The organism is Rhizobium sp. BK538 (assembly GCF_014197575.1).
Classification (GTDB): domain Bacteria; phylum Pseudomonadota; class Alphaproteobacteria; order Rhizobiales; family Rhizobiaceae; genus Rhizobium.
Genome location: NZ_JACIFT010000007.1, coordinates 1 through 114,049 on the forward strand (window position 1 = coordinate 1; position 114,049 = coordinate 114,049).

Genomic DNA, 114,049 nt, shown 5'->3' on the forward strand with positions numbered 1-114,049 from the left:
ATCGCGCCGTACTTGTCGGCGAGATCGCAAATCTCCTTGATCGGCGCGATATCGCCGTCCATCGAATAGACGGATTCGAACGCGATCAGCTTCGGTGCCTTCGGATCGGCGGCCGCCAGCTTGGCTTCGAGATCGTGGATGTCGTTGTGCTTCCAGATCACCTTCTCGCACTTGGCATAGCGGATGCCTTCGATCATCGAGGCGTGGTTCAGCGCATCGGAAAAGATGATGAGGCCGGGGATCTTGGCGCCGAGGGTGCCGAGCGCGGCCCAGTTGGACACATAGCCCGAGGTGAAGATCAGCGCCGCTTGCTTGCCGTGCAGGTCGGCCAGCTCGCGCTCGAGCAGAACGTGGTAGTGGGTAGTGCCAGAGATATTCCGGGTGCCTCCCGCACCCGCGCCACAGTGATCGATGGCGTTCTTCATCGCCTCGATCACCTTCGGGTTCTGACCCATGCCGAGATAGTCGTTGGAGCACCAGACCGTGACTTCTTTCGGGCCGTCCGCCGTGTGCCGCGTGGCGCGCGGAAAGCTGCCGCGGTGACGCTCGAGATCGGCAAAAACGCGATAACGGCCTTCGCTGTGAAGCCCGTCCAACTCGTTTTTAAAGAACGCTTCGAAATCCATCATCTGCTCCAGTATCGTGCGAGCGTTCTTGCCAACGGACGCGCGCACGTCAACCCCTTCCCCTCCGCTTTACCATCAACTGCGGCAAAAGGCCCATAGTCTTGAATTATCTTAATTCGAAAAAGCTGGTTTTGGCCAGACGCAGCGAAGGATCGCGAGGCACCAATGCCACCTCGCGATCAGACTGGTTTCGTCAGCCTGCCTCGGCGACAGCGCGTTTGGCCATCACTTTGATCAGGTTGGCGCGGTATTCCGCGCTGGCATGCAGGTCCGACATCAGCCCGGCAGGATTGACATCGACGCCTGCCACAGAGCCCGGAGACCAGTTGGCGTTGAGTGCGGCTTCCATGGCCGTCTCGCGGAAGACGCCGTTCGATCCGGCCCCCGTGACGGCAACCCGCGCGCCGCCGGCCCCTTTGGCAACGAAGACCCCCGTTATCGCATAGCGCGATGCCGGATTTGGAAACTTCGCGTAGCCGGCCTTGTCAGGCGCCTCGAAGCTTATCGCCGTCACCAGTTCGCCATCCTCCAATGCCGTCTCGAACAGACCGGTGAAGAAGTCATCGGCGGGCATCTCACGCTTGTTGGTGATGATGTGGGCATTCAACGCCAACATGGCGGAGGGGTAGTCGGCCGCAGGGTCGTTGTTGGCGATCGAACCGCCGATCGTACCCATGTGGCGGACATGCGGATCGCCGATCGTACCGGCGAGGTCGCAGATCGCGGGACAGATCGCACGCAGAGCCGCCGACGCGGCGACTTCGGCATGCGTCGCCGCCGCCCCGATGGTCACCTTGCGACCATCGACTTTGATGCCCTGCATCGCCGGAATATGCCTGAGATCGACGAGGTCGCTTGGCGCGGCGAGGCGTTGCTTCATCGTCGGGATCAGTGTCATGCCGCCGGAAACATATTTGCCTTCCGACGTTCCCGAAATCATCCTGACGGCTTCATCGACCGAGGACGCGCGGTGATAGTTGGTCTGATACATCGTCGTTCCTCCTCAATGAACCGCGCGTGCCGCCATCCACACCTTCTGCGGCGTGGCCGGCATCGTCAGCATGTTGTTGCCGATGGCATCGGTGATGGCATTGATGAGTGCTGGGGGGGACCCGATCGCGCCGGCCTCGCCGCACCCCTTGATGCCGAGCGGGTTGCTCGGGGACGGCGTCACCTGATGCGAGACCTTGAACGACGGCAGGTCGTCAGCGCGCGGCATGGCGTAATCCATGAAACTTGCCGTCAACAGCTGGCCGTTTTCGTCATAATGCACGGCCTCGAGCAGGGCCTGACCGATACCCTGTGCGATACCGCCATGAACCTGCCCCTCGACAATCATCGGGTTGATGATGTTGCCGAAATCGTCCGCTGCGACGAACTGGATGATCTCCGTCTTGCCCGTTTCCGGATCGACTTCGACTTCACAGATGTAGCAGCCGGCCGGGAAGGTGAAATTGGACGGGTCGTAGAAGGCGGTCTCCTTCAGCCCCGGCTCCATGCCGCCCGGCAGATTGTGCGCGGTATAGGCAGCAAGCGCCACCTGGAACCACGGGAGGCTCTTGTCGGTACCGGCAACTTTGACCTCGCCGTTCTCGATGACGATATCGCCCTCGTCGGCCTCCATCAGATGGGCGGCAATCTTCTTGGCCTTGGCTTCGACCTTGTCGAGCGCCTTGACCACGGCAGACATACCGACGGCGCCTGAACGTGAGCCGTAGGTGCCCATGCCCATCTGCACCTTGTCGGTGTCGCCATGCACGATCGACACGCTCTCCAGCGGAACGCCGAGACGATCCGACACGAGCTGCGCGAAGGTCGTCTCATGCCCCTGGCCGTGGCTGTGGGACCCGGTGAGCACTTCGATCGTGCCGACCGCATTGACCCGCACCTCGGCCGATTCCCACAGGCCGACACCGGCACCAAGTGAGCCGACCGCCTGCGAGGGGGCAATTCCGCACGCCTCGATGTAGCAGCTCATGCCGAGACCGCGTTTCATCCCACGGCTCGCCGCTTCGGTCTTGCGCGCCTGGAAGCCGTTCCAGTCGGCGGCCTGCATCGCAGCATTGAGGGATGCTTCGTAATCACCGGCGTCATAATTCATGATGACAGGCGTCTGATGCGGGAAGGAACGGATGAAGTTCTTCCGCCGCAGCTCGGCCGGTGAGATGCCGAGCTCGCGTGCGGCCGTTTCCATCGTCCGCTCGAGCAGGAAGGTCGCCTCCGGCCGGCCGGCACCGCGATAGGCATCAACCGGTGCGGTGTTGGTATAGACCGTACGCACATTGGCATGGATCGCCGGAATATCGTACTGGCCGGACAGCAGGGTCGCGTAGAGATAGGTCGGAACCGCCGACGAAAAGAGCGACATATAGGCGCCGAGATTGCAGATGGTGTCGACCTTCAGCCCGATGATGCGGTTGTCGCTGTCAAAGGCCATTTTCACCTTCGACACATGATCGCGGCCATGTGCGTCCGTCAGGAAGGCCTCCGTGCGATCGGAATTCCACTTCACCGGCACGCCCGTTTTCTTGGAAGCCCACAGACAGACGATCTCTTCTGGATAGATGTAGATCTTCGATCCAAATCCGCCGCCGACATCGGGGGCGATCACCCGCAGCTTGTTCTCGGGCGCGACATTGTAGAACGCGCTCATCACGAGGCGCGCGACATGCGGGTTCTGGCTGGTGGTGTAGCAGGTATAGTGATCTTCGGCGGCGTCGTAGATACCGAGCGCAGCGCGGGGCTCCATCGCATTGGGCGACAGGCGGTTGTTGTGAATCTCGATCTCGGTGACGTGTGCCGCTTCGGATATAGCCTTGTCGGTTGCGGTGCCATCGCCAAGTTCCCAATCGAAGATCAGATTGTTCTGAGCTTCCGGGTGAAGCTGCGGCGCCCCCAATTTCAGCGCCTCGACCGCCTCGACGACAACGGGCAATTCCTCATAGTCGACGACGACGGCTTCTGCGGCATCCCGTGCCTCCGCAAGGGAATCGGCGACAACCACGGCGACGGCATCGCCGACATAGCGGACGGTCTCCACTGCCAGCGGGCGCCAGGCCCCCATCTTCATCGGCGAACCATCCTTCGAATGGATCATCCAGCCGCAAATGAGGTTGCCAATCCCGTCGGCGAGCAACTGCTTGCCATCGAGCACGTCGATGACACCGGGCATGGCTTTGGCGGAGGCTGCATCGATCCCGTTGATTTTGGCGTGTGCATGCGGACTGCGGATGAAATAGGCGAATTTCATGCCCGGCACGACCATGTCGTCCGTATAACGGCCCTTGCCGGTCAGGAACCGCTTGTCTTCCTTTCGTGCGACGCGTGCACCAATTCCTTCAACACCCATGATGTCCTCCCAATGGGGTTTCGGGCCTGGCATTCCGCCAAAGAGAATCGTGTTCGGCAGTCAGCCAGACAATTCCTGAGAGCTATTCGGCCGCCTGCTTGGCAACGCCATGCATCTGCTCGTTGGCAGACAGGACGGCTTTGACGATGTTGTGGTAGCCGGTGCATCGACAGATATTGCCGTCGAGCTCGTGGCGAACCGTCTCCTCGTCCAGGTGACCGCCGTGACGCGAGATCATGTCGACGGCCGTCATCACCATACCAGGCGTGCAAAAGCCGCATTGCAGGCCGTGATGCTCCTTGAAGGCGGCCTGGACAGGATGCAATTCGCCGTTGCTGGCAAGCCCCTCGATGGTGGTGATCGTCGACCCCGACGCCTGGACGGCAAGGATCGAGCAACTCTTCACCGACTTGCCATCCATGTGAACGACACAAGCACCGCATTGGTTGGTATCGCAGCCGACGTGCGTTCCCGTCAGACCGAGTTTTTCGCGAATAAAATGGACAAGAAGCGTGCGCTCTTCACAGTCGCCACTCACTGCCCGGCCGTTCACCGTCAGTTTCACTTTCGCCATGATTTCCTCCTCGCGCCTCCTCCAGGCACGGACGGTATCATTTGACTTTTTCGCTTTGGGATCAACCACTACTTTAGGGAGGCTAATTAAATTCGGCGCGTTCGGTTGCGCCGAATTTAGGCGAAAGTTGCAACGCCAATTGTGCGAAAAACCAAACGCCGAAAGGGTTGCTCTTTTTGCGCCACAGTTTGACGATTAGCATGACAAAAACAAGAATCAGGGACGGCCACCGCTCTTTGAGGGCGACCAACCTAGGAGAAGAATTTGATTAAGAAGATTGCTGTATTCGCTTTGATTGGACTTTCGATCGCAAGCTGCACGCCGACACAGCAGGGCGCCGGCATCGGTGCAGCATCCGGCGCGATCATCGGGGGTGCGGTGACGGGAAATGTTCGCGGAGCCGCCGTCGGTGCGGCTATTGGCGGCGTTTCGGGCGCCCTTATCGGTCGTGTCGCTGAGCAGCCGGGACAGTGCTACTATCGCGACGAGTATGGTCGCCGCTATATCGACGATTGCCGCGGCGGTTATTGAGCCGACGCAAAATCATCCCGAAATCCCGGGTTCGCAGCCCGGGATTTCTGATTTTTTCCACCATTTCAGCGCTTAAGCGATTTAAAACGGTACACGCCGAGGAAATTTGCCGCTAAGGTTGCCGCCGGCCGGGGGGCGCGAAGCTTAATTCCAGTGTAACCAAAAGCGGCGGATGCAAACTAGAGGGACGGTACCGAAACCGGGTATAGCGTATCGGCGCGCAGGCACCATGTTGGTCGTCGCGGCTGCGTTCACGTTTTCGCCGGCGCTCATCTCGGAGGCTTTCGCCTTCAAGCTTTTCGGCATCACTTTGTGGGGCAAGGACGACGAATCGGCCAGCGACCAGATACCGGATCCGGTTCGTTACGACGTGACGCTGACGACCGACAGCAACGATGCCGATCTCAAGGAGGCACTGGAAAACAGTTCCCGTCTCGTCGGCGACAAGGACCGGCCTGTCTCCGGCGACCTGGGCGTCGTTGTCAAGGCCAGGGACGACCGCGAACGGCTGATCGCCGCTCTCTTCGAGAAGGCCCGCTACGGCGGCGTGGTGACGATCAGCGTCGATGGCCGCGATATCGACGCCCTCCCGCCCAATCCGACCTTCAATCGCTCACGCCCCGTCCCTGTGACGATCAATGTCGCCGCAGGCCCTGTCTTCAAGGTCCATGAAGTGCAATTCGGCGGGGACGCCGCACGCCGCGATCCGGCGGATTACGATCTTGCTCCAGGTGAAACGGCCGGTTCGCTGACCATCATCAAGGCTGGCGACAAGATCGTCGAGCAGCTGAAAAGCGAAGGCCGTCCGCTGGCCAAGTTGACGACCCGCAAAGTCATAGCCGACCACAGAACGAACACAGTCAACATTGTGCTCGCCGCCGAAGGCGGTCCGGTCGCGCCGATCGGCGACGTCGGCGTCAGCGGCGAAAAAACCGTTCGACCGGGCTTCATCCAGCGCTATTCAAGGCTGAACAGGGGTGAACAGTATTCGCCGGAGACCTTGAAGAAGGCGGGAGACCGGCTACGCGCATTGGGCGTCTTCTCCAGCGTCACCATCCACGAGGCAGACGCACTGGCGCCGGACGGAACATTGCCGATGACGATCGAAGTGTCGGAAGGCAAGCAGCGCTACCTCGGCGTCGGCGCCCAGTATTCGACAACGGACGGCTTCGGCGTCAACGGTTACTGGGGTCATCGCAATCTCTTCGGAGAAGCCGAAGCGCTGCGCATCGAAGGGTCAGTGGGCCGATTGGGCGAAACGACCAATATCGGCGATCTCGACTATTCCGCCGGTGTCGCCTTCACCAAACCTGGCGCTTTCTCTCCGGCCGCGACCTTGCGGGCGAGCATCCTGGCCAAGACTGAGAACCCCGACGCCTACGCCGCAAAGCTCGTCACTGCCTCTCTCGGGCTCTCTTACGAGCTATCCGATCTGGATACGATCACGGGCTCCGGTGAGGTAAGCTGGGAACGCGATGACGATGCCTTCGGCAAGAACAGCTACCTGACCTTCTCTTTGCCGTTTCAGTATGACCGCGATGCGCGAGACAACAAGTTCGATCCGACCGAAGGCTATCGGGCGATGCTGAAAGCGACGCCGAGCTACGAGGCCTACAATGGAACCTTCTTCTCCGGTTTCGAGGGCTCGATTACCGGATATCAGGGCCTGGGAGCGGAAGACCGCATCGTTCTCGCCGGAAAGCTTTCCGCGGGCTTTCTTCTGGGGGCAGACGATCTCCAGAATATTCCTGCCACACGTCGATTCTTTGCCGGCGGCGGTGGTTCGGTTCGCGGCTATGGCTACCAGGAAATCTCGCCGCGTAACGCCGACAATGAGGAGACTGGTGGCGCCTCTTATGTCACTGCCTCGTTCGAGACCCGAGTGAAGATCACGGATACGATCGGCATCGTGCCATTCATCGACGTCGGGACGGTTTCAGCCGACATAGCGCCCGATTTTTCCGACATTCGGGCCGGTGCGGGCATCGGCATCCGCTATGCAACGCCGTTTGGTCCGCTGCGGCTTGATTTTGCGGTACCGCTCAACAAGTACGAGGATGGCACGGATTATGGCATCTATGCCGGCATCGGTCAGTCATTCTAACACACTCGCGGCTCACTGCGCTCGTGCGCCTTGAGCCGCCATAGAAACGGAGTAATGTCCGCGACCATGCAGACACTGGCGAAAATCTTGAATTGGATCGTGCGGCTGCTCGGCTATTCCGCTGGGGCCGCCCTGGTCCTGCTTGCCATCGCCATCGGTATCTTCGGCTTCACATCCTTCGGTGCACGCATCGTCGCCGACAGGGTCGCCTCGAGCCTCTCCAACCGGGACATGACCATCAAGGTTCAGGACCCAGAGGGGCTGCTGACCGGCGGGCTGCGTGCCAGCCAGATCGTACTTTCCGACACAAAGGGCGTCTTCGCTCAGATCGACGGCCTTGCCATAAACTGGAATCCCCTGACTCTCCTCACCGGCAGGTTCCACGCCAGAAGCGTCGAAGCCGCGGCAATCCACGTGCTGCGACAGCCCGTCCGCACGCTCCCCTCACGTCCGGCTGCGGCAGGCGAAGCCGACAGTGGCTTTTCGCTGCCGATCAAGATCGACATCGACAAGATCGCCTTGCCGGAGATCAACCTCGCCCAGCCGCTGATCGGGCGGGCCTTCTCGCTTGCAGGGGACGGCAGCGTGCGCGCCGACAACGAAGGCGGGAGTGCGTCGATCAACGTCCACCGTCACGATGCTCCGGATGCAAAGCTGATCGCCGATGTTGCTTTCATGCCGGATCGCAATCAGTTGCGGCTGAAGGCGAAGCTGACGGAACCGAAGGGTGGGCTGCTCGCGGGACTGCTGGCACTGCCCGGCAACCCGGCCGTCGAAATCGACCTGACGGGAGACGGACCGATTTCGGATTGGCGCGGCCAACTCCAGGCCGCTCTCGACGGACAGCAACGCGCCTCGATCGAAGCACGCCACACGCTAACGCCGGAGAGCCTCCATCACCTTGACCTCAAGGGCGGCGGCGACCTCAGCTCCCTGCTGCCGGCTGCCTTCCGCCCCCTCTTTGCGGGCCAGACGAACATCGACCTCGCCGCGAACTTCGATAACAGAGGCAAGATCGATATCCAGACCGGCAATTTGGCAACCGGCGCCGTAGTGATCGCTGCATCGGGCACTCTGGATCCGAAGGGCAAGAACAGCCTGAACGCCAATCTGTTGGGAACGTCAGGCCCGGTCGATTTCCGCTGGCCGTTAGCCGAAGGCGAAGCCCGCTTCCTGATCTCCGGCGTCAATCTTTCGTTGACGGGCGATGCCAAGGCCTCCCGCCTCAACGCGAGCGCTTCGCTCGATTCCGCCGTGCTGCCACAGGGGACGATGGGCAACGTGAAGCTGACGGCAAAGAGCGACAACTTCAATCTCGCCGGCCGCTCGGGAAGCGTTCAGATTACACTCGCTGCAGGTGACACGTCGTTCGTCAATCCCGACATCAACCGGGCAATTCAAGGCCCCGTCACGGTAACGCTACCGCTGCAAATCTCGGCCGATGCGCTTGGCTTCAACGGCGCGACGATCGAAAGCGCAGCTACGAACGCAAGCCTCAACGGTTCCTACAAACTGAGCGCCAGCTCGCTGACCGGCAACGTCAAGCTGACTGTCCAACCTGCGGCGCTGCCGCCTGCGGTCGCAACGCGTTTCAGTTCACCGATTGTGATCGAGGGCCAGGTTGCAGGAACGGTTCCCTCGAAGTTCAACATCTCGAACCTCTCCATCAAGTCGAGCGCTCTCGAGGCTACAGGCGGCGTGGTGCTCGACGAGGACACGCTCGATGCCAATCTCTCCGGTCGCGTTCCAAATGTTCAGGCGCTACTTGAAAGCGCGACAGGCGAGCTGACCTACCAGCTGAGCGCAAAAGGCAATGTCTCCGCTCTCGCCGTGGCAGCTGATATCAAGGGCCCGTCACTCGTGATGGCGGGCCGGCAGGTCAAACAGCTCGACATTAACGTTTCGGGAACGGCGGACCCGAAGGCGCCACAGGCGGAGATTACCGCCAAGGGCACGATCGACGAGCAGCTAATCAATGCCGGCACCGCCGTTCAAGTGGTGGACGGGAAAGTGCAGCTTCCTTCGATCGTCGCCGACGTCGGCAATAACCGCCTGACAGGCCACGTCGAACTATCTTCTGCTTTCCAGCCGACCGGACAGGCGACGTTCGACTTTCCGGACCTCGGCCTTCTCGCTGCGCTTGCCGGTCAGAAAGCGGAAGGTGACCTGAAGGGCTCCATCGATATTGCCAACGACAACGGCAAGATTGCACTCAAGATTGTCGCTTCCGGCAACGGCTTGAAGCGCGACACATTTGCCGTCGTCAAACCCGACATCAACGTTTCTGTCAGTGACCTGAAGGCCTTTGCCGCGAACGGCACGATCAAGGCAGAAGAGCTTGCCTCCGGTGCTAACAAAGCCGAAGGACTGGCGCTGAATTTCGCCCAGCAACAGAACCGGACAAACTTCGATCTCGGCGCCACCTATGATGCCAGTCCCTTGGTCGCATCTGGCAATGTCGAGCTGAACGCCGGCACAACGCTGCTTCGCCTCGACCGTTTCTCTGCGAAGCCGCGCAACATTCCAGTGGAGCTCGCATCACCGTCGGCGGTGTCAATCAGTGGCGGTACCGTAACGCTGAGCGCGATGGAGTTGACGACCGGCGACGGCTCGGTTCACGTGACCGGCACAGTCGGCGAAACTCTCGATATCAAGGCTGACATACGGGATCTGCCCGCAAGCCTTGCCAATAGTTTTGTCCCGAAGCTCGATGCCGCAGGCACGATCTCGGGCAAGGTTGCCGTGACTGGCACGCCGGCAGCGCCGATAGCCAACTTTGACCTGGATTGGAAAGATGCCGCCACCAGCCAGACAAAGGGCGCCGGCCTGTCGCCGCTGGCGATCGGTGCAAACGGGACCTTTGCCAACAGCACGCTCGATTTTCAAACGCGCCTCAGTGGCAAGGGCGGCGTATCGCTGAAGGCCGGCGGTAGTGTCGTGACCGGCGGCCCGAATGCGCAGTCGCTGAAAGTCGATGCCGATATCGTCAACATCCCGGCCGGATTGGCGAATGCATTTGTTCCTGATCTTGCCGCCGAAGGCTCGATCTCCGGCAACGTAACGGCAGCCGGAAAGCTGCCTGCCCCTGCGTTCGACTTCAAACTGAATTGGAAGAACGCCGCAACGAGCCAGACCAGAAGTGCCAAGCTCTCGTCGCTTGGGCTGACGGCGAGCGGCAACCTCAAGGACAATATTCTCAACTTCGACGCTGACGCACGCGGTAGCGGCGGTATGTCGCTAGAGGCGACGGGCAATTTCGTCGTTGCTGGCGCCGACGCTCAGACGCTGAAACTCGACGGCCAGCTTGCCAATATTCCGGCGGCACTCGCCAACAGCTTTGTCCCGAATCTTGCTGCGGAAGGCATGATATCGGGAACCGTATCGGCCTCGGGCAAGTTGCCGACGCCGACAGCAACCTTCGATCTGGCTTGGAAGGATGCAGCAACCAGCCATACCAAGGCAGCCCGCCTAGCCGGCATCAGGTTGACGGCAAAGGGAAACTTCGCAGATGAAAAGTTGACCGTCCAGAGCGACCTTAGCGCGAACGGCGGTGTGGCGTTGAAGGCGTCCGGCAACGTCTCGCTGGCAGGAACGAAAATCTTGAACCTCACTGCCGATGCGACGATACTGAACGTTCCCGCGAGCCTGGCAAACGCCTTCGTTCCCAACCTTGGCGCCAGTGGCACGATCTCTGGCATGGCATCCGCTTCCGGAACGCTTCAGCAGCCGACGGCAAGCTTCGACCTCACCTGGAAGGACCTCGCAACCACCCAGACGAAGGCGGCACGCCTCTCTGCCCTCGCACTCGGCGCCAAGGGCACATTCGCGAAAAACACACTCGATTTCGAGACGAATCTCGACGGCGATGGCGGCTCTGCCCTGAAGGTGAAGGGCAAGCTTACGGTTGAGGGAACGGTCGTGAAGGGTCTGCAGGCAGATGCGACGCTCAGCAACCTTCCCGCCGCGCTGGTCAACAATTTCATGCCTGATCTCGGTGCCGAAGGGACGATCTCGGGCACGGCGACAGCCTCTGGCTCGCTCCCGATTCCTGCCGTCGATTTCAAGCTCGACTGGAACAATGCTGGAACCCGTCAGACGAAGGCTGCCGGCCTTTCCGGTCTTCGGTTGAACGCTGCCGGCAACCTTGCCGACAACAAGATTTCCTTTGACGCGACGCTGAACAGCAGTCGCAGTACCTTGCTGAAAGCGAAAGGTACGGCGAACCTGCAAGGCGCCAGCGTCCAGGGCCTCTCGGTCGACGCCGACATCGTGGATCTACCTGCAAGCCTCGCCAATGGCTTCGTCCCGAACCTCGGCGCGCAAGGAACGATATCAGGCACCGCGAAGACCTCAGGGACGCCGAACAGCCCGATCATCGATTTCAAGCTGGACTGGAAAGACGCCGCAACGACGCAGACGAGGGCATCCGGTATCCGGCCGCTTTCGGCGAACGCGAACGGAAAGCTAGTGGATGGCAGGCTCGATTTCACGACGAATTTGAGCGGCAACGGCGTGTCGATGAAGGCCGGAGGCAACTTCGTCATCGCTGGGCAGAATGCCCAATCGCTGGCCGTAGATGCCGATATCTCCAACCTGCCTGCTGGCCTTGCTAACGCATTCGTGCCCGGGCTGGCCGCCGAGGGCAACATTTCGGGCTCGGTCAAGGTATCGGGCAAGCTGCCTTTGCCGGCTGTAGACTTCAACCTCGACTGGAGGGGTGCTGCCACCAGCCAAACCAGAAGCGCCGGACTTTCGCCGTTGAGCATCACTGCAAACGGAAGGCTGAAAGACGACCGGCTGACGATCGATACCAATCTGGCCGGCGACAGCGGACTCTCCCTGCGGGGCGGCGGCAGCGTTACGATTACGGGCAATCGCGCGCTCGATATGCGCTTTTCCGGTAATCTGCCATTCGCCGTGCTCGGTACGCAGCTTGCCGCCCGGGGCTTCGTTGCCGAGGGCACCGCCAGTCTCAATCTGCAGATCAGTGGAACCGCCACCGCGCCGTCCATCAACGGCACGGTAACGACCAGTGGCGCAAGGATCGTCGATGTCCGCCGCAACTTGGCGATCAACAGTCTGACCGCGGATATCCGCTTTAACGGCAACGAGGCGGTGATTTCGCGGCTCACCGGTCAACTCGCCAGCGGCGGCAGCGTCTCGGTGTCCGGCAGCATTGGGATACAGCCGGCCTCCAACTTCCCCGCCAGCATCGACGTTAAACTCGACAGGGCGGTCTATGTCGATGGAACGCTGGTGGTGGCGACTGTTGACGGCACGCTCGGTTTGCGCGGTCCGCTGCTTGCCAACCCCACTTTGAACGGCAGGCTGCGGCTGGAGAGAGCTTCGATCACCGTCCCCGAGAGGCTTCCGACCTCGCTGCGCGAGATCGACATCAGACACGTAAACGCCCCCAAGGCGGTTCTGGCGCAGTTGCGCGACGAGACACAACAGGGCGCTCGTGCAAAATCCAACACCATCAATCTCGATCTTCAGCTGGACGCTCCCTCACAGATCTTCGTGCGTGGCCGCGGCATCGACGCCGAACTCGGCGGCAGCGTCACGATCAGGGGAACGGCGGCAGAACCGATCGTTTCGGGCGGCTTCACCATGCGGCGCGGCCGCCTGACAATTTTGAACCGACGGCTCGATTTCACCAACAAAAGCCGTATAACATTTGCCGGCGATCTGACGCCTGCGCTTGAGATGGAAGCCAGTTCGACCTCCGGCTCCACGACGCTGACAGTCGATGTAACCGGGCTGGCAACCGACCCCTCGATCACCTTCTCTTCGTCTCCAGCCCTGCCGCAGGACGAGGTTTTGGCGCAGCTGATCTTCGGGCAATCGATGTCGCGACTGTCGCCGGTTCAGATCGCCCAGCTCGCCGATGCCGTGGCCCAGTTGGCCGGCGGTCGTTCCGGATCGCTGTTCCAGGGCCTCCGCAACCAGCTTGGCGTCGACGATTTCGACATCAGTACCGATGCCAAGGGCCGCACCAACGTCAGCGTCGGCCGCTATCTCAACGACCGGACCTATTTCGAACTGCAGCAGACCACCGGCAAGGGCGGCGCGAAGGCGATTATCAATCTCGATGTCGGCCGCGGTGTGAAGCTGCGCGCCGGCGCGGGTGGCGACGGTGCCGGTGAAGCCGGTATCGTCTACGAGCACGAATACTAGAAGCTGGCCTTCCTGGTCTTCAGCAGGATGTTGGTTTCTGTCGTATTGATGCCATTGATCAGCCGGATGCGGCGCAGCGTTTCGTCGAAGGAGACGAGATCGCGGTCCTCAAGTTCGGCAATGAAATCCCATTTCCCGTTGGTGCTGTGCAACGCACGCACCTGCGGCAGACCGCGAAGCTGATCGGCGACCTTGTCCGCAAGCTTGCCCAGCACCTCGATCATGACGATCGCGCGCACGCCGGCCGCGCGGGTTTCATGGCCGGTGCGGACGGTGAATGCAGCAATGGTGCCGTTGGCAACCAGCCGGTCGATGCGCGCGGCGACCGTCGCACGGGATGCACCGGTCATTGCTGCTAGCGAAGAAACCGAAGCGCGCGCATTGTGTCGCAAAGCGCTGAGAAGTTCCTGATCAAGATCGTCCATGGCTTTCACTTTGTCGAAATGCACTTATCAAACTGATCAATGATAGCGCATAATTGGCACTTTTTCATCTATTTGTCGCCGTGCCGATATTTCAATATGCTTCCGAAAACGCGAGCTGGAGAAAAAGCATGCAGCCACAGGCAAGATCGGTCACGCTCATCGGAGCACCGCTGGAAGAGGGTTCGGGACGCAGAGGTGCCGCCATGGGTCCGGCCGCGCTTCGCATTGCAGGCGTCGATCAGACGCTGGTCGATCTTGGCTATGATGTGGTCGATGCCGGCGACGTGCATGTCGTTCCGGCGCGCGATCTCCCGAACCATCCGAAGGCACACAATCTGCGCGTCGTCGGCGCATTTACCCGCGCGCTCGAAGCCGGTGTCTATGAGGCCGCGGCCGCCGGTCGATTTCCGCTGATCCTTGGCGGCGATCATAGCCTGTCGATGGGCACCGTATCCGGAATGGCGCGCTACGCGGCCCAACAGGGTCGGCCACTCTTCGTCCTCTGGCTCGACGCTCATTCCGATTTCAACACGCCCGCCACCTCGCCCTCCGGCAACATCCATGGCATGCCGGTCGCCTATTTCTGCGGCAAAGCCGAACTTGCCGAGATTCTGCCGAAGGAACGTTCGTTCGTTGATCCGCGCAACGTCTTCCAGGTCGGGATCCGGTCGGTCGACGCGCCGGAGCGGGAGCTCATCAAGGAGCATGGCGTCAATGTCTTCGACATGCGCTGGCTCGATGAACAGGGTGTGGCGGCGACGATGCGTCAGATCCTTGGTATGGTCTCCAATGCAAACGGCCTGCTGCACGTAAGCCTTGATGTCGATTTCCTCGATCCGGAGATCGCGCCTGGCGTCGGCACGACGGTGCCCGGCGGCGCGACCTTCCGTGAGGCGCATCTCATCATGGAGATGCTCTGCGACAGCGGCCTCGTCTCCTCGCTCGACCTCGTGGAGCTGAACCCCTTCCTCGACGACCGCGGCAAGAGCGCCCGGATCCTGGTGGAGCTGACGGCAAGCCTCTTTGGCCGCCGCATCTTCGACCGTCCGACCCGGGCCGCCTGAGGAGAACCGACATGAGCAATTCCAAGAACCTGATCGACACCGAACAGCGCCTCGGCGCCCACAATTACAAACCGCTCGATGTCATCCTCACCCGCGGTGAAGGCGTCTACGTCTGGGATACGGATGGCAAACGGTATCTCGACTGCCTGTCGGCCTATTCGGCGGTGAACCAAGGACACTGCCATCCGAAGATCCTGGCAGCGATGGTCGAGCAGGCCGGCAAGCTGACGCTGACCTCCCGCGCCTTCCGCAACGACCAGCTCGCACATCTTTATGAAGAACTCGCGGCGCTGACCGGCTCGCACAAGATCCTGCCGATGAACTCGGGCGCCGAAGCGGTCGAAACCGCCATCAAGGCCGTGCGCAAGTGGGGCTACGAGGTGAAGGGCGTGCCTGAGGGCAAAGCCGAAATCATCGTCTGCGCCGACAATTTTCACGGCCGCACGCTCAGCATCATCAGCTTCTCGACGGACCCCGACGCGCGCACCGGCTTTGGCCCCTACACGCCCGGCTTCCGGACGATTCCCTTCGGCGATGCCGACGCGTTCGCCGCCGCGATCAACGAGAACACGGTCGCAGCGCTGATCGAGCCGATCCAGGGCGAGGCGGGCGTCATCATCCCGCCGAGCGGCTACTTCAAGCGCGTGCGCGAACTCTGCACCGAAAACAAAGTGACGCTTATCCTCGACGAGATCCAGACAGGTCTTGGACGCACCGGCAAACTGCTGGCCGAAGAGCACGAGGGGATCGAAGCCGACGTGACGCTGATCGGCAAGGCACTCTCCGGTGGTTTTTATCCGGTCTCGGCAGTGCTCTCCAATTCCGAGGTGCTCGGCGTCTTGAAGCCAGGGCAGCACGGCTCGACCTTCGGCGGCAATCCGCTTGCCTGCGCCGTCGCGCGCGCGGCATTGAGGGTGCTGACGGAAGAAGGCATGATCGAGAACGCCGAAAAGATGGGCGACTATTTCCTGGAAGGACTGCGCTCCATCCGCTCCAACATCGTCAGGGACGTGCGCGGCCGCGGGCTGATGATGGCGGTCGAGCTCGTGCCGGAGGCGGGCGGCGCTCGCCAATATTGCTACACGCTCAAGGATCGCGGCCTGCTTGCCAAAGACACGCACGAGAACACGATCCGCCTCGCCCCGCCGCTCGTAATCACCAAGAGCCAGGTCGACTGGGCCGTGGAGCAGATCGAAAAGACCCTTGCCTAGCGCTAGATTGCCGCAAGAGACAACTGGTGCGCCGGCTATTTGAAACCTAGGGTGAGCCCGATCGAATGAGTCGAGCTCGCTTGTAAGGGAACATATGGCCATCGACCTATGGAAACGCGCGCCGGACCGTTGCCCGCTTGCGGTAGCGCATCGCGGGGGCGCAGCGCTGGCTGCAGAAAACAGCATCTCTGCCTTCAAGGCTGCTGCGGCTGCCGGCGCCGACGCTATAGAGACCGATGTCCGGTTGACGTGGGATAGCGTCCCCGTTTGCGTTCACGATTCGGATCTCTATCGACTTTGCAATGACCCACGGGCCGTGTCAGATCTGGACCTTGCGACACTGCGCAGCCTGCTGCCAAGCGTAATGACCCTTGGGGAAGCCCTGGCAGCCTCTGACCCTTTGGGCATCCTGTTGGACATCAAACTGAGCCACGAGGAACCGATTGCGCAAATCATACCCGAGGTTGCGCAGCTCGGTGCCATGCGACGCGCGCTCATTGGACTGCGTAGTATTGCGCTGATCGGCGCCGCCCGTCGTTTGTCGAACGACATCGCGATCCTCGCCTTTCTCGAGGATCCCGTCTGCGCTGGTGCGACACACGCAGCCGGAGCGGACTGGTTCAGATTGTGGCAGGGGTCGGCGACAGCAGCATTGTCTGACGCCGTTCGTGAGGCGGGAATGCGTGTTGCTGTCATGGTTGGGCAACCTCGTTCGATCGCACTCCCGGAATATCCGCCCTTTCCGGTGGGCCACGTCGATCAGCACGGCCTGGAGCGCATCCTCGCCATCGCACCGGACGCAATTCTCCTTGACGATCCACGAATGATGACGCGACGCACCACTTCCGACTAGCCAAAAATCAGCTGCCTCAGTTTAGATTTAGGCAACACTCTTCCATTAAGGTCCGGAGTAACCGTATCGATACTCCTCCTCAGGAAGAGCACGCGCGGTTTGAAGGCAAAGTCCATCTGCGCCAATGGTGGTGCGGTTGCTTCTGCCCTGGCTTTTGACGGTTGGGACAATACTTATGGCTACGATCAATTCCACGAACTTCAGCGGCGATACGCTGGAGATCATTGCCTTCAGACTGCACGATCAGGAATTCTGCGTTAAGACGACGACGATCCGCGAAATCCGCGGCTGGGCACCATCGACGCCGATCCCGCACGCGCCGGCCGACGTCATCGGCGTCATGAACCTCCGCGGCTCGGTAATCCCGATCATTGATCTCGCCTTCAAGCTCGGCATGAAGAGCACGGTCGCCAACGAGCGCAGCGCCATTGTCGTGGCCGAAGTCCACAATATGGTCATCGGCATGCTGGTCGATCGCGTCTCGGACATCCTGACGATCTCCTCCAGCCAGGTTCAGCCGGTCCCTGAAGTCACGGCCTCCTTCGATCGGGCTTTCTGCGAGGGCATCATCGCCTCGGAGAACGGCATGATCTGCTTCCTAAACCTCGCCAAGATGTTTAAGGAAAGCGAGACAGACGATCTCGCCGCCTGATATCAGCCCCTTGCCGATATAAAAAGCCGCCCTCAAGGCGGCTTTTTGTTGACGGATACAATCGCAGGAGGGCCGTAGCGCAGACTGGCCCGACCGATGCAGGCGGCAACGCGTCGCTGTCGGCTTCCAGCGCCCGCCTTCGCCACCGAGGTCCTAGTTGGGTGCGCCCGCTACCGGTTCTGGCCGTTTGATCAACGGTGCGGCCTGGATAACGAGTGGGCTGAGGCCATGGGTGTCACCCTCCAGGATTTCGAAGAGTTGACGCCGCATGCGCGGCTCCCAGAATTTGTTGATATGCGTTGCCACGCCCTGCGCAGCTTCACTCTGCGGCTGGCTCTTGAAGAAGATCGCGATCTGATTGGCCATATAGACAAGTTTGGACTGGGTATCATGCGACATCGGAAATGCTTCCTGGCTGGATGCGGTGCGGATGCGTGAAAATCTCGAAGTCCTCGCCACGCACCAAGGCGACGAGGGTCATGCCGGCTTCATCGGCCGTGCGAATGGCAAGGGCCGTCGGCGCCGAGATGGCGACAAGAACGGAACTGCCGAGGATGGCCGCCTTCTGCACCATCTCGACGGAAAGGCGACTGGTCACGGCAACGATGCCGTCGGCTCCGGATTGCTGTCGAGCGATCACCGCGCCGCAAAGCTTGTCGAGTGCATTGTGACGGCCGACATCCTCGCGCACCGCAAGCAGCCCCTTGCCCGGCAGGTAGAAGCCCGCGCCATGCACCGCCCGAGTCTCGCGATGCAGCGGCTGTGCGCCATTCAGCAACGAAACCGCTTCGACGATGTCTCGATAGGTCACTTTGAGTGCCACCGCGGCCACATCCGGAACCTTGCGGACGGCTTGTTCGATCGACTCGATGCCGCAGAGCCCGCAGCCGACTGGCCCGGCCATGCTGCGGCGGCGAACTGTCAGCGCCGCAGCAATCTCGTCGACCAGAGCGATCTGGACGTCGATGCCCTTCTCACTCTCGACGATCTCGATCCCCGCGATCTGCCCGCTATCGGAAATGATCCCTTCCGTGAGGCTGAAGCCGATGGCGAAATCCTCGAGATCGCCGGGCGTTCCCATCATCACGGCATGCGTGCTGCCGCCGTAGGAGAACGCGATCGGCACCTCCTCGGGAACGATCCGCTCGCCCGGCATGACGACACCGCCGCTGCGGGCGGTGCGCTTGACGGCGACGCGGGTCGGGCGGTCAATCATCACTGCGCGGGCTCCAGCTTGCTCACAATCCGGCGGCTCTGGCGTGCCTGCTCGTCGTAGTCGCGCTGCCAGTCGGTCGGGCCGTTGGAGGGCGAGACCTGGACCGCCGTCACCTTGTATTCCGGGCAGTTCGTCGCCCAGTCGGAGAAGTCTGTGGTGATGACGTTCGCCTGCGTATCCGGATGGTGGAAGGTCGTGTAGACGACGCCGGGCGCGACGCGGTCGGTGATCAGGGCACGCAGCGTCGTGTCGCCCGAGCGGCTCGTCAGCTTCACCCAATCGCCATCGCGAATACCGCGCTGTTCGGCGTCGTGCGCATGGATCTCCAGGCGGTCCTCGGGATGCCAGACGACGTTATCCGTGCGGCGCGTCTGTGCGCCGACATTGTACTGGCTAAGGATGCGCCCGGTGGTCAGCAGCAGCGGGAAGCGCGGCCCGGTCCTCTCGTCGGTCGCAACATATTCGGTGCGGATGAACTTGCCCTTGCCGCGGACAAACCCGTCGACATGCATGATCGGCGAGCCTTCTGGATGCGCCTCATTGCAGGGCCACTGCACGGAGCCCATCTTGTCGAGATAGTCATAGGAGACAAGCGCGAAGCTCGGCGTCGTCGCGGCAATCTCGTCCATGATCTCGGAGGGATGCGCGTAGTTCCAGGCAAGGCCCATGGCCTGCGCCATCTTCTGCGTCACCTCCCAATCGGCATAGCCGTTGCGGGGGCTCATGACCTTGCGAACGCGATTGATGCGGCGCTCGGCATTGGTGAAGGTGCCGTCCTTCTCGAGGAAGCTGGAACCGGGCAGGAAGACATGCGCGTAGTTCGCCGTCTCGTTCAGGAAGAGGTCATGAACGACGACGCATTCCATGGCAGCGAGGCCCGCGGCGACGTGCTTTGTGTCGGGGTCGGACTGCAGGATATCCTCACCCTGCACGTAGAGCCCCTTGAAGGTGCCATCGACCGCAGCATCAAGCATGTTCGGGATGCGCAGACCCGGCTCATTGCTGATCTTGACACCCCAGAGCTTCTCAAAGATATCGCGTGTCGCGTCGTCGGAGATGTGGCGATAGCCAGGCAGTTCATGCGGGAACGAGCCCATGTCGCACGAACCCTGCACATTGTTCTGGCCGCGCAGCGGGTTCACGCCGACACCGGGACGGCCGATATTGCCGGTGACCATGGCGAGGTTGGCGATCGCCATGACCGTCGTCGAGCCTTGGCTATGTTCGGTGACGCCGAGACCGTAATAGATCGCGCCATTGCCGCCGGTGGCATAGAGACGCGCCGCACCGCGCACCAGATCGGCTGGAACGCCGGTGAACTTCTGCGATGCTTCCGGGCTATGATGCGGCTCGGCGACGAAGCTTGCCCAGTCCTCGAATTCGGACCAGTCACAACGCTCGCGGATAAAGGCTTCGTTGAACAGCCCCTCGGTCACGATCACATGCGCAAGCGACGTCAGGATCGCGACGTTCGTGCCGGGCTTCAGCGGCAGGTGATAGGATGCCTCGACATGCGGCGAGCGCACGATATCGGTGCGGCGCGGATCGATGACGATGAGCTTGGCGCCTTGCCGCAACCGCTTCTTCAAGCGCGAGGCGAATACCGGATGCCCGTCGGTCGGATTGGCGCCGATAATGACGACGACATCGCTCTTGTCGACGCTGTCAAAATTCTGCGTGCCCGCCGACGTGCCGAACGCCTGGCCGAGGCCATAGCCGGTCGGCGAATGGCAGACACGGGCGCAGGTATCGACATTGTTGTTGCGGAAACCGGCGCGCACCAGCTTCTGCACCAAATAGGTTTCTTCGTTCGTGCAGCGAGACGATGTGATGCCTCCGACAGAGTCGCGGCCATACTGATACTGGATGCGGCGGAACTCCGACGCGACATGCGCGAAGGCCTCGTCCCAAGTCACTTCGCGCCAGGGATCGGTAATCTTCTCGCGGATCATCGGATTGAGAATGCGGTCCTTGTGGCTGGAATAGCCGTAGGCGAAGCGGCCCTTGACGCAGGAATGGCCGCGGTTGGCCTGCCCATCCTTCCAGGGCACCATCCGCACCAGCTCTTCGCCGCGCATCTCCGCCTTGAAGGAACAGCCGACGCCGCAATAGGCGCAGGTCGTGACGACGGAGTGTTCCGGCTGGCCGATCTCGATCACCGACTTCTCGATCAGCGTCGCCGTCGGGCAGGCCTGGACGCAGGCGCCGCACGAAACACACTCGGAGGATACAAAGTCCTCGTGCATGCCGGCCGAAACACGCGAATCGAAGCCGCGGCCTTCGATGGTCAGCGCAAAGGTGCCCTGCACTTCCTCGCAGGCGCGAACGCAGCGCGAGCAGACGATGCACTTTGCCGGATCGAAAGTGAAATAGGGGTTGGACTCGTCCTTCGGTGCCCATTTGAGGTTGAGATCGCCATTGTTGCGCACCTTGACGTGATTGTCGCCATCATAGCCATAGCGCACGTCCCGCAGACCGACCGCACCCGCCATGTCCTGCAACTCGCAATCGCCATTGGCCGCACAGGTCAGACAGTCGAGCGGATGATCGGAGATGTAAAGCTCCATCACCCCGCGGCGGACATCCTTCAGTCGGCTGGTTTGCGTCGAGACCACCATATCAGGCGCAACCGGCGTCGTGCAGGAGGCCGGCATGCCGGCGCGCCCCTGCACTTCCACCAGACAAAGCCGGCAGGAGCCGAAGGCTTCCATCATATCGGTGGCACAGAGCTTCGGAATCTCGATGCCGGCATCCATCGAGGCGCGCATGATGGACGTCCCCTCGGGCACCGTCACTTGGTTGCCGTCGATGGTGAGCGTCACCATGGTTTCGGAGGTCGAGGCCGGCGTGCCGTAGTCGGTTTCGTGGACGAGAGGCATAGTCTTACTCCGCCGCTTCGATGAGAGGTGTGGGAACGAAGTCTTCCGGGAAATGTGTCATGGCGCTCATGACGGGATAGGGCGTAAAGCCCCCGAGCGCGCAGAGCGACCCGAACTTCATGGTGTTACAGAGATCGGCGAGCAGTTCCCGGTTCTTTTCCGGCTCGATGCCACGCGCGATCTTGTCCGCCGTCTCGACGCCACGCGTCGAGCCGATCCGGCAGGGCGTGCACTTGCCGCAGCTTTCGACGGCGCAGAACTCCATCGCGAACCGCGCCTGTTTCAGCATGTCGGCCGTATCGTCGAAGACGACGATACCGGCATGGCCGATCAATCCATCCTTGGCCGCGAAAGCTTCATAGTCGAATGGCGTGTCGAACAACGAGCGTGGGAAATATGCGCCGAGCGGACCGCCGACCTGGACCGCCTTCACCGGCCGTCCGGATGCGGTTCCGCCTGCGATGGCATCGACCAACTCGCCAAGCGAGATGCCGAAGGCCGTCTCGAAGAGACCGCCATGCTTCACATTGCCGGCGATCTGGATTGGGATGGTCCCGCGCGACCGCCCCATGCCGAAATCGCGATAATAGGCCGATCCCTTGTCCATGATCACGGGCACGGATGCGAGCGAAATGACGTTGTTGATGACGGTCGGGCAGTCGAAAAGACCCTTGTGGGCCGGCAGCGGAGGCTTGGCCCGCACGATGCCGCGCTTGCCTTCGAGGCTGTTCAGAAGCGCTGTTTCCTCGCCGCAGACATAGGCGCCGGCGCCGGTGCGGACTTCCATATCGAAGGCCTTGCCGGAGCCGAGCACGGAGGTGCCGAGAATTCCGGCGCTGCGGGCAATGTCGATTGCCCGGCTCATCGCCGCAATCGCATGCGGATATTCCGAGCGGGTGTAGACGAAGCCCTTGGTCGCGCCGGTCGCAAGGCCTGCGATTGCCATGCCTTCGATCAGCACGAAGGGGTCGCCTTCCATGATCATCCGGTCGGCGAAAGTGCCGCTGTCGCCTTCGTCGGCGTTGCAGACGATATATTTTCGCTCGCCCGGAGCATCGAGAACCGTCCTCCACTTGATGCCTGTCGGAAAACCCGCACCGCCGCGCCCGCGCAAGCCGGAATCGGTGACCTGCTTGACGATGTCGGCGGGCAACATCGAAATCGCCCGGCGCAGGCCGGCAAGGCCGCCATGGGCTTCATAGTCATCCAGAGAGAGGGGGTCGGTGATGCCGCAGCGTGCGAAGGTAAGGCGCGTCTGACGCTTGAGGAACGGCAACTCCTCCACCTCGCCAAGACAGAGGGGGTGGTCGCCGCCGGCGATCAATCCGGCATCGAAGAGCGAAGCGACGTCCTTCGCCTTGATCGGCCCGTAGCCAATCCGTTTGCCGGCGACTTCGACTTCAATCAGCGGCTCCAGCCAGTGCATGCCGCGTGAGCCGTTGCGGACGATCTTCGCGTCGAGACCGCGAGCGGCAATCTCCTCGGAGATTGCCCTGGCAACGCGCTCGGCACCCAGTGCCAGCGCGGCAGCATCACGGGGAACATAGATTCGGACGGTCATCGACGCGCCTCCGAAATCAGCGCCTCGAGATCGGCGACATCCACCCGACCATGTACTTCACCGTCCATCATGGCGGACGGCGAGCACGAACAGAGCCCGAGACAGAAGACAGGTTCGAGGGTGATCGCTCCGTCCGGCGTCGTGGCGTGCCAGTCGATGCCAAGCAGCGCCTTGACGCGGTCGGCCAGTGCATCGCCGCCCATCGATTGGCAGGCCTCGGCGCGACAGAGTTTCAGCACATGCCGGCCAGCGGGATGATCGCGATAGTCGTGATAGAAGGTGACGACGCCGTGCACCTCCGCGCGCGAAAGATTGAGCTCCTTCGCAATGACAGGCAGCGCCTCTTGCGGCACATAGCCGAATTCATCCTGGATCTCATGGAGGATCGGCAGCAGTGGGCCTTCGAGATGCTTAAGCTGATCGATGATCGCGGTGGCACGTGTTGCGATATCGCCCTTGGCGACATGAATATTCATCAGCAGCTCTCCCACGGCCTGCAAGTTACACGTCGCGGCCTAGGCAGGCGGATTTTCTTCAGAACCCTGTGGCCGACAGAACCGCTCGCGTTCGTTCATTATAGAACTTTCTCAGGGATGGACGAAGCGATCAATAACGCTGTTCCGTCAAACGATAGAAAATTTCTATCAAGATTCCGGCTCTTCAGCGAGAATCCGAGCCTCGTGCAGCAAGGCGGACACCAAGGGCGTGAACGGCTCGCGATGCGTCGCAACCAGACCAACAAGATGGTGCGCAAGCGGCTCGACAATCGGAATCATGCGTATTTCGGCAGGAAAGCCAAAGGATTTCGCGACATTGCGGGGCATGATGCTGGCCCAGCGTCCGGTTCGGACATGCGAGAACAACACGATCATCGAATTGGATTCGAGCGTCGGATGCGCCGTCATGCCGGCCTCGGCCAGGTGATGATTGATGATACGGCGGTTCTGCATGTCCGCCGTCAATAGACAAAGCCGAAGGTTACCCACTTCCTTCCAGGTGACGCTATCACGATCGGACAGAGGACTGCCAGCGGCCGTAATCAAATTGTAGTGCTCGGCATAGAGCGGCACGCTGGTCACGCGTCCAAGCGGCTCGTTTTCCAGGTAGGTGATGCCGGCGTCGATCTCGAGATTCTCCAGCATGCTGAGCACCTGCAGCGAGTTGCGCGAGACGATGGAAAAGGTCACATCAGGATGCCGCTCCTGAAATGGCGTCGTGATGCGCGGCAGCATGGCGAGCGCTGTCGGGATCACAGCGATCCTGATATGCCCCGACAGGCCCTTGCGGGCCGCCCGCATCTCTTCGCGCATCGTGCGGGCGTCGCCGACAATGCGGCGCGCCCATTCGAGCACGCGCTGACCCTCCGGCGTCAGCCCCTGGAAACGCGAGCCGCGCTGCACGAGCATGACGCCAAGCTGGTCTTCGAGCTGGCGGATGGCAGCCGACAGCGTTGGCTGCGAGATACCGCATTCCTCCGCGGCACGGCCGAAGTGCTTCTCATTGGCGAGCGCAATAAAGAATTCCAGCTTATCGATCATTCGGTCTCTCTGACGAGCTGCGGCACGCCGCCACCTTCAAATCAGAGAGAGCAGTCGGCAAGGCCGATTGTCAATTGTCCTGTGTTCCTGGAAACATCGCGAACAGAAAATGCAGCAGCGTGGTCGTGTCCGGATGAGCAACGCTGTAATAGATCATACGACCGTCACGACGGCTGAAAACGAGCCCGTCCAGTCTGAGGCGCGCCAACTGCTGCGAAACCATCGCCTGTTGAATGCCGAGGCTTTCCTCGAGCTGGCCCACCGTCTTTTCTCCCTCCGTCAGGAGGCAGAGAATAATCAGTCGCGTGTGATGGGAGAGCGCCTTGAGGAAGTCGCTCGCTTCCCGCGCCTTCGCAGAAAGCTTCTGCAGATCCCGATCGGCCATGCCTGCTTTCGATGTATGCAAGCGCATTCTTTATCTCTGGTTGCACAAACAATATGTATGAAACGGAATCATAACATATTCGCAGCAGCCAGCGGTTTGGATCTGTCAAAATGCCAAAAAAAGTCCCGGCAACTCAGCAGATGAGTTGGCCACCATTGATCTCAAGCACTTGGCCCGTGATGTAACCGGAAAGCAAAGGCGCCGAAAGGAAGAGGTATGCGGGCGCACAATCCTCGGAGGTGCCCAGTCGCTGCAGGGGAATGGTCTTGCGGGTCTGCTCTAGCTTATCTGGCGACGAGTACCGCTGGTGGAAGTCGGTTTCGATCGTTCCAGGCGACACGCAGTTCACGCGAATGCCGTCCGGCGCGAGCTCTCTTGCGAGCGCTTTGGAGTAGGTTGCGACAAATGCCTTTGACGCCGAATAGATAGCCGAGCCGGGGCTGCCGCCCGTCGACGCGGAAATGGAGACCGTGTTGACGATTGCCGCATCCTGCGATGCTCTCAGTGCCGGAATGAGGGCGCGCGTTACCTCGACGACAGATGTCTGATTCAGCCGCACAATCGTCTGGTACTGCTCGTCGGTCAGATCGCCTGCCGGAAAGCGGCCGACCATGGTTCCGGCATTGTTGATAAGCACATGGACACGGTCAAAGGTTGCAAGGACCTTCTCGGCAAATCCGCTGGTGCCGCCCGGCGTTGAAAAATCGGCGGTCACGAGAAAGGCCCGGCGGTCTTCTTCCGCCGTCAGCAGGAAATCAGGCAAATCGCGCTCGGTGCTGCGACCGAGGTGCACCAATACCCTCGCCCCGCAGTCGAGAAACTGCCGCGCCACTTCCAGACCGATACCCCTCCCCCCACCGGTGACAACCACGTTGCGGTTTTCGAACAGCTTGGGGTGAAACATCCAGTCCTCCACGGCGTGACCGAGCCGTATGCGGCTCTCGCATTGTTCTGATGCAGCGGGAAACGTTGCCTAGTCGCAGGTTTCCAGCAGACGCGGACCCGGCCCATCTTTTGCCAGCCGATCATCAGGATTGCGCAGCGGGCAGCTTTCAACCGAGAGGCAACCACAGCCGATGCAATCCGTCAACCGGTCGCGCAGGGCAATGAGGCGACTGATGCGCGTATCAAGATCCTCCTTCCAGACGGCCGACAGGCGCTGCCAGTCCGTAGCGGTCGGCGTGCGGCCCTGCGGCAGCGTATCGAAAGCAGCCTGGATCTCGGCCAAGGGAATGCCGACGCGCTGCGCGACCTTGATGATGCCAAGACGGCGGAGCACATCGCGGCCGAAGCGGCGTTGATTGCCGCGTGAACGGATGCTGGAAATGAGGCCTTTCGCTTCGTAGAAATGCAGCGCAGAAACGGCAAGCCCACTGCGGTCGGCGACTTCACCGACTGTCAGTAATTTCCTGAAGGGATTGGTGAAGCCTTCTTCCATGGCGCGGACCTCAAGTTTTCTTGAGGTAGTCTAGTCACGCACTTTACAGGCGTCCACTTGCCATTCTTTTCGCAACCACGGGAACAAACAAAAAAGCGGCCCGAAAGGCCGCTTCCAATTACCGGAATGTGGAGCCGATCAATCCTGGGTGATCACACCCCGCAGGTGCGTCAGTTCCATGATGTAGTGTTCCAGACGCGATTTGTGCTCGTGATGCACGGCGTCTGCGATCTCTCTCTGTGCCGCTTCGATGCGAAGCGTCAGTTCGTCCTTCGAGAGATCCTGAACGATGACGGCGGACTCCGCCAACAGCGTGCAGCCGGTCGGCAGAATGTCGGCGAAGCCGCCAAAAACCACGTAGTCCTGCTTCGAGCCATTGGCCGAACGAACGCTGACGATACCCGGCTTGATGGTCGTCATCGCCGGGGCGTGGTTGGCCATAACGGTCATCTCGCCGTCGGTTGCCGGAATGACAACTTCGGTCACCATCTCCGAAAGGAGCAGGCGCTCGGGAGACACGAGTTCAAAATTGAAATTGTCAGCCATCAGTGACTTACCTTCTCGGCGGCTTCTGTATCTTGCAAATTGGTCCCGCAGAACGGGCAGTGCACTATCGCCTGATCAAGATATCCAAGACCTTCCTCGGTCTGGATCAATCCCACCACCATCATCAGCTTGCCATCGTCCGATCTATAGATCGTCGGCGCTGCCGGAGCGGGAAGCTCTGCTGCGACTTCCCGAAGGGCGTCGCAGCAGAAGATCTCGTTGTGAGCCTCGCTCATCAGGCAGCTGCGGACAGCTTCTTGGCCTTCTCGATGGCTTCGTCGATCGAGCCGACCATGTAGAAGGCAGCTTCCGGCAGGTGGTCGTATTCGCCGTTGACCAGGCCCTTGAAGCCCTTGATCGTGTCTTCGAGCGCGACGAGCTTGCCTGGCGAACCGGTGAAGACTTCAGCAACGAAGAACGGCTGCGACAGGAAGCGCTCGATCTTACGGGCACGGGCAACGGCCAGCTTGTCCTCTTCGGACAGTTCGTCCATGCCAAGGATGGCGATGATGTCCTGCAGAGCCTTGTACCGCTGCAGCGTCGACTGAACCTTACGAGCCACTTCGTAGTGCTCTTCGCCGACAACGATCGGGTCGAGCATACGCGAGGTGGAGTCGAGCGGATCGACGGCCGGGTAGATACCCTTTTCAGCGATCGAGCGCGACAGAACGGTCGTTGCGTCCAGGTGGGCGAACGAGGTTGCCGGAGCCGGGTCGGTCAAGTCGTCGGCAGGAACGTAAATGGCCTGAACCGAGGTGATCGAGCCGGTCGTCGTGGTCGTGATGCGCTCCTGCATCTGGCCCATATCCGTGGCGAGCGTCGGCTGATAGCCCACGGCCGACGGAATACGGCCAAGTAGAGCCGACACTTCGGAACCTGCCTGCGTGAAGCGGAAGATGTTGTCGACGAAGAAAAGAACGTCCTGGCCCTGGTCGCGGAAGTTTTCAGCAACCGTCAGACCGGTCAGAGCCACACGAGCGCGGGCGCCAGGCGGTTCGTTCATCTGGCCGTAAACGAGGGCAGCCTTGGAGCCTTCGCCGCCGCCATGCTTGTTGACGCCGGATTCGATCATTTCGTGGTAAAGATCGTTGCCTTCGCGGGTGCGCTCACCCACGCCAGCAAAGACCGAGTAACCACCGTGCGCCTTAGCGACGTTGTTGATCAGTTCCATAATGAGAACGGTCTTGCCGACGCCGGCGCCGCCGAAGAGGCCGATCTTGCCGCCCTTTGCGTAAGGGGCGAGAAGGTCGACGACCTTGATGCCGGTGACGAGGATCTGCGCTTCCGTCGACTGATCGACGTAAGCCGGAGCGTCCTGGTGGATGGCGCGCTTGGAGGCGGTGACCAGCGGACCAGCTTCGTCAACCGGCTCACCGATGACGTTCATGATACGGCCAAGCGTTTCCGGGCCAACCGGAACGGCGATCGGTGCACCGGTGTCCGAAACGGACTGACCGCGAACCAGACCTTCGGTCGAGTCCATGGCGATGGTGCGAACTACGTTCTCGCCGAGGTGCTGCGCAACTTCGAGAACCAGGCGGTTGCCGCCGTTGCTCGTTTCAAGCGCGTTCAAAATCGCCGGCAGTTCGCCTTCGAAAGCAACGTCCACGACGGCGCCGATAACCTGCGTGACCTTGCCGGCAGAGCCTGCCGCAGTCTTCTTGGGGGTAGCTGCCTTAGCCATCTTCTTACCCTCTTTCCCTAACCTCAGAGCGCTTCCGCGCCCGAAATGATTTCAATGAGTTCCTTGGTGATCTGAGCCTGACGCTGACGGTTGTAGTTGAGCGTCAGCTTATTGATCATTTCACCAGCGTTGCGCGTCGCATTGTCCATCGCGCTCATCTTGGCGCCCATTTCGCCGGCGACGTTCTCAAGGAGCGCGCGGAAGATCTGGACGGAGATGTTGCGCGGGATCAGATCCTCGAGGATCGATGCCGGATCCGGCTCGTATTCGTAGACCGCGCCAGCGTGCGCCGCATCTTCGACAACGGCCGTAGGAGCCGATGCCGGGATGAGCTGCTGTGCCGTCGGAACCTGCGAAATCACCGACTTGAATTCGGAGTAGAACAACGTGCAGACGTCGAACTCGTCGGCTTCGAACATCTCGATGATGCGCTTGCCGATCTGATCGGCATTCTCGAAACCGACCTTCTTCACCTCACGCAATTCCTTTCGCTCGACGATGAGCGAAGCGAATTCACGGCGTAGAACGTCGTAACCCTTCTTGCCGACGGTAAAGATCTTGACGGTCTTGCCTTCGGCGAGAAGCTTGCGAGCGTGATCGCGCGCAAAACGCGAGATCTGCGAGTTGAAGCCGCCGCACAGGCCACGTTCGGCGGTGCAGACGACCAGCAGGTGAACCTGGTCCTTGCCGTTGCCCGTCATCAGAGCCGGCGCACCGTCGGCCTCCGTCATCGCACCAGCGATGTTTGCCAGAACGGCACCCATGCGCTGCGAGTACGGGCGGGCGGCCTCGGCCGCCTCCTGGGCACGCCGAAGCTTCGCCGCGGCGACCATTTTCATCGCCTTGGTGATCTTCTGGGTCGCCTTGACGGAGGCGATCCGGTTTTTCAGATCCTTAAGTGAAGGCATCCGTTATCCGTCCTTTGGGTCCGATTAGGCGAAGGACTTCGCGAAGCTATCGATGGCAGCCGTGAGCTTGCCCTTCGTATCGTCGCTGATTGCCTTGTCCGTGCGGATCGTGTCGAGGATAGCCGAGCCTTCCGAGCGAAGGTACGACAGCAGGCCCTGCTCGAACTTGCCGACCTGTGCGACTGGGATCTTGTCGAGGTAGCCGTTAACGCCGGCGAAGATCACCGCAACCTGCTCTTCCGTCTTCAGCGGCGAGAACTGCGGCTGCTTCAGGAGTTCGGTGAGGCGTGCACCGCGGTTCAGCAGGCGCTGCGTCGAGGCATCGAGGTCGGAGCCGAACTGAGCGAAGGCGGCCATTTCGCGATACTGGGCGAGTTCGCCCTTGATCGAGCCGGCGACCTGCTTCATCGCCTTGACCTGAGCGGCGGAGCCGACGCGGGAAACCGACAGACCGACGTTAACGGCCGGACGGATACCCTGATAGAACAGGTCGGTTTCGAGGAAGATCTGGCCGTCGGTGATCGAGATCACGTTGGTCGGAATGAAGGCCGAAACGTCGTTGCCCTGGGTTTCGATGACGGGCAGAGCCGTCAGAGAGCCAGCGCCCTTTTCGTCGGAGAGCTTTGCAGCGCGCTCGAGGAGACGCGAGTGCAGGTAGAAAACGTCGCCCGGATAAGCTTCGCGACCCGGCGGACGGCGCAGCAGCAGCGACATCTGGCGGTAAGCAACAGCCTGCTTGGACAGGTCGTCATAACCGATCAGCGCGTGCTGACCGTTGTCACGGAAGTATTCGCCCATCGTGCAGCCGGCGAACGGTGCCAGATACTGCATCGGAGCAGGATCGGAAGCCGTTGCGGCAACGACGATCGAGTACTTCATTGCGCCGCGTTCTTCGAGAACCTTGACGAACTGGGCAACAGTCGAACGCTTCTGGCCGATAGCGACGTAGACGCAGAACAGCTTCTCGCTGTCCGGGCCGTTGTCGTGGATAGCCTTCTGGTTCAGGATCGTGTCGAGAATGATCGCGGTCTTGCCGGTCTGGCGGTCACCAATGACGAGCTCGCGCTGGCCACGGCCGACCGGGATGAGCGCGTCGATAGCCTTGAGGCCAGTCGACATCGGCTCATGAACCGACTTGCGCGGAATGATGCCCGGAGCCTTGACGTCAACGCGCGCGCGGCGCGTCGAATTGATCGGGCCCTTGCCGTCGATCGGGTTGCCGAGAGCATCGACAACGCGGCCGAGCAGCTCCGGACCAACCGGAACGTCAACGATGGCGCCGGTCCGCTTGACGGTGTCGCCTTCCTTGATGTCGCGGTCCGAACCGAAAATAACAACACCAACGTTGTCCGATTCCAGGTTCAGCGCCATGCCACGGATGCCACCGGGGAACTCGACCATTTCGCCTGCCTGAACATTGTCCAGACCGTAAACGCGAGCGATACCGTCACCGACGGAGAGAACCTGACCGACTTCCGAGACTTCTGCCTCTTTGCCGAAGTTTTTGATCTGGTCCTTGAGAATTGCGGAAATTTCCGCAGCGCGGATATCCATCAGCCGACCTCTTTCAATGCAAGCTTAAGGGTAGAGAGTTTCGTACGAAGAGACGTATCAATCTGACGGGACCCGACCTTCACGATCAGACCACCAAGAATTGACGGATCAACCGTGACGGCAATCGCCACGTCCTTGCCGGTGACGCCCTTGAGCGCCGCCTTCAATTCGGTTTCCTGCGCTGCATCAAGCGCATGGGCCGAGGTTACCTCGGCAGTGATTTCGCCACGCTGGCTTGCGGCGATGATGCGAAAGGCCTTGATCATGCCCGGGAGGGCAAAGAGGCGGCGGTTACGCGCCACGACCTTCAGGAAATTTGCGAAGAAGCCGCTAATTCCAGCCTTCTCACTGATGGTAACGATCGCCTTGAGCTGGTCGTCGGCCGAGAAAACAGGGCTCGAAACGAAACGCTTCAGGTCGTCGCTCTCGTCGAGCATCGCCTGGAACCGGTCGAGATCCTTGGTGACGCTTTCGACGGCGCCCTGCTCGAGCGCCAGATCGAACAGCGACGAGGCATAGCGCTCTGCAACACCAGAAGTAAGCTGGGATGTGTCTGCCACTGGCCCAAATTTCCCTGATTTCAACTCAAGAATCCGGTCGCCGGCGGGCGCCTGACCTAGGATCTTGAATTCGTTATGATTTCCCCCAGAAATCGCAAGAGAAGCCTCTTGCTTCTTCCGAAATTCGGGGTCCGTCTAACATAGGATGTTCGGACTCGCAACACGCGTAACGCCCGAATACGGCTTTCCCATCGATTTCTAACGCAAAAATGCTCAAAGCCCAGCAACAAAGAGCTCGGCACGAGAGATATCCGCTCAACTCAAGCGGAAAAGAAACCGAAAACATAGGCGAGTGGCAGTGCTGCCAAAACGATTTGCACAACCAGAAGTAAATAGTTGAGAATTGCGCTCCCCTTATCTGAAAGGAGCGAGATGATCCGCGCAAACGCCGCCATGGCGAAGGACGCGCCAAGCGCCATGTAGATCCAGTTCTGCGCCAGCATAATGGCCGAAAGACCGAAGCCGAGATAGAAGCCGCCGACGGATCGTTGTTCGGCATATCCGTCACGCCGGCCCTCGCGCGGCATGAGGCCGAACAGCCGCATCGCATAGCCTGGTGCAAACATGATGACAAAGCCCGCCAGCGCCGTGAATGTGGCTGCTGCGAAAGCGAGCTGTTCGCCCAACTCCGTTGGAAAATAAAAATCCATTCGACCGACCCCGAATCCCCTGCTTCGCCGTCCTTATGGCATGATTGCGGTACCCGGCAAAAGCCCGTCGGAACACCATCTACAGGAAGCTTTGCGGGTCCACATCGAGCTGCACATGCACCGACCCGCGCTCCTTCGGCGCTTGCGCAAGCATGGCCCTGAGAAACGCTTGCATGTCTGAATTCCGCCGCCCATGCACGAGAAGCCGGAAACGATAGCGGCCTCGAACCAGCGCAAGCGGCGCTTCCGCAGGCCCGAGCACGGAAATGCCGGAAACATTGGGGGCGGCGTTTCGAATGCCGCGGGCGTGGTTTTCCGCATCGTGGCGGGTTTCCGCCGAGACGATGATCGACGCCAGCCGCCCGAACGGCGGCAGGATGGCGCGCTCGCGCTCGGCTATCTCGCGCTCGTAAAAGGCGCTGGCGTCGCCCGACACGATCGCCTGCATGACGGGATGTTGCGGCTGGTAGGTTTGTAACAGGCCGTGGCTCTTCAGGCCGGTACGGCCGGCGCGGCCCGTGACCTGCGACAAGAGCTGAAAGGTGCGCTCGGCAGCGCGCGGATCGCCATTGGCAAGCCCGAGATCGGCATCGACGATGCCGACTAGCGTCATCAGCGGGAAGTTATGACCCTTGGCGACAAGCTGCGTGCCGATGACGATATCAGCTTCTCCCTTCGCGATGGCCTCGAGCTCGAGCCGCAGCCGCTTGACGCCGCCCATCATGTCGGACGAGAGCACGATCGTTCGCGCTTCAGGAAAATGGCGCTCCACCTCTTCGGCGATGCGCTCGACACCCGGCCCGCATGCAACGAGGTGATCGAACGTGCCGCATTCCGGGCAGGCTTCGGGCGTCCGCTCGGCATGACCGCACTGATGGCATTGCAATTGTCTCTTAAACCGGTGCTCGACGAGCCAACTGGAACACTGCGGGCACTGGAAGCGGTGGCCGCAGACGCGGCAGAGCGTTAGTGGGGCATAGCCCCGCCGGTTGAGAAAGAGAAGCGCCTGCTGCTGCTTTTCGATCGTCTTGCCGATCGCCCGGATCAGGACAGGCGACAGGAAGCCGCCGCGCTCGGGCGCATGGCGACGCATGTCGATAAGGTGCAGATCCGGCAACGCTGCATCGCCGAAACGGGTGGGCATGTGAATGGTGCTGTAACGCCCGCTCTGCCCATTGACCTGGCTCTCGACCGAGGGCGTGGCGGACACGAGAACCACGGGGAAATCGCCAATGCGAGCGCGTACGACCGCCATGTCGCGCGCATTGTAATAGACACGGTCCTCCTGCTTGTACGCCGGGTCGTGCTCTTCATCGACGATGATGAGGCCAAGATCCTCGAACGGCAGAAACAGCGCCGAACGCGCGCCGGCAACGACGCGAACCTCGCCCGTGACTGCCTGACGCCAGACCTTTTCGCGGGTGCGTGGTGCCAGGTCGGAATGCCATTCGGCGGGCTTTGCGCCGAAGCGATCCTGAAATCGCTCCAAAAAGCTCGCCGTCAGCGCGATCTCCGGCAAGAGGATCAGCACCTGCTTGCCGCGCTTCAGTGTTTCCGCGATCGCCTCGAAATAGACTTCCGTTTTTCCCGAACCGGTGACGCCGTCGATCAGCGAGACCGCGAACTCGCCCTTTCGAACTTCGGCGAGAATCTCGTCTGCGGCGTCCTTCTGCGGGCCTTCAAGCCGTGCTGACACGAAATCTGGATCCGGTTTGGCGACCACCGGCGGCGGCGGCAGGAACACCGTCTCGAAAACACCCTGGCTGACTAGGCCGTCGACCACGCTTGTCGAGACGCCGGCGGCATGCGCAAGCCCGCTTCGCGTCCATGACAGACCATCACCGGCGATATCAAGCACACGGGCGCGTGCCGACGTCATCCGCTCCGGCTCGCCGCCGACGAAGCGCAGTCCTTCCACCATCGGCTCCGGCTCGAAGGCGTTGGGTGCGCGCAGCGCCATACGCGCCACGAGACCAGGGGGCGAAAGTGTGTAACTCGCCACCCAGTCGATGAAATCGCGCATCTCCTTGGTCAGCGGCGGGCAATCGAAGACATGGCTGATCGGCCTGAGCTTCTTCGGATCGACACCGTCTTGGCCGCCATCCCAGACGACGCCGATCACCTGCCTCGGACCGAGCGGCACCTGTACGACCGAGCCCGGTTCGACCGCCATGCCCTCCGGCACGGCATAGGAATAGGGCTTCGGCGCAGGCATGGGAACGAGCACCGGAACCGTGCGGTTGGCCGGCGGCGTCTCAAACAGCGCTCCAAAGAGATCGGACGAATCTGTGCTCATCGGGCGAGACCATGCCCGGATCGGCTTAAAAAGAAAACCTGGAACATGATCCGCGCTGTCTCACTCGTTCTCGTCGATGACGCCGGTGAGCCGCATTCCTTCAATCCAGGTGGCACCGTCCTGCCGCACGACATGGCGGGCGCGTGCACCGCATCGCTCGCACACGGCAGCCGCCAGCGGCTCGGAGTGGGTGACGATCCAGATCTGGCTGCTTCGCGCCGCGTCCGCGATCATGTCGGCCAGCGGCAGCAGCATGTCCGGATGCAGGCTTGCCTCCGGTTCGTTCAGTGCAATCAGCGGCGGCAGACGATATGACATCAGCGCGGCCGCAAGCCCCAGAAAGCGGATCTGCCCGTCCGACAGCTCGCGCGGCTGAAACACACGGTTCGCAAATTCCGGGAAGGAAAGGCCGAACTCCGCCGTCTCCTCGGGCAGCGGCACGACAAGCCGCGCACCGCCGAGGGCGGCGACGACGGCCCGATCGAGATCGACGGTATCTTCACGCGTATGTACAAGCGTCGCGAAGACTGCGGCAATGTTGGCGCCATCCTCGTCCAAAAGCGGCGCTGTGACGGCAAGACAGGGGGCGCGCAGCGGCGAAGAGCGGTCCGTGCGGAAGCCGTGAAAGAAGCGCCAGCCGTCGATCGCACGCCGAAATGTTCCGATCTCGGGATAGTGGCCGGCATCGCCGAGCAGCGCGATTGCCGTTTCCGAGGTCAGCGCCTGCTCAGGATAGTCCTGCATCCGCCCATTCTGGTCGCGAACCGAGATGGCGGGGCCAGCGCGCTTCATTATCGTGACCGGTCGCGTCCCCGTCTCGATCGAAAGCTCTTCGGCCTTGATCTGCGGCTCGAAGGGAAACCCTGCCGCAGCGCTCGGCGGCCGCAAGCCGGCTTCGACACGATAGCGGAAGGTGATCGCCCTTTCCTCGTCGAGAAGTTCGGTTTCCAGACGGATACGGAACGGCCCGTCGGCGTCCCGTCGCGGCCCGGACCAGAGCGCCGAGAACATGCCACCTTCTGCAGCGATCTCATGCGCCAGGCGCCCGCGCGTTGCCGCCTGGATAAGCTGCAGCGCGCGGTAGAGGTTGGACTTCCCGACCCCATTCTCACCGATGAATAGATTGATGCCCGAAAGATCCATGCGGATCGATCGCAAGGACCGGTAGTTCTGGGCAAACATCGAGCGGAGCAGCATGCCTCGCTTTAACCTATCCGGTCAGGGAATTGAATGGGCGCCGGCCAGCACCGGCTCGGCCGGTCGGACCAGAGGCACGAACTGCGCGTCGTCATCCATATCGAGGGCGCGCGCCGTATGGTCTTCCAATGCCTTGGTCACCTCGTTGATGTCGCCGTCGAGATGCTCCACCGGGATCAGGTTGCCGACCACGAAGTCGAACCGGTCGCCGCGCTTGTTCAGAAGCTCGTGAAAGACGGTCATATCCCTGAGCTCCGTTGACCACTTTGCGAGCCAGTAGAAGAGGCCCGAATTCCGTGCCGTCATATGCACCGGCAGGATCGGCAGGTTGTACTTGCGGGCAAGCCCGACAGCCGAGGTTTTCCACGGACGCTCGTTCAGCCGTCCGTTCGCCCAATAGGCAATCCGCCCGGACGGAAAGAGAACCGTTGCCTTGCCTTCCCTGACCGCACGGTTGGTGATCAGCAGCGTCTCACGGGTCTTGAGCTTGCTCTTATACTCTTCCCGCCATTCGACCGGAATAATGACCTCGGCAAAACGCGGATTGACACGTATGGCATCGCGGTTGGCGAACACCATCATGTCGGGCCGCTTGTTCTTCAAGAGATCGAAGACGGCCACCCCATCGGCAATGCCGGTCGGATGGTTGCTGACGAGGATGAAGCCGCCGGTATCAGGAATGCGTTCACCATGCCTGACATTGATCTCGAGCTTCAACAGGTTGCTCATGTACTCGAAGCACTGGAAGCCTGGCATGTTCGCGACGTCGTTGGCGAAGCTGATGGCCCTGTTGTAGCGCAGGAGCGTATGGAGAAAGGGCCGCATGATCGGCCAGAACGGGTGCTTGACGATTCTCTGTCCGCGCTCGGCGATCAACGTGTCAACGATATGTCCCGGCTTGCCATGGGAAACGAGGGCAATCGCTTCCGCGAATTGTCCGAAAGCGGTCGTGGGGTGGCGCCGTGGCATGCAAGATCCTGCGTCGTTGGGAAACCAGTTACGTCGATTAATATGATGGAACCATGACAACCACTTGGGCGGTATTAGCAATTCCATAACTGTCGGTCCTTCAGAATTGGCAGCCGGATTGGCAAATTCAAGGGCCAGACACGTGAACGAACTCCTGATCATCGCCGACCCGCGCCTGATGGCGGAACGCACCGCCTGGCTCGACAGCCTGGCCAGCGAGCGCCGCCTTTCCGAGCATACGCTCGATGCCTACGAGCGCGACACGCGCCAGTTCCTTACCTTCCTGACCGGTCATCTCGCGGGACCCGCAACGCTGAAGGATATCCATGCGCTGCGGCCCGCCGACTTCCGCGCATTCCTCGCCGCACGTCGCAAAGAGGGATCCGGACCCCGCTCGCTCGGCCGCAATCTCGCCGGTTTACGCTCACTGCTGCGTTACCTCGAAAAAAAGGGGCTGGTGAATGCAGCCGGCGCCGGTGCGATCCGCTCGCCGAAGCAGCCGAAGTCGCTGCCGAAGCCACTTTCCGACAGGCAGGCCATCACCGTCGTCAGCGACGAAGCGCAGCTACACGAAGAGCCCTGGATCGCGGCACGCGACGCCGCCGTTTTCACCCTGCTCTATGGCTGCGGCTTGCGCATCTCCGAAGCGCTCGATCTGACGCCTGACGACTTCAACCGGGGAGCGGCGACGCTGCGCATTACCGGCAAGGGCAACAAGACCCGCCTCGTGCCGCTGCTTACCATCGTCTTCGAGGCAGTCGAGAAATACCGGTCGTTATGTCCCTATCATCTTGAAGGCAACGAGCCTCTCTTCCGCGGCGCGCGCGGCGGCAAGCTGCAGGCGGCGATCATCCAGCGCACGATGCAGAAGATGCGAAGTGCCTTCGGCCTGCCCGAGACAGCGACACCGCACGCGCTGCGGCACTCCTTCGCGACCCATCTTCTGGCGGGCGGCGGCGACCTACGAACCATTCAGGAATTGCTCGGCCACGCCAGCCTTTCCACCACCCAGGTCTACACCGGTGTGGATTCATCCCGTCTGCTGGAAGTTTACGACCGCGCCCATCCTCGGGCGTAATCTTTTGTTAACGGCTTCTCTTAAAGGAATATCCGCACGCGAAGCGTAAAGTTTGGCGATCACAGTGACCGGAACACCATCATGACGATTTCCATCGGCCACCGCAGCCTGCACATCGCATCGCCGGGCAATCTCCTGCTTTGGCTGATCGCTGCATTTCACATGCTGCTCGCTGCAACGCTGATCGCCGTGCTGTTCTCGGTCTCACCGGCAGCTGCCGCAGAAGACGCCAGCTGCACTGGCCGCAACATCCTCACCGATCTCAAGCAGCGCGACCCAGCCCGCTACGCCGAAGCGGTCAAGGAAGCGGACGCCGTGCCGAACGGCAAGGGCATTTTCTGGAAGATCGAAAAGCCGGGCGTGAATCCGTCTTGGCTGCTCGGCAGCATGCATGTCACCGATCCACGCGTGCTGACGCTCCCGCCGCGCACGCAGGCGGCCCACGATGGTGCCGACACCATCGTGATCGAATCCGACGAGATCCTCGACGAGAAAAAGGCTTCCGCCGCTCTGCTGATGAAGCCGGAGCTGATGATGTTCACCGATGGGACGACGATCGAAAAGCTCCTGTCCCACGACGACTATGTTCGTCTGGAGGAAGGTCTGAAGCAGCGCGGCATCCCGCTTGCCGCGGTCTCGCGCATGCGCCCCTGGATGATATCGAGCGTCGTTGCCCTGCCCGGCTGCGAAATGGCCCGCAAGGCGAAGGGCGTAAAGTTCCTTGACCAGAAGATCGCCGCGGACGCCGTTGCCGAGGGCAAGCAGGTCAAGGGTCTGGAAACTCTTGCCGAGCAGCTGCAGGCAATGGCCGAGCTGCCGACCGAATTCCACATGAAGTCGCTGATCGAGACGCTGGCCTTGGGCTCCAGGATGAACGACGTGGTGGAGACCATGACCGATCTCTACCTCTCCGGCGATATCGGCATGACCATTCCGATGCTGAAGACCGTCTCGCCTGACGGCAAGGACGAGGACGGCGACTACGCCGCCTTCGAGCAACGCATCATTCTCGACCGCAACAAGGTGATGGCCGAGCGTGCAGCCCCGATCCTTGCCAATGGCAACGTCTTCATGGCCGTCGGCGCCTTGCATCTGCCGGGCGAAGGCGGCGTGATTGAACTGTTGCGCAAGCAGGGCTTCACGGTGACGGCCGTCAACTAGCTCCCGACGGTCATTCGCCTGAGAACATTGGTCTTCCAGTAGAACTGATGGGCGAGCGCGCCAGCGACATGCGCGGTGATCACGGCCCACAGGACCGCCTTGAAGATACCACCATGAAGCTCGCCGGAAATATTGACCCCTAGATAGTACGCCGCCATGCCGGTCAGCGGCAGGAGGAAGATCAGCAGGTAGAGCGCGGCATGTGCGACCTTGGCGCCAATCCGGAATATCTTCGGTTCCGCCGCCGGCTCAGCGGGCGCACCCTGAAAAAGGCGCAAGCAAACACGAAGGATTGCCAGAATGAGAATACCGATGCCGACATAGGCATGCACATTGGCAGATGCAACCTGATCAACCGATGGGATGCCACCCCGACGGACCGTCCGGTTCCAAGCGTTCATACCATCTGGAAAGAGCAGGTTGAAAAAGATCATGAGCGCCATCACCCAATGCAGCAACCTCTGCGGCAGGCTATATGCATCACGAGAATCGGTAGGCATGTATCTATCCTCAAAACAGCGATTAGAACTGTTCTAAGGTAAATGGGCCGCCTGCTGTGAAGCAAGCGGCCCGTCCCGTATTGCCAAAATTTAATATTACATATGGATCGGCTTGAAGAAGGCGGCGAGAGCCGCTTCCTTGACCGCTTCCGACATGGTCGGGTGCGCGTGGCACGTGCGGCCGAGATCTTCCGCGGAACCACCGAACTCCATCAGCACGGAGATCTCGTGGATCATCTCGCCCGCACCAAAGCCGACAATGTGGCCGCCGAGGACACGATCAGTTTCCTTGTCGGAAAGGATCTTCACGAAGCCATCGGTCGCCAGCATGGCGCGGGCACGACCGTTGGCCGTGAACGGGAACTTGCCGACCTTGTAGGCGACGCCTGCGGCCTTCAGCTCTTCCTCGGTCTTTCCGACGGAAGCGACCTCCGGCTGCGTGTAGACGACGCTCGGGATGACGTCGTAGTTCACATGGCCATGCTGGCCGGCGAGGATTTCGGCGAGTGCCACGCCTTCGTCTTCAGCCTTGTGGGCCAGCATCGGCCCCTTCACCACGTCGCCGATTGCGTAGATGCCGGGAACGTTCGTACGGAAATGACCGTCGATCTCGACGCGGCCACGGTTGTCGAGCTTGACGCCTGCTTCTTCAAGACCGAGGCCGGCCGTGTAAGGAATGCGGCCGGTCGCGATCAGAACGACCTCGGCTTCCAGCGTCTGCGCATCGCCACCCTTGACCGGCTCGAACGTTACCTTGGCACCCTTGCCGCCCTTTTCGACGCCCGTCACCTTGGAACTCAGGTTGATGGCCACGCCCTGCTTGACGAGCATCCGCTGGAATTGCTTGGAGACTTCGCCATCCATGCCGCCGAGAATTGTATCGAGATATTCGACAACGGTGACCTTGGCGCCGAGGCGCGACCAGACCGAACCGAGCTCGAGGCCGATGACGCCGCCGCCGACAACGATCATCGTTTCCGGCACTTTCTCGAGCGCGATCGCGCCCGTCGAGGAAATGATCACCTTCTCGTCGATGTCAACCTTCACACCCGGAATGCCGGCCACGTCGGAGCCGGTGGCGATGACAATGTTCCTGCCTACGATTTCTTGCACCTTGCCGTCTTCGCCAGTCACGGAAACCTTGCCAGCCGATACGATCTTGCCGGTGCCCTGGAAGGCATCGATCTTGTTCTTCTTGAAGAGGAAGGCAACGCCGTCGACGTTCGACTTCACCGTCGCATCCTTGTGCGCCAGCATCTTTTCGAGATTCAGCTTCGGAGCGGCTACCTCGATGCCAAGCGCATCCATGCCGTGGCCGGCCTGATGGAACATTTCGGAGGCATGCAGCAGCGCCTTGGACGGGATGCAGCCGACGTTCAGGCAGGTGCCGCCGAAAGTCGCGCGCTTTTCAACGACAGCGACCTTGAGGCCAAGCTGCGCCGCCTTGATGGCGGCGACGTAGCCGCCGGGTCCGGTTCCGATAACGATCACATCGTAGGACATTGTTTCTTTCCCTTTTCGTTATTTGCTTAGTCAGCCGCGCGGGCGAGCGCGAGGCGGAATCCGAAGCCGACCAATGCGGCGCCGGTGATGCGGTTGAACCATTTGCCGCTTGCGATGAAGCGGTCGCGAATGGGCTTGACGGTGAAGAAGGTCGACACGCCGGCGAACCAGGCGACGAGCGCTGTGGCCATGCCGATGCCGTAGCTGAACTGGATCAGCGCCGGGGTATCGTGATGCACCAGCGTCGAGAACAGCGACAGGAAGAAGAGCACCGGCTTCGGATTGAGCGCGTTGGTGATGAAGCCCATGCCTAGGCATTCCAGCGCCGAGATCGGCTTGCGGTCTTCCTCCGTCACCTCGATTTCATTCACGTTGAAACCCGGCTCGCGGAACGATCTGATGCCGAGGTACACCAGATAGGCGACGCCTGCCCATTTGATCATGGCAAACAGCATCAGCGATTTGGAAACGATCAGGCCGAGGCCGAGGATCGTGTAGCTGATGTGAAACAGCAAAGAGAAACCCATGCCAAGGCCGGTCATGATAGCGGCACGACGGCCATGCACGATGCTCTGACGCAGGATGACGGCGAAGTCAGCGCCTGGCACAACGATGAAGATTGAAAAGACGGCCATCAGGCCGAGAAATTCGAGAGGATATTGCATGAGAAAATGGTCTCCGCGTCCTAACGGCCGCCGCTTACATTGAGTATGGCGCCCGTTATATAGGAAGCCGTCGGCGAAAGAAGGTAGAGGACCGCATCGGCGATTTCCTCCGCCGTACCGGGCCTTTGCATGGGGATGCTCGGCGCCAGGTCGCGCGCGCGGTTCGGCAGGCCGCCGGACGCATGAATGTCGGTATCGATGACGCCGGGACGGATGGCGTTCACACGCACGCCCTCGTTCGCCACTTCTCGTGAGAGACCGATGGTGAAGGTATCGATCGCGGCCTTCGACGCGGCGTAATCGACATACTGCGAGGCCGAACCCAGAACCGCTGCCATCGACGAGATGTTGACGATTACGCCGCCTTTACCGCCATGCTTCGACGACATGCGGCGGACGGCCTCGGCCGCGCAGAGAATCGAGCCGGTCACATTGATCCGCATCATCCGCTCAAGGCGTTCGACGCTCATCTCGTCGACGCGCTGCTGCGTATCGACGATGCCGGCATTGTTGACCAGTCCATCCAGCCGTCCGAAATGTCTGTCGACGGCCTGGAACATCAAAGTGATATCCTGCGCGCTTCCGACATCGCCCTTGATCGCGATAGCGTCGCTACCCTCAGCCTTGACATCGGAGACAACAGTGTCGGCAGCAGCGCGGTTCGCGGCGTAGTTCACCGCGACGTTCCAGCCCTGGCGGGCAGCAAGCCGGCAGACCGCAGCACCGATGCCCCGGCTGCCGCCGGTGACGAGAAGGACCGGTCGTTTTGTCATTTCGCGCACTCCTTGAATGCCAGGACGTCCCACGGCGCAACACTCGCCTTGTCGTTACCCCAGATCTGCGATCGGCGGATCGACGGACCGAGGCCTGGCAGAAAGACGCTGTCAGCGGCAGCCGCAGCTTCAGGCTGAAGGTTGTCGATCTCGCCCTTGGCGTTTGCGCCGTAGACTGTGCCTTGCCAAATTGTGCAGGCGTCAAGATCGGTGCCCGTCACGTCGCCGCCTGGGCATTTAAACATCAGGATACCGACGGCGCGCTCGGGATCGTCCGAGGGCATGACGTAGCCGTCGAGTTCGATCGAGGTTTTCAGCACTTTCAGCGTGAACCGGTTGCTGGCAGCCGCCGCTTCCGAATCGATCGGCGTGAAGCGCAGCTCGTAGGCGCCATCCCTGTCGGCATAGACAGCGCTCGCCTGCCGGCAATCGGAAGCGCCGACAGCGGCCGCAGGCAGCGCCAACAGAAACGCGAACGAAACCCCGACCCTGCCTTTGGCAAGGGGAGGCATGATCGTCATACGCCCTGTGGAAATTGCCAGCGACATCGCGCGCCCCGCCGAGGTGAAAAGGGCCGCTCATGCGGCCCAGTCGATTGCTTAGAGATCGAGAACCAGACGTTCCGGGTCTTCCAGGCTTTCCTTGACCCGAACGAGGAAGGTCACGGCTTCCTTACCGTCGACGATGCGGTGATCGTAGGAGAGCGCGAGATACATCATCGGACGGATGACGATCTGGCCGCCGACGACAACCGGACGGTCCTGGATCTTATGCATACCGAGGATACCGGACTGCGGAGCATTCAGGATCGGCGAGGACATCAGCGAACCGTAGACGCCGCCGTTGGTGATCGTAAACGTGCCGCCCTGCATATCGGCCATCGAAAGCGAGCCGTCGCGAGCAGCCTTTGCCAGACGCGCCAGTTCCTTCTCGACTTCGGCAATCGACATCTGGTCGGCGTCACGAATAACAGGCACGACGAGACCCTTGTCCGTGCCGACGGCCATGCCGATGTGGCAGAAGTTCTTGTAGATGATGTCGGTGCCGTCGATCTCGGCGTTGACGGCCGGGAGCTCCTTCAGCGCATGCGTGATCGCCTTGGTGAAGAAGCCCATGAAGCCGAGCTTCACGCCATGCTTCTTTTCGAAGACGTCCTTGTACTTGGCGCGCAGATCCATGACGGCCTTCATGTCCACCTCGTTGTAGGTGGTCAGCATGGCGGCGGTGTTCTGTGCGTCCTTCAGGCGCTTGGCGATCGTCTGGCGCAGGCGCGTCATCTTCACGCGCTCTTCGCGAGCGGCGTCCTCGAGCGTCGACGGGCCGCGGGCAGCAGCCGGAACGGCAGGGGCCGCAGCGGCCGCCGGGGCGGAGATGCCCTTGGCAACAGCGGCGATCACGTCGCCCTTCAGAACCTGGCCGCGTTTGCCGCTGCCGTCGACCTGATCGGCCGACAGGCTGTTCTCGGCAAGCATCTTCGCAGCAGCCGGTGCCGGCGGCATGGCGGATGCGGAAGCAGCCGGCGCAGCAGCAGCGGCGACCAGTGCAGGTGCCGCGGCAGCAGGTTCGGCGGCCTTGGCAGGAGCGGCAGCAGGAGCCGGAGCAGCTGCAGCACCGGCGCCTGCGGCGATCTGGCCGAGCAGTGCGCCAAGACCGACGGTTTCGCCAGCCTGGGCAACGATTTCAGACAGCGTCCCCGAAGCGGGAGCCGGCACTTCGATGGTCACCTTGTCGGTTTCAAGCTCGAGAATCGGCTCGTCGGCCCTGATGGCGTCGCCGACCTTCTTGAACCAGGTACCGACGGTTGCCTCGCTGACGGATTCACCGAGAGTTGGAACGCGGATTTCTGTGGCCATTGTTCAAATCCTGATTTGCTTGTGTTCGTTTATTCGTTTCCGGCAACAGATGGCCGGAGAATGATCGAGGGCATTGGCAATATGTCAAAGCGAAAGCCGTAACCGGACTGGATGATCGGATCGGCATCGGCAAGCGCTTGCGCCGCCTTTTGATCCACTGCCGAAACGACTGCCATGCCCCAGGCTCCCTCACCTTCGAAGACGGGACCGACGGCAATCGCCGATCCCTCTTCTGCGTTTTGGTGCCAATAGGTGACATGGCGCTTCATCGCGGCCGTTTCCTCCCCGGTCGCATCATGCGGAAAACGGGGACGAGGCGGCACAAGTCTGAGGAAGAAATATGCCATCGCCCGATCCCTTAGCCGCCCAGCGCATCCTCGAGGAATGCGGCGAGCTGCGACAGATGCTTGGACATCAGACCCGTCGCCGGCGAAGCGGCGGCCGGACGACCGGTGTAGCGGACGCGCTGGTACTTCGCATCGATATGGGCGAGCACCCATTCCAGATACGGGTCGATGAACGACCATGCGCCCATGTTCTTCGGCTCTTCCTGGCACCAGACCATCTCTGCGTTCCGGAAGCGGCTGAGCTCGTTGATGAGCGCCTTTGCCGGGAACGGATAGAGCTGTTCGACGCGCAGCAGGTAGATGTCGTCGATGCCACGCTTTTCACGCTCTTCCAGAAGGTCGTAATAGACCTTGCCGGTGCACATGACGACGCGGCGGATCTTGTTGTCCTTCTGCAGCTTGATCGGGCCGTCCTTGATGACCTCCGCATCGTCCCAGAGCAGGCGATGGAAGGAGGACTCGCCGGCGAGTTCCGCAAGGCTGGAAACAGCCCGCTTGTGGCGCAGCAGCGACTTCGGCGTCATCAGAACGAGCGGCTTGCGGAAGTCACGCTTCAGCTGCCGGCGCAGGATGTGGAAGTAGTTCGCCGGCGTCGTGACGTTGGCGACCTGCATGTTGTCTTCAGCGCAGAGCTGCAGGAAGCGTTCGAGGCGGGCCGAAGAGTGCTCGGGGCCCTGACCTTCGTAGCCATGCGGCAACAGGCAGACGAGACCGGACATGCGCAGCCACTTGCGTTCGCCCGACGAGATGAACTGGTCGAAGACGACCTGCGCGCCGTTGGCGAAGTCCCCGAACTGGGCTTCCCAAAGGGTCAGCGCGTTCGGACGAGCCAGCGAATAGCCGTATTCGAAGCCGAGCACTGCTTCTTCCGAGAGCATCGAGTTGATGACTTCATAACGGGCCTGGTTGGGCGACAGGTTCGCAAGCGGAATAAAGCGCTCTTCGCTCTCCTGATCGTAGAGAACCGAATGACGTTGCGAGAACGTGCCGCGTTCGCAATCCTGACCGGAGAGACGGATCTTGTGGCCTTCGACCACCAGCGATCCGAAGGCAAGCGCCTCAGCCATCGCCCAGTCGAGGTTCTCACCCGTCTGGATCATGTTGGCGCGGTTTTCCATGAAACGCTGGATCGTGCGGTGCGCACGGAAGCCTTCCGGAATTTCCGACAGCTTGCGGCCGATATCCTTGAGCGTCTTCATCGGAACGGCGGTCTTGCCGCGGCGTTGCTCGTCGGCATTGTCAGCCGTGCGCAGGCCCGACCACTCGCCGTCCAGCCAATCGGCCTTGTTCGGCTTGTAGCTTTGGCCGGCGTCGAATTCCTGCTCGAGATGCGCGCGCCAATCGGCCTTCATCCTCTCGACTTCGCCGTCGCTGACGAGACCCTCGGCAACAAGGCGGTCTGCATAGATCTGCAGCACGGTCTTGTGAGCGCGGATGACCTTGTACATCTTCGGCTGCGTGAAGGACGGTTCGTCGCCTTCGTTGTGGCCGTAGCGACGGTAGCAGAACATGTCGACGACGACAGGCTTGTGGAACTTCATGCGAAATTCCATGGCAATCTTGGCAGCGTAGACAACCGCTTCCGGATCGTCGCCGTTGACGTGGAAGATCGGCGCCTCGATCATCTTGGCGACATCGGACGGATAGGGCGACGAACGCGAGAAGGCCGGATTGGTGGTGAAGCCGATCTGGTTGTTGATGATGACGTGCATCGTGCCGGCAACGCGGTGACCGCGCAGGCCGGACAGGCCGAGGATTTCTGCAATCACGCCCTGGCCGGCAAAAGCCGCGTCGCCATGGATCAGCAGCGGCAAAACCTTTGCGCGCTCGGAAAGCGGAATGGTGTCGCCTTCCCAGACGGTAGCGCCCATATCCTGCTTGGCGCGGGCCTTGCCCATGACGACAGGGTCGACGATTTCGAGGTGCGACGGGTTGGCCGTCAATGACACGTGAACCTTGTTGCCGTCGAACTCACGGTCTGAGGACGCCCCGAGGTGATATTTCACGTCGCCTGAACCTTCGACTTCATCAGGTGCGTAGGAACCGCCCTTGAACTCGTGGAAGATGGCGCGGTGCGGCTTGCCCATGACCTGTGAGAGCACATTCAAGCGGCCGCGGTGAGCCATGCCGAACACGGCTTCGCGAAGGCCGAGATGGCCGCCGCGCTTCAAGATCTGCTCGAGCGCCGGGACGAGCGATTCACCGCCATCGAGACCGAAGCGCTTGGTGCCCTTGAACTTCACGTCGAGGAACTGCTCGTAGCCTTCGGCTTCGACCAGCTTGGCGAGGATTGCCTTCTTGCCTTCCGGTGTGAAGGCAACGCCCTTGTCCGGGCCTTCGATGCGCTCCTGAATCCAGGCCTTCTCTTCCGGATTGGAGATGTGCATGAATTCGACGCCGAGGGTCGAGCAATAGGTGCGCTCGAGAATCTCGATCATCTCGGGCAGGGTGGCGTATTCGAGGCCGAGAACGTTGTCGATGAAGATCTTGCGGGAATAGTCGGCCTCGGTGAAGCCGTAAGCTACGGGCGACAGTTCCTTGTAGTCTTCAACAGGCGCGGCGATCCCGAGCGGATCGAGCTTGGCATGCAAGTGACCGCGCATGCGGTAGGCGCGGATCATCATGATGGCACGGACGGAATCGCGCGTTGCCTGCAGGATATCGGCGCCATCGGTCGGCTTGCCGGCGGCTTCCGCCTTGCCCTTGACCTTGGTCTCGATGATCTTTTCAACAGTGCCCCAATCACCGTCGAGCGCCGAAACGAGGTCGCTCTTGGGCTGCAGAGGCCAATCCTTCTTGCGCCAGGATGCACCCTTGGCCGCCTTCTTCACATCTTCCGGATTGTCTTCCAGCGCCTTGAAGAAAGACCGCCACTCCTCGCCGACCGAGTTCGGGTCTTCCTCATAGCGCGCATAAAGCTGCTCGATATACGAAGCATTGGCGCCATCCAGGAACGAGGTAATCTGAAACTGCTCGTTGGCTTCTTGCCGTGCCATGGTTACATGCGGACGCTTTCGTCCGCCTCCTGACTTGTGAATCCGCCGGATACTCGACCGGCTTGCCGCATCTGTCGTTAGCCGCCTGTCCGCGGCTCATTTCATTTCGAAGTCGAGATCCGGGCAGACAGTAAGAACCGCTGCCCGGGTTATAGATTGGATTAGCCCTTGAGGACTTCAACCAGCGTCTTACCGAGGCGAGCGGGGGACGGCGATACCTTGATCCCGGCCGATTCCATGGCCGCGATCTTCGATTCCGCATCGCCCTTGCCACCGGACACGACAGCACCGGCGTGGCCCATCGTACGGCCCTTGGGAGCCGTACGGCCAGCGATGAAACCCGCCATCGGCTTTTTGCGGCCCTTCTTGGCTTCGTCGATCAGGAACTGTGCCGCGTCTTCTTCAGCCGAGCCGCCGATTTCGCCGATCATGATGATCGACTGGGTGGCTTCGTCTGCGAGAAACATTTCCAGGACGTCGATGAACTCGGTGCCCTTGACCGGATCACCGCCGATGCCGACGGCCGTCGTCTGGCCGAGGCCTTCGTTCGAGGTCTGGAACACCGCTTCGTAGGTCAGCGTGCCCGAGCGGGAAACGATACCGACCGAACCCTTGCGGAAGATCGAGCCCGGCATGATGCCGATTTTGCATTCTTCCGGCGTCAGGATGCCCGGGCAGTTGGGCCCAAGCAGTCGCGACTTGGAGCGGTCGAGGCGAGCCTTGACGCGGACCATGTCCATAACAGGGATGCCTTCGGTGATGCAGGTGATGAACGGGATCTCGGCTTCGATCGCCTCGATGATCGCGTCGGCGGCGCCTGCCGGCGGAACGTAGATCACGGTCGCGTCGGCGCCGGTCTTTTCCTTGGCTTCGGCAACGGTCGCGAAGATCGGCAGCGAGGTGCCATCGACGCCCGACGACCACGATTCGCCGCCCTTTTTCGGATGAATACCGCCGACCATCTTGGTGCCGTAATAGGCGAGCGCCTGTTCGGTATGGAAGGTGCCGGTCTTGCCGGTCAGGCCCTGAACGAGAACCTTCGTGTCTTTGTTGACGAGAATAGACATTCTTTCCGGTCCTTCCAGATTAGGCTTTGATCGCCGCGACGATCTTCTTCGCCGCATCGTCAAGGTCGTCGGCTGCGGTGATCGCCAGGCCCGACTCGTTGAGGATCTTCTTGCCAAGCTCGACATTGGTGCCTTCGAGGCGCACGACGAGCGGAACCTTAAGACCGACTTCCTGAACAGCCGCGACAACGCCTTCGGCGATGACGTCACAGCGCATGATGCCGCCGAAGATGTTAACGAGGATGCCCTCGACCTTCGGGTCGGCGGTAATGATCTTGAAGGCCGCAGCGACCTTCTCCTTGCCGGCGCCACCGCCGACGTCGCAGAAGTTCGCCGGCTCCTTGCCATAGAGCTTGATGATGTCCATCGTCGCCATCGCAAGACCGGCGCCGTTGACCATGCAGCCGATATTGCCATCGAGGGCGACATAGGCGAGGTCCCACTTCGAGGCCTCGATTTCCTTGGCGTCTTCTTCGGTCTCGTCGCGCAGCGCCTTGACGTCGTCATGGCGGAACAGCGCATTGCCGTCGAACGACATCTTAGCGTCGAGAACGCGCAGGTGGCCGTCCTTCATGACGATCAGCGGGTTGACTTCAAGCAGAGCCATGTCCTTTTCGCCGAAAGCCTTGTAGAGCGCCGGGAACAGCGCCTTTGCGTCTTCGGCGGCAGCGCCGTCGAGCTGCAGCGCCTTGGAGATCGCAGCAACATCGGCAGCCGTGACACCGGCTTCCGGATCGATCGCAATCGTGTGGATCTTTTCAGGCGTGTCGTGAGCGACGGCCTCGATGTCCATGCCGCCTTCCGTCGAGACGACGAAGGCAACGCGGCCGACGGAGCGATCGACGAGCAGCGAGCAATAGAGCTCGCGAGCGATGTCGGCGCCGTCTTCGATGTAGAGGCGGTTGACCTGCTTGCCAGCTTCACCTGTCTGCGCCGTCACCAGCGTATTGCCGAGCATTTCCTTGGCGTGGGCAACGACTTCGTCGATCGACTTGGCGAGGCGAACGCCGCCCTTCGCGTCTGGGCCGAGTTCCTTGAACTTGCCCTTACCGCGGCCGCCGGCGTGAATCTGGCTCTTGACCACGTAAAGCGGGCCGGGGAGCGACTTGGCGGCAGCTTCGGCCTCCTCGACCTTGAGGATCGCCACACCTTGCGCGACCGGCGCGCCATAGCCCTTCAGCAGGGCCTTGGCCTGATATTCATGAATATTCATGGGTCTATTCCTGTTTGGATGACGTCAGCGCGTGGTCTGATTACTTGAGCGCAGGCGCGATGTTGATGCAGGCTTCGCATAGGCCGGCGACAGCGCCGACAGACTTGTCGAAGGCTTCCTTCTCGGCCTTGTTCAGGTCGATCTCGATGATGCGCTCGACGCCGCCGGCACCAATGACCGTGGGAACGCCGACATACATGTCCTTGACGCCGTACTGGCCGGTCAGCTGAGCCGCGCAAGGCAGGACGCGCTTCTTGTCCTTGAGGTAGGATTCAGCCATTTCGATCGCGGAAGCAGCCGGCGCGTAGTAGGCCGAGCCAGTCTTCAGCAGGCCGACGATTTCGGCTCCGCCATCGCGGGTGCGCTGGATGATTTCTTCCAGACGCTCCTTGGTGACCCAACCCATGGTGATAAGGTCGGTCAGCGGGATACCTGCGACCGTGGAGTAACGAGCGAGCGGCACCATGGTGTCGCCGTGGCCGCCGAGAACGAATGCCGTGACATCCTGGACGGAAACGTTGAATTCTTGGGAGAGGAACAGGCGGAAGCGCGAGCTGTCGAGCACGCCGGCCATGCCGACGACCTTGTTGGCAGGGAGGCCGGAGAACTTCTGCAGCGCCCAGACCATCGCGTCGAGCGGGTTGGTGATGCAGATAACGAAAGCGTTCGGGGCGTACTTCTTGATGCCGGCGCCGACCTGCTCCATGACCTTGAGGTTGATGCCGAGAAGATCGTCGCGGCTCATGCCCGGCTTGCGGGCGACGCCGGCGGTGACGATGCAGACGTCCGCGCCTTCGATCGCGGAGTAGTCGCTGGCGCCCGTCAGGTTGGCGTCGAAACCCTCGACCGGAGAGGACTGAGCAATGTCGAGGCCCTTACCCTGAGGAATACCGTCGGCGATATCGAAGAGAACGATGTCGCCCAGCTCCTTCAGGCCGGCGAGATGCGCCAGCGTGCCACCAATCATGCCAGAACCAATGAGTGCGATCTTGTTACGCGCCATTTCGCTGTTTCCTTTGCGATCAAAATTCGTCAGGCGACGCGCGGAGGGGGCATCGCCCAATGCCGCCATCGCATAGCCCCAAAGCCAAAAATTGGCAAACGATTATTTTTGAGCGAGGAATTTCAATCGTTTAGATCATAAAATTCTTACGTAAACGTAATATAAATTGTCACCAAAGCGTTTACTCGGCAGCCCGTCGCTCATGGTGCAATGCGAGATACTCGGCGCTGCGCATTTCGAAAAGACGCGAGACAGTGCGGTCGAACTCGAAGCCCTCGGTACCACGCGCTTGTGTCAACAAATTTTCAGGCATCGCTGCTGCGGAGACATAGAGCCGCACCGCATGATCGTAAAGCGTATCGACCAAGATGATGAAGCGCTTGATCTGATTCCGTTTGTCAGGCCCCAGCAATGGCACGTGTTCGAGGAAGATCGCATCGAAACGCTCTGTAATCGCGAGAAAGTCAGCCGGACCGAGCGGTTTTTCGCAAAGGTCGGCAAAGGAGAAGCGCGCGATGCGATCGACTGCAAGGGGAACGTGGATTGAGCGCCCTTTCATCGGAATTTCGAGCGGTTGCGCCTTTCGCCCATGCAGTGCCTGAGTCCAAGACGCTTCCATCGCCATGTCCGTGCGCTCGTCGATGGGCGTCAGGTAGACCGGCTGACTGTCGAGCTTCTCCATCCGGTAATCGGTCGGCGAGTCGAGGGTCACGATCTCGACATTCTGTTTCAGAAGGTCGACGAAGGGCAGGAACAGGCTTCGATTGAGGCCGTCCTTGTAAAGATTGTCGGGCTCGACATTCGAGGTCGCGACCAGCAGGCATCCGCGCCGGAAAAGTTCGGAGAAAAGCCGCGACAGAATCATCGCATCGGCAATGTCCGTCACGGTAAACTCATCAAAGCAAAGCAGTTCGGCTTCGTCATAGAGAGCAGCAGCGACGACCGGAATGGGATCGGCCTGCTTCGTTTCGCCCTGCTTCAGCTTCAGCCGGTGTACCGCAATGCGGTGGTGCACGTCGGTCATGAATTCATGGAAATGCGCGCGCCGCTTCTTCGCGCAGGGCGCCATCCCGAAAAACATATCCATCAGCATCGTCTTGCCGCGGCCGACGCTGCCGTGAATGTAGAGCCCCTTGACCGATTCCGACGGCTTCTTCTTGTTGGCGAACAACCAGCCGAGAGCGCTTGCCTTTGCCGCCGGCCGCCTCTGCTTCAGCGCCGACAGAACCCGGTCCAGACATTTCGCCACATGCATCTGGGCTGAATCGATTTGAAGCGCGCCCGAAGCCGTCAGCGACTTCAACTGTTCGCTGACGCTCAGGGAATAGTCTGGCATGGGTTGCATAAAGGAGGTCCGCCTATGCAGGATCGGCGGCCTTCGCCGCCTGATCTTTTAACGGCTGAGGCTGATCGGCTGGCCGGTATTGGTCTGGCCGCTAAAGGCGTTGTCGGCAGTCTTGTAGACGCTGCCTATCTGATTGCCGCTGCGGTCCTTCAGGATGACCTGCTTGCCCGTGACTTCCCAGGAGCCCATCGCCGTCAGTTCGCCGACGCAGCCGCGCGTACCGCCGCGCGAGCCGCTGCCAAGATTGGTCAGCGTCAGGAACATGTCGCAGGACCCGTTGACGCGCCAGCTGCCGACCATCGATTCCTTGGTGACATCCATCGCATTCGCGGCCATCGCACCGGGCTGGCCGCCGGCGACAGGCGCCGTGGTCGTCGGAGCGGCAGGGAACTGGGAAGAGCCGGAAGGCGGCGGAAGCTGCCCGCCCTGAACCGAAGGAACCGGCTGCGCCGTGAGCGGCGCCGGGGCAGAATAGCTTGCATCATTGTAAGCGGTGCGCTGGCAGCCAGCTAACGACAGAATAACCACGAGACCTGTCGCCATATGTCTGAACTGCATCATGATACTCCTGATTTTTCCAGTATTGTCCTGAAGTTGCCGCGCAATCACGGCGGAATTATCTTGAAAGGCTGCATTGAATCAAGCCAGCGCGAGGAGAAATTGTGTCGATGTGGGAGCAACGCCGTAAACCCGAGACAAATTTGGCGCAATCCCGGGCAAATCAAGGCTGCGTGATCGGATAAAGAAAAGGGCCGCATCTGCGGCCCTCTTGCTGGATCGATCAGACGCGGCGCTCGACCATCATCTTCTTGATTTCGGCGATCGCCTTTGCCGGGTTCAGACCCTTCGGGCAGGTCTGCGCACAGTTCATGATGGTATGGCAGCGATAGAGGCGGAACGGATCCTCGAGATTGTCGAGGCGCTCGCCAGTCGCCTCGTCTCGCGAGTCGATCAGCCAACGGTAGGCCTGCAAGAGAACAGCCGGGCCGAGGTAACGGTCGCCGTTCCACCAGTAGCTCGGACAGGAGGTCGAGCAGCAGGCACACAGGATGCACTCGTAGAGACCGTCGAGCTTCTGGCGATCCTCGTGGCTCTGCTTCCACTCCTTGGCCGGCGTCGGTGAAACCGTCTTCAGCCACGGCTCGATCGAGCGATGCTGGGCATAGAAGTTGCTCAAGTCGGGAACCAGGTCCTTGACGACAGGCAAATGCGGCAGCGGATAGATCTTCACCGTGCCCTTGATGTCGTCGAGGCCCTTGGTGCAGGCCAGCGTATTGGTGCCATCGATGTTCATCGCGCAGGAACCGCAAATGCCCTCACGACAGGAACGGCGCAGCGTCAGCGTCGGGTCGATCTTGTTCTTGATATAGAGCAGACCGTCGAGCACCATCGGGCCGCAATCGTCGACATCGATGTAGAAAGTGTCGATCGACGGGTTCTGACCGTCATCCGGGCTCCAGCGGTAGACGCGGAATTCGCGGGTGTTCTTCGCACCCGCCGGCTTCGGCCACACCTTGCCTTCGCGCATCTGGGAGTTCTTGGGAAGAGCGAGTTCAACCATGTCCAGTTCCTCTTAGTACACGCGAGCCTTGGGCGCGATCTTCTTGGGATCGATGCCCTCTGCGATGAGCTCGGTGTGAACCGGGCGGTAGTCGAGCTTGACGTCGCCGGCGTCGTTGACCCAGGCGAGCGTATGCTTGCGCCAGTTGACGTCGTCGCGGCCGGCAAATGCGCCTTCGGTGTAGTCCTCTCGCGCATGCGAGCCGCGGCTTTCCTTGCGCGCCTCGGCGCCGTAGATGGTGGTGATGGCATTGGCCATCAGGTTCTGTAGCTCGAGCGTTTCCACGAGGTCTGAGTTCCAGATCATCGAACGGTCAGTGACCTTGATGTCTCGCATTTCCTGCCAGATGGCCGAGATGCGCTTGCAGCCCGATTCCAGCGATTCCTGCGTGCGGAACACGGCAGCGTCTTCCTGCATGGCGCGCTGCATCTTCTCGCGCAGCACAGCCGTCGGCGTGCTGCCGCTGGCGTGACGCAGGCCGTCGAAGCGATCCATGATCTTGTCGCAGGCAGCGACGTTGAGGTGCGGGATTGGGGCCGCACGGTCGATCACCTCGCCGGCGCGGATCGCGGCAGCGCGGCCGAAGACCACGAGGTCGATCAGCGAATTGGAGCCGAGGCGGTTGGCCCCATGCACGGAGGCACAGCCGGCTTCACCGACGGCCATCAGGCCGGGGATGATGCGTTCCGGATTTGAGCTGTCGGCATTCAGCACTTCGCCCCAATAATTGGTCGGAATGCCGCCCATGTTGTAGTGGACCGTCGGCAGGACCGGGATCGGCTCGCGCGTCACGTCGACGCCGGCAAATATCTTGGCGCTCTCGGAAATTCCCGGCAGGCGTTCATGCAGAACGGCCGGATCGAGATGGTCGAGATGCAGGAAGATGTGGTCCTTGGCCTTGCCGACGCCGCGGCCTTCGCGGATTTCCAGCGTCATGCAACGCGAAACAACGTCGCGCGAGGCAAGGTCCTTGGCCGAAGGCGCATAGCGCTCCATGAAGCGTTCGCCCTCGGAATTGACGAGGTAACCGCCTTCGCCGCGCGCGCCTTCGGTGATGAGACAGCCCGAACCATAGATGCCGGTCGGGTGGAACTGCACGAATTCCATGTCCTGCAAGGGCAGGCCGGCGCGTGCCACCATGCCGCCGCCGTCACCGGTGCAGGTGTGGGCAGACGTTGCCGAGAAATAGGCGCGGCCGTAGCCGCCGGTCGCCAGCACCACCATCTTGGCAGCGAAACGATGGATCGTGCCATCGTCAAGACACCAGGCAACGACGCCGGTGCACCGGCTGCCGTCTTCCGACATGATCAAGTCGAGCGCGAAATACTCGATGAAGAACTCGGCATTGTTGCGCAGCGACTGGCCGTATAGCGTGTGCAGGATGGCATGGCCGGTACGGTCGGCAACGGCACAGGTGCGCTGTACCGGCGGGCCTTCGCCGAAGTTCTGCATGTGGCCACCGAACGGGCGCTGGTAAATCTTGCCTTCCTCGTTGCGCGAGAAGGGCACGCCGTAATGTTCGAGTTCATAGACCGCCTTCGGCGCTTCCATGGTGAGATACTGCATGGCGTCGACGTCGCCGAGCCAGTCGGAGCCCTTGACGGTGTCGTAGAGGTGCCACTGCCAGCTGTCCGGCGTCATGTTCTGCAGCGAGGCGGCGATGCCGCCCTGGGCCGCGACCGTGTGCGAGCGGGTCGGGAAAACCTTGGTGATGCAGGCGGTGCGGAAACCCTGTTCGGCCATGCCGAGCGTGGCGCGAAGCCCGGCGCCACCGGCGCCGACGACGATCACATCGTATGAGTGATCGACGTACTTGTAGGCCTTCCCATTCTGAACGGGTGAAGTCGGTGCCATGATACGGTTATCCTACGAATGCAATTTTCAAAATGGCGAAGAGACAGAGCCCCGCCATCAGGATCGAAAAGAAGGTGTTCAGCATCAGCAGGCCGATCTTGGCGAATTCGCCATGTACGTAATCCTCGATGATCACCTGCATACCGAGCCGCATATGAATGGTGCCCGAGACGACCATCAGACCCATGACGACTGCAACAAGCGGGTTCGACAAGGCGCGAACCACGTCTGCGTAAGGCGCGCCTGCGTGAACGATCATGAAAATGATGAAGAAGAGGAAGAGCGGCACATTGGCAACCGCCGTGACGCGCTGGCGCCAGAAATGATCGGTTCCTTCCTTGGCCGAGCCAAGGCCGCGAACCTTGCCGAGGGGGGTGCGCATATCCATGAGAACAACCTTCAGAAGCGAATGAGGAAGCCGATCACCCAGACCAGCACGGTCAGACAGAGCGATATGACGATCGAAGCCTGAGCCATCTTGGTCGAGACTTCCTTATCGAAGCCGTAGCCGAGATCCCAGACGAAGTGACGCAAGCCGCCGACCATGTGGTGCAGCAGTGCCCAGGTATAGCCGAGCAACACGAGCTTGCCGACGATGCTGCCGAGTATCCAGTTGACCCAATCATAATAGGCCTGGCCGGTTGCAGCTCCGATCAGCCACCAGGCGACCAGCAGCGTGCCGACATAAAGTGCGCCACCAGTAATACGGTGGACGATCGACATAACCATAGTGGGGATTGGTTTATAAATTTGCAAATGCGGCGACAGGGGCCGGTTATTTGTGACATTCGCCATCAGAACCTCGCGGCGTCTTCTCTGCGCTCCCGGATTTCGGAGCATTCAAGGCAACCACACGAATGACAAATTTGTTTGTGTGCGTCGCATCAATGGCGACGTTTAATCACGGAAGCCCCTAACGACAAGTATAATTGCACCCCCAATTTAATTTAATCGATTTGCGTCTCTGGGTGGCGCGAACTGTGCTTGACGGCCCGGCCGGTGCTCGACGCAAGCGGCATGCCGCGACGTCTTCTGGACAACCGACGACTTTTGGCGCATTTTGCTGTTAACGCTTTGTTAACCATTTCATTTTCGGAGATCCGCGTGATGCTGAAGACTATCTCCACGCTCGTTTCACTTGTCGCCGCTGCTTTGATCGCGCTACCGACCTCGGCGGGCGATTTCGGCAAGAATTCGTTCTCTCGCCACGGTGGTAAGGGATTCGTCAGGCATCATGCACCCACCATCGTCGGCCGACCCTTTCGTGGATGGAACGATGGACGCATCCGTTTCTCAGATGGATACGGCCAGTTCGGCTATCGCCACGGCCGAACGCCTCTGATCAAGCGCGCTTCATGGCCGAATGGTGGCTACAATGGTTATCGCGGCTATGGCGGAGGTTATGGCGGCTACGGTGGACGCAACGTCATCGTCCTTGTTGCGCCACAGCTGGGCGGCGGAAACGCAAGCGGCACCTATGCCGGATCGTCCTACGTGTATGACAACGACGGCGGAACTTATGCGGTCGGCAGCGGCTACGGCCTTCCAGCACCAACGCAAACCACGACCCTTGCACCAATGGCCAAGGTCATCAACGTCACGGCGAAAAGCAGCAGCTGCTCTTACGAGGCAGGCGTCTGCGTTATCAGGCCGTGAAACGCCAGACAGTTGTTTTCTTCACCTCGCTATCCTCAAGCGCTCGCGTAACCGGCACCTGATAGACTGCGCAGAATTTTAGGCGGTCCTTGGGAAGATAGCTGCGACCCGGATCGCCGACGAGGACCGTAATGCCTTGGCGGCTGAGAGCTTCGAACCACGGAACGATCGCGGTGGCAAAGCCGCTGTCATAGAAGACATCACCGGCGAGCAGAATGTCGGCCTCGACCTGGCCGCCAATCAGATCAGCAGCAGTGAAATCGACCTCGACCGCGTTCAGGCCGGCGTTCAGCCGCACAGCGGTTTCGGTCCACGGATCGATGTCGGCGGCAACGACCTTGGCAGCTCCCGCCATCTTTGCGGCAATCGCCACCAGGCCGGAACCTGTGGCGAAGTCGAGAACGCGCTTGCCGGCAACGATATCAGGATGGTCGAGTATGTAGCGCGCCAGCCCCTGACCACCCGCCCAGGCGAACGCCCAGAAGGGCGGCGGCAGACCGATTTCCGCAAGCTCCTCTTCCGTCTTCAGCCACAACTCATGCGCCTCGTCTGCCAGATGCAGTCGAATTTCCGGCACATGCGGCGGCGTCATCGGGCTGGTATTGGCGCGGATGAAGATCTCGGGATCGGTTCTCAAAGGCGGCTCAACGCGGCGGATTGTCGAGACCACCCAGCCGGCAGATCTCCAGATACTCCTCATCCGTCACCGGCTGGACCGAAAGCCGCATGGAGGTGACGAGCGACATCTTGGCGAACTTCTCGTTGGCCTTGATGTCTTTGAGCGAGACCGGCTTGGGGATGTCGCAAACAGCGCGAATATCCACGCAATCCCAGCGGTCGTCACCTTTTGCCGTCGAGTCCGGATGAGACAGAGCGCAGACTTCGACGATACCGACGATCTCGAGACCTTCGTTGGAGTGATAGAAGAAGCCCTTGTCACCCAGCTGCATCGCCCGCATGTTGTTGCGGGCGAGATAGTTGCGGACACCGGTCCATTCGGTGCCCTTCTCGCCGGCCGCCTTTTGCTGCTGCCAAGACCAGGAAGCAGGTTCGGATTTGTAAAGCCAGTGCGCCACGCTCATGCCTCCGGATTATTGAAGACCCAGTTGAAGGGCTTGATGTCGACGCTCTCGAAAAGTCCGGCCTTTGCGTAGGGATCGCTGTCCGCCAGGGCCTTGGCCGCTTCGATCGTGTCGGCATGAATGATAACGAGGCTGCCGCAGGGCTTGCCCTCGCCATCGAGAAACGGTCCAGCCATCTTCAAAACGCCTTCAGCATTGAGCTTGTTGAGATGTTCCACGTGGGCGGGCCGTGCCTCCATGCGGACATTGAGGTGATCGGGCTTATCCTTGCAGAGGAGAGCAAAAAGCATATCGGAACTCCTATTCAGTCGTAATCGGACGCGTCATGAGCTGATCGATGGCTTCGGCGATGCCGAGCTTGCCTTCGATGATAGCGGAAACGGCATCGGTGATCGGCATGCTGACATTCAGCGACTGCGCCAGACGCGATGCAACAGCGGCCGCAAAGGCGCCTTCAACGAGCTCGCCGTGGGCGGGATCGACTGTCTCGCCGCGGCCGAGCGCAATCCCGAAGCGTAGATTACGCGATTGATGGCTGGTCGCCGTCAGCACCAGATCGCCGAGGCCGGACAACCCGCGCACCGTATCCGCCTGCCCGCCTTTTGCAACGACGAAACGGGACATTTCGGCAAGCCCGCGTGCAATCAGTGCCGCGCGCGCCGAGTCGCCAATGCCGGCTCCCTCGACGATACCGCATGCGATCGCCAGGACGTTTTTCAGTGCTCCGCCGAGCTGCACGCCGATCCGGTCAGACGATGCATAAAGCCGGAACGTCCGCCCGGAAATGGCGTGGGCCAGCCTTTCGGCGACGTCCATATCCGCCGCAGCAATTGCCATGGCCGTTGGCAATCCCTTCGCGATATCGGCCGCAAAGCCGGGTCCGGATAGGACAGCAATCGCGTGACCCGGTATTTCGCGCTCCAGCATGTCAGTCAGCAGATTGCCTGTTGCCCTCTCAATGCCCTTGGCACAGGTGACAACGATGGCATCGCTTGCGAGATAGGGCCGGTACTGTCTCGCCGCATCCGCCTGCGCCTGTGAAGGCATCGCGAAGAGCACCATGTCGGCATCGCCGATCGCATCTGGTTCGGCGGAAAAGGCAAGGGACTCCGGCAACGCGATGCCCGGCAAGACCGCATCGTGCAAACGTTCGGCCTTCAGGTCCGCGATCAATTCAGGATCCCGACCGACGAGTGTCACCGCGTTGCGTTCCGTCAAGGCGATCACCGCGGCAAGTGCGGTTCCAAAAGCACCGGCTCCGATGACGGCAATCTTCTCGCTCATGCTTTCGCTCCCCGCTTGCCGAAGCCAAGCAATGTCTCGGCGTTGGAATCCAGCGGCCAGCGCGAGCGCGGCTGCACATCGAGGTCATCCGGTTCGACGCCTGTCGCCATCCGCTCCAGGCCAGCCCAGGCAATCATCACGGCGTTATCGGTGCACAGCCGCAGCGGCGGCGCGACGAAACGAAAGCCATGCTTGCCGCAAAGCGACTGCAGGGTACTGCGAACCTCCAGATTGGCAGCGACCCCGCCAGCAACCACGAGGGCCGGCCCGCCGTCGACATTTGGGAACTCAGCCTTGAAGCGTTCCAACCCACGGCCGATGCGATCCTTCAGCGTCCGTGAGATCGCCTTCTGGAATGAGGCGCAGATGTCGGCGACATCCTGCTCCGTCAACGGCGCGATTTCTGTCGCCGCCTGGCGCACCGCCGTCTTCAGACCGGAAAACGAGAAATTGAGCTTGGCCTCTCCCACCAAAGGTCGCGGAAAATTGAAGCGATCCGGGTTACCGCTCTTGGCCGCGCGCTCGACTGCCGGACCGCCGGGATAAGGCAGGCTCAGCAGTTTCGCCGTCTTGTCGAAGGCTTCGCCGAGCGCGTCGTCGATCGTCGTACCCCAGCGTTCATATTGCCCGACACCGCGGACAAGAATAAGCTGGGTATGGCCGCCCGAAACGAGCAGCATCAGATAAGGAAAGGCGAGCCCGTCCGTCAGCCGCGCCGTCAATGCATGCCCCTCGAGATGGTTGACGGCATAGAGCGGTTTTCCGGATGCTTTGGCGATCGCCTTTCCGGTCATGAGGCCGACGAGCAGACCGCCGATGAGGCCAGGCCCCGAGGTTGCCGCGATGGCATCGATATCCGAGAGCGACACATTGGCACGTTTCAAGGCTTCGTCGATCAGCGTATCCAGGGCTTCGACATGGGCGCGCGCGGCGATCTCCGGCACGACGCCGCCATAGGCGCTGTGCTCCTCGAGTTGGCTCAAGACGACGTCCGAACGCACCGTCGGCTGCCCGTCAAGAGCTCGCTCGACCACTGCCGCCGCGGTTTCGTCGCAGCTTGTTTCGATGCCGAGGATGCGTAGAAAGGGCGCCATGAAACCTGATCGTTGATTGCGATGGGTCTTAAACCTGTTTACGAGGAACTCCGGTAACAACGGATCAATGCGGATGCAAACAAAACCTTTCCGGATCGGCACTCGAGGCAGCCCGCTGGCGCTCGCCCAAGCTCGCGAAGCGCGTGACAGGCTGATGGCGGCGCACGGGTTGCCGGAAGAGATGTTCGAAATCGTCGTGCTGAGCACCAAGGGCGATCGCATCACCGACCGCTCGCTGGCCGAGATCGGCGGCAAGGGCCTGTTCACGGAAGAGCTGGAGCAGCAGCTTGCGAGCGGCGACCTCGACATAGCCGTGCATTCCGCCAAGGACATGCCGACGCGGCTTCCCGAAGGGCTCTGTCTTTCCGCCTACTTGCCCCGCGAAGATGTCCGAGACGCGGTGATCGGACGCACAGCGCCGAAACTGATCGACCTACCCCACGGCGCGACCGTCGGCTCTTCGTCGCTTCGCCGACAGGCGTTGATCCGTCGCCTGCGCCCCGACATCAACGTTATTACCTTTCGTGGACTTGTCGATACACGGTTGAGAAAGCTGCAGGAGGGCCAGGTCGATGCGACGCTGCTTGCGCTCGCCGGATTGAAGCGCCTCGGCAAGGTCGACGTGATAACAGATATCCTCGCCGTGGAAACCTTTCCGCCCGCGCCGGCACAGGGCGCGATCTGCATCGAAAGCCGGATCGGCAACGCCCGCATCGATGACCTGCTTGCACCCATCAATGATGCGGCAACCTTCGATGCGGTTTCCTGCGAAAGAGCGTTTCTCACCGCCTTGGACGGCTCGTGCCGCACGCCGATCGGCGGCTATGCCATCTGTGAAGGCGATCAAGTCCGCTTCTCCGGCTTGATCATCACGCCGGACGGTCGCAATCAGCACGCCGTCAGCGTCGATGGCCACCGGCGCGATGCTGCTGCATTGGGCACGCGTGCCGGGCAGGAAATCCGCGCACGCGCCGGCAGCAGCTTCTTCGACGACTGGAGTTGACGTCCCGATGCGCGTGCTCGTGACCCGTCCCCAGTATTCGGGCGAGCGCACCGCCAAGCGTCTTCGCGAGCTGGGACACGAACCGATATCGCTGCCGCTGTCGCAGCCGGTTCACTACGTTGATACAGCGGTACGTGGCCTCGAGACGACCGAAGGCAGCATTGCAATCACCAGTGCTGAAGCGATCAGGGCGCTCGCTTGGCGAAGCGCTGAGTTCGCCGTTCACCTCGCACGCCCCGTCTTTGCGGTCGGGAAGGCAACCGCCGAAGAAGCACGCGCGTTCGGCTTCGTCTCCGTCACCGCATCCAGCGGCAACGGCCACGAACTTGCGCAGACGATTGCGGAGAGAGCTGGTGGCCCCGTTCTGTATCTGACCGGCCTGCCAAGAGCCGAGACCTTCGAGAAGCGAGCGCGCGAAATCGGCCTGGAGATCACTGTCGCCGAATGTTACCGGATGGAGCCGACACGGATCGCACCGCAGACGCTGGAAACGATCTTTGCACACCAACGGCCGGATGCGATCCTCTTCTACTCGCGTCAGACAGCCGAAAACTTCTTCGGCATGGTCGCGGCGCACATGAGCCCCGATGCGCTAGATGGGACGCGCCTTCTCTGCCTCAGCAAGTCCGTTGCGGAGGCAGTGCCGATGCCACTGCAGGGCGCCGTGAGCATCGCGACGATGCCGGAGGAGCGCAGCCTTTTGTCGCTCCTTTGAACGCTTAGATGCCCAAATTTCATCTAACCTCTTTCCTTGACTGGCATCACTGATTAGTTTCGTTGCGATGCATTAAGATGAGGATCTCATGGCACCAGGAAATCCGCCTCGCCACTCGAAGAGCACCGAAGAGCCGGTCACTATCGATCTGGACACGCAGGAATTTGCTTCTGCCAAGGATGCCGAAACGAAGGCCGAGGAGCCGGCCGATGAACCGGACGCGAGCCCCTCAGATGAACCCGCAGCGCAGGCCGAAACGCCCAATGAGCCGCCGCCTCATGAAGCGCCAACAGCTGCTGAGCCCGTGGCTAATGAGCCGGTTCCTCCGGCGCCGCCTGCCTCGCAGCGGGGCAGCACGTCGTCCTTGGTCGCCGCCGGTATTGTTGGTGGTCTAATAGCATTGGTCGGCGCCGGGGCCATTCAATATGCCGGCTACCTGCCCAGCCCGTCCGCTCCCGCTGTACCATCTGCCGATGTCACCAATCTCTCCGCCGAAATCGACGGGCTGAAGCAATCGGTCGCCAATCTCACCGCTGCCCCCTCCACATCAGATAACAGTGCGCTGGAGCAGCGCATTGCGGCGTTGGAAGCGACCGCCAAAAACCCGACCGCTGCTGCCACCGACACGCCGGCAGTCGATGCGCTCAATCAGAAAATTGTCGACTTGACCGGCCAGATTGACCAGTTGCGTGGCGCCGTCACTCAGGCCTCGGAACAAAAAACCTCCGACAGCGCCGAAATGGAGCAACGTCTGGCTGAAGCGGAAAAGAAGCTCAATGAACCGCGGCAGGATGTCGCCGTCGCCAAGGCGATCGCGGCCGCGGCGCTGAAGGCGGCGATCGATCGCGGCGGGCCGTTCGTTGCCGAACTCGACACGTTTGCCGGCGTCTCCCCTGATGATCCCGCTACCACAGATCTGCGCAATTTCGCGGAGACCGGCGTTCCCTCGCGTGCCGAGCTGGTCCGCCAGGTACCGGACGTCGCAACGGCTATCGTCGATTCCGTTAATCAGACCGACTCCAACCAGAGTTGGTCCGACCGATTGATGGCGAGTGCCAAATCGTTGGTGAAGGTTCGTCCCGTCGGCAATGTCGAGGGCGAGAGCGTAGAGGCGATCGCCGCACGCATGGAGGACAAGGTGAAGAACGGCGACCTGCAGGGCGCCGCATCCGAATGGGCCAATCTGCCGGCTCAGGCGAAACAGGCATCCGCCGCCTTCAAACAATCGCTTGAAGCGCGCATCCGTGTCGAGGATCTGGTGGGCAGCGCCTTGTCCAAGGCCGTTTCCAACGCCGGCAAGGAGGGCTGAGGCATGGTCAGGCTCGTCATATTTGCCCTCCTCGTCCTGGCACTCGGCTACGGATTTTCCTGGCTGGCCGATCGCCCCGGCGATCTTTCGCTGATCTGGGAAGGACAGCTCTACCAGACCCGGCTTATCGTTGCGGCAAGCGCCCTGATCGCACTCATTGCGGCCGTGATGGTCCTGTGGTGGTTGCTGCGAACGCTGTGGATGTCGCCCTATTCCGTCACCCGCTACTTTCGTGCCCGCAAGCGTGATCGCGGCTATCAGGCACTATCAACAGGCCTGATCGCAGCGGGTGCCGGCAATGCGGTGATGGCGCGCAAGATGGTCGCACGCTCCCGCGGTCTGATTCGCGCCGATCAGGAGCCGCTGATCGCTCTCCTCGAGGCACAGGCAGCGCTGATCGAGGGTCGCCACGACGAAGCCCGGGCCAAATTCGAAGCGATGACCAACGATCCCGAGACCCGCGAACTCGGGCTGCGCGGACTGTATCTGGAAGCCAAGCGGCTCGGCGCCAGTGAGGCAGCGCGCCAGTATGCGGAGAAGGCTGCCGACAACGCGCCCTACTTGCCTTGGGCTGCCCAGGCAACGCTCGAGTATCGCAGCCAGGCAGGCCGCTGGGATGATGCGATGCGGTTGCTGGAGCAGCAAAAGGCAGGCCGCGTCATCGAAAGGGCCGAGGCTGACCGGCTTCGCGCCGTGCTGTTGACCGCCCGCGCCACCGAAAAACTAGAAAACGATCCAGCGGGCGCGCGCGACGACGCCACGCATGCGCTCAAGCTCGCCACCGACTTCGAGCCTGCCGCAATTATCGCCGCGAAGGCGCTGTTCCGCGAAGACAAGCTGCGCAAGGCGGCGTCCATCCTCGAGCAGGCGTGGAAGTCCGCGCCGCACCCCGACATCGGCCGCACCTATGTTCGCGCCCGCAGCGGCGACTCTGCCGCTGACCGCCTGAAGCGCGCCGAGCGCCTGGAGGGGATGCGGCCAAACAACGTCGAATCCTTGCTTCTCGTGGCGCAGACCGCTCTCGACACCCAGGACTTTGCAAAAGCCCGCGCCAAGGCGGAAGCCGCTGCCCGTATCGAGCCACGCGAAGCCGCCTTCCTGCTGCTCGCGGATATCGAGGAGGCTGAAACCGGCGATCAGGGTCGTATTCGCCATTGGCTTGCGCAGGCCCTCAAGGCGCCGCGCGATCCGGCGTGGGTGGCGGATGGCTTCGTTTCCGACAAATGGCTACCACTCTCACCCGTCACGGGTCGACTGGATGCCTTTGTCTGGAAGGCGCCTTTCGACCATGTGGACAAAGCGGTCGATGAAAGCACGACGATCTCCATCGACAGCGCGCTGAAAACGCTGCCGCCCGTGCGCGAAGCTCGCTCCGAAAGCCCGGCCAGCGATCACCGTATCATCGAACTCGAGCGGGCTGCCACGATAGCCGAGGCGGCGCGTCCATCTCCGAAACCGCCGGCGCCAAGCAAGCAGGCGGCAGAAGCTGCAACTTCACCCGAACCGCGCCCCTTCTTTGGTGGCCTGCCGGACGATCCCGGCGTTCGCAATCCAGCGGCGGAGCCAGAACCCAAGACACGGCTTCGCCTTTTCTAGACAAACAGGACCTAAATGTTCGAACGCTTCCAGGAATTCTTTCAGAATCTGACTTCCGACAATGCAAAGAAAGGCTTCGCCCCCGATGATCCGCGCATCGCTGTGGCCGCGCTCTGCATGCAGGTCATGGAGGCCGACGGTCAGGTCAAGGACAGTGAGACGAAGCGACTTCGCAAGCTGCTGAAAGATCAGTATGGGCTAGACCGCAAGCAGCTCGATGCGCTGATGGCCGCCGGTCAGGAGGCAGAGAGCGATGCCGTCGACTACTACCGCTTCACCTCGGATCTCAAGCGCCACCTCAACACGGAACAGCGGCTCGAACTAATCGGAGTCCTCTGGGACATCGTCTATGCCGATGGCGAGCGCAGCGAGATGGAGGATGACGCGATCTGGCGGATCGCCGAACTTCTCGGCGTTTCCGCGCGTGAGCGGATCCAGAAGCGGCAGGAGGCAGCACGACGGGTCACGGATACCGAGGTGGTACAGGACGATGCCGACTGACCGTTTACCCGAGCACATCCAACCTCCGGTTCTGATTGTTCTGCATCAGGAGCGCTCGAGCCCTGGCCGGGTTGGTCAGCTGCTGGTCGAGAAGGGGTATCGGCTCGATATCCGGCGCCCGGCTCTCGGCGACAAGCTTCCCTCCACGCTTGCCGAGCACGCAGGAGCCGTTGTCTTCGGTGGACCAATGAGCGCCAACGATACGGATGATTTCGTCAAGACGGAGATCAACTGGCTCGATGTGCCGCTGAGGGAGAAGCGCCCGCTGCTCGGCATCTGCCTTGGCGCACAGATGCTGGTCAGGCAACTCGGCGGCAAGGTTCAGGCGAACGCTGATGGCTCCACCGAGATCGGTTGGTATCCGCTACGCCCCACCGAGAAGGGCCGACTGCTGATGCACTGGCCGAGGATGGTTTATCACTTTCACCGCGAAGGCTTTGACCTGCCGCACGGCGCGGAGCTGCTGGCGGAGGGAGATACCTATCCCAATCAGGCCTTTCGCTACGGCGGCCATGCCTGGGGTCTGCAGTTCCACGCAGAGCTGACGCGCGCGATGATGCACCGCTGGGTGGTTCACGGCGCCCATCGCTTCATTCTTCCGAACGCACAGCAGGGTCGTGAACATCTGGAAGGACGAATGCTCTTCGACGCGCCGCTGAAAGCATGGCTGAACGAGTTCCTTGACATCGTTTTCAAAGGCAAGGCGGCCAAGTCCGTCGCGATATCCAAGGCCGCCCTTCCCGCTTAGCAGCGTGCGCCCCGCACCGCGTCGTGCTAGAATCCACTCTGGCGATATTCACCAGCAAGAATGCGTTCCGATCCCGGATCAGATCTTGGAAATCTCCGTGCCCGAGCAATGACCAGCAAGCTATCTCCGGAGGAATTCCATGGCTAACTACGAGCAGAGACTTGCCGCGATGGGATTGGTTCTACCACAGCCCCTGAAACTGCCTTCCAACATGGTCCTTCCGTTTCCGTGGGTGAACGTGCGCGGCAATCGCGCGTTCGTCTCAGGCCATGGTCCGCAGAATACCGATGGTACGCCCGCCGGTCCGTTCGGAGCCGTTGGCGAAAACATCTCCATTGAAGAGGCGAAGGCATCCGCTCGGAAAGTAGCTCTTTCGATGTTGGGCAGCCTGAAGCGGGAGTTGGGCAGCCTTGATCGCATTTCCGGCTGGTGCCGCGTGTTCGGTATGGTGAATTGCGCGCCGCGCTTTGCCAATCCGCCCGCGGTAATCAATGGCTTCACCGAGCTGATCATCGAGGTGTTCGGACCGGAGGTGGGCAGTCACTCCCGATCCGCGATCGGCGTTGCCGGCCTGCCGCTAAACTTTCCGGTCGAAATCGAAGCAGAGCTCATCGTCTCGACCTGAAGGCCGTCACACTTGCCCTCGCCGCTCCGGCGCATCAAGCGTGTCGATCTTGCGCAGCTTCGAAAAGCTCGTTGCCCAAATTGCCGCCACGGCAAGTGTTCCAACGCCACCGATCACAACGGCGGGGACGGCGCCGAAAATCGAAGCCATTGTGCCTGCTCGGAATTCGCCGAGTTCGTTGGAGGCACCCACGAAGACCATGTTGACGGCATTGACCCGGCCGCGCAGTTCGTCCGGCGTCCAGAGCGCAATCAGGCTCTCCCGCACGTAGACGGAAATCATATCGGCCGCACCCATGATGGCCAGCGCTGCGATCGACAGTTCCGTACTGGTCGAAAACCCGAAGACGACAGTGCCGATGCCGAACAGGGCGACGCCGATGAACATGGCAATGCCGGCACTGTGCCTCAGCGGATAGGCAGCGAGAAAAATCGCCATTGCGATCGCGCCAACCCCGGGCGCCGAGCGCAGGAGGCCAAGCCCCCAGGGGCCGAGTGTCAGGATATCGCGCGCGAAAATCGGCATCAGTGCCGTCGCGCCGCCGAGCAGCACCGCAAAGAGGTCGAGCGATATGGCGCCGAGCACGACTTTTTCGGCGCGAATGAAGCGGAAGCCACCGAGGATCATATCCCAGCTCTTGGCTTCGCCAGTCGTCTTCTGCGGCGGTTTGGGGATCATATAGAGCAGCGCTGCGCCAAGGGCAGCGAAGACGACAGCGACGGTGTAAGCCGTATGAGGGCTGATGCCATAGAGGAGCCCGCCGAAAACCGGCCCCGTGATCGCCGCCAGTTGCCACGAAGACGAATTCCAGGCGATGGCATTCGACAGATCCTGCGCCGGCACAAGGTTCGGGGCCAGCGATTGCACTGCCGGCGACATGAAGGCGCGCTCGATGCCGAAAACCAGCAGAACGGCAAACACAGGCAACGGCGAGAACGTGCCGGTTATCGTCATCAAAAGCAGCGCCAGCGTACACATCGCGCTGACGAGCGAGCAGATGGCGGCGATCGCACGTCGATTGTGTCGGTCAGCGACGGATCCGGTGACAAGAATCAGGACCAGCGACGGCAGAAATTGCACGAGGCCGATCAGGCCGAGATAGATCGCGCTGCCGGTCTGGTCATACATCTGCCAGCCGACGGCGACACTGACGATCTGCTGCGAAAAAGACAACAGAAACCGTGCGAAGAAGAACCGGGTGTAGGACGAATGCCGGAACGCGGCAAAACGATCTCCGGTTGGCGAAAAGGACATGAAGGCTTTCCAAGACAACAGGCCAGACGCCAACGCGCGACGCCGCTGTTAAACATGATTTACAATGCGTTTCGAGACAGCACTTGCTCGTTTAGTCGCCAATGTCTACATGTCTGTCAACAACGAACTGGAGACGGCAATGCTTGCGCTTTTTCAAACCATTGATTTGGCGTTGAATCTCTACACTTGGGTGCTGATCGCCAGCGCTATCTTTTCCTGGCTGTATGCGTTCAACGTGATCAACTCTAGCAACCAGTTCGTCAATTCGGTCGGCATGTTCCTCTACAACGTGACCGAACCGCTGCTGCGACCGATCCGCCGCGTGCTGCCGAACCTCGGCGGCATCGACATCTCGCCGATCATCCTGCTGCTGATCATCTTCTTCGTGCGTTCGCTGATGTGGAATTCGATCTTCCCGCTGGTGGCATGAGCCAGCCATGGGCTGCGTTCACCGAACATCTCTCTCGCAGTTCGTCTGAGCCCCAATGGCGGACGCGACGCAATTGACGGTGTGGAAATAGACGCCGAAGGCAAGTCCCACCTCAAAGTCAGAGTGACGGCCGTTCCCGAGAAGGGCAAGGCGAACAAGGCATTGGTCGCGCTGGTGGCCAAGTCGCTTGGTGTCGCAAAGTCATCCGTCAGGATCGCCTCCGGCGATACGTCGCGCAAAAAAATCCTCCGGATCGATGGCGACCCGGAGGATTTGATCAGGAAATCGAGTGCTCTCGTGGAGAGTTGATTACGCCTTTTCCTTCTTAGCGCGTTCGATCGCCTCGAGGATCAGCGCGCCGGCTTCCTTGGAATCACCCCAGCCGAAGATCTTCACCCACTTGCCGGGCTCGAGATCCTTGTAGTGCTCGAAAAAGTGCTCGATCTGCTTCAGCGTGATCTCCGGAAGGTCGGTAAAGTCCTTTACCTTCTCGTAGCGCAGCGTCAGCTTCGGCGACGGCACGGCGATGATCTTCTCATCCTTGCCGGAATTGTCCTCCATCTTCAGAACGCCGATCGGGCGCACGTTGATGACGCAGCCCGGAACAAGCGGACGCGTGCTGGCGATCAGGACGTCGATCGGATCGCCGTCTTCAGAAAGTGTGTGCGGCACGAAGCCGTAATTGCCCGGATAGGTCATCGGCGTATAGAGGAAGCGATCGACAACGAGCGTACCGGCTTCCTTGTCCATCTCGTATTTGATCGGGTGGCCGCCGACGGGCACCTCAACGATTACGTTGACATCTTCCGGCGGGTTCTTGCCGATGGAAATCGCGTCGATGCGCATAGAGCTTCCCTCTAAAGGTTAAGTCGATGGTTGCCAGATACTGGGAATCATCCCGCAAGGCAACACGCCAGTGTCGATTTGAGATCCGCCTGCGGGCGTCGGCAGGCCGACGTTCAGGGCGATACGCGGCTTCCGTGTTGTTCCCGCGCAAACGCCGCACCGGCTCCGAGCAGCGTTCTTCGTCGGCCTGCTGGCACGTAGCGCAGGCGACGGGCGAGTTGCCTCAACCCTCTCCACAACTGGTGGCCAAGCATCATTCGACGCTGCAGCCGGTAAGCAAGGATGCCGGTCACGAGGCCTGATGCCACCGAGATCGCGACCGGCAGCGGCGCCGTGAAGATCTTGGGATTGCCGGTATCAAATATGACTTCCGGCAGGATACGATGCAGCAGGTAGATGTGATAACTCGCAGTTGCGATCGAAAAGGACACGGCAGCAAGCAGTGCCGGCAGCCTGACCCGAGGCAGATAGAGAAGAACCGCGAGCACCGGCACCTGCATGCCGTAAAGGATCCAGGAGCCTGCCCAGTTTCCACCGGTATAGGCCATGAGCGGCATCACCGCGCACCCGGCGGCGATGACTGCAAGCCGTTTTCCCGCCGAATTCGCAAATGCCGCGCACCACCCGAAAACCGCAAGGTGCAGCACCCATGCAAGAGTGAATATCTGCCTTTGGCCAACTGGCCAGAGCGCTGGGATAACGAAGTGTGCGAGCACCGCAAAGGCCAGCAGCAGCATGCCGAAACGGAACGGATCCCTGACAGCGAAACGCCGAACAGGCGGCACCGCAAACAGGGTCCCCCAAAGCAGCAGAAGCTGCGCGAAGGCTTCCACGAACCAGTAGAGATAAGGCAGCATCTCGTGTCGCCCTGGCTGGGCGAAGCCGAGGTTTCCGACAAGAAACACCGAGGCCCATGGTATTGCGCCCCAGGCAATGCTGAAGCCAAGGACGACGAGGTAGTAGGGCCAGAGAACGAGACCGAGCGGCCGCAGGAAGCGCCTCAGATCGCCGGCGAAAAGCGCACTCGATTGGAAGCGTGCCAGTCCGTATCCGCACAGCACGAGCATTGTACCGGCACCGCCCGGAATCGGCCACGGCGTCGCGTGATGCAGCACGACCAGCAGAATTGCGATCGATTTCAGGAGGATATCGCTGGCGATCGTTCGTCGGGCGCTCGTCGAATGCGAAAAAGCCGACAGAGCGCCAACACTCATCTTTTCCCAGCCATCCGGCACCGTGCCGAGCAGCCGCTCAAGACCAACGGTAAGCTCAAGGTAACGCAGCGAATCTCCGCCAAGCTCTGCAAAGTTGTCCTGGGGCGAAACCTGCAGCGGGAAGAACACCTCGCGAAACAGGCTTATGACCGTTGCTTTCTCGCGTGCCGGCGGCTCTTCCATGCGCAAGCGAAGTTGTTCGTAGTCGATCTTGCCGTTGGCCAGCCGTGGCAATTCCCTAAGGGCGATCGCACGCACCTGCGGCAAGCCGATACATGCAACCATCGCCAGCGCCTCACGAACAACTTTCTCGTCTTGCGGGCCCGTAAAGGCCGCAAGCAACTGCTGGTCGTTGCCAACAACAGCGGCAGCAATACCTTTCGCAGCCAGCGCCGTTTCGAGCGCGTCGTGACCGAGACGGACACCGCCAATCTTCGACATCCGCCGCAGGCGGCCCGTGATTCGAAACAGGTCGTTCTCATCGCGCGTAGCAAGATCGCCGGTCCGAAGCTCCTCGATATCAGCGCCTCCCGCCAGGTCTTGACGCGCCTCGGCGTAGCCGAGCATGACGTTCGGTCCGCGATAGACGAGTTCCCCGGCAACGTCGGTGCCCGTGATCGTCACTCCCTGGTCGTCGACCAGCCACAGTTCACCGCCCGGCACCGCAATCCCGATCCGATCGGCACTGCCTGGCAGACGCTCGGGAGGGACATAAGCAATTCGCGCCGTCGCCTCTGTCTGCCCGTACATCACATAGAAGCGCTGCCCCGCACCCTGCAGCCAGCCATGATAACGTCGCACCGCCTCCGGCTCCATGCGTCCTCCGGCAACCGTCATGAAGCGAAGATCAGGATAGCGCTGTTGGCGAAATCCACGTTGCTCCAAGAGCTCGTAGGAATGCGGGACACCTGCAAAATTCGTGCATCGCGCTGCCCTGAAATCATCCAGGAATGTCGGCTCGAGGACTGATGTCCCGGGCATCCAGACAGCGGCACCGACCGCAAGGTGGGAATTGAGCACCGACAATCCGTAGGAATAATGAAATGGCAGGACCAGGGCGCCAATATCGCCCGGATGCAGGCCAAGATAGTCGGCGATCTGCTCTGCATTGGCGGCAACGGCCGTCTTCGACAATCTCACGGCCTTGCCACTGCCGGTACTCCCTGATGTCACAAGCATCAGGGCGAGATCAGCATGCATGGCCACATCACGGGAACCGAGATTTGTTTCGGTGAGCCGCCAGCGCCCGCCCTCGCGGCGGTAGACGATCTCGGGTGCAAATCGCTCCACGAAGGACGACGAGGCCACGCCGTCCTCCGGCGGCAACAGCGCCACGGCATGCCCGCCGGCAAGGGCCGCGAGATAGGCGATGATCGAATGCTCGGATTGTGCCGCCTCTATCGCGACAAGCTTCTTGCTCGTGCCTAATTCACGGCTTAGCGACGCAACACGATCTGCGAGTTCGCGATAGGTGATTGCAGGTCGGGACGACAACAAGAGGGCCGGCCTATCGCCCACGTGGTCGATACGCGTCCAAAAGCCATCCAACATGCTTGTTCTCCCACGCGCACCAAGAGCGTGAGCCGCGACTTATATAAGTTGAATATGATTTGCAAGTTTTAGCGACCGACAATTGCTGCCAGGCAAAGCGATTTCAGTGAAAAAGCTCCACTCAAAGCTCGGTGATTCAACCCCAGATAAAGCCGATTTTCTTTAACTGCTTTTGGTCGAAAGTTTCCATGCCTTCGCAATAGTCAACGCCGCCGTGGCTGCGATAGAACTGAGCGCCCGTCTCGTTTTCCTCGAGGCACCAGACAACCAGTCCATTGCAACCGAGCGACTTCAGAAGGCGCCTCGCTTCACCAAAAAGCAGGTGTCCGAGGCCAATCCCCTGGTACTCCGGTCGAAGATAGAGTTCGTAGATCTCGCCTTCCTGGGGAAGTGCACGGGCACGATTGAGGCCGAGTGTTGCGTAGCCTGCGACCGTGCCGGCGACGTCGAGAACGAGAAGCGTTGCGGGTCCGCGGGTGGCCTTGCGCCACCAATTCTCACCGCGACGCTCGATCATTTGCCGCAACGCACGATGCGGAATGATCCCCGCATAGGTGTGTTGCCACGCAAGCCGATGCACTTCCGATATGGCTCGGGAATCGTGCGGCTCGGCCCGCCGAACATCGATCGACAACGTCTTCATAACGCTTACTCTGGTCCGATTGTCGGCAATTAACCATATGCGCGCCGCGCATTCAGGCCCTTTGCCCACAGGCTTAAAATGTGGACGACAGCTGAAATTTAACGCTTTTTTAACTATTGCGACAAGCAAGATTCGGCAAACTGCACAAATAAAAAACCCCGGCACGAAGGCCGGGGTTGAAGCTTGAAAGACTTCAGTCGCTTAAGCGTACTTCGCCTTTTCCATGCGCTTGCGCTCGTTCGGGTCGAGGTACATCTTGCGCAGGCGGATCGACTTCGGCGTGACTTCGACCAGTTCATCGTCCTGGATCCAGGAGAGCGCGCGATCGAGCGTCATGCGGATCGGAGGCGTCAGCTTGACGGCTTCATCCTTGCCGGCTGCGCGGATGTTGGTCAGCTTCTTGCCCTTCAAGACGTTGACTTCGAGATCGTTGTCGCGGCTGTGGATGCCGATGATCATACCGGCATAGACCTTCTCGCCCGCGTCGATGATCATCGGGCCGCGATCTTCCAGGTTGAACAGAGCATAGGCGACAGCCTCGCCATTGTCGTTGGAAAGCAGCACGCCGTTGACGCGGCCGCCGATCTCACCCTTGTACGGCTGATAGTCATGGAACAGACGGTTCATCACCGCCGTCCCGCGCGTATCCGTCAGCAGTTCCGACTGGTAACCGATCAGGCCGCGCGTCGGCGCGAAGAACTTCAGACGGATGCGGTTGCCGCCCGACGGACGCAGCTCGGCCATTTCGGCCTTGCGCTCCGACATCTTCTGGACGACGACGCCGGAATGCTCTTCATCAACGTCGATAACGACTTCTTCGATCGGCTCCAGCATTTCGCCGGTCGCTTCGTCCTTGTGCATGACGACGCGCGGACGCGACACCGCCAGTTCGAAACCTTCGCGGCGCATCGTTTCGATGAGAACGGCAAGCTGCAACTCGCCGCGGCCGGAGACGAAGAACGAATCCTTTTCGGAGGATTCTTCGATCTTCAGCGCAACGTTGCCTTCGGCTTCCTTGAACAGACGGTCGCGGATGACGCGCGAGGTGACCTTGTCGCCTTCGGTGCCAGCATAGGGGCTGTCGTTGACGATGAACGACATGGTGACGGTCGGCGGATCGATCGGCTGCGCCTGCAGCGCCTCGGTGACCGAGGGATCACAGAAGGTATCGGCGACAGTGCCCTTGGAAAGACCGGCGATCGCGACGATGTCGCCGGCATGCGCTTCTTCGATCGGCTGACGCTCGATACCGCGGAAAGCCAGGATCTTGGAAATACGCCCGGTTTCGATCGTCTTGCCATCGGCGTGCAGAACCTTGACGGCCTGGTTCGGCTTGATCGAGCCGGAATTGATACGGCCGGTGATAATGCGGCCGAGGAAGGGGTTGGCTTCGAGGATCGTTCCGATCATCGTAAACGGACCTTCGTGAACCGTCGGCTCCGGAACATGCTCGAGCACGAGGTCGAGAAGCGGCGCCAGACCCTGGTCCTTCGGGCCTTCCGGGTTGACGTTCATCCAGCCGTCACGGCCCGAACCGTAGAGGATCGGGAAGTCGAGCTGCTCATCGGTCGCGTCGAGGTTTGCGAAGAGGTCAAAGACTTCGTTGATGACTTCTTCGTGGCGGCCGTCGGGACGGTCGATCTTGTTGATCGCGACGATCGGGCGAAGGCCGACCTTCAGCGCCTTGCCGACGACGAACTTCGTCTGCGGCATCGGGCCTTCGGAAGCGTCGACAAGAACGATCGCGCCATCCACCATCGAGAGAATACGCTCGACTTCGCCACCGAAGTCGGCGTGGCCGGGGGTGTCGACGATGTTGATGCGGACACCCTTCCACTCAACCGAGGTCGCCTTGGCAAGAATCGTGATGCCGCGCTCTTTTTCCAGGTCGTTGCTATCCATGACGCGTTCTGCGACGCGCTGGTTCTCGCGGAACGAGCCGGACTGTTTCAGGAGCTCGTCAACCAGTGTCGTCTTGCCATGGTCAACGTGCGCGATAATCGCGATGTTGCGAAGTGCCATATTTCTATATCTCTGAGGCTGGGGCGCCGCGCTGGGAGAAGGCGCCAATTTCATTTGGGCGGCTCATACAGTGTTTTTCGCTTTTGCGAAAGGGGGGGACGCCGGATTGCCTGCCATGCATGTCGTCAACTCGATATCTGCGGGTCGAGGGTCATCCGCCACAGTTCCGTATCGTTCCGGTCCATCAACCTCACGGTCAGTTGCTCGGTCTGCCCGTCGATGTCGACGAGCCCGAAGAACTGCATGCCGGCCGACGGCGGCAAGTTCTGCTCCGAGCCGCCAGGCGCTGCTTTCATGAACTTCACCTGTGGCCCGAAGGTCATGTCGAGTTGCTGCGGACCGTAGGTTCCCGAATGGAGAGGACCTGCCACAAATTCCCAGAACGGCAGGAACTCCCGGAACTTCGCCTTGCCGGGATCGTAGTGGTGCGCAGCGGTATAGTGTACGTCAGCCGTCAGCCAGATCATGTTGGATATGGCGGCATCGCGGATGAACCGCAGCAAATCGGCAAACTCCACCTCGCGGCCGAGCGGGGCACCATCATCACCATTCGAGATCGACTCGTTGCCGCTCCGGTGGCCGTAGTCGTCCCAGATCACCAGTCCGATCGGCAGATCGCAGGCAATCACTTTCCAGGTCGCCGTCGAGCGAACCAGTTCGCGCTTCAGCCATGCCACCTGGCGCTCGCCCAGCAGACGGGAGCTGTCAGAGAAGGTGGCATCAACGCCAAGGCTGTTGGGACCGCGATAAGCGCGCAGGTCCACGAAGAAGACGTCGAGCAATGGACCATAGGAGATTTTGCGGTAGATGCGGCCAGGCTCATCGGCGACATAGCGGATTGGTGCCATTTCGTGAAAGGCGCGGCTGGCGCGACCGGCGAGTGTCGTGACGGATTTTTCCGTATAGCGGTCGTCGTCGCGAAGGTCGGTCGATGGCGACCAATTGTTCAGCACCTCATGATCGTCCCATTGATAGAAGACGGGACAGACCGCGTTGAATTGCTTCACGTGATTATCGAGCAAGTTGTAGGCCCATTGCCCGCGAAACTGGTCGAGCGTCTGGGCGATGTCGCGCTTTGCCTCGGTGACGATCCTGTTTTTCCAGACACTGCCGTCTCGCAGCTTGATTTCATCAGGCATCGGATTGTCGGCGTAGATCGTATCGCCGGAGTGGATCATGAAATCCGGACGGTGATAGGCGATCGTCTGATAGGTGCGCATGCCCTCGTCGTCGATGCCCCAGCCCTGACCAGCCGTATCGCCCGACCAAGCGAAGCGGATGCTGCGCTTGCCCGATGGCGCCGTTCGAAACTGACCCAGGATAGGCTCCGAAAGATCGTTGATATCCTGCAGGTCGGCCGCACGGAAGCGGTAGAATATGTCCTGGTCAGGCGGAAGATCCTCAAGCAGCAGCTTCCCGGCAAGACCGGTTTGTGGCGTGACGTCTATGGGCGTGATGCGCACCGCATTGGCGAACCTGTCGCTCGTCGAGTATTCGACATGCAGTCGCGCGGGCCGGTCCAGCTGCGTCCAGATCACGCCGGAGCTGACATCAATGTCGCCGGACTGGACGCCGGATGTGAAGACCGGACGACTGGAGGAACCACGCGCATAATAGGGCATCGCCAGCCCTGCCAGTGAAAATCCGCCGACCGCTCCCATGGACGATAGGAAGCGCCGGCGGGTCGTTTCGTTCAGTTTCATGCCAAGGTGTGTCCGGCTTGCTCGAGCGGGAGAGAGCCTCCCGCGCCGAACCTATGGCGGTCGTCATGTCATCTTCTTGAAGACGGCATGACGGTTTTTCGAAACTTCCGCGACAGTTTTGTTAAGCGAGAGGCCCGGCAGGGAAGCCGAAATGCGTGCTGCGTGAAAATCGTTATTCCGCGGCCAGCCCGCTAGGACGCAGCAGGCTGAGCAGAGGAGCGCCGGCTGCGTCATGATCGGGATGGCGAAGAGGCACAATCCAGGACCTGTTAGGCATCACTGCCGGACAGTTCCTCGAAGGTCGCAAGCCCCTTCTTCACCAGCATTGCATCCGGGCTCGGCAGCTTGCCACGGAAAGCCTTGTAAGCATCCTCGGGATCGATCGCGCCGCCGACGGAGTAGATGTTGTCTTTCAGCTTGGCGGCCATCTCGCGATTAAACGCGTCGCCGGTTTCCTCGAAGGCGGCAAAGGCGTCAGCATCGAGAACCTCGGACCACATGTAGGAATAGTAGCCGGCCGAATAACCGCCGGAGAAGATGTGCTGGAAGTGCGGCGAGGCATGACGCATGACGATCGACTTCGGCATGCCAAGCTCGGACAGCACCTCGCACTGCACAGCCATCGGATCCTCGACCTTGTCGCGGGTGTGGAACGCCATGTCGACGAGCGCGGAGGAGGTGAATTCAACCGTATTGAAACCGGAATTGAAGGTGCGTGCGGCCAGAACCTTGTCGAGCAACGCCTGCGGCATCGACTCGCCGGTTTCGAAATGCACGGCATATTGCTTCAGGATCGCAGGCACCGTTAGCCAGTGCTCGTAAAGCTGTGACGGCAATTCTACGAAATCACGCGAGACGCCCGTGCCCGACACCGACGGATAGGTGACGTTCGACAGCATCCCGTGCAGCGCATGACCGAACTCGTGGAACAGCGTGCGTGCATCGTCGAGCGAAAGGAGCGCCGGCTTGCCTTCGGCGGGCTTCGCGAAATTGCAGACATTGTAGATGATCGGCAATTCGCCGTTGCGACCGTTCTTCAACGGCAGCTTGTGCTGCGATTGGAACGAGCTCATCCAGGCGCCGGAGCGCTTCGAGCTACGGGCAAAGTAATCGCCAAGGAAGAGTGCCACCAGCCTGTCCTCGCGGTCGCGGATTTCGAAGACGCGAACATCAGGATGGTAGGCCGGAACGCCCTTCTTCTCGACAGCGCGAATGCCGAACAGCCGGCCGGCGACGTCGAAGCAGGCGTCGATAATCTTCTCGAGCTGCAGGTAGGGCTTCAGCTCGGCCTCGGAAAAATTGTACCGCTGCCCCCGGATCTTCTCGGCATAGTGCCGCCAATCCCAGGGCATGACGTCGTGGTTCTTGCCTTCGTCCGCAATCAGCCTGGCGATGTCTGCCTCTTCCTCGCCGGCGCGCTTGACCGCCTTCGTCCATACCTCCTGAAGCAGGTGGTTCACGGCATCCGGCGTCTTCGCCATTGTGTTGTCGAGCTTCAATTCCGCGAAGTTGCCGTAACCGAGGAGCTTTGCCACCTCGTCGCGAAGCGCAAGTGTATCGCGGATGATACCGCGATTGTCGGTCGCGCCATCGTTCTCGCCGCGCGCAACCCAAGCCTTGAAGGCCTGCTCACGCAGATCCCGCCGTTCGGAGAAGGTGAGGAACGGTTCGATGATTGAGCGCGACAGGGTAACGGCAAATTTGCCCTCCTCGCCTCGCTCGCGCGCAGCCGCCGCCATCGCATCCTTCAGGAACTCGGGGATACCCTCGAGGTCGGCCCCGTCGGAAAGGATGAGCGCCCAGCTCTTTTCATCGGCGAGCACGTTCTGCCCGAACTGGGTGCCAAGACCGGCAAGCCTTTCGTTGATGCCCGCGAGCTTCTCCTGCTCGGCTTTCGGCAGCTTCGCACCCGATTTGACGAAGCCTTTCCAGTGCCGTTCCAGCACGCGCGTCTGCTCCAGCGTCAGGCCAAGGCTTTCACGCGCTTCCCACAGGGCATCGATGCGGGCAAAGAGTGCGGCGTTCATGCCGATCTTGGAGTAATGGCGCGACATCTTCGGCGAGATGTCCCGTTCCAGCGCTTGGATCGTATCGTTGGTGTGAGCACCCGCCCTGTTCCAGAACAATGCCGATACGCGTGACAGCTCATCGCCCGCGATCTCGAGAGCAACGACGGTATTCTCGAATGTCGGCGCCTCCGGATTGCCCGCGATCGCGTCGATCTCCTTCTCATGCGCGGCAAGCGCAGCATCAAAGGCGGGACCAAAGTCGCCGTCATTGAGTGCATCGAAACGCGGCAGGCCGTGGAGACCGTTCCATTCGACGAGTGCGGGGTTGAATTCTGGTGTGGAAGGCATGCGGAGATCCTTTGTGGCAGGCAACTGAACAGGCAATATAGGGATGCGCACCCGCAATTGGTATTGCCGATCAGGCGCACATCTCCCGGCCTGACTGCGAATAAGTTCATGGCAAGAAATGATGCATAAGAATTAACTGATCGTTAACGATTGACGCACGTTCGCCACGCGCGGTAGTTTCACGATCATCCTTTTGCAGTGGATACGCGCCATGGAAATCCTTTCTGTGCGGTCTTCGCCGAATTTCCTTTTCAGAAGAAACCAAGATAATCCAAGCAGTTACAACGAATTAGAAGCGCAGCTGGGCACAACAACGAAGGCTTCGACGGCGTTCCATATCGATGAAACGAGCGCAGATACGCCTGATTTTTCCGCGATCAGTGCCAGTGAACTGCGCCAGTATGCAAGGCAGAGCTTCGATGCCGGCGCAATCGATCAGGATACATTCGCCGCCATTTCCGAGCCGCTGCCGATGCGAACGATCGATCCATCAGGCAACATTCTCGACCTGTCCGCCGTTACCGACGCGACGAGCTTCAATTTCCGGGACTACTACAAAGACCAGCTGCAGATCGCGACATCGATCGGTGACCGGGAAACAGTGGAACGGCTGAATTCCGTCGTCAGCTTCCTCGACGTCTGATCTCAGGCTTTCCGCCATCCGAGCAGGCCGGGCGTCGCATGCCAAAGGGCCTGCGCTGCGAAACCCATGAACAGGACGCCGGAGCAGCGGACGATCAACCGCTCGTGCGCTCGATAGAATCGCCGGACGGTTCCCGCGCCAATGACGGTGATCAGGATCATGTCCGCCACGATGAAGCCCAGGAACGAAACCGCCAGCAGAACCGGCAGCGTGTGAAACTGCAGTGCGCTTGCCGAGCCGGCAACGAGCGCAGTGAACGTCGCGAGCGCGACCGGATATCCCTTCGGATTGGTCACGCCGAAGATCAGGCCGCGACGGAACGGTCGCTCCACGACCATCAATGCCTGCCCCTCACCCTTCGGCTTTGCGCGCACCGCATTCCAGCCGATCCAGGCGAGGTAGAAACCGCAGAGAAGCCCGAGCGCGTCGAAGACAAAAGTGCCGATCGTCTTGGCGCCGATGATCGCGATCAGTGCCAGCGACGCCCAGAGCAGATCGCCGACCAGATGGCCGCCGACGAACAGCGCGCCGGCGCGGCGTCCCTGCCCCGCACCGATACCAAGCAGCGCGAGGAAGGCAGGCCCTGGAATGAGCACGTAGAGAAGAGCTGCCAGAAAGGCGCCCGCGAGCAGGGATTGGGTCATCAACAAACTCCAGAAGGGACCGCCGCAGCTTATGCGCCAATAGAAAGGCGTCAAGCTGTAAGCCGACCCGTGAGATTTTTCAATTGCCGGATCACGCAGCTTCCGACAGAAGGAAAAGCGGCCGCCCTCGTGCGGATCGCGCATGTCACCAAAGACCGAGTACCCCTATGCCCCCATTCCGGATGAGCGAACGGCGAACGAGTATGCTCGGTGCGCTTCTCGCAACCATCGGCCCGATCTCGATGTCGATTTACACGCCGGCGATGCCCGAACTCGTCCATGCGTTCCAGACGTCCGATTCGGCAATCAAGATGACGCTCTCCGTCTATTTCGCCGGCTTCTCTGTGGCGCAATTGCTTGCAGGTCCGCTTTCGGATGCCTTTGGCCGGCGTGCGGCGACGCTCCTGTTTGTCGGCATCTATGTCGTCGGCAGCCTGCTTGCTGCCTTCGCGCCCGGCATCGAATGGCTGCTCGCTGGCCGCCTGATCCAGGGCGTTGGCGCCTCCGTCGGGATTACGGTTGCCCGCGCCATCGTGCGCGACCAGTTCACCGGAACCCAAGCCTCGCGCATCATGAACCTGATCGGCATCATGATCGCCATTGGACCGGCGGCCGCACCGACGATTGGTGGATTGGCACTTGCCGCTTTCGGCTGGCAATCCGTCTTCTTCCTTCTGATCGGCTTCGGACTCCTGATCTGTTTTGGAGTGATCGTGTTCATGCGCGAAACGAGCGTGCCGGATCCGCGCCGCGCGCTCCCGGTTCCGCTGCTTCGCGCCTATCTGGAGCTTGCACGCGAAAGCCGCTTCGTCTCCGCCTCGCTCGTGCTCGGTGGCTCGATCGGCGCACTCTACGCACAGGCGACGCTGCTCCCCTTTATCCTCATCAAGGTCGTCGGCCTTTCACCGACAGCCTTTGGCTTGGGCATGCTGATGCAGTCCGGTTCCTACTTCCTGGGCTCCGTCTGCCTTCGTTATGCGGCGCCGCGCTTGGGCGGCGACGGTTCCGTGCGCGTCGGGCTTGGGCTACTCGGGCTCGCCGGCATCATGATTGCGCTGTCCGTCCACTTCGTGACGCCCTCCTATCTCTCGATCATGGGGCCGATCGCGTTCCTGGCCTTCGGATTGGCTTTCCTAACGCCACACATGACGACATCGGGCCTCTACCCCTTCCCGCATATCGCCGGCTCGGCCTCGGCAATGATGGGCTTCATTCAGATGGGCGGCGGATTTGCCGGCGGCGTCGCGGGTTCGCTGATCGGCATGCCACTCCTCGCCTTCGGAACGGTGATCCCGATCATGGCGCTGATTTCGATTGCAAGCTATGTCTGGTTCGTGCGTGCCTCGCAACGCACCGCAACGCCACAACAGGCGAATGAAGAAAGCCCGCACGAGGCGGGCCTTTGATCTCTTGCGCTCTGCTCTCGATTACTTCGAGAGGTTGCGTTTGGCGAGTGTGCGCAGGCGCAGCGCGTTCAGCTTGATGAAGCCGGCGGCGTCCTTCTGGTCGTAGGCGCCCTGGTCGTCTTCGAAGGTAACGAGCTTGTCGGAGTAGAGCGACTTCGGGCTTTCGCGGCCGATGACCATGACGTTGCCCTTGTAGAGCTTCAGCGTCACTTCGCCTTCGACATGCTCCTGGCTCTTGTCGATCAGCGCCTGCAGCATCTCGCGCTCCGGCGAGAACCAGAAGCCGTAGTAGATGAGCTCGGCGTAGCGCGGCATGATCTCGTCCTTGAGGTGCGCGGCACCGCGGTCGAGCGTGATGGATTCAATCGCGCGATGCGCGGCAAGCAGGATCGTACCGCCGGGCGTTTCGTAAACGCCGCGCGACTTCATGCCGACGAAGCGGTTTTCCACGAGGTCGAGGCGGCCGATACCGTTGTCGCGGCCGTAATTGTTGAGCGTAGCAAGCAGCGTCGCTGGGCTCATACGGACGCCATTGATCGAAACCGCGTCACCCTTCTCGAAGCCGACCTTGATGATCGTCGCCTTGTCAGGCGCGGCTTCCGGCGAGATCGTGCGCATGTGCACGTATTCGGGCGCTTCCTGAGCGGGATCTTCCAGAACCTTGCCCTCGGACGACGAGTGCAGCAGGTTGGCGTCGACGGAGAACGGCGCCTCACCCTTCTTGTCCTTGGCAACCGGGATCTGGTGCGCTTCGGCAAAGGCCAGCAGATCGGTGCGGCTCTTGAACGCCCAGTCGCGCCATGGCGCGATGATCTTGATGTCCGGGTTCAAAGCATAGGCGGAGAGTTCGAAACGAACCTGGTCGTTGCCCTTGCCGGTGGCGCCATGCGCGATCGCATCGGCGCCGGTCTTGCGGGCGATATCGATCAGGTGCTTGGAGATCAGCGGGCGTGCGATCGAGGTGCCGAGCAGATAGACGCCCTCATAGACGGCATTGGCGCGGAACATCGGGAAGACGAAGTCCTTGACGAACTCTTCGCGAACGTCCTCGATGTAGATTTCCTTGATGCCGAGCATCTCGGCTTTCTTGCGCGCCGGCTCCAGCTCTTCGCCCTGACCGAGATCGGCCGTGAATGTCACGACTTCTGCACCGAGTTCGGTCTGCAGCCACTTCAGGATGATCGAGGTGTCGAGGCCGCCGGAATAGGCGAGGACAACTTTCTTTACGTCTTTGTGCGATGCCATGATGATGAGGTCCGTTGCAAAAGGGCAGCGGCAAGCCCGCCAAGCCCGGTATGGCTGGGCACTTTTAGCGAGATCGGCGCAGGACGCAAGGGCAACGCCGACCACGGGCGGCGCGGATATTGTTTGACAGGCCGAAAGCGCAACCCATATCTGCCAGCGTCCGCACAACGCTGAGGAGTGGCTGGCCGTGACCAAAATCCAAGACGTCATCAAGAAATCCAATGTCGCCGTCATCACCGGCGGTGCTTCCGGCATCGGGCTTGCCGCGGCGAAACACTTTGCCCGGGTGGGCATGAGCGTCGCCATTGCCGATCTAGGCGGCGACCGGCTTGCGGAGGCGGCAAAGGAACTGAAATCGATCTCCGGCGAAGAGAACGTGCTCGCCGTTGAAACCGACGTTGCGCAGAAGGACTCGCTGGAAGCGCTCGAGCGGACGGTGATCCAGCGCTTCGGCCGAGTGCATATTCTCATGAACAATGCCGGCATCGGCCCCGAGACGTCGATTTTCAGCGCCCAGGCCGATTGGGACAGCATCGTCGGCGTCAACTTGCTTGGCGTCATCAATGGAACGCGGACCTTCGGCCAGCATATGCTCTCGCACGGCGAACCCGGTCTTATCATCAACACCGGTTCCAAGCAGGGCATTACCACGCCGCCCGGCAATCCGGCCTACAACGTCTCGAAGGCCGGCGTGAAGGTGTTCACCGAAGCGCTCGAGCATGAATTGCGCAACACCGAAGGCTCGAAGATCTCTGCCCATTTGCTGATTCCCGGCTTCGTCTTCACCGGCCTCACCAAGGGCGATCGTGCCGAAAAGCCGGCCGCCGCATGGACTCCCGAACAGACGGTCGACTTCATGATCGAAAGCCTGGAACGTGGCGACTTCTATATCCTCTGCCCGGACAACGACGTCGCCCGCGCGGTGGACGAACGCCGCATGGCCTGGGCGATGGGTGACATCATCGAGAACCGCCCGCCGCTGTCGCGCTGGCACAAGGATTATGCCGACAAATTCAAGGCCTATCTCGAGCGGCAGGAATAGGTCGTATTAGAAGGTTTGATTAGACATTTTCTGGAAGCCGGGTAAAAACGGTCGACGTTTTCCGGCTTTCAGAGTGTACCCATGGACTTCCTGCCCAGCTTTCCGACGCTTCTCGCCTTCGCAGCCGCGACCCTTCTGCTTGCTGCGACGCCTGGCCCCGACATGACTCTGTCAATCAGCCGCGCGCTGGCGCAGGGCAAGAAGGCGGCACTGTTCGTCGTCCTCGGCACGAGCCTCGGCATCGTGGTCCACACCATGCTGGTCGCCTTCGGTGTTTCGGCGCTGATTACAGCTTCGCCGACGGCCTTCCTGATCCTGAAGACCGGCGGTGCCGCCTACCTGCTTTGGCTTGCCGTCCAGGCGATCCGCTATGGCTCGAAGTTTTCGGTCAACAAGGTGGAAGCCTCAAAGGGCACGCCGCTTGCCAATATTTCCTCGGGCTTCTGGGTCAACCTCCTGAACCCCAAGGTCATCATCTTCTTCATGACCTTCCTGCCGCAGTTCGTCAGCGCCGGCGACCCGGCGGTGACGCAGAAGCTACTGTTTCTCGGCTTCTGCTTCATCGTGATCGGCATGCCGGTGAACGCTGCCGTCGTCTTCGCGGCCGACTGGCTGGCCGGATGGCTGCAGAGCAACAAGAAGATTCTGCGCGGCATGGATCTTACCTTCGCCGGCGTCTTCTCCGTCTTCGCGGCAAAAATCCTGCTGACCCAGGCGCGCTGATCCGGTAACCGGATCAGCCGATCAGCAGCGCATCGTCATCCAAGGTCTGGCCGCGCATCTTGCGGAACATGGCAATCAAGTCTTCGACCTGCAGCGTCTTGCGGCTGTCGCCGCTGACGTCGAGAACGATCTCGCCACCATGCAGCATGATCGTGCGGTGCCCATAGTCGAGCGCTTGACGCATGGAGTGGGTGACCATCAACGTCGTCAGCTTGCGCTCCGAAACGATTTTCTGCGTGAGGCCCATCACGAACTCGGCCATGCCAGGATCGAGCGCCGCCGTATGCTCGTCGAGCAGCAGCACTTCGGAACCGGCAAGTGTCGCCATGACCAGCGACACCGCCTGCCGCTGGCCGCCGGAAAGCAAATCCATGCGATCCCGCATCCGGTTCTCGAGTCCGAGATTAAGTTCGCTGATACGCTCGCGGAAAAGCTCGCGCCGTTTCGGACCCAGCGCCGAGGCGAGACCACGCTGCTCACCACGACGCGCCGCAAGCGCAAGATTTTCCTCGATCGAAAGCGAGCCGCAACTTCCCGTCAGCGGATCCTGGAAGACGCGGGCGACGAGGCCGGCGCGGGCAGCCGTGGACTTGCGCGTGACATCGGCATGGCCGATCAGCACCTGGCCTTCGCTGGCAAGCACATCGCCGGCAAGCACGCCGAGAAGCGTCGACTTGCCCGCGCCGTTCGAACCGATGACGGTGACGAACGAGCCTTCCTCAATCGTCAGGCTGACACCGTTCAGCGCCTGCTTTTGCAGCGGCGTACCCTTGCCGAAGACGACCTTGATATCCTTGAGTGTAATCACGATGCCGTACCTCCGCGGCGAAGGCGGGGAAGAATGAGCGCGATCGTCACCAGCACCGCCGTCACGAAATTAAGGTCCGAAGCCTGCAACCCGATAACGTCAGTCGAGAGCGCGAGCTGGATGGCGATACGATAGAGGATCGAGCCGAGCACGCAGCCGATCAAGGCGATCAGCAGCCCGCGCCGGCCGAGCAGCGTTTCGCCGATGATGACGGCCGCGAGGCCGACAACGATTGTACCAACACCCGAGGTGACATCGGCAAAGCCGTTCGTCTGCGCAAACAGTGCGCCGCCGAAAGCGACCAGCGCGTTGGAGATCGCCATGCCGAGATAGATCTGGCGGCTCGTGTCCACGCCCTGCGCGCGGGCCATACGGGGATTGGCACCGGTCGCGCGCATCGCCAGACCCGAGTCGCTTTCCAGAAAGCGCCAGACGAGGATCACGGCGACAACGACGAGGACGCCAACGAAGAGCGGGCGAACGTAGAAATCACGCAGCCCGTGACCGAAGAACGGGCTGATCATCGTATCCGCATTGATCAGCGCGACGTTCGGCTTGCCCATCACACGCAGGTTGACCGAGAAGAGCGCGATCATCGTCAGGATCGACGCCAGCAGGTTGAGGATCTTGAACCGTACATTGAGCATCGCGGTAACAATACCGGCCGCAGCCCCCGCGACCATGGCAATGAGCGCAGCAAGCCAGGCATTGACTCCCGCAATGATGAGAACCGCCGTTACCGCAGCGCCCAGCGGGAAGGAGCCGTCAACCGTCAGATCAGGAAAATCCAGCACACGAAATGCGAGGTACACGCCGAGCGCTACGAAGGCATAGACCAACCCCAGCTCCACGGCTCCCCAGAATGCGATCTGACTCAAGGCTCTTGCCCTCTCTTCTGACTCGTCCCGACTGTTGCGGGACCCAGGCTTTTAATACCATCAGCCGCCCCCGCCTAAAACGGGAGCGGCTGGACGGCAGGTTTCTCAAAAATACGCGGCGATCAGTCGATCGTCTTCGTCGCGCGCTTCAAGACGCTTTCCGGCAGCGTCACGCCCATCTTCGTGGCAGCGCCCTTATTGACCACCAGATCGCTACCAGCGGCAACCTTTACCGGAATATCGCCCGGGTTTTCGCCCTTAAGGATACGAACGACGATTTCGCCGGTCTGCTTGCCGACATCGTAATAATTGAAGCCGAGCGCAGCGATTGCACCGCGCGAGACGGAGTCCGTATCCGCAGTGAAGAGCGGCAGCTTGCTTTCTTCGGCAACGGCGACGGCACCTTCGAGCGCGGAAATGATTGTATTGTCGGTCGGGATGTAGATGGCATCGGCACGGCCGACGAGCGCGCGGGCCGCACCCTGCACCTCCGCGGACTTGGTGGCAGCCGACTCGACAACCTTCAGGCCGGCCTTCTCGGCTTCCGTCTTCAGAACGGCGAGCAGCGACACCGAGTTGGCTTCGCCTGAGTTGTAGAGGTAGCCGATCGTTTTAACGTTCGGCAGGATTTCCTTGATGAGCGCAAGGTGCTCGGCAACCGGCGACATGTCGGACAGGCCGGTAACGTTGCCACCCGGCCTCTCCATGTCCTTGACGAGCTGCGCGCCGAGCGGATCGGATACAGCGGTGAACACCACCGGGATGTCACGTGTTGCGGAAACGACAGCCTGTGCGGAAGGCGTGGAGATCGGCACGATGACGTTAGGGCCTTCGCCGGCGAACTGGCGGGCGATCTGTGCTGCGGTTGCCGGATTACCCTGGGCAGACTCGAACATGAACTTCAGGTTCTCGCCTTCCTTGTAGCCTGCCGCCGTCAGCACATCGAGGACACCTTTGCGTGCGGCGTCGAGTGCCGGATGCTCGACGATGGCCGTGACTGCGACGGTCACATCTTCGGCCTTGGCAGGCAGAGTCAAGGCCAGCGTCGCCGCGACAGCAAGCAAAATGGAACGCATTGGGTATCCTCCTGATATGATTTTGGCCTGCTTCTAGGAAAAGCAGGCCATGAAATCAATCATTAGAAAACACTGAACGGATCAAACTTGCTGATCAGTCGTCCGCGCCGTGATTGGCGATCATCATCGCTTCGAAGGCCAATCGTTCGGTCTTGCGCATCCGCTCCGAGTCCGACTTCAGCTGGCCGCAGGCTGCGAGAATGTCGCGGCCGCGCGGCGTCCGGATCGGCGAGGCATAGCCGGCGGAGTTGATGAAATCGGCAAACTTCTCGATCTGCGCCCAGTCCGAACACTGGTAATTGGTGCCCGGCCACGGATTGAACGGAATGAGGTTGATCTTCGCCGGCACACCCTTCAGCAGCTGAACGAGACCCTTGGCATCCTCCAGGCTATCGTTGACGTCCTTGAGCATCACATATTCGAAGGTGATGCGACGGGCGTTCGACAAGCCAGGATACTTCCGGCAGGCGTCGATCAGTTCCTTCAGCGGGTATTTCTTGTTGATCGGCACCAGGATGTCGCGCAGGTCGTCGCGCACGGCGTGCAGCGAAATTGCCAGCATCACGCCAATTTCATCGCCAGTGCGGAAGATTTCAGGCACGACGCCTGACGTCGACAGCGTGACGCGGCGCTTGGAGAGCGACAGGCCGTCGCCATCGGTGGCGATCAGCAACGCCTGCTTCACGGCATCGAAATTGTAGAGCGGCTCACCCATGCCCATCATCACGATGTTGCTGACCTTGCGGCCTTCCGCTGGCATGATGGTACCTTGCGGCGCCTCGCGGTCCGGGAAGTCACCGAGCCGATCGCGAGCCAGCAGAAGCTGCGAGAGAATTTCTTCCGCCGTCAGGTTGCGCACCAGACGTTGCGTTCCGGTATGACAGAAGGAACAGGTCAGCGTGCAGCCCACCTGGCTTGAGATGCAAAGCGTCCCACGACCCTCTTCCGGAATATAGACGGCCTCGATCTCAACCGGACGCCCCGCGCCGCGCGCCGGGAAACGCAGCAGCCACTTGCGGGTGCCGTCGTTGGAAACCTGCTCCTCGACAATTTCAGGACGCGCGATGGTGAAATGCTGCTTCAGCATCTCGCGCATGTCCTTGGCGACATTCGTCATGTGATCGAAATCGGAGACGCCGCGCACGTAGATCCAGTTCCAGAGCTGGGCGACGCGCATCTTGATCTGCTTGTCCGGCACGCCTCTTTCGCGCAGCGCAGCACCCATCTCCTCGCGGCTGAGGCCGATCAGCGAGGGCTTCAGCCCAGCATCAGCACCGCTGATCGCAGCCCCCAAAGGCTTGGTAACGGTCATCGCATCCATGACGGACATAGTCTCTAATCCCGAATTCAACATGCGACCGTCCCGGAAAGCCGGATGACTTGCAGGTACGAAGGGCATGGTGGCAAAAATTGAATGCGGAGCATACGGCAAGGACCGCGATCTATCCGCTGTTGCGCGGGCCTTTAGCATCATTTTTGCCGCGCGTCACTATAGATGGAAAACGACAAAAGCCGGCGCAAGGCCGGCCTTTGAATTCAAAGAACAATCCCGAACCGCTTATTTGCAGCCTTCGACCTGCTTCAGCGCGGCGGAAATGCCGGAAAGCGAATAGCTGTAGGAAGTCGAAGTACCCTTGCGCGATGTCGCGTTGACGGTCATCGCGTGGCCGCTCTTCATGGCTGCGACGAGCGCCGGCTCCTGAGCTGCATTCTCGACCCAGCCGGCCTTGTCCTTGGTGAACATCACGAAGGTCTTGTTGTCGATGACAACATCGATCTTCGAGTTTTCCTTGACGGTGTAACCCATCATCGCCTGCGGCTCGTAGGAAATGTTCTGGCCGGGGCGCTGCGAAACGATAAAGAAGTTATCACCGTGATCGATGCCGGCTGGCTTCTTTTCCGTCGGCACGGACAGAACGTAGCAGACGGTGTTCGCGCCGGACTTGTAGGAGTAAGCGCCCCAAGCCTGGAACTGCTGGATGCGTGTCGGCGCTGTCGAAGCCGGCGTTGCCTGCTGCTGCGGTGCCTGCGCCGCAGGCTGCGACTTCCTGGTCTGAGCGGATGCAATGCCGGCGCCGGCTAGAGCGAGGGAAAGGGCGATTGCGGTACTTCTAAGAAACATGGATATCCTGCCGGTTCTTGCGATTCGAGCCCGAAGCGAACGGGCGGCGCATAATCACGATCTGCTTTATTTTGACTTAATTCAGGTTACCAAAGCGTCAACAGGGACTGCGAGAAGTCCCTGCCTGTGCCATTTTCGCCCAAGTGTCAACGTCGGGCGCAGGCGCCTCGCCCGTGATGACGTGATACCGAGTGCGCACACAGACCATCGTCATGAATGAATTTAAGACATAAAGATTCAGGCAAGAGTTTGACCTTTTGAGAAACCGTTGTACGTCAATAAGCATTAGAAATCCGTTGGAGAATTCGCCGGGTTAGGGGACTTTGGACGGGACATGAATGCCGAGGAGAAACAGCGCTTCGCCGACCTCGCCAGGGCCGTTGCGGACCGCCGTGACCAAGAGGCATTCGCCGTGCTGTTCGATTACTTCGCGCCGCGCCTCAAATCCTGGTTACTGCGCCAAAGGATGGCTAGCAACGAGGCAGACGAACTCGTTCAGGAAGTGATGATCGTGCTCTGGCATAAGGCTGAGCTCTACGACGCGGCGAGATCATCGCTGTCGACCTGGCTGTTTCGCATCGCCCGCAATCGCCGGATCGATCTTCAGCGCCGCGCGAGGACCCGCATCCTGGATGGTGCAGACCCGGCATTGCAACCGGTCGCCGAAATTGCCGCCGACGAAATTCTCGCCAACGACGATCGAGACGCCCATGTGCGCAAAGCCGTCAGCCAGCTCCCCGAAGAGCAACGCGAAATGCTCCGCGCCGCGTTCTTTCTCGGCCAATCCCATTCGCAGATTGCTGAGGCGACGGGCTTGCCGCTCGGCACCGTAAAGTCCCGTATCCGGCTTGCCTTCGGAAAGCTCCGGAAGGCCCTTGAGGCTGAAAGCGCCTGACGCGGCTAGATCGTCTTCATGCCTTCAGGCTTGTCGGCGAGCGCACGGTCCGCTGCCTCATAGTGCCTCGGCTGCAGGTGCCTGCTGACCATTGCGAAGGCGGCGGAGAGGACTGCCACGTCGTCCGAAAACCCGATCACGGCAAAAACATCAGGGATCATATCGATTGGCATGACGAAATAAGCAAGCGCAGCCAGAAGCACGCCGCGCACCCTTGTCGGCGTCTGCGGATCCATCGCGCAGTAGAATGCGGCGACGACATCGCGCGCGAAGGGAATCTGCCGCACGGCCTTCTTGAAGGTCGGCCAGAATTTCTTGCGCACAGTCTGTTCGCGCCGGCTTTGCGTATCATCGTCGCCCGGCAGAAGGATCTCACCGAATTTGACGTCGTCCATCCCGATTGGTCCTTTCGTTCACGCGCACATATGTGATGGCTGTACCGGATTCAATCAAGCCGGCGTGCTGCCGCCTTCTCCATCGCTGCCGCTAGCCGGAAGTCAAGCTCGGTCAGGCCGCCGGCATCATGGGTGTTGAGTTTCACCTCGACGCGCGAATAGACATTGAACCATTCCGGATGATGATTGAGCCGTTCTGCCGCAAGCGCCGCTTCCGTCATGAAGCCGAAAGCCTCGACGAAATTGCGAAACTTGAAGCTTCGCGATATCGACGTGCCAGTGTCATTGAGCGACCAGCCGTCAAGCTTGGCAAGTTCGGCGGCGATGGCTTGCCGTTCCAGTTTTTCCCGTTTCATGCGATTGTCCCTCCTCTTTCCATCATGGACCACAGATGAAACGCATTAGCATCCTGTTTGTTTGCATGGGCAATATCTGCCGTTCTCCCCTTGCCGAGGGTATCTTCTCGCATCTTGTCGACGCCGCTGGTCTGGCTGATTGTTTCGAAATCGATTCGGCCGGCACCGGTGGCGGGCACGAGAGCGAGCATCCGGATCGGCGTTCGATCGCAACAGCCAGAGGTCACGGGATAGACATCTCCCGACAACGCGCCCGTCGGATAACGACGGAGGATTTCAGCCATTGCGACCTGATACTCGCGATGGATCGCGTAAATATCGCCGAACTGCATCGGATGCGCCCGGAAGCCACAAACATCCGCCTGTTCGGCGAGTTTGCGCTCGAAACCGGCGAGGATATACCCGACCCATACTACGGCAGCAGGGACGAGTTCGAACTTGTCTACGCTAGGCTCTTTACCGGCTGCAGGAAGCTGCTGGAGGCGCTGGGCACAGACAATGCCTCGTGGAGCGGGAAGACCTCTTCCGTGAGGTAAGGCCCGCCGCCAACCGATTCCCTCGATGACAGCAGGACGAAGCGGGGAACAGTGAAGGCCGAGGTCTGAAAGTTGCCGCGGCCAGCGAGGTAATGCACCACATCATCGACCCGCGACGATTTCAGCCGCGCCAGCGTGACATGCGGCGTGAACTTGCGAGGATCCGGCGGCAATCCGATGCGCTGGCAGATCCGCTCGATTTCCGCTTGAAGCGCATACATCTCCGGCGAAGGCGAGACGCCGGCCCAGACCGAATGCGGCTTCTTGGATCCGAATGCGCCGATACCATCAAGGCGGATCTGGAATTCGGGGCGGTCGATGCGGTCAAGCCGATCGACAATTTCGTCTGCCGTCCGTCCATCGACATCGCCGATGAACCGCAAAGTGATGTGGTAATTTTCCACATCAATCCATCTTGCACCAGGGAGACCACCGCGCAGCAATGAGAGGCTCATCGCGACATTGCGCGGAATTTCGAGGGCGGTAAACAGTCTCGGCATAACGAGCACTCCCCGAATCTATTGCAGGTGCTCACACGGAATCACGCATTGGGCACCTGTGCAAGCCCCTAATTCTTCACAGTAGAAATCGTTCCCAAGAATTGCGTGATAGCCGGCTCCATCTTTTCGACCATCACATCGACCCCCTTGCTGTTGGGGTGCATCCCATCTTCGAGCTTCAAACCAGCCGCAAGGGCGACGCCGTCGAGAAAGAAGGGATAGAGCGCAACACCATGTTTTTGCGCGAGTTTCGGGTAGATCGCATTGAAGCGTGCGGCATAGTCGCCACCCATGTTCGGCGGCGCCAGTATACCGACAAGAAGAACGGCAATGCCGCGTTCCTTTAGCCGGACAATCATCTGGTCGAGATTCTTTTCACTTTCTTCGGGAGGGATGCCACGCAGTGCATCATTGCCGCCGAGTTCGAGAATTACGCCATCGGTACCGTCGGGAACCGACCAATCGATTCGTGCCAGACCGCCGGTCGTCGTGTCCCCGGAGACCCCCGCATTGGCGATCGATATATCGACCCCTTTGGCTTTCAGAGCTGCTTGCAGTTTTTCTGGAAACCCGTCGCCGGGAGGAAGCTGGTAGCCTGCCATCAGGCTGTCCCCAAAGCCGACAAGGCTGATTGTCCTTGCATTGGCTGTGACTGAGAACATCAGCGAGGCAACAATGACGGCGATGTGAAGGCCGGCAACTTTAAATCTCATTCCGCTTTCCCTAGATTGGCAAGACGATCGGCATCTATATAGGGCGAATACTGTTGGCAAAAACCATCATCGAGTTGAAGCGCGCCGATTTGACGCTTGGCAGCGCCGCCGCCTCCGTCCATGTGCTGAAAGGCATCGATCTGACGATTGCCGCCGGGGAGTCGGTCGGCATCGTAGGGCCGTCGGGCTCCGGCAAATCGACATTGCTGATGGTGCTTGCAGGGCTTGAGAAACTCGATAGTGGCGAGATCAATGTCAGCGGCACACCATTGCATGCTCTGAGTGAAGACGAAGTGGCCGACTTCCGTGGGCGTAACATCGGCATCGTCTTCCAATCTTTCCACCTAATAGCCAACATGACGGCGTTGGAGAACGTCGCGGTGCCGCTGGAGCTTGCCAACCTTTCCAATCCCTTCGAAATCGCACGTCGCGAATTGAAATCCGTCGGTCTTGGCGATCGATTGAACCACTATCCTGGCCAGCTCTCCGGCGGCGAGCAGCAACGCGTGGCAATTGCACGCGCCCTCGCACCCTCGCCGGCATTGCTGATTGCCGACGAACCGACCGGCAACCTCGACACCGACACCGGCCGCCAGATTGCAGATCTTCTGTTTTCGAAGCAGACAGAGCGCGGGATGACGCTGCTGCTTGTCACCCATGACACCGCCCTTGCCAAACGCTGCTCCAGGCAGATTCGGGTTCGTTCGGGACAAATCGAGGGCGATAGCGCGCCTGTGCAGCCCGAGGCAGCGATTGCATGAGATTGCTGACCCCGCGTGTCTCCCTTGCCTTTCGTCTCGCGCTTCGCGAACTTCGCGGCGGGCTCGGCGGCTTCTATATCTTTCTCGCCTGTATCGCTCTCGGCACCGGCGCCATTGCGGCGGTCAATTCGGTTTCGCAGTCGATCACTGACACGATCGCCACGCAGGGTCAGGAGATTCTTGCCGGCGACGTGCGCTTCGAGCTTAACAACCGCGAGGCGACTGACGCCGAAATGGATTTCCTGCGCGGCTTCGGAAAGGTGTCGACGTCGACTGGCCTGCGCTCGATGGCACGCAAGCCCGACGGCTCGGATCAGGCTCTAGTCGAAGTCAAGGCGGTCGACGGCGCCTACCCACTCTACGGTACCTTCGAGGCCGAACCGAACTATCCGTTGCACGCGCTTCTGTCCGGGCAGAGCGGTACCTATGGCGCAGTGGCCGCGCCGCTTCTGCTCGAGCGACTTGGCCTCTCCATTGGCGACGAGATCCTCCTCGGCAATGTCATTCTGAACGTCACCGGCACGATCAAGACCGAACCTGACGCGGTTTCGGAAGGTTTCGGCTTCGCACCCCGGCTCCTCGTGAGCAGGGACGCGCTCAAGGCATCCGGCCTCATCCAGACCGGCAGCCTGGTCGAGCACGTTTACAAGATTCGCATGGACGACCCCGCCGAGAGATCCGCGATCCGGGATCGGGCTGCGAAGGCATTTCCGTCCGCCGGCTGGTCGATTCGCACCAGCGACCGGGCAGCCCCTTCGCTGACCGAGAACATTGAACGATTTTCGCAGTTCCTGACACTGGTCGGACTGACGGCCCTGATCGTCGGTGGTGTCGGCGTCGCAAACGCCGTGCGAGCTTTCCTCGATTCCAAGCGGACGACGATCGCAACCTTCAAGTGCCTTGGCGCGCCGGCGGCGACCGTAGTCCTGATCTACCTTTTCCAGATCGCCATCATTGCGCTCGGCGGCATGGTCATCGGGCTCATCATCGGAGCGCTGGCGCCAATCGCGGCGTCGCAATTTCTTGCGCAATTCTTGCCTGTTTCCACCGATCTGACTTTCTATCCCGAGCCCTTGGCCCTCGCGGTCGTTTTCGGCATTTTGACAACACTGGCCTTTGCCATCATGCCGCTCGGACATTCCCGCGAGGTTCCGGCAACTGCGCTCTTCCGCGAGCAGGGTTTCGAAGCGCGGGGCTTGCCATCCTGGCCCTATATTCTTCTAGCAGCGGTCTTTCTCCTCGCCCTCGCCGGTCTCGCGATCCTAACGGCTTATGATGGCTTCATCGCGGTCGTCTTTGTCGGGGCAATCGCCTTCGCCTTTGTGATCCTGCGGCTTGTCGCGGCCGGCATTGCTTGGCTCGCGCGTCGCAGTCCACGCGTCAATTCGCCAGCCTTGCGCCTCGCAATCGGTAACATCCATCGGCCCGGCGCACTGACGCCTTCCGTCGTCCTGTCGCTCGGTCTTGGCCTTGCACTGCTTGTCACCCTCACGCTGATCGACGGAAACATGCGTCAGCAATTAACCGGACGCATGGCCGCTGGCGCACCGAATTTCTTCTTCGTCGACATTCAGGGGTCGGAACTCGAGAAATTCCGTAGCGTCGTTAAAGCCGGTTCCCCGGATGGCAAACTGGTCGAAGTGCCTATGCTGCGCGGGCGCATCCTCGCCTTCAACGGCGAGGACGTGACGAAGCGGAAGGTTCCGCCGGGCGGCCAGTGGGTGCTGCGTGGCGACCGCGGCATTACCTATTCGGAAACACTGCCGGAAAATGCGTCGTTGACCGAAGGTTCCTGGTGGCCGAAGGATTACAGCGGCGAGCCGCTTGTCTCCTTTTCAGCCGAGGAGGCCGCAGAACTCGGCTTGAAGATCGGCGACACCGTCACCGTTAACGTGCTTGGGCGTAACATCACCGCCCAGATCGCCAATCTGCGCAAGGTCGAGTGGGAATCGCTTTCCATCAACTTCGTGATGGTGTTCTCGCCCAATACGTTCCGCGGCGCCCCGCACGCCTGGCTGGCGACGCTCACTGACCCGACGGCGACCTCTAGCCAGGAGGCCACGATCCTCAAATCCGTGACAAATACCTATCCGACAATCACCAGCGTGCGGGTCAAGGATGCGATCGACATCGTCAACACACTGGTGGGGCAGCTGGCGACGGCGATCCGCGCCGCCGCCTCCGTTGCACTTATCGCCTCGGTGCTTGTTCTTGCCGGCGCTCTGGCTGCTGGCAATCGCGCTCGCACCCATGATGCGGTCGTTCTTAAGACACTCGGCGCGACGCGGCGAATGCTGATCCGCGCCTTCTGCTACGAGTACCTTATCCTTGGCGCTGCGACCGCAGTCTTTGCCCTCTTCGCCGGCGGCATCGCGGCCTGGTTCATCACCGCCCGGATCATGCGCATCTCCTCGCACTTCCTGCCCGATGTCGCCGGCCTGACGCTCGTGACTGCTTTGGTACTGACAGTCGGTATCGGTCTCATCGGAACCTGGCGCATCCTGGGGCAGAAGGCGGCACCCGTTTTGCGCGAACTCTGATTGACCAAACAGAGAAATTTCCTTCACCTTACGGCGATTTAACCCGATCCCGGGTTGCAAGGGCCTTGTTTGCGAAAGCCGAAAGGCTCATATTGTGTGCAGGCATGCTGGGCTCCGCAGCGGCGCCCGGGTTTCGCGCCCGCCACCGTGTCCACACCGGAGCTTGTAAGAGGAAACTATGGCTGACCTTCGTAATTACCAAGGCCGCGTTCAGACCGGCGAGATGATCGACCAGGGCCTACGCAGCTATATGCTCAAGGTCTACAACCTGATGGCGCTGGGTCTGGCGATCACGGGTGTAGCCGCTTATCTGGGCTTCAATTTCGCCGTCCAGGACGGCCAACTGACGCAGTTTGGCGTATTGCTTTTCCAGTCGCCGCTCCGCTGGGTGGTCATCCTTGCACCGCTGGCTGCCGTGTTCTTCCTGAGCTTCAGGATTAACCGGATGAGCGTTGCCGCCGCGCAAACGACCTTTTGGGTCTACGCCGCGCTGGTGGGGCTCTCGCTCGCGTCCATCTTCCTGGTCTACACACAGTCGAGCATTACACAGACGTTCTTCGTGACCGCAGCCTCCTTTGGCGCGCTCTCGCTGTACGGCTACACGACCAAGCGTGATCTCTCCGCGATGGGCTCGTTCCTGATCATGGGCCTTTTCGGCCTGATCATCGCGTCGATCGTGAACATCTTCCTGGCATCGTCCGCCCTTCAGTTCGCGGTCTCTGTGATCGGCGTGCTGATCTTCGCAGGCCTGACCGCCTACGATACGCAGCGCATCAAGGAACTGTATTACGAAGCCGACGGCGCAGAAGTAGCCGGCCGCAAGGCGATCATGGGTGCGCTAACCCTGTATCTCGACTTCATCAACCTCTTCATGTTCCTGCTGCAGTTCATGGGCGACCGCAAGTAAGGAACGGGGATGTATCAAAAAAGGCGGCTTCGGCCGCCTTTTTTGTTGCCTGGTCATGCGGAGAATGATTTCTGGAAGAGTCCATTGTTCATACCCGCCCGGCCGACCGCATGCCCATCTTCCTCCGCGACGCTTCCTCATCCGACCTCCCCGCCATCACCGCCATCTATCGCGAATCCGTCCTGAATGGTGTCGCAAGCTACGAGATCGTCCCGCCGCAGCAGAGCGAGATGGCGGCACGATTTTCCGCAATCACCGGTCAGAGCTATCCCTACATCGCCGCGATCGGTGAGGATGGCAACTTGCTCGGTTACGCCTATGCCTCAGCCTTCCGCACACGCCCAGCCTACCGCTGGATCGTCGAGGATTCGATCTACCTGGGACCGGAAGCGCGCGGCAGGGGAATTGGAAGGCGGTTGCTCGCCGAACTGATCCGACGTTGCACAGATCTCGGCTTTCGCCAGATGGTGGCCGTGATCGGCGGCGCGCATCCGGCGTCGATCGCCTTGCATCAGGCACTGGGCTTTGAGGAAACCGGCCGCCTGAAAGGAACTGGCTACAAGCACGGCCGTTGGCTTGACACAATGATGATGCAGCGCGCTCTGGGCGAAGGCGCGGCCACCGACCCCGATCCCTCTGTCTATCCAGGCACGCTGTTCAAGGTGTGACAGGGTTCACTTCTCGACGAGCTTCAGAACCTTATTGAAGACCTTCAAAACCTGCTGCAGCTCGTGTCCGCGCTTCAAGATGACACCGTGCGTATTGATAACGCAGTAGGCCCCCTGCTTGGCGGCGAGCTTTGGATTCTTCTCGATACGAAAGAGCGGCATTTCGCCCGATCGCTTGAAAACCGAGAAGATGGCGCGGTCTTTCAGGTGATCAATCGCATAGTCACGCCAGTCACCCTCGCCAACCATGCGGCCATAAATCCACAAAATCGCATCGAGCTCGCGTCGGTGGAACGTGACCGGCGCTGGGTCCCTGCTCTGCTTATATTCCTTGAGATCTACGACGACTGAGGAACTGTTCTCGGCTAACCGGCTCTCGCCGTGCCGCAAATCCTGCTGATCTGTCATCAGTCTCCCTGTGCCTCCGCTTGTGACAGGTGAATGACAGTTTGCCTTAGCGTTTATAAATTGCAAGCAGGCGATCAGTCACATTAATCATAGTCTGTGCAATCTCCCGAGTGCCGCAATTCAGTCAAAACAGCGCCTCATTTGCAAGGGAAATTCCCTCACGACTGCGCCGCGGGGCCGTTCGGACCCGCGTTGCACACGAATTGCGCATGATCTTTTTGCCAGATTCGGTCTGCTGAAAAGGTTGCGTGCGAGTTTGGCGCCAGCGCGCCAAAGGGCCCGGCTGACCGTATCGACCTTAACCCCAGCCCCGAATACGATCAGCCGGGCCGCCCCGTTTCCATCCGCGCAAGCAGATGAAATGGTCAGATGTTCTTCCCGGCCATGACGACCGTCGCTCCGAGGATCGCGGATGGTTTGCCATCGGCGGTGGAGGATTGAAGTAAAATCGCGCAGCCCTCAAGATCTGGCTTCTGCATCACGCTTGCCGGCAGCGTCAAGCTCGTTTCCTTGCCCTCCCACATGCCGACGGTTTCCACGTCTGCAACACTGTTTAGGTAGGCGATCTTCTTGCCGCTGTTTTCGCCCTTCTCGACCTCAATGGTTTTCTCACGGTTGAAGTAGACCATGACGACATTGGCTTTGCCCTGTCCTGCGCCGATCTTAATCTCGAGTTGGTCGCCGCGCATCTGTGCCTTCACCGGCACTGACAGCCCCATACCTTCAGCTGCATAGCCATCGATCTTCTTATTGATCGCGCCGAGATCGGCACCTGCAACGTGGTCGCGGCCATTGATGATGACCTGCGGCGTATAGACGTTGGCACGGCCCATCGCCTGCGCATAACCATACTGCCGCTCGGTATTTTCCTTGGAACTCAGCGTGTCGGCCCATCCCATGTAGTTCCAGTAGTCAACGTGATAGGCAAGAGCGATAACGCCCCCGGCCTCGACGAGCTTACGGAAAGCTGCATCGGCTGGAGGACAAGAAGAACATCCCTGCGAGGTAAAAAGTTCAACCACACCTTTCGGCGCGTCCTGGGCAAAAAGTGGGCCGGCAAGCGCCACACCTGCAACCAGAGAAATCAGAAACCGCGGGGACATTCATGCACCTTTTCTTCCGCACCTACCGCCACGCTTCGCCGCAGGTCCGATGTCTGAGCGTAGAGATAGTGGTTCTCGGTCGAAACGGAAAGTCACGAACGGGTGAGGCAAAGCTTCGTGGAAGCCAAGCTGAAACACATCGTCGTGAGCAGACATCCAATACCTTGCGCTCAAACAAAAACCGCCGGAAATCTCTTTCCGGCGGTCATTGTCATGCAAGTCTGTTAACAATCAGGCAGCGAGATCTCGCAGAACCGTCTGCAGGATGCCGCCATTGTTGAGGTAGACCACTTCGTCGAGTGTATCGACGCGCGACAGCAGCGGAACTTCCTTCACGGTGCCATCGCCATAGACGATCTTGGCGATCTTCTTTTCGCGCGGCTTGATGTTTTCCAGGCCTTCGATGGTGACGAGTTCGTCGCCCTTGAGACCAAGGCTTGCCCAGGTCGTTCCCTCTTCGAAGACGAAGGGGATGACGCCCATACCGACCAGGTTCGAGCGGTGAATACGCTCGAAGGACTGGGCGATCACGGCCTTGACGCCGAGAAGGTTGGTGCCCTTTGCGGCCCAGTCGCGGGACGAGCCGTTGCCGTACTCGACACCGGCGAAGATGACGAGCGGAACGCCTTCGGCCTTGTACTGCATGGCCGCGTCGTAGATCGATTCCTCTTCCTTCGACGGATAGCGGATGGTGTAACCGCCTTCCTTGCCGTTCGGGCCGAGCATGTGGTTGCGGATGCGGATGTTGGCGAAGGTGCCGCGCATCATCACTTCATGGTTGCCGCGACGCGTGCCGTACTGATTGAAGTCCGCAACGGCGACGCCGTTGCCGAGAAGGTAGGAACCCGCAGGCGATGCTGCCTTGATCGAGCCGGCCGGGGAGATATGGTCTGTTGTGATCTTGTCACCGAAGAGGCCGAGAACACGGGCATTCTTGATATCCGAAGTGCCGGTGCCCTTCTTGCCCATGCCGACGAAGTAAGGCGGGTTTTGAACGTAAGTCGAGTTGTCGTCCCAGGCATAGGTCTGGCCCGGAGGAACCTGCACCGCCTGCCAGTTCTCGTCGCCCTTGAAGACGTCAGCGTACTTCGTCTCATAGAGTTCGCGGGTAACGTACTTCTGGATGAAGTCCTGAACTTCGTGCGACGTCGGCCAGATGTCCTTGAGGAACACCGGGTTGCCGTCCTGGTCTTCACCGATCGGCTCCGTGGTCAGGTCCTTCTGGACCGTACCGGCAAGCGCGTAGGCGACGACCAGCGGCGGAGACGCCAGGTAGTTCGCCTGAACGTCGGGAGAGATGCGGCCTTCGAAGTTGCGGTTGCCCGACAGAACGCCCGAAACGATGAGCCCCTTGTCGTTGATCGTCTTCGAGATCGGCGCCGGCAGCGGGCCGGAATTGCCGATGCAGGTCGTGCAGCCGAAGCCGACGAGGTTGAAGCCAAGCTTGTCGAGGTCAGCCTGCAGGCCGGACTTGGCCAGGTATTCGCCGACGACCTGCGATCCCGGTGCAAGCGAGGTCTTGACCCACGGCTTGGACTTCAGGCCCTTGGCAACGGCGTTGCGGGCGAGAAGGCCGGCGGCGATTAGAACCGACGGGTTGGAGGTGTTGGTGCAGGACGTGATAGCCGCAATGGCAACGTCGCCATGGCCGAGGTCGAAATCGGTGCCTTCCACCGCGTAGCGGTTGGAGAGCTGGCCGGGCTTTTTGTAGTCGGTGTCCATTGAGCCAGCGAAGCCGGAGGCGATGCTTTCGAGAGGGATGCGGCCTTCCGGACGCTTCGGGCCGGCCATGGCAGGCACGACGTCGCCGAGGTCGAGTTCCAGCGTATCGGTGAAGACGAGGTCCGAACCGTCGCCTTCGCGCCACATGCCCTGCGCCTTCGAATAGGCTTCGACCAGGGCGATACGGTCCTTGGCGCGGCCCGACATGTTGAGGTAGTTGATGGTTTCGCCATCGACCGGGAAGAAGCCGCAGGTCGCGCCGTACTCCGGACCCATGTTGCCGATCGTCGCGCGGTCGGCGAGCGGCATGTTGTCCATGCCCGGGCCGAAGAATTCGACGAACTTGGAAACGACGCCCTTCTTGCGCAGCATCTGCACGACCATCAGCACGAGGTCGGTCGCCGTGACGCCTTCCTTGAGCTTGCCGGTGAGCTTGAAGCCGATGACTTCAGGCAGGAGCATCGAGACCGGCTGGCCGAGCATTGCGGCTTCGGCTTCGATACCGCCGACGCCCCAGCCGAGAACGCCGAGACCATTGATCATCGTCGTATGAGAGTCGGTGCCAACGCAGGTATCCGGATAAGCGATCGTCTCGCCGTCCTCTTCCTTGGTCCAGACGGTCTGGCCGAGATATTCGAGGTTGACCTGGTGACAGATCCCGGTGCCTGGAGGAACGACGCGGAAGTTCTTGAACGCCTGCTGACCCCACTTCAAGAAGCGGTAGCGTTCGCCGTTGCGCTGGTACTCCAGCTCGACGTTCTTGGCGAAAGCCTGCGGCGTGCCGAATTCGTCGACGATGACGGAGTGGTCGATAACGAGGTCGACGGGAACCAGCGGGTTGATCTTCTCGGGATCGCCGCCGAGCGAAACCATCGCGTCACGCATCGCGGCAAGGTCGACGACGGCGGGAACGCCGGTGAAGTCCTGCATCAGCACGCGCGCCGGGCGATAGGCGATTTCGTTTTCGACAGCACCCTTGTTATTGAGCCATTCCGCAACGGCCAGAATGTGTTCCTTGGTCACTGACTGGCCGTCTTCGAAGCGCAGCAGGTTCTCGAGCAGAACCTTCATCGAGTAAGGGAGCTTCGAAACACCCGGCAGGCCATTCGCCTCAGCCTTGGGCAGGCTGAAATAGACGTAGTCCTTACCGTTCACGGTGAGCGTGGAACGACAATTGAAGCTGTCAAGAGATTTAGACACGAGAGACCCCGTTTCTGATAGCGAACACAATCGTGCGGACGCCTATGCACGTAATGCACATCAGGATGCGGGTACGGCCATTTCCGCTGTCCGCACGTGGAGCGAAGCCCATGTTCGGCGCAAGGATGAAATTCACGCCGACCGCTGGCGTGGTTGCGGGTCTTATAGATAATTTCTAAGAAAGGTGCCAGAGAGTGCGTGACCCATTTCGGATTTTTTTGCATTGCGATGACTGAAAAATTAAACCACGGAAAAGTCATGCACCTCGAGGCGGCCAATCTGGCCGCGCGCCGGGGAGAAGACCTGATTTTCGAGGGCGTGTCCTTTCGCCTGGAATCAGGTGAAGCGCTAGTTTTGACAGGTAAAAATGGATCAGGAAAGTCAACTTTGCTGCGTGTCGTCGCCGGTCTGCTGCGTCAGGAAAGAGGCTCGGTGAGCTTAACTGATTCGCATGGCAACACTCTCCGGCGTGTCGGCGAAATCAGCCACTATCTCGGCCACCGCAATGCGATGAAAAGCGAGTTGACAGTCGCCGAAAACCTCGACTTCTGGCGCCGCTTTCTTGGAGATACGCACGGCGCTTCGGCCGTTTCCATAGACGAGGCTGCCGAGGCCGTCGGGCTCGCAGGGATCACGCACCTCCCTTTCGGCTACCTTTCGGCTGGCCAGCAACGCCGCTTTGCCTTCGCCAAGCTGCTTATCGCCCACCGGCCGGTCTGGATCCTCGATGAACCGACCTCTGCACTGGACACAAGCGGCGACCGCCTCTTTACAGAGCTTATCGAAGCGCATCGGCGCAAAGGCGGAATCGTGCTCGCAGCGACCCACCAGCCGTTAGGACTGGAAGGCGCGCGGGAATTGCGGATGGCGGGATTTGCCCACGCCGGACCGGGGGTGTGGGCATGACAGCCCTTCTCCTGCGCGACCTCAAACTCTCCATTCGGGCCGGCGGCGGTGCGCTGATCGGCGTTCTCTTTTTCCTGACCGTCGTCGCAGTCATACCCTTCGGTGTTGGGCCCGATCTAGCGCTGCTGTCCCGCATCGGCCCGGCAATTGTGTGGATCGGTGCACTGCTTGCCGCGCTTCTCGGCCTTGACCGCCTGTTTCAGGCCGAACGCGACGATGGCTCGCTCGATCTCATGTTGATGCAGGAGACGCCGCTCGTCCTGACGGTGCTGGTCAAGTGCCTGGCACACTGGATCGCCACCAGCCTGCCGCTGGTCATCGCCTCGCCGCTGCTCGGCCTGTTCATGAATATGAGCGAGACGGCAATCGGCGCGACGATGCTGACGCTGCTCGTTGGTTCGCCCGCGATTACCTTCATCGGCGCGGTTGGTGCAGCCGTTGCCGTCGCCCTGCCGCGCGGTGGTCTGCTGGTCTCGATCCTGGTGCTGCCACTGACCATCCCCGTGCTGATCTTCGGCGTCAGCGCCACTTATGCGGCGGTCGAGGGGCCATCGCCCTTTCTGCCGCCTTTCCTCATCCTGATCGCGCTCACGCTGTTCTTCGCCGTCATCGGTCCGGCGGCGGCGGCATTGGCGCTGCGTAACACGTCGGATTGATGGAGCGCTCGATTGCGGCATCAGGCATATCGCGGTAAGGAAACGGCATGAACGAAACGAGCCTTGCCATCACGAAATTCAGCGACCTCGCCAACCCGACGCGGTTTCTGGCGCTGGCTGCACGCATCCTTCCCTGGATGGCTGGTTTCACGGCCCTCTGTTTTATCGTGGGGCTGTATCTCAGCTTCACGACCGAAGGCGACTACCAGCAGGGCGAAACGGTTCGCATCATGTATATCCACGTGCCGGCCGCCTGGCTGGCGATGATGGGCTATACGATCATGAGCATTTCGGCGATCGGCACACTGGTCTGGCGCCATCCGCTGGCGGATGTATCGGCAAAGGCCGCAGCCCCGCTCGGCGCCGCCTTCACGCTGATTGCCCTTGTGACCGGTTCCCTCTGGGGCAAGCCGATGTGGGGCGCCTGGTGGGTCTGGGATGCGCGGCTCACGTCCGTCTTCATTCTGTTCCTGATGTATCTCGGGCTCATCGCCCTCAATCGCGCGATCGACGACCCATCGAAGGCGGCCCGCGTCAGCGCCATCCTGATCCTCGTTGGCTTCGTCAACATCCCGATCATCAAGTTCTCGGTCGATTGGTGGAACACCCTGCATCAATCCGCGAGCGTTCTGCGCCTCGACGGTCCAGCCATCGATCCGGAGTTTCTGCGGCCACTGCTGGTGATGGCCGTTGCATTCACCGCGCTCTTCTTCACGCTGCACATCATGGCTATGCGCAACGAAATCTGGCGCCGCCGCGTCACCGCCCAGCGTCGTATGGCGGCACGCTTGGCGAGCCGCGAGGGATAGCCATGACACACGCTTTCTATGTCTACGGCGCCTACGGCTTTGCCGCCCTTGTCACGGCAGCGGCCACCCTTTGGACTTGGGCTGACGGGCGCGCGCGCCGTCAGGAACTGGCAGCCCTCGAAGCCTCCGGTATCCGTCGCCGCTCGGCGCGAGCAAAGGACGGCGAATGAGCACCGCACCAGAAACGAGCCGCGCCAAGCGCGGATTTGGGCGCTACGCGGTCGCCTTGATCCCGTTGATCGTCTTTGCCGGCATCGCAGCCACCGCAGCAAAGATGCTCTACGATCAGGACGTCCACGGCAAGGATATCTCGGAAATCCCGTCGGCCCTGATCGGCACGAAGGCGCCGGTGCTGAACCTTGCGCCACTCGAGGGCGCCAACCTTCCGCCACTGACCGACAGTGCCATCAAGGGCAAACTGACGCTCGTCAACGTTTTCGCCTCGTGGTGCATTCCCTGTCGCGAAGAGCATCCGATCTTGAAGGAGCTGGCAAAGGACGGCCGCCTCAACGTGGTTGCCATCAACTACAAGGACAAAAACGACAACGCACTTCGCTTTCTCGGCGAACTTGGCAATCCCTTTGCCGCGATCGGTGTTGATCCCAAGGGGCAGGCAGCTATCGATTGGGGTGTCTACGGCATCCCGGAGAGCTATCTCGTCGCTCCCGACGGCACGATCCTCTACAAGCGGGTCGGCCCGTTCGACGAAGTCAGCCTGAAGGAACGGCTTTTCCCGGCCATGGAGAAGGCGCTGGCCAAGCCGGCGTCCTGACTAGATCCCGCCTTGCCAGGTCTTGATCGCCTCAATGGGCCAAATCAGCATCAGTACGTTGAGTGTCAGGTTGTCACGAATGACATAACCGGTGAACAACTCGAAGAAAATCGCGATCGCGATCGTCAGTACAACGGGCGCCCGCGAGGCGAAGAAGAACCCGACGACCATGAAGACTGTGTCCATCGACGAGTTCAAGATGCTGTCGCCATAGTAGTCGAGCGAGATCGTCGCCGTTCGATAGCGGTCGATGATCAAAGGCGAATTTTCCAGCAGTTCCCAGCCGGATTCGATCATCAGCGCCAAAAGCAGCCGCATGGCGATCGGCCTTCCGCGCAGAACAAGGTGCGCGATGCCGTAGAAAATGAAGCCGTGAATGATGTGCGACGGCGTGTACCAATCGGAAATATGCTGGGAGTTACCGCTGGAGTTGACGGTGCCTTCCCATAGTTTGACATATCCGCAGGTGCAGATGGGGGTGCGGCCCATCATGTATTCGGCGATGATCTGGATCAGCAGAACCGCAATGCACGCAGCCAACCAGAATGTTTGATGCTTCGCTCTGTCTGCCGTATCCAGTGTCGTCAACTCTCGGTCTCTCCCGCCGGTGTGACCGTATGCTTCATAATCAACGGCATCTGCGCAAGCGTGAAGATGATGGTTATGGGCATTGTCCCCCAGACCTTGAAGGCAACCCAGAAATCATCAGAGAAATTGCGCCAGATGACTTCATTCAGCACTGCGAGGAAAAGGAAAAAGACGCCCCAGCGGATGGTCAGCTTCCGCCAACCCTCGGCATCAAGCTGGAAGGCCGCGTTGAAGACGTAGCCGAGCAACGATTTGCCGAAAGCTAGGCCGCCAAGCAGCGCAACGCCGAACAGTGCGTTGACGATGGTCGGCTTCATCTTGATGAAGGTTTCGTTCTGCAGATAGATCGACAGCGATCCGAAGATGACGACCACGATCCCCGAGACGAACGGCATGATCGGCAGATGCCCGAGCACGACCTTCGAGACGATCAGCGAGATCACCGTTGCCGCCATGAAGAGGGCCGTTGCCACGAATAGTGGTCCGCCGAGCTCCGACAGAGCCGGAAACCGCTCGACCAGCCACGCGCCGCGCAGGTTGGCGAAAAAGAAGATCAGCAGCGGGCCAAGCTCCAGCGCCAGCTTCAGCATCGGGTGATGCCGGTCGGCCGCGCTTGGGGTGATATCGCTCTCTGTCGTCATGCTATCTCAAATCCGTTTGTGAACACGAGACGCTTGCCCGCGCTTGTCGGCATATCTGTGGCATTATTGACCGAGCCCGGCAATGGCATGGGCAAAATCCTCCGCCTCGAAAGGCTCTAGATCTTCGACACCTTCGCCGACACCGATGAAATAGACCGGCAGCTTGTGCTTGGCGGAGATCGCCACGAGAATGCCGCCCCGCGCCGTGCCGTCGAGCTTTGTCATGATCAGCCCGTTGACCCCGGCCACGTTGCGGAAGATCTCCACCTGCGACAGGGCGTTCTGCCCCGTCGTCGCGTCAAGCGTCTGCAGCACCGTATGCGGCGCATCCGGATCGAGCTTGCCGAGAACACGAACGATCTTCTCGAGTTCGGCCATCAGCTCCGCCTTGTTCTGCAGGCGGCCGGCTGTATCGATGATCAGCACATCGCACTTCTTCGCCTTGGCCTGCTCGAAGGCGTCATAGGCAAGACCCGCCGCATCGGCGCCGAGCTTGGTACCGATGAACTCCGACTTGGTGCGGTCGGCCCAGATCTTCAACTGCTCGATGGCAGCGGCACGGAAGGTGTCGCCGGCAGCCACCATGACCTTTAGCCCGGCGCCAGAAAGCTTGGCCGCCAGCTTGCCGATCGTCGTGGTCTTGCCAGTACCGTTGACGCCGACGACCAGGATGACATGCGGCTTGTGGCTGAGATCGAGCTGCAACGGCTTCGCGACAGGCTTCAGCACCTTGGCGATCTCGCTCGCCATGATGCGACTGACATCCTCGCCGGTGACGTCCTTGCCGTAGCGCTCGGAGGCCAGCGTATCAGTGACGCGCATCGCCGTCTCGACGCCAAGATCGGCTTGGATCAGCAGATCCTCGAGATCCTGCAGCGTATCATCATCGAGCTTGCGCTTGGTGAAGAGGGCCGCGATTTGGCCGGTGAGCTGCGACGAAGTGCGGGCAAGGCCGGCGCGCAGGCGCTGGAACCAGGAAAGTTTTGGCGCTGACACCAGAGGCGCGGCCTCGAAAGCGGCGGGACCGGTGGCAAATCCCTTTGGAAGAACGGGAGCGGCGGAGGCATCACCGGAAGCGTCATCCTCCGCCGGCGCAGATGTCTCTTGTTCGGCGGGAGAGGCCCGATCGGCGACGGGCTGCTGTTCCGCGTCGGCTTCCTCCGCAAACTCTGCAGCCGAGGACGTCTCTTCGGTTTCGCTGGCCGACGCTACTTCCGCAACATGTTCCTCTTCTGCCTGCTCGCCGATCTCCGAATGCAGGGGCGAAGTTGCAGCAAGCGGCTCTTCCGCAGCGCTTTCGGCAGGAGCATTGATCTCCGCTTCGGCTTCAAGCAGCGAGAGCGGCACAAGGCCCATGTCGTCCACCTGCACCTCCGACGGTAGGACCTCGGAAACGTCGTCCTCATCAGGCGCAAGCGCTTCCGCCTGCTCTGCAAGCTCCTCCATGGTGGCGTCTTGGCCTACGTCATCGGCAGGCCCGCCGGCCGTCTCCATCTCTTCTCCCAGGACCGGGTCGGCGGCAACGGGAAGGCTTTCCTCGCGCGAATGCGGCTCCGGCTCGGATGCGAGCACCTTCGTCTCGACCGCCTCCGGCGCGTGTTCTTCCTCCGGCTTTGGGCCGAAGGTGAAGACCTTTTTGATGAAACTGAACGCCATGACGATTCCGTAAGCTCAGGCCGCGTCGGCGGCCGTCAATTGCATGTCGAGGTGTTTGCCGTTGTGCCCGGTGATGACAGCCTGCACGAAGCTTCGGGGCGCAAGCCCTACTGCTGCGACAAGAGTGAAGTTCTCGGTATGCGCCAAACCGTTGTTTTCCACCAGCAGCCATTGCTGTGTTCCGACCATCCCGTCGAGATGGGACTGATGCAGGCGATGTCCAGTGGCGCGAAGTCGCGCCGCCCGTTCCTTGACCAGCGCGCGATCGAGCTGCGGCATTCGCGCGGCGGGTGTTCCCGGTCGTGGGCTGTAAGGGAACACGTGGAGATGGGCGATATTGGCCTCTTCCGCCAGCCGCATGGCATTGGCGAACATGCCTTCGCTCTCGGTCGGAAAGCCGGCGATCAGATCAGCACCGAAGCTCATGTCCGGTCGTAGGCGGCGCACGTCGTTAACGAAAGCCAGGGCATCCGCGCTCGAATGGCGGCGCTTCATTCGCTTCAGGATCATGTCGTCACCATGCTGTAGCGATAGATGCAGATGCGGCATGAACCGCGCCTCGTCGGCAATCAGATCGAGCAGATGCCTGTCGGCCTCGATGCTGTCGATCGATGAAAGCCGCAGACGGCGAATATCAGGCACCTGTTTCAGAAGCGTCTTGGCAAGCAATCCGAGCGTCGGCTCGCCGGGCAGGTCGGCGCCATAGCTGGTTGCATCGACACCCGTCAGCACAATTTCCCGGTACCCGCTTTCGACCAGCTTGCGGGCCTGATCGACGACTGCCCCCATCGGCACGGAGCGCGAATTGCCGCGGCCATAGGGAATGATGCAGAAGGTGCAGCGGTGGTCGCAACCATTCTGAACCTGGATGAAAGCCCGCACATGACCATCGATGTGCTTAACCATCTGCGGCGCCGTCTGCCGCACGCTCATGATGTCGTTGACGCGCAGCTTCTCTTCGGCCGAAACGCCAAAATCCGGCAGGGCGCGATAGGACGCGCTCTTCAGCTTTTCCTCGTTGCCGAGGACGGCATCGACCTCGGCCATGTCGGCGAAAGTCTCTTTTTCCGTCTGGGCCGCACAGCCGGTCACAATGATACGGGCATGAGGATTGTCGCGCCGTACACGCCGGATCGCCTGGCGAGCCTGACGCACAGCCTCGCCGGTAACCGCACAGGTATTTACGAGGATGGCATTGTTGAGCCCGGCCTTTTCGGCCTCCGCTCGCATCACTTCGGATTCGTAGGTGTTGAGACGACAGCCGAAGGTGATGACCTCAACGCCGCTCACCGCGCTTCCGCTCCCTGCGCCGCATCCCGCGACCACGCACCGGTCGACGGATCGAGCGTGCCGGACCACTCCCATTCCGCAGGGCCCGTCATGATGACGTGACCATCACGCTCGCGCCATTCGATCGTGAGCACACCCTGGTTGGGGCTGCTTGCGACCTTCACAGCGACTTCGCGCCCCGTGCGGCCGGTGCGGGCGGCAGAAACGGCCGTGGCACAGGCGGCAGAACCGCAAGCAAGCGTCAGTCCCGCGCCCCGCTCCCAGGTGCGCGTTGTGATCGAACTTGGAGAGGTCACCTGTGCCAGCGTGACGTTAGCGCGCTCAGGGAACATCGGATGGTTTTCGAGCAGCGGGCCGAAGCGGCCGAGATCGAACGACATCACATCCCGATCCACCCAGAAGATCGCGTGCGGATTGCCCATGGAAGCGACGGATGGCGAATGCAGCACGGGATTGTCGATCGGCCCGATCTGCAGCTCGATACGGCTGGTATCGTGGAATTCCTCGGCAAGCGGGATCTTGTCCCAGTCGAAGACCGGCCTACCCATATCGACGGAGATCGTCCCATCCGCGTGCTCGACGGCATTGAGGATGCCTGCCACCGTCTGGAAAGTGAAAACCTTCTTGCCGGTTTCCGAAGCGAGCGCCTGCACGACACAACGCGTACCGTTGCCGCAAGCCTGTGCCTTCGAACCGTCGGAGTTCAGAATATCGATCCAGGCATCCGTGCCCGCTGCCTTCGGATCATGGATCGCCATGATCTGGTCGAACTGCGTGTCCGGCTCGGCATTCAGCGCGATTGCAGCTGCAGGCGTCACCCTGTCGGCACGGCCGCGCATGTCAACGACCAGGATCTTGTTGCCAAGCCCGTTCATCTTTGCGAATTCGACCGTTGCGCTCATAGGTGTCATGTCCGTCTCTGTTTGGGCTGTATATGGCGGAAATGCGGGGGAATTACCAGTGGCTTGACGGACCCGAGCACCGCGACACATTCATGGGAGAACCATACCGAAGCCTCATATTTAAGAATGATCGCAACTATCTGGCACTTTTCTTCGCTTAGAGGCATTCTTTGGTTTCGGATGCGTGCTTTTGGCAGGGAGGATCGCCGATGCGCTGCTTCACGGTACTTGGGCCCTCGCAGACGGGAAAAACGACGCTCGTCGCAAAGCTGGCCTCGCTCGAGGGAACGCCCAGAAAGTCAGCCTCTCCATATGGATCAAGCCTGACGGAATTCGATTTCAAGGACGAAGCTTGGTGTGCGATCGACACCCCCGGGGCAAACGAGGCCCTGGCCTTGGCGCAGGACGCCCTCCTCGTCAGCGACGCCTGTATTCTCTGCATATCGCCGACACCTGATGAAGCCGTTCTGGCAGCACCCTATCTCCGCGCAATCGAGGCCTCGGGAACGCCCTGCGTGGCCTTCATCAATCGGATGGACGAGCCGCGCGGCCGATTGCGCGATGTCATCGCCGCACTTCAGACCTACTCCAACCATCCGCTCGTCCTACGGCAAGTCCCGATCCGCGAAGGCGACACGATTGTCGGCAGCTGCGATCTGATTTCCGAACGGGCCTGGCGCTACCGGGAAGGGCAGCCTTCCGCGCTGATCGAACTGCCGCACGATGCGGTCGAGCGCGAGCACGAGGCGCGCGTAGAGATGCTCGAGCAGCTTTCGGAGTTCGACGACTGGCTGCTCGAGGAGCTCATCGAAGACCGTGAGCCGGCAAGTGATACGCTGTTTGCCATCTCCTCGCGGATACTCAAGGAGAACCGGGTCATCCCCGTGCTGTTCGGTGCCGCCTCGCACAGCAACGGCATCATGCGCCTGATGAAGGCTCTTCGCCACGAGGCGCCACCGGCAGCAGCGCTACGGACCAGGCTCGCTGGAAGCTCCGGCGCGCAAGAGGCGGAACTTTCTGCCGTTAGTTTCCACGCCTATCACAAGGCCAATGTCGGCAAGACAGTCCTCATACGCGCGTTTGCCGATGGCTTGAAGCAAGGCGCTTCCCTCGGCGGCGCTACTTTGGGTCCCTTGCAGGAAGCCGGCAGCGGAAAGCCGATCAGCGGCACCGTGCAAGCAGGCGGCATCTTTGCCGCTCTCAAGTCGGACCATCTGCCCGCGCCCGCCCTGCTGACGCTGTCCACCAGCGTCGAACCGCCCGACTGGACGACACCTCCGACACCCATGCTCGAAAGAATCCTCGTTCCCGGCAGCGAACGTGACGAAACCAAGCTCTCGGCAACGCTGGCGAAATTGGCGGAAACCGATCGCGGCCTGAAGGTGATGCAGGAGGAAGGCACCGGCGCGGCACTGATCTGCGCACAGGGACCAGTCCACCTACGCGACCTACGCAAGACGCTCTCTGAGGTCTTCCGCGTCGAAGTGTCGGACCGCGCGCCGAACCCGATCTACCGGGAGACCATCTCGAAGCCCTCGGACGTGCGTTACCGGCACCGTAAGCAGACAGGCGGCGCCGGCCAATTCGCCGATGTGCAGCTCAGCGTCCGGCCGAACGAACGCGGCCAAGGCTTCACCTTCGGCGAAAGTGTGAAAGGCGGCACTGTGCCGCGAAACTATATACCGGCCGTCGAGGCCGGTGCACGCGAGGCAATGGAGAAGGGGCCGCTTGGCTTCCAGGTCATCGATGTCGATGTGACATTGACCGACGGCCAGTATCACTCGGTCGACAGCTCCGATTTCGCCTTCCGTGCAGCGGGGAAGATGGGCGTCAAGCAGGCGCTGTCGCAGGCATCCGCCGTTCTCATGCAGCCTGTCATCAGGGTCGATATCCATATCCCCTCGGTCTACTCCGGGGGTATGGTGACGCTCGTCTCCTCTCTCAAAGGACAGGTGCTTGGCTTCGACCGAGACGAGAACGCGAAGGGCTGGGACATATTCCGAGCGCTAGTGCCGGGCGGTGTGTTGGAAGAGTTGGCACGATCGCTGAAATCCGCGACCCAGGGCATCGGCCACTTCTCCAAGACCTTCGATCACTTCGAGGAGCTTTACGGCAAGGAGGCCGACACCATCATCAACACGCACGGCTCAGGGGCTCAACCGCACTGATCATGCCCGCGGCACGTCGAAGACTTCGCCTGCCCTGAGCGGTCGGAACCGTTCCGGCGAAATGCCGCGCTCGGTCATGGCCGCTTCCAGCGCCTTGAGCGGCGCATCGATCGCCTCGTCAGTCAGCTGGAACGTCGCAAAGTGATGCCCGGCCACATAGGCCGCATTGGCCAACTGCATGCCCATCACCGCTTCCGCAGGATTCTGATGCTGGCCCTTCATGAACCAGCGCGGCTCGTATGCCCCGAAAGGCAGGATGGCGAGGCGAAAGGCGCCATGCATTTGCCGCGCCGCCTCATAGTTGACACCGCCGTGAAAGCCCGTGTCCCCGACATGGTAGATCTTCCCGGCCGGTGTCGACAGGACGAAGGCCGCCCACAGCGCCATGCGACGGTCGCCAGTGCCGCGTGCGGACCAATGATGCACCGGCTCGGCATCGATCGCGATACCCGCAAGGGATATGCGCTCGCCCCAATCCATCGCCGTCACCTGTATGTCGGGCACGGCGCGGCGGATGATTGTATCGTTGCCAAGTGGCGTCACGACATGCGGCCGATGCTTTGCCTGCAAGCGCTTGAGCGTCGCGACATCAAGATGGTCGTAGTGATTGTGGGAAACAAACACGAGATCGATCGGGGGTAGATCGTCGAATGCGATGCCCGGTGCAACGGCGCGCTTCGGGCCGGCAAAGGTGAAGGGGCTGGCGCGCTCGGACCAAACCGGGTCCGTGAGGATGTTAAGTCCCGCGACCTGCACCAACAGTGTCGCATGACCGACCATGGTTACCCGCAGATCGCCACCATTCACGCGCAGATCGGGTTTTGCTGGTGCGAACGGGCTCGGAACCGACTTCGGCCAGCGATCGCGGCCG

The 114,049-nt window shown here is 60.8% G+C and carries 107 protein-coding genes and 1 pseudogene (1 of these 108 cut by a window edge); 35 read left to right on the plus strand and 73 right to left on the minus strand.

Annotated features, from left to right (window positions below; translation table 11 throughout):
- The 4 genes from hemA to FHX09_RS10010 form a co-directional block, all read right to left on the minus strand.
- Nucleotides 1–626: 5-aminolevulinate synthase (hemA, locus tag FHX09_RS09995; protein ID WP_184449966.1), on the minus strand; the 626-nt coding region annotated here is incomplete at its 3' end.
- A 193-nt stretch (nt 627–819) separates the two neighbouring features.
- A complete protein-coding gene (locus FHX09_RS10000; RefSeq protein WP_007796883.1) occupies nt 820–1,617 on the minus strand; it encodes a xanthine dehydrogenase family protein subunit M in 798 nt (265 codons plus the stop codon).
- A gap of 12 nt (nt 1,618–1,629) precedes the next feature.
- Nucleotides 1,630–3,975 carry a xanthine dehydrogenase family protein molybdopterin-binding subunit gene (locus FHX09_RS10005; RefSeq protein WP_132588548.1) on the minus strand — a complete coding sequence of 782 codons (2,346 nt, stop codon included), beginning with the start codon at nt 3,973–3,975 and terminating at the stop codon, nt 1,630–1,632.
- Between the two features lie 82 nt (nt 3,976–4,057).
- A complete protein-coding gene (locus FHX09_RS10010) occupies nt 4,058–4,549 on the minus strand; it encodes a (2Fe-2S)-binding protein (RefSeq protein WP_132588549.1) in 492 nt (163 codons plus the stop codon).
- A 267-nt stretch (nt 4,550–4,816) separates the two neighbouring features.
- Between FHX09_RS10010 and FHX09_RS10015 the strand changes: the two genes are divergently transcribed.
- From FHX09_RS10015 to FHX09_RS10025, 3 genes are all read left to right on the plus strand, one after another.
- Nucleotides 4,817–5,080 (plus strand): YMGG-like glycine zipper-containing protein, encoded by a 264-nt coding sequence (locus FHX09_RS10015; protein ID WP_037083409.1) that lies wholly within the window; start codon nt 4,817–4,819, stop codon nt 5,078–5,080.
- A 172-nt stretch (nt 5,081–5,252) separates the two neighbouring features.
- Entirely contained in the window at nt 5,253–7,184 is a 1,932-nt protein-coding gene (locus FHX09_RS10020; protein WP_184449871.1) for an autotransporter assembly complex family protein, read from the plus strand.
- 54 nt (nt 7,185–7,238) lie between these two features.
- Nucleotides 7,239–13,361 carry a translocation/assembly module TamB domain-containing protein gene (locus FHX09_RS10025; protein ID WP_132588551.1) on the plus strand — a complete coding sequence of 2,041 codons (6,123 nt, stop codon included), beginning with the start codon at nt 7,239–7,241 and terminating at the stop codon, nt 13,359–13,361.
- Here FHX09_RS10025 and FHX09_RS10030 read toward each other — a convergent pair.
- Complete coding sequence (locus FHX09_RS10030; protein ID WP_007796901.1) at nt 13,358–13,786, minus strand: Lrp/AsnC family transcriptional regulator; 429 nt, start codon at nt 13,784–13,786, stop codon at nt 13,358–13,360. The two genes, FHX09_RS10025 and FHX09_RS10030, sit on opposite strands and share 4 nt — an antisense overlap.
- A gap of 128 nt (nt 13,787–13,914) precedes the next feature.
- Here FHX09_RS10030 and rocF point away from each other — a divergent pair, with 128 nt between their 5' ends.
- The 4 genes from rocF to FHX09_RS10050 all read left to right on the plus strand — a co-directional run bounded on the left by rocF (nt 13,915) and on the right by FHX09_RS10050 (nt 17,566).
- Nucleotides 13,915–14,850, plus strand: a complete 936-nt coding sequence (gene rocF / locus FHX09_RS10035) for an arginase (RefSeq protein ID WP_007796904.1) — start codon at nt 13,915–13,917, stop codon at nt 14,848–14,850.
- Nucleotides 14,851–14,861: 11 nt separating this feature from the next.
- Complete coding sequence (gene rocD, locus FHX09_RS10040; protein WP_183719667.1) at nt 14,862–16,061, plus strand: ornithine--oxo-acid transaminase; 1,200 nt, start codon at nt 14,862–14,864, stop codon at nt 16,059–16,061.
- A gap of 94 nt (nt 16,062–16,155) precedes the next feature.
- Nucleotides 16,156–16,914 carry a glycerophosphodiester phosphodiesterase family protein gene (locus tag FHX09_RS10045; RefSeq protein WP_184449873.1) on the plus strand — a complete coding sequence of 253 codons (759 nt, stop codon included), beginning with the start codon at nt 16,156–16,158 and terminating at the stop codon, nt 16,912–16,914.
- 175 nt (nt 16,915–17,089) lie between these two features.
- Nucleotides 17,090–17,566 (plus strand): chemotaxis protein CheW, encoded by a 477-nt coding sequence (locus tag FHX09_RS10050; protein ID WP_007796914.1) that lies wholly within the window; start codon nt 17,090–17,092, stop codon nt 17,564–17,566.
- Nucleotides 17,567–17,719: 153 nt separating this feature from the next.
- Here FHX09_RS10050 and FHX09_RS10055 read toward each other — a convergent pair whose 3' ends face one another.
- The 19 genes from FHX09_RS10055 to FHX09_RS10145 form a co-directional block, all read right to left on the minus strand.
- Nucleotides 17,720–17,965: a formate dehydrogenase subunit delta gene (locus FHX09_RS10055; RefSeq protein ID WP_007796916.1), complete on the minus strand. Its 246-nt coding sequence runs from the start codon at nt 17,963–17,965 to the stop codon at nt 17,720–17,722.
- Nucleotides 17,955–18,782 carry a formate dehydrogenase accessory sulfurtransferase FdhD gene (fdhD, locus tag FHX09_RS10060; RefSeq protein ID WP_007796919.1) on the minus strand — a complete coding sequence of 276 codons (828 nt, stop codon included), beginning with the start codon at nt 18,780–18,782 and terminating at the stop codon, nt 17,955–17,957. Before fdhD ends, FHX09_RS10055 begins: the two co-directional genes overlap by 11 nt.
- The gene (fdhF, locus tag FHX09_RS10065; protein WP_132588554.1) at nt 18,782–21,661 is read right to left on the minus strand and encodes a formate dehydrogenase subunit alpha; all 2,880 of its coding nucleotides are present in this window, start codon (nt 21,659–21,661) and stop codon (nt 18,782–18,784) included. The genes fdhD and fdhF overlap by 1 nt, the downstream gene beginning before the upstream one ends.
- Nucleotides 21,662–21,665: 4 nt before the next feature.
- Nucleotides 21,666–23,222 carry an NADH-quinone oxidoreductase subunit NuoF gene (locus tag FHX09_RS10070; protein ID WP_132588555.1) on the minus strand — a complete coding sequence of 519 codons (1,557 nt, stop codon included), beginning with the start codon at nt 23,220–23,222 and terminating at the stop codon, nt 21,666–21,668.
- A complete protein-coding gene (locus FHX09_RS10075; protein ID WP_007796927.1) occupies nt 23,219–23,698 on the minus strand; it encodes a formate dehydrogenase subunit gamma in 480 nt (159 codons plus the stop codon). The genes FHX09_RS10070 and FHX09_RS10075 overlap by 4 nt, the downstream gene beginning before the upstream one ends.
- Before the next feature lie 168 nt (nt 23,699–23,866).
- Entirely contained in the window at nt 23,867–24,760 is an 894-nt protein-coding gene (locus FHX09_RS10080) for a LysR family transcriptional regulator (RefSeq protein ID WP_007796929.1), read from the minus strand.
- A gap of 70 nt (nt 24,761–24,830) precedes the next feature.
- Entirely contained in the window at nt 24,831–25,172 is a 342-nt protein-coding gene (locus FHX09_RS10085; RefSeq protein WP_132588557.1) for a metalloregulator ArsR/SmtB family transcription factor, read from the minus strand.
- A gap of 106 nt (nt 25,173–25,278) precedes the next feature.
- A complete protein-coding gene (locus FHX09_RS10090; RefSeq protein WP_184449875.1) occupies nt 25,279–26,049 on the minus strand; it encodes an SDR family oxidoreductase in 771 nt (256 codons plus the stop codon).
- A 69-nt stretch (nt 26,050–26,118) separates the two neighbouring features.
- Nucleotides 26,119–26,583 (minus strand): redox-sensitive transcriptional activator SoxR, encoded by a 465-nt coding sequence (gene soxR, locus FHX09_RS10095; protein WP_183719671.1) that lies wholly within the window; start codon nt 26,581–26,583, stop codon nt 26,119–26,121.
- A 138-nt stretch (nt 26,584–26,721) separates the two neighbouring features.
- Nucleotides 26,722–27,129, minus strand: a complete 408-nt coding sequence (locus tag FHX09_RS10100) for a F0F1 ATP synthase subunit epsilon (protein WP_007796938.1) — start codon at nt 27,127–27,129, stop codon at nt 26,722–26,724.
- Nucleotides 27,129–27,365: a hypothetical protein gene (locus tag FHX09_RS10105; protein WP_007796940.1), complete on the minus strand. Its 237-nt coding sequence runs from the start codon at nt 27,363–27,365 to the stop codon at nt 27,129–27,131. The genes FHX09_RS10100 and FHX09_RS10105 overlap by 1 nt, the downstream gene beginning before the upstream one ends.
- Complete coding sequence (atpD, locus tag FHX09_RS10110) at nt 27,365–28,813, minus strand: F0F1 ATP synthase subunit beta (protein WP_132588560.1); 1,449 nt, start codon at nt 28,811–28,813, stop codon at nt 27,365–27,367. The genes FHX09_RS10105 and atpD overlap by 1 nt, the downstream gene beginning before the upstream one ends.
- A 23-nt stretch (nt 28,814–28,836) precedes the next feature.
- A complete protein-coding gene (locus tag FHX09_RS10115) occupies nt 28,837–29,721 on the minus strand; it encodes a F0F1 ATP synthase subunit gamma (RefSeq protein ID WP_132588561.1) in 885 nt (294 codons plus the stop codon).
- Nucleotides 29,722–29,745: 24 nt separating this feature from the next.
- A complete protein-coding gene (atpA, locus tag FHX09_RS10120; RefSeq protein ID WP_007796947.1) occupies nt 29,746–31,275 on the minus strand; it encodes a F0F1 ATP synthase subunit alpha in 1,530 nt (509 codons plus the stop codon).
- Entirely contained in the window at nt 31,275–31,835 is a 561-nt protein-coding gene (locus tag FHX09_RS10125) for a F0F1 ATP synthase subunit delta (RefSeq protein ID WP_132588562.1), read from the minus strand. Before FHX09_RS10125 ends, atpA begins: the two co-directional genes overlap by 1 nt.
- A 260-nt stretch (nt 31,836–32,095) precedes the next feature.
- The gene (locus FHX09_RS10130; protein ID WP_007796951.1) at nt 32,096–32,485 is read right to left on the minus strand and encodes a hypothetical protein; all 390 of its coding nucleotides are present in this window, start codon (nt 32,483–32,485) and stop codon (nt 32,096–32,098) included.
- Nucleotides 32,486–32,564: 79 nt separating this feature from the next.
- Entirely contained in the window at nt 32,565–34,781 is a 2,217-nt protein-coding gene (locus FHX09_RS10135) for a primosomal protein N' (RefSeq protein WP_132588563.1), read from the minus strand.
- 60 nt (nt 34,782–34,841) lie between these two features.
- Nucleotides 34,842–35,978 carry an AAA family ATPase gene (locus tag FHX09_RS10140; RefSeq protein ID WP_132588564.1) on the minus strand — a complete coding sequence of 379 codons (1,137 nt, stop codon included), beginning with the start codon at nt 35,976–35,978 and terminating at the stop codon, nt 34,842–34,844.
- A gap of 21 nt (nt 35,979–35,999) precedes the next feature.
- A complete protein-coding gene (locus tag FHX09_RS10145; RefSeq protein ID WP_132588565.1) occupies nt 36,000–36,947 on the minus strand; it encodes a 1-acyl-sn-glycerol-3-phosphate acyltransferase in 948 nt (315 codons plus the stop codon).
- 142 nt (nt 36,948–37,089) lie between these two features.
- On the opposite strand from FHX09_RS10145, the gene FHX09_RS10150 reads away from it, so the two are divergent.
- Both FHX09_RS10150 and FHX09_RS10155 read left to right on the plus strand, forming a co-directional pair.
- A complete protein-coding gene (locus FHX09_RS10150; protein WP_007796962.1) occupies nt 37,090–38,025 on the plus strand; it encodes a tyrosine recombinase XerC in 936 nt (311 codons plus the stop codon).
- A gap of 81 nt (nt 38,026–38,106) precedes the next feature.
- Nucleotides 38,107–39,186, plus strand: a complete 1,080-nt coding sequence (locus FHX09_RS10155) for a TraB/GumN family protein (RefSeq protein WP_184449877.1) — start codon at nt 38,107–38,109, stop codon at nt 39,184–39,186.
- Here the strand turns inward: FHX09_RS10155 and FHX09_RS10160 are convergent.
- The 17 genes from FHX09_RS10160 to sdhC all read right to left on the minus strand — a co-directional run bounded on the left by FHX09_RS10160 (nt 39,183) and on the right by sdhC (nt 56,661).
- Nucleotides 39,183–39,686, minus strand: a complete 504-nt coding sequence (locus FHX09_RS10160; protein WP_007796967.1) for a cytochrome b/b6 domain-containing protein — start codon at nt 39,684–39,686, stop codon at nt 39,183–39,185. The genes FHX09_RS10155 and FHX09_RS10160 overlap by 4 nt on opposite strands.
- Nucleotides 39,687–39,782: 96 nt before the next feature.
- Entirely contained in the window at nt 39,783–41,189 is a 1,407-nt protein-coding gene (gene lpdA / locus FHX09_RS10165) for a dihydrolipoyl dehydrogenase (RefSeq protein ID WP_184449879.1), read from the minus strand.
- 26 nt (nt 41,190–41,215) lie between these two features.
- Nucleotides 41,216–41,854: a LysE family transporter gene (locus FHX09_RS10170; protein ID WP_007796971.1), complete on the minus strand. Its 639-nt coding sequence runs from the start codon at nt 41,852–41,854 to the stop codon at nt 41,216–41,218.
- 20 nt (nt 41,855–41,874) lie between these two features.
- Complete coding sequence (locus FHX09_RS10175) at nt 41,875–42,627, minus strand: SDR family oxidoreductase (RefSeq protein ID WP_184449881.1); 753 nt, start codon at nt 42,625–42,627, stop codon at nt 41,875–41,877.
- The gene (locus FHX09_RS10180; protein WP_245505415.1) at nt 42,624–43,148 is read right to left on the minus strand and encodes a hypothetical protein; all 525 of its coding nucleotides are present in this window, start codon (nt 43,146–43,148) and stop codon (nt 42,624–42,626) included. The genes FHX09_RS10175 and FHX09_RS10180 overlap by 4 nt, the downstream gene beginning before the upstream one ends.
- Before the next feature lie 78 nt (nt 43,149–43,226).
- Nucleotides 43,227–44,480 (minus strand): 2-oxoglutarate dehydrogenase complex dihydrolipoyllysine-residue succinyltransferase, encoded by a 1,254-nt coding sequence (gene odhB, locus FHX09_RS10185; RefSeq protein ID WP_132588570.1) that lies wholly within the window; start codon nt 44,478–44,480, stop codon nt 43,227–43,229.
- Nucleotides 44,481–44,509: 29 nt separating this feature from the next.
- Nucleotides 44,510–44,827, minus strand: a complete 318-nt coding sequence (locus tag FHX09_RS10190; protein WP_007796982.1) for a YciI family protein — start codon at nt 44,825–44,827, stop codon at nt 44,510–44,512.
- Nucleotides 44,828–44,838: 11 nt separating this feature from the next.
- Nucleotides 44,839–47,823, minus strand: a complete 2,985-nt coding sequence (locus FHX09_RS10195; RefSeq protein WP_132588571.1) for a 2-oxoglutarate dehydrogenase E1 component — start codon at nt 47,821–47,823, stop codon at nt 44,839–44,841.
- A 161-nt stretch (nt 47,824–47,984) separates the two neighbouring features.
- Entirely contained in the window at nt 47,985–48,890 is a 906-nt protein-coding gene (gene sucD, locus FHX09_RS10200; RefSeq protein WP_007796987.1) for a succinate--CoA ligase subunit alpha, read from the minus strand.
- Between the two features lie 19 nt (nt 48,891–48,909).
- Nucleotides 48,910–50,103, minus strand: coding sequence for an ADP-forming succinate--CoA ligase subunit beta (sucC, locus tag FHX09_RS10205; protein ID WP_007796991.1), 1,194 nt, complete (start codon nt 50,101–50,103; stop codon nt 48,910–48,912).
- Between the two features lie 40 nt (nt 50,104–50,143).
- Entirely contained in the window at nt 50,144–51,106 is a 963-nt protein-coding gene (mdh, locus tag FHX09_RS10210; RefSeq protein ID WP_007796993.1) for a malate dehydrogenase, read from the minus strand.
- Nucleotides 51,107–51,287: 181 nt separating this feature from the next.
- Nucleotides 51,288–52,451, minus strand: coding sequence for a cell division protein ZapE (zapE, locus tag FHX09_RS10215; protein ID WP_132588572.1), 1,164 nt, complete (start codon nt 52,449–52,451; stop codon nt 51,288–51,290).
- 48 nt (nt 52,452–52,499) lie between these two features.
- Entirely contained in the window at nt 52,500–53,009 is a 510-nt protein-coding gene (locus FHX09_RS10220) for a protease inhibitor Inh/omp19 family protein (RefSeq protein WP_007796999.1), read from the minus strand.
- Between the two features lie 223 nt (nt 53,010–53,232).
- Complete coding sequence (locus FHX09_RS10225) at nt 53,233–54,012, minus strand: succinate dehydrogenase iron-sulfur subunit (protein ID WP_132588573.1); 780 nt, start codon at nt 54,010–54,012, stop codon at nt 53,233–53,235.
- Between the two features lie 12 nt (nt 54,013–54,024).
- Nucleotides 54,025–55,866 carry a succinate dehydrogenase flavoprotein subunit gene (gene sdhA, locus FHX09_RS10230; RefSeq protein WP_184449883.1) on the minus strand — a complete coding sequence of 614 codons (1,842 nt, stop codon included), beginning with the start codon at nt 55,864–55,866 and terminating at the stop codon, nt 54,025–54,027.
- A 7-nt stretch (nt 55,867–55,873) separates the two neighbouring features.
- Complete coding sequence (gene sdhD, locus FHX09_RS10235; protein WP_132588575.1) at nt 55,874–56,254, minus strand: succinate dehydrogenase, hydrophobic membrane anchor protein; 381 nt, start codon at nt 56,252–56,254, stop codon at nt 55,874–55,876.
- An 11-nt stretch (nt 56,255–56,265) separates the two neighbouring features.
- Complete coding sequence (sdhC, locus tag FHX09_RS10240; protein WP_007794183.1) at nt 56,266–56,661, minus strand: succinate dehydrogenase, cytochrome b556 subunit; 396 nt, start codon at nt 56,659–56,661, stop codon at nt 56,266–56,268.
- A 312-nt stretch (nt 56,662–56,973) separates the two neighbouring features.
- On the opposite strand from sdhC, the gene FHX09_RS10245 reads away from it, so the two are divergent.
- Nucleotides 56,974–57,522, plus strand: coding sequence for a hypothetical protein (locus tag FHX09_RS10245; protein ID WP_183719675.1), 549 nt, complete (start codon nt 56,974–56,976; stop codon nt 57,520–57,522).
- Here the strand turns inward: FHX09_RS10245 and FHX09_RS10250 are convergent.
- The 5 genes from FHX09_RS10250 to tsaD are packed head-to-tail and all read right to left on the minus strand — an operon-like array spanning nt 57,512 to nt 60,982.
- Nucleotides 57,512–58,159, minus strand: coding sequence for a methyltransferase (locus FHX09_RS10250; RefSeq protein WP_132588577.1), 648 nt, complete (start codon nt 58,157–58,159; stop codon nt 57,512–57,514). The two genes, FHX09_RS10245 and FHX09_RS10250, sit on opposite strands and share 11 nt — an antisense overlap.
- 7 nt (nt 58,160–58,166) lie before the next feature.
- Nucleotides 58,167–58,598, minus strand: a complete 432-nt coding sequence (locus FHX09_RS10255) for an EVE domain-containing protein (protein ID WP_132588578.1) — start codon at nt 58,596–58,598, stop codon at nt 58,167–58,169.
- Between the two features lie 2 nt (nt 58,599–58,600).
- Nucleotides 58,601–58,894 (minus strand): YciI-like protein, encoded by a 294-nt coding sequence (locus FHX09_RS10260; RefSeq protein ID WP_007794196.1) that lies wholly within the window; start codon nt 58,892–58,894, stop codon nt 58,601–58,603.
- A gap of 10 nt (nt 58,895–58,904) precedes the next feature.
- Complete coding sequence (locus FHX09_RS10265; RefSeq protein WP_007794197.1) at nt 58,905–59,888, minus strand: NAD(P)H-dependent glycerol-3-phosphate dehydrogenase; 984 nt, start codon at nt 59,886–59,888, stop codon at nt 58,905–58,907.
- On the minus strand, nt 59,885–60,982 hold the full coding sequence (gene tsaD / locus FHX09_RS10270; RefSeq protein ID WP_132588579.1) for a tRNA (adenosine(37)-N6)-threonylcarbamoyltransferase complex transferase subunit TsaD: 1,098 nt from the start codon (nt 60,980–60,982) through the stop codon (nt 59,885–59,887). Before tsaD ends, FHX09_RS10265 begins: the two co-directional genes overlap by 4 nt.
- A 73-nt stretch (nt 60,983–61,055) precedes the next feature.
- On the opposite strand from tsaD, the gene hemC reads away from it, so the two are divergent.
- The 7 genes from hemC (at nt 61,056) to FHX09_RS10305 (ending at nt 67,479) form a co-directional block, all read left to right on the plus strand.
- The gene (gene hemC / locus FHX09_RS10275) at nt 61,056–61,985 is read left to right on the plus strand and encodes a hydroxymethylbilane synthase (RefSeq protein ID WP_132588580.1); all 930 of its coding nucleotides are present in this window, start codon (nt 61,056–61,058) and stop codon (nt 61,983–61,985) included.
- Nucleotides 61,986–61,992: 7 nt separating this feature from the next.
- Nucleotides 61,993–62,700: a uroporphyrinogen-III synthase gene (locus FHX09_RS10280; RefSeq protein WP_132588581.1), complete on the plus strand. Its 708-nt coding sequence runs from the start codon at nt 61,993–61,995 to the stop codon at nt 62,698–62,700.
- A gap of 88 nt (nt 62,701–62,788) precedes the next feature.
- The gene (locus FHX09_RS10285; protein WP_184449885.1) at nt 62,789–64,009 is read left to right on the plus strand and encodes a COG4223 family protein; all 1,221 of its coding nucleotides are present in this window, start codon (nt 62,789–62,791) and stop codon (nt 64,007–64,009) included.
- Nucleotides 64,010–64,012: 3 nt separating this feature from the next.
- Nucleotides 64,013–65,605 carry a heme biosynthesis protein HemY gene (locus tag FHX09_RS10290; protein ID WP_184449887.1) on the plus strand — a complete coding sequence of 531 codons (1,593 nt, stop codon included), beginning with the start codon at nt 64,013–64,015 and terminating at the stop codon, nt 65,603–65,605.
- 15 nt (nt 65,606–65,620) lie between these two features.
- Entirely contained in the window at nt 65,621–66,106 is a 486-nt protein-coding gene (locus FHX09_RS10295; protein ID WP_007794220.1) for a TerB family tellurite resistance protein, read from the plus strand.
- The gene (locus FHX09_RS10300) at nt 66,096–66,854 is read left to right on the plus strand and encodes a glutamine amidotransferase (RefSeq protein ID WP_184449889.1); all 759 of its coding nucleotides are present in this window, start codon (nt 66,096–66,098) and stop codon (nt 66,852–66,854) included. Before FHX09_RS10295 ends, FHX09_RS10300 begins: the two co-directional genes overlap by 11 nt.
- Nucleotides 66,855–66,993: 139 nt before the next feature.
- Nucleotides 66,994–67,479, plus strand: a complete 486-nt coding sequence (locus FHX09_RS10305) for a RidA family protein (protein ID WP_007794225.1) — start codon at nt 66,994–66,996, stop codon at nt 67,477–67,479.
- Between the two features lie 6 nt (nt 67,480–67,485).
- On the opposite strand, the gene FHX09_RS10310 is transcribed toward FHX09_RS10305, so the two are convergent.
- Complete coding sequence (locus FHX09_RS10310) at nt 67,486–68,733, minus strand: MFS transporter (RefSeq protein WP_184449890.1); 1,248 nt, start codon at nt 68,731–68,733, stop codon at nt 67,486–67,488.
- 139 nt (nt 68,734–68,872) lie between these two features.
- Here FHX09_RS10310 and FHX09_RS10315 point away from each other — a divergent pair, with 139 nt between their 5' ends.
- Nucleotides 68,873–69,163 (plus strand): YggT family protein, encoded by a 291-nt coding sequence (locus FHX09_RS10315; RefSeq protein WP_016556606.1) that lies wholly within the window; start codon nt 68,873–68,875, stop codon nt 69,161–69,163.
- Nucleotides 69,160–69,472: pseudogene (locus tag FHX09_RS10320) on the plus strand (DUF167 domain-containing protein). The gene FHX09_RS10315 and the pseudogene FHX09_RS10320 overlap by 4 nt, the downstream one beginning before the upstream one ends.
- On the opposite strand, the gene ppa reads toward FHX09_RS10320, so the two are convergent.
- From ppa to FHX09_RS10350, 6 genes are all read right to left on the minus strand, one after another.
- A complete protein-coding gene (ppa, locus tag FHX09_RS10325; RefSeq protein ID WP_007794234.1) occupies nt 69,473–70,009 on the minus strand; it encodes an inorganic diphosphatase in 537 nt (178 codons plus the stop codon). It lies immediately after the preceding pseudogene.
- Nucleotides 70,010–70,122: 113 nt separating this feature from the next.
- A complete protein-coding gene (locus FHX09_RS10330; RefSeq protein WP_184449892.1) occupies nt 70,123–72,774 on the minus strand; it encodes an AMP-binding protein in 2,652 nt (883 codons plus the stop codon).
- Nucleotides 72,775–72,910: 136 nt separating this feature from the next.
- The gene (locus tag FHX09_RS10335; protein WP_007794240.1) at nt 72,911–73,417 is read right to left on the minus strand and encodes a GNAT family N-acetyltransferase; all 507 of its coding nucleotides are present in this window, start codon (nt 73,415–73,417) and stop codon (nt 72,911–72,913) included.
- A 201-nt stretch (nt 73,418–73,618) separates the two neighbouring features.
- The gene (gene typA / locus FHX09_RS10340; RefSeq protein ID WP_007794244.1) at nt 73,619–75,439 is read right to left on the minus strand and encodes a translational GTPase TypA; all 1,821 of its coding nucleotides are present in this window, start codon (nt 75,437–75,439) and stop codon (nt 73,619–73,621) included.
- Between the two features lie 125 nt (nt 75,440–75,564).
- Entirely contained in the window at nt 75,565–77,142 is a 1,578-nt protein-coding gene (locus FHX09_RS10345; RefSeq protein ID WP_184449894.1) for an alkaline phosphatase D family protein, read from the minus strand.
- 269 nt (nt 77,143–77,411) lie between these two features.
- Nucleotides 77,412–79,499 (minus strand): M3 family metallopeptidase, encoded by a 2,088-nt coding sequence (locus FHX09_RS10350; protein ID WP_132588589.1) that lies wholly within the window; start codon nt 79,497–79,499, stop codon nt 77,412–77,414.
- A gap of 211 nt (nt 79,500–79,710) precedes the next feature.
- Here FHX09_RS10350 and FHX09_RS10355 point away from each other — a divergent pair, with 211 nt between their 5' ends.
- A complete protein-coding gene (locus FHX09_RS10355; protein WP_007794255.1) occupies nt 79,711–80,142 on the plus strand; it encodes a hypothetical protein in 432 nt (143 codons plus the stop codon).
- Nucleotides 80,143–80,144: 2 nt separating this feature from the next.
- On the opposite strand, the gene FHX09_RS10360 is transcribed toward FHX09_RS10355, so the two are convergent.
- Entirely contained in the window at nt 80,145–80,786 is a 642-nt protein-coding gene (locus tag FHX09_RS10360) for a LysE family translocator (protein ID WP_184449896.1), read from the minus strand.
- 203 nt (nt 80,787–80,989) lie between these two features.
- Here FHX09_RS10360 and FHX09_RS10365 point away from each other — a divergent pair, with 203 nt between their 5' ends.
- Nucleotides 80,990–82,192 (plus strand): multidrug effflux MFS transporter, encoded by a 1,203-nt coding sequence (locus tag FHX09_RS10365; RefSeq protein ID WP_183719681.1) that lies wholly within the window; start codon nt 80,990–80,992, stop codon nt 82,190–82,192.
- A gap of 21 nt (nt 82,193–82,213) precedes the next feature.
- Here FHX09_RS10365 and FHX09_RS10370 read toward each other — a convergent pair whose 3' ends face one another.
- Complete coding sequence (locus tag FHX09_RS10370) at nt 82,214–83,437, minus strand: argininosuccinate synthase (protein WP_007794266.1); 1,224 nt, start codon at nt 83,435–83,437, stop codon at nt 82,214–82,216.
- A 187-nt stretch (nt 83,438–83,624) separates the two neighbouring features.
- On the opposite strand from FHX09_RS10370, the gene FHX09_RS10375 reads away from it, so the two are divergent.
- Both FHX09_RS10375 and FHX09_RS10380 read left to right on the plus strand, forming a co-directional pair.
- On the plus strand, nt 83,625–84,479 hold the full coding sequence (locus tag FHX09_RS10375; protein ID WP_184449898.1) for an SDR family NAD(P)-dependent oxidoreductase: 855 nt from the start codon (nt 83,625–83,627) through the stop codon (nt 84,477–84,479).
- Between the two features lie 81 nt (nt 84,480–84,560).
- A complete protein-coding gene (locus FHX09_RS10380; RefSeq protein WP_007794273.1) occupies nt 84,561–85,202 on the plus strand; it encodes a LysE family translocator in 642 nt (213 codons plus the stop codon).
- 13 nt (nt 85,203–85,215) lie between these two features.
- On the opposite strand, the gene FHX09_RS10385 is transcribed toward FHX09_RS10380, so the two are convergent.
- The 5 genes from FHX09_RS10385 to FHX09_RS10405 all read right to left on the minus strand — a co-directional run bounded on the left by FHX09_RS10385 (nt 85,216) and on the right by FHX09_RS10405 (nt 90,086).
- Nucleotides 85,216–86,010 carry an ABC transporter ATP-binding protein gene (locus FHX09_RS10385; protein ID WP_007794276.1) on the minus strand — a complete coding sequence of 265 codons (795 nt, stop codon included), beginning with the start codon at nt 86,008–86,010 and terminating at the stop codon, nt 85,216–85,218.
- Nucleotides 86,007–86,888, minus strand: coding sequence for an ABC transporter permease (locus FHX09_RS10390; RefSeq protein WP_007794280.1), 882 nt, complete (start codon nt 86,886–86,888; stop codon nt 86,007–86,009). Before FHX09_RS10390 ends, FHX09_RS10385 begins: the two co-directional genes overlap by 4 nt.
- 122 nt (nt 86,889–87,010) lie before the next feature.
- Nucleotides 87,011–87,964, minus strand: coding sequence for an ABC transporter substrate-binding protein (locus FHX09_RS10395; protein ID WP_132588593.1), 954 nt, complete (start codon nt 87,962–87,964; stop codon nt 87,011–87,013).
- A gap of 94 nt (nt 87,965–88,058) precedes the next feature.
- Nucleotides 88,059–89,294 carry a 23S rRNA (adenine(2503)-C(2))-methyltransferase RlmN gene (rlmN, locus tag FHX09_RS10400; protein WP_132588594.1) on the minus strand — a complete coding sequence of 412 codons (1,236 nt, stop codon included), beginning with the start codon at nt 89,292–89,294 and terminating at the stop codon, nt 88,059–88,061.
- Nucleotides 89,295–89,522: 228 nt separating this feature from the next.
- Complete coding sequence (locus tag FHX09_RS10405; protein ID WP_007794289.1) at nt 89,523–90,086, minus strand: invasion associated locus B family protein; 564 nt, start codon at nt 90,084–90,086, stop codon at nt 89,523–89,525.
- A 334-nt stretch (nt 90,087–90,420) separates the two neighbouring features.
- Between FHX09_RS10405 and FHX09_RS10410 the strand changes: the two genes are divergently transcribed.
- Entirely contained in the window at nt 90,421–90,981 is a 561-nt protein-coding gene (locus FHX09_RS10410; protein WP_132588595.1) for a sigma-70 family RNA polymerase sigma factor, read from the plus strand.
- 5 nt (nt 90,982–90,986) lie between these two features.
- Here FHX09_RS10410 and FHX09_RS10415 read toward each other — a convergent pair whose 3' ends face one another.
- Nucleotides 90,987–91,376 (minus strand): YkvA family protein, encoded by a 390-nt coding sequence (locus FHX09_RS10415; RefSeq protein ID WP_007794295.1) that lies wholly within the window; start codon nt 91,374–91,376, stop codon nt 90,987–90,989.
- Nucleotides 91,377–91,426: 50 nt separating this feature from the next.
- A complete protein-coding gene (locus tag FHX09_RS10420) occupies nt 91,427–91,732 on the minus strand; it encodes a 4a-hydroxytetrahydrobiopterin dehydratase (protein WP_007794298.1) in 306 nt (101 codons plus the stop codon).
- Between the two features lie 35 nt (nt 91,733–91,767).
- Here FHX09_RS10420 and FHX09_RS10425 point away from each other — a divergent pair, with 35 nt between their 5' ends.
- Nucleotides 91,768–92,268: a low molecular weight protein-tyrosine-phosphatase gene (locus FHX09_RS10425; protein WP_132588597.1), complete on the plus strand. Its 501-nt coding sequence runs from the start codon at nt 91,768–91,770 to the stop codon at nt 92,266–92,268.
- On the opposite strand, the gene thpR is transcribed toward FHX09_RS10425, so the two are convergent.
- Both thpR and FHX09_RS10435 read right to left on the minus strand, forming a co-directional pair.
- Nucleotides 92,175–92,768 carry an RNA 2',3'-cyclic phosphodiesterase gene (thpR, locus tag FHX09_RS10430; RefSeq protein ID WP_007794302.1) on the minus strand — a complete coding sequence of 198 codons (594 nt, stop codon included), beginning with the start codon at nt 92,766–92,768 and terminating at the stop codon, nt 92,175–92,177. The two genes, FHX09_RS10425 and thpR, sit on opposite strands and share 94 nt — an antisense overlap.
- A gap of 68 nt (nt 92,769–92,836) precedes the next feature.
- Nucleotides 92,837–93,481 carry an arylesterase gene (locus FHX09_RS10435; protein ID WP_007794307.1) on the minus strand — a complete coding sequence of 215 codons (645 nt, stop codon included), beginning with the start codon at nt 93,479–93,481 and terminating at the stop codon, nt 92,837–92,839.
- 53 nt (nt 93,482–93,534) lie between these two features.
- On the opposite strand from FHX09_RS10435, the gene FHX09_RS10440 reads away from it, so the two are divergent.
- From FHX09_RS10440 to FHX09_RS10455, 4 genes are all read left to right on the plus strand, one after another.
- A complete protein-coding gene (locus FHX09_RS10440; protein ID WP_132588598.1) occupies nt 93,535–94,242 on the plus strand; it encodes an ABC transporter ATP-binding protein in 708 nt (235 codons plus the stop codon).
- Nucleotides 94,239–96,782 carry an ABC transporter permease gene (locus FHX09_RS10445; protein WP_132588599.1) on the plus strand — a complete coding sequence of 848 codons (2,544 nt, stop codon included), beginning with the start codon at nt 94,239–94,241 and terminating at the stop codon, nt 96,780–96,782. The genes FHX09_RS10440 and FHX09_RS10445 overlap by 4 nt, the downstream gene beginning before the upstream one ends.
- 178 nt (nt 96,783–96,960) lie before the next feature.
- Nucleotides 96,961–97,689, plus strand: a complete 729-nt coding sequence (locus FHX09_RS10450; protein WP_007794315.1) for a Bax inhibitor-1/YccA family protein — start codon at nt 96,961–96,963, stop codon at nt 97,687–97,689.
- A 110-nt stretch (nt 97,690–97,799) separates the two neighbouring features.
- A complete protein-coding gene (locus FHX09_RS10455) occupies nt 97,800–98,357 on the plus strand; it encodes a GNAT family N-acetyltransferase (RefSeq protein WP_007794318.1) in 558 nt (185 codons plus the stop codon).
- Between the two features lie 6 nt (nt 98,358–98,363).
- Here the strand turns inward: FHX09_RS10455 and FHX09_RS10460 are convergent, their stop codons facing one another.
- From FHX09_RS10460 to acnA, 3 genes are all read right to left on the minus strand, one after another.
- On the minus strand, nt 98,364–98,765 hold the full coding sequence (locus tag FHX09_RS10460) for a DUF2794 domain-containing protein (RefSeq protein WP_132588600.1): 402 nt from the start codon (nt 98,763–98,765) through the stop codon (nt 98,364–98,366).
- A 365-nt stretch (nt 98,766–99,130) separates the two neighbouring features.
- A complete protein-coding gene (locus FHX09_RS10465) occupies nt 99,131–99,868 on the minus strand; it encodes a thioredoxin family protein (protein WP_132588601.1) in 738 nt (245 codons plus the stop codon).
- 231 nt (nt 99,869–100,099) lie between these two features.
- Entirely contained in the window at nt 100,100–102,790 is a 2,691-nt protein-coding gene (acnA, locus tag FHX09_RS10470; protein WP_132588602.1) for an aconitate hydratase AcnA, read from the minus strand.
- Between the two features lie 258 nt (nt 102,791–103,048).
- Here acnA and ccmA point away from each other — a divergent pair, with 258 nt between their 5' ends.
- The 5 genes from ccmA to FHX09_RS10495 are packed head-to-tail and all read left to right on the plus strand — an operon-like array spanning nt 103,049 to nt 105,933.
- The gene (gene ccmA / locus FHX09_RS10475; RefSeq protein WP_184449971.1) at nt 103,049–103,696 is read left to right on the plus strand and encodes a heme ABC exporter ATP-binding protein CcmA; all 648 of its coding nucleotides are present in this window, start codon (nt 103,049–103,051) and stop codon (nt 103,694–103,696) included.
- Nucleotides 103,693–104,352, plus strand: coding sequence for a heme exporter protein CcmB (ccmB, locus tag FHX09_RS10480; protein WP_007794331.1), 660 nt, complete (start codon nt 103,693–103,695; stop codon nt 104,350–104,352). Before ccmA ends, ccmB begins: the two co-directional genes overlap by 4 nt.
- A gap of 47 nt (nt 104,353–104,399) precedes the next feature.
- Complete coding sequence (locus FHX09_RS10485; protein ID WP_007794334.1) at nt 104,400–105,161, plus strand: heme ABC transporter permease; 762 nt, start codon at nt 104,400–104,402, stop codon at nt 105,159–105,161.
- 2 nt (nt 105,162–105,163) lie between these two features.
- Nucleotides 105,164–105,331 (plus strand): heme exporter protein CcmD, encoded by a 168-nt coding sequence (gene ccmD / locus FHX09_RS10490; protein ID WP_007794336.1) that lies wholly within the window; start codon nt 105,164–105,166, stop codon nt 105,329–105,331.
- Nucleotides 105,328–105,933 carry a DsbE family thiol:disulfide interchange protein gene (locus tag FHX09_RS10495; protein WP_184449900.1) on the plus strand — a complete coding sequence of 202 codons (606 nt, stop codon included), beginning with the start codon at nt 105,328–105,330 and terminating at the stop codon, nt 105,931–105,933. Before ccmD ends, FHX09_RS10495 begins: the two co-directional genes overlap by 4 nt.
- On the opposite strand, the gene FHX09_RS10500 is transcribed toward FHX09_RS10495, so the two are convergent.
- The 5 genes from FHX09_RS10500 to dapF form a co-directional block, all read right to left on the minus strand.
- Nucleotides 105,934–106,521: a DUF2585 domain-containing protein gene (locus FHX09_RS10500; RefSeq protein WP_132588604.1), complete on the minus strand. Its 588-nt coding sequence runs from the start codon at nt 106,519–106,521 to the stop codon at nt 105,934–105,936. It lies immediately after the preceding gene.
- Nucleotides 106,518–107,162: a septation protein A gene (locus FHX09_RS10505; RefSeq protein WP_007794344.1), complete on the minus strand. Its 645-nt coding sequence runs from the start codon at nt 107,160–107,162 to the stop codon at nt 106,518–106,520. Before FHX09_RS10505 ends, FHX09_RS10500 begins: the two co-directional genes overlap by 4 nt.
- A gap of 63 nt (nt 107,163–107,225) precedes the next feature.
- The gene (ftsY, locus tag FHX09_RS10510; protein ID WP_184449902.1) at nt 107,226–108,818 is read right to left on the minus strand and encodes a signal recognition particle-docking protein FtsY; all 1,593 of its coding nucleotides are present in this window, start codon (nt 108,816–108,818) and stop codon (nt 107,226–107,228) included.
- A gap of 15 nt (nt 108,819–108,833) precedes the next feature.
- Entirely contained in the window at nt 108,834–110,108 is a 1,275-nt protein-coding gene (mtaB, locus tag FHX09_RS10515) for a tRNA (N(6)-L-threonylcarbamoyladenosine(37)-C(2))-methylthiotransferase MtaB (RefSeq protein WP_132588606.1), read from the minus strand.
- On the minus strand, nt 110,105–111,010 hold the full coding sequence (gene dapF, locus FHX09_RS10520; protein ID WP_132588705.1) for a diaminopimelate epimerase: 906 nt from the start codon (nt 111,008–111,010) through the stop codon (nt 110,105–110,107). Before dapF ends, mtaB begins: the two co-directional genes overlap by 4 nt.
- A 209-nt stretch (nt 111,011–111,219) precedes the next feature.
- Between dapF and FHX09_RS10525 the strand changes: the two genes are divergently transcribed.
- Entirely contained in the window at nt 111,220–113,178 is a 1,959-nt protein-coding gene (locus tag FHX09_RS10525; RefSeq protein ID WP_132588607.1) for an elongation factor G, read from the plus strand.
- On the opposite strand, the gene FHX09_RS10530 is transcribed toward FHX09_RS10525, so the two are convergent.
- A protein-coding gene (locus FHX09_RS10530; protein WP_007794362.1) for an MBL fold metallo-hydrolase crosses the window boundary here: on the minus strand, nt 113,179–114,049 show its 3' portion. It continues 134 nt past the right edge of the window; the window shows 871 of its 1,005 coding nt (coding positions 135–1,005); its start codon lies off the right edge, out of view; its stop codon occupies nt 113,179–113,181.

Excerpts from the sequence above, each read along its gene's own strand:
- FHX09_RS10000 (WP_007796883.1), bottom strand. The coding sequence starts at position 1,617 with ATGTATCAGACCAACTATCACCGCGCGTCCTCGGTCGATGAAGCCGTC.
- FHX09_RS10005 (WP_132588548.1), bottom strand. The coding sequence starts at position 3,975 with ATGGGTGTTGAAGGAATTGGTGCACGCGTCGCACGAAAGGAAGACAAG.
- FHX09_RS10010 (WP_132588549.1), bottom strand. The coding sequence starts at position 4,549 with ATGGCGAAAGTGAAACTGACGGTGAACGGCCGGGCAGTGAGTGGCGAC.
- FHX09_RS10020 (WP_184449871.1), top strand. The coding sequence starts at position 5,253 with ATGCAAACTAGAGGGACGGTACCGAAACCGGGTATAGCGTATCGGCGC.
- FHX09_RS10025 (WP_132588551.1), top strand. The coding sequence starts at position 7,239 with ATGTCCGCGACCATGCAGACACTGGCGAAAATCTTGAATTGGATCGTG.
- FHX09_RS10030 (WP_007796901.1), bottom strand. The coding sequence starts at position 13,786 with ATGGACGATCTTGATCAGGAACTTCTCAGCGCTTTGCGACACAATGCG.
- rocF (WP_007796904.1), top strand. The coding sequence starts at position 13,915 with ATGCAGCCACAGGCAAGATCGGTCACGCTCATCGGAGCACCGCTGGAA.
- rocD (WP_183719667.1), top strand. The coding sequence starts at position 14,862 with ATGAGCAATTCCAAGAACCTGATCGACACCGAACAGCGCCTCGGCGCC.
- FHX09_RS10045 (WP_184449873.1), top strand. The coding sequence starts at position 16,156 with ATGGCCATCGACCTATGGAAACGCGCGCCGGACCGTTGCCCGCTTGCG.
- FHX09_RS10050 (WP_007796914.1), top strand. The coding sequence starts at position 17,090 with ATGGCTACGATCAATTCCACGAACTTCAGCGGCGATACGCTGGAGATC.
- FHX09_RS10055 (WP_007796916.1), bottom strand. The coding sequence starts at position 17,965 with ATGTCGCATGATACCCAGTCCAAACTTGTCTATATGGCCAATCAGATC.
- fdhD (WP_007796919.1), bottom strand. The coding sequence starts at position 18,782 with ATGATTGACCGCCCGACCCGCGTCGCCGTCAAGCGCACCGCCCGCAGC.
- fdhF (WP_132588554.1), bottom strand. The coding sequence starts at position 21,661 with ATGCCTCTCGTCCACGAAACCGACTACGGCACGCCGGCCTCGACCTCC.
- FHX09_RS10070 (WP_132588555.1), bottom strand. The coding sequence starts at position 23,222 with ATGACCGTCCGAATCTATGTTCCCCGTGATGCTGCCGCGCTGGCACTG.
- FHX09_RS10075 (WP_007796927.1), bottom strand. The coding sequence starts at position 23,698 with ATGAATATTCATGTCGCCAAGGGCGATATCGCAACACGTGCCACCGCG.
- FHX09_RS10080 (WP_007796929.1), bottom strand. The coding sequence starts at position 24,760 with ATGATCGATAAGCTGGAATTCTTTATTGCGCTCGCCAATGAGAAGCAC.
- FHX09_RS10085 (WP_132588557.1), bottom strand. The coding sequence starts at position 25,172 with ATGCGCTTGCATACATCGAAAGCAGGCATGGCCGATCGGGATCTGCAG.
- FHX09_RS10090 (WP_184449875.1), bottom strand. The coding sequence starts at position 26,049 with ATGTTTCACCCCAAGCTGTTCGAAAACCGCAACGTGGTTGTCACCGGT.
- soxR (WP_183719671.1), bottom strand. The coding sequence starts at position 26,583 with ATGGAAGAAGGCTTCACCAATCCCTTCAGGAAATTACTGACAGTCGGT.
- FHX09_RS10100 (WP_007796938.1), bottom strand. The coding sequence starts at position 27,129 with ATGGCTGACAATTTCAATTTTGAACTCGTGTCTCCCGAGCGCCTGCTC.
- FHX09_RS10105 (WP_007796940.1), bottom strand. The coding sequence starts at position 27,365 with ATGAGCGAGGCTCACAACGAGATCTTCTGCTGCGACGCCCTTCGGGAA.
- atpD (WP_132588560.1), bottom strand. The coding sequence starts at position 28,813 with ATGGCTAAGGCAGCTACCCCCAAGAAGACTGCGGCAGGCTCTGCCGGC.
- FHX09_RS10115 (WP_132588561.1), bottom strand. The coding sequence starts at position 29,721 with ATGCCTTCACTTAAGGATCTGAAAAACCGGATCGCCTCCGTCAAGGCG.
- atpA (WP_007796947.1), bottom strand. The coding sequence starts at position 31,275 with ATGGATATCCGCGCTGCGGAAATTTCCGCAATTCTCAAGGACCAGATC.
- FHX09_RS10130 (WP_007796951.1), bottom strand. The coding sequence starts at position 32,485 with ATGGATTTTTATTTTCCAACGGAGTTGGGCGAACAGCTCGCTTTCGCA.
- FHX09_RS10135 (WP_132588563.1), bottom strand. The coding sequence starts at position 34,781 with ATGAGCACAGATTCGTCCGATCTCTTTGGAGCGCTGTTTGAGACGCCG.
- FHX09_RS10140 (WP_132588564.1), bottom strand. The coding sequence starts at position 35,978 with ATGCTGCTCCGCTCGATGTTTGCCCAGAACTACCGGTCCTTGCGATCG.
- FHX09_RS10145 (WP_132588565.1), bottom strand. The coding sequence starts at position 36,947 with ATGCCACGGCGCCACCCCACGACCGCTTTCGGACAATTCGCGGAAGCG.
- FHX09_RS10155 (WP_184449877.1), top strand. The coding sequence starts at position 38,107 with ATGACGATTTCCATCGGCCACCGCAGCCTGCACATCGCATCGCCGGGC.
- FHX09_RS10160 (WP_007796967.1), bottom strand. The coding sequence starts at position 39,686 with ATGCCTACCGATTCTCGTGATGCATATAGCCTGCCGCAGAGGTTGCTG.
- lpdA (WP_184449879.1), bottom strand. The coding sequence starts at position 41,189 with ATGTCCTACGATGTGATCGTTATCGGAACCGGACCCGGCGGCTACGTC.
- FHX09_RS10170 (WP_007796971.1), bottom strand. The coding sequence starts at position 41,854 with ATGCAATATCCTCTCGAATTTCTCGGCCTGATGGCCGTCTTTTCAATC.
- FHX09_RS10175 (WP_184449881.1), bottom strand. The coding sequence starts at position 42,627 with ATGACAAAACGACCGGTCCTTCTCGTCACCGGCGGCAGCCGGGGCATC.
- FHX09_RS10180 (WP_245505415.1), bottom strand. The coding sequence starts at position 43,148 with ATGACGATCATGCCTCCCCTTGCCAAAGGCAGGGTCGGGGTTTCGTTC.
- odhB (WP_132588570.1), bottom strand. The coding sequence starts at position 44,480 with ATGGCCACAGAAATCCGCGTTCCAACTCTCGGTGAATCCGTCAGCGAG.
- FHX09_RS10190 (WP_007796982.1), bottom strand. The coding sequence starts at position 44,827 with ATGGCATATTTCTTCCTCAGACTTGTGCCGCCTCGTCCCCGTTTTCCG.
- FHX09_RS10195 (WP_132588571.1), bottom strand. The coding sequence starts at position 47,823 with ATGGCACGGCAAGAAGCCAACGAGCAGTTTCAGATTACCTCGTTCCTG.
- sucD (WP_007796987.1), bottom strand. The coding sequence starts at position 48,890 with ATGTCTATTCTCGTCAACAAAGACACGAAGGTTCTCGTTCAGGGCCTG.
- sucC (WP_007796991.1), bottom strand. The coding sequence starts at position 50,103 with ATGAATATTCATGAATATCAGGCCAAGGCCCTGCTGAAGGGCTATGGC.
- mdh (WP_007796993.1), bottom strand. The coding sequence starts at position 51,106 with ATGGCGCGTAACAAGATCGCACTCATTGGTTCTGGCATGATTGGTGGC.
- zapE (WP_132588572.1), bottom strand. The coding sequence starts at position 52,451 with ATGCAACCCATGCCAGACTATTCCCTGAGCGTCAGCGAACAGTTGAAG.
- FHX09_RS10220 (WP_007796999.1), bottom strand. The coding sequence starts at position 53,009 with ATGCAGTTCAGACATATGGCGACAGGTCTCGTGGTTATTCTGTCGTTA.
- FHX09_RS10225 (WP_132588573.1), bottom strand. The coding sequence starts at position 54,012 with ATGGTTGAACTCGCTCTTCCCAAGAACTCCCAGATGCGCGAAGGCAAG.
- sdhA (WP_184449883.1), bottom strand. The coding sequence starts at position 55,866 with ATGGCACCGACTTCACCCGTTCAGAATGGGAAGGCCTACAAGTACGTC.
- sdhD (WP_132588575.1), bottom strand. The coding sequence starts at position 56,254 with ATGGATATGCGCACCCCCCTCGGCAAGGTTCGCGGCCTTGGCTCGGCC.
- sdhC (WP_007794183.1), bottom strand. The coding sequence starts at position 56,661 with ATGGCGAATGTCACAAATAACCGGCCCCTGTCGCCGCATTTGCAAATT.
- FHX09_RS10245 (WP_183719675.1), top strand. The coding sequence starts at position 56,974 with ATGCTGAAGACTATCTCCACGCTCGTTTCACTTGTCGCCGCTGCTTTG.
- FHX09_RS10260 (WP_007794196.1), bottom strand. The coding sequence starts at position 58,894 with ATGCTTTTTGCTCTCCTCTGCAAGGATAAGCCCGATCACCTCAATGTC.
- FHX09_RS10265 (WP_007794197.1), bottom strand. The coding sequence starts at position 59,888 with ATGAGCGAGAAGATTGCCGTCATCGGAGCCGGTGCTTTTGGAACCGCA.
- tsaD (WP_132588579.1), bottom strand. The coding sequence starts at position 60,982 with ATGGCGCCCTTTCTACGCATCCTCGGCATCGAAACAAGCTGCGACGAA.
- hemC (WP_132588580.1), top strand. The coding sequence starts at position 61,056 with ATGCAAACAAAACCTTTCCGGATCGGCACTCGAGGCAGCCCGCTGGCG.
- FHX09_RS10280 (WP_132588581.1), top strand. The coding sequence starts at position 61,993 with ATGCGCGTGCTCGTGACCCGTCCCCAGTATTCGGGCGAGCGCACCGCC.
- FHX09_RS10285 (WP_184449885.1), top strand. The coding sequence starts at position 62,789 with ATGGCACCAGGAAATCCGCCTCGCCACTCGAAGAGCACCGAAGAGCCG.
- FHX09_RS10290 (WP_184449887.1), top strand. The coding sequence starts at position 64,013 with ATGGTCAGGCTCGTCATATTTGCCCTCCTCGTCCTGGCACTCGGCTAC.
- FHX09_RS10295 (WP_007794220.1), top strand. The coding sequence starts at position 65,621 with ATGTTCGAACGCTTCCAGGAATTCTTTCAGAATCTGACTTCCGACAAT.
- FHX09_RS10300 (WP_184449889.1), top strand. The coding sequence starts at position 66,096 with ATGCCGACTGACCGTTTACCCGAGCACATCCAACCTCCGGTTCTGATT.
- FHX09_RS10305 (WP_007794225.1), top strand. The coding sequence starts at position 66,994 with ATGGCTAACTACGAGCAGAGACTTGCCGCGATGGGATTGGTTCTACCA.
- FHX09_RS10310 (WP_184449890.1), bottom strand. The coding sequence starts at position 68,733 with ATGTCCTTTTCGCCAACCGGAGATCGTTTTGCCGCGTTCCGGCATTCG.
- FHX09_RS10315 (WP_016556606.1), top strand. The coding sequence starts at position 68,873 with ATGCTTGCGCTTTTTCAAACCATTGATTTGGCGTTGAATCTCTACACT.
- ppa (WP_007794234.1), bottom strand. The coding sequence starts at position 70,009 with ATGCGCATCGACGCGATTTCCATCGGCAAGAACCCGCCGGAAGATGTC.
- FHX09_RS10330 (WP_184449892.1), bottom strand. The coding sequence starts at position 72,774 with ATGTTGGATGGCTTTTGGACGCGTATCGACCACGTGGGCGATAGGCCG.
- FHX09_RS10335 (WP_007794240.1), bottom strand. The coding sequence starts at position 73,417 with ATGAAGACGTTGTCGATCGATGTTCGGCGGGCCGAGCCGCACGATTCC.
- typA (WP_007794244.1), bottom strand. The coding sequence starts at position 75,439 with ATGGCACTTCGCAACATCGCGATTATCGCGCACGTTGACCATGGCAAG.
- FHX09_RS10345 (WP_184449894.1), bottom strand. The coding sequence starts at position 77,142 with ATGAAACTGAACGAAACGACCCGCCGGCGCTTCCTATCGTCCATGGGA.
- FHX09_RS10350 (WP_132588589.1), bottom strand. The coding sequence starts at position 79,499 with ATGCCTTCCACACCAGAATTCAACCCCGCACTCGTCGAATGGAACGGT.
- FHX09_RS10355 (WP_007794255.1), top strand. The coding sequence starts at position 79,711 with ATGGAAATCCTTTCTGTGCGGTCTTCGCCGAATTTCCTTTTCAGAAGA.
- FHX09_RS10360 (WP_184449896.1), bottom strand. The coding sequence starts at position 80,786 with ATGACCCAATCCCTGCTCGCGGGCGCCTTTCTGGCAGCTCTTCTCTAC.
- FHX09_RS10365 (WP_183719681.1), top strand. The coding sequence starts at position 80,990 with ATGCTCGGTGCGCTTCTCGCAACCATCGGCCCGATCTCGATGTCGATT.
- FHX09_RS10370 (WP_007794266.1), bottom strand. The coding sequence starts at position 83,437 with ATGGCATCGCACAAAGACGTAAAGAAAGTTGTCCTCGCCTATTCCGGC.
- FHX09_RS10380 (WP_007794273.1), top strand. The coding sequence starts at position 84,561 with ATGGACTTCCTGCCCAGCTTTCCGACGCTTCTCGCCTTCGCAGCCGCG.
- FHX09_RS10395 (WP_132588593.1), bottom strand. The coding sequence starts at position 87,964 with ATGCGTTCCATTTTGCTTGCTGTCGCGGCGACGCTGGCCTTGACTCTG.
- rlmN (WP_132588594.1), bottom strand. The coding sequence starts at position 89,294 with ATGTCCGTCATGGATGCGATGACCGTTACCAAGCCTTTGGGGGCTGCG.
- FHX09_RS10405 (WP_007794289.1), bottom strand. The coding sequence starts at position 90,086 with ATGTTTCTTAGAAGTACCGCAATCGCCCTTTCCCTCGCTCTAGCCGGC.
- FHX09_RS10410 (WP_132588595.1), top strand. The coding sequence starts at position 90,421 with ATGAATGCCGAGGAGAAACAGCGCTTCGCCGACCTCGCCAGGGCCGTT.
- FHX09_RS10415 (WP_007794295.1), bottom strand. The coding sequence starts at position 91,376 with ATGGACGACGTCAAATTCGGTGAGATCCTTCTGCCGGGCGACGATGAT.
- FHX09_RS10420 (WP_007794298.1), bottom strand. The coding sequence starts at position 91,732 with ATGAAACGGGAAAAACTGGAACGGCAAGCCATCGCCGCCGAACTTGCC.
- FHX09_RS10425 (WP_132588597.1), top strand. The coding sequence starts at position 91,768 with ATGAAACGCATTAGCATCCTGTTTGTTTGCATGGGCAATATCTGCCGT.
- thpR (WP_007794302.1), bottom strand. The coding sequence starts at position 92,768 with ATGCCGAGACTGTTTACCGCCCTCGAAATTCCGCGCAATGTCGCGATG.
- FHX09_RS10435 (WP_007794307.1), bottom strand. The coding sequence starts at position 93,481 with ATGAGATTTAAAGTTGCCGGCCTTCACATCGCCGTCATTGTTGCCTCG.
- FHX09_RS10445 (WP_132588599.1), top strand. The coding sequence starts at position 94,239 with ATGAGATTGCTGACCCCGCGTGTCTCCCTTGCCTTTCGTCTCGCGCTT.
- FHX09_RS10450 (WP_007794315.1), top strand. The coding sequence starts at position 96,961 with ATGGCTGACCTTCGTAATTACCAAGGCCGCGTTCAGACCGGCGAGATG.
- FHX09_RS10455 (WP_007794318.1), top strand. The coding sequence starts at position 97,800 with ATGCCCATCTTCCTCCGCGACGCTTCCTCATCCGACCTCCCCGCCATC.
- FHX09_RS10460 (WP_132588600.1), bottom strand. The coding sequence starts at position 98,765 with ATGACAGATCAGCAGGATTTGCGGCACGGCGAGAGCCGGTTAGCCGAG.
- FHX09_RS10465 (WP_132588601.1), bottom strand. The coding sequence starts at position 99,868 with ATGTCCCCGCGGTTTCTGATTTCTCTGGTTGCAGGTGTGGCGCTTGCC.
- ccmA (WP_184449971.1), top strand. The coding sequence starts at position 103,049 with ATGCACCTCGAGGCGGCCAATCTGGCCGCGCGCCGGGGAGAAGACCTG.
- ccmB (WP_007794331.1), top strand. The coding sequence starts at position 103,693 with ATGACAGCCCTTCTCCTGCGCGACCTCAAACTCTCCATTCGGGCCGGC.
- FHX09_RS10485 (WP_007794334.1), top strand. The coding sequence starts at position 104,400 with ATGAACGAAACGAGCCTTGCCATCACGAAATTCAGCGACCTCGCCAAC.
- ccmD (WP_007794336.1), top strand. The coding sequence starts at position 105,164 with ATGACACACGCTTTCTATGTCTACGGCGCCTACGGCTTTGCCGCCCTT.
- FHX09_RS10495 (WP_184449900.1), top strand. The coding sequence starts at position 105,328 with ATGAGCACCGCACCAGAAACGAGCCGCGCCAAGCGCGGATTTGGGCGC.
- FHX09_RS10505 (WP_007794344.1), bottom strand. The coding sequence starts at position 107,162 with ATGACGACAGAGAGCGATATCACCCCAAGCGCGGCCGACCGGCATCAC.
- ftsY (WP_184449902.1), bottom strand. The coding sequence starts at position 108,818 with ATGGCGTTCAGTTTCATCAAAAAGGTCTTCACCTTCGGCCCAAAGCCG.
- dapF (WP_132588705.1), bottom strand. The coding sequence starts at position 111,010 with ATGAGCGCAACGGTCGAATTCGCAAAGATGAACGGGCTTGGCAACAAG.
- FHX09_RS10525 (WP_132588607.1), top strand. The coding sequence starts at position 111,220 with ATGCGCTGCTTCACGGTACTTGGGCCCTCGCAGACGGGAAAAACGACG.